Below are 93,463 nucleotides of genomic sequence, written 5' to 3' on the forward strand. Positions count from 1 at the left end.
GGCGCGGCGTCAATCATGTCGTAGGCCTTGGCCTCGCCACCAAACTTCTTGGCCAACACGGTGGTGATCGCTGCGGTCAGCGTCGTCTTGCCGTGGTCCACGTGACCAATGGTGCCGACGTTGACGTGCGGCTTGGTTCGTTCGAATTTAGCTTTTGCCATGTTTCGCGCTCCTAGCGGCTTTAGTCAGCCGAGAGAATTGAAGAAGAAAGGTGTGGTGCCCATGGGCAGGATCGAACTGCCGACCTCCCCCTTACCAAGGGGGTGCTCTACCACTGAGCCACATGGGCATCGACACGGGTCTGGGCGCTGCTTGACGACTGCTGTAACAGCCACCACAACACCCACACCAGTGCCGACCACGGCCACCCAAATTTGGGAAGACCGCTAGCTTATCACGCGAACCATGACAGAACCGCGACTTGGAGCGGGAGACGGGGATCGAACCCGCATCATTAGCTTGGAAGGCTAAGGTTCTACCATTGAACTACTCCCGCCCGGGAGTGATTCACGATCACGTGATTTTGTTTGCCTTGGTGGAGGGGACAGGATTCGAACCTGTGTACGCGTAAGCGGGCAGATTTACAGTCTGCTGCCTTTAACCACTCGGCCACCCCTCCGAGGCAAGCCCTAGATTATATCACACAAGGTGACGGCTCATCAAGTTGTGCTGAATTTTTGCCAATCAAGCCGGCACGGCCTGGGGCTCCGGCTTGCGCCAGAGCGTCGGGGCCTCGATGAAATGCCAGCAAATCCAGGCCAGGCCGGTGACGAGGACCAGCAGCAGCGCCACCCCACCCAGCGGCGATGCCTTGAACACGCCGAAGTGCACCAGCACTTGGATGATCGGAAAATGCAGGATGTAGATGCCGTATGAAAAGTCCCCATGGCGGGTGACCGATCCCAGGTAGCGCAAGTTGTGCGCTGCCCAGGACACGCAGGCGGACAGGGCCAGTGGGTAGAGGAAGACGCCGAACGTGGGGCGGGTCTGGTCCGATTGGTAGGCCAGCAGCAGCAGGGCCAGGCCCAGGACCCCCAGGCGCCAGCCCAGTCGCCGCAGGGCCTCGCGCTCGCAGTAGCACCAGGCGCCCGGCAGGAAGAACATCAGCTGGCCGGGCATCTGTTTGGCCAGCTCGAAATAGCCGCTTTTGCCAGTGCTGTAGGCGAGGTGCACGAAGACGCCCCACCACAGGCAGGAGGCGATGAAGCCCAGGCCCAGCACCAGGTGGTGGCCAAAGCGGCGCGTGAGCCACAGGATGGCGGGCACGATGGCGTAGAACATCAACTCGACCTTGATGGTCCACAGGGCACCATTGACAGGCGCCCCCGGCATGGGGTTGTTGACGAACACCCCGGGTAGGCTGGGCTGCAGGAAATTCAGGAAACTGAGGTTGGCCACCAAGTATTGCCACCAGGCTTTGCCGAAGTAATCAGCGGCAGGCAGGGTGCTGATCAGGCTGCCCAGGAGTGCGCAAGCCAGGACCACGGCCGCGTAGGCGGGGACGATGCGGCGCAGGCGCTTGGCCGTGTACTCACCCAAGGAGGGCGTGCGTTCACAGCTCATGAACACCAGGTAGCCACTGATGACGAAAAAGGTCGCCAGGGCGATTTTCGTGTCGGCCCAGAGGAGGAAGGACAAGGCGGGCTCGCGGGACAGGTCCACCACGTGCAAAGCCATGACGCCCGCTGCAGCGATCAGGCGCAAGAGGTCGAAGTTGTTGTGGCGGTTCATGCGGAGAAGGGTTTCCAGGGCTTGAGCCAGGCGGCCAAGACCATGAGACAGAACAAGCCTGCGGCGGCCGAGGCCGCCAGGCGAATCAAGGGGACTGTCGGCCACCAGGGCAGCAGGAATGCGGCGCTCACCCCCAAGGACAGGGCGCCAGCCAGTAACAGGGTCGGCAGGCGCACCCTCGTCCACAGCCGGTTGAAATGCAGGAGCAGGCCGCCATTGACCAGCACCCCCAGCAACAGTGCCATGGCCATGCCTTGGGCGCCATACAACCAGGCCAGCAAAGGCAGGGTGAGCGCCTGCGCGACATTGCCGGAGGTCTCGCACACGAAGGGCAGGCGGGTGTCGCCCGCCGCGTAGTTGTAGCGGGCCAGGAGGGTGTTCCAGCCAGCCAGCACCAGGGCCACGGCGTACCAGCCCAGCAAAGGCGCCAGGATGGCCGTGCCTTGCACATTGGGGAACAGCAGCGCCACGATGGCCTGGGCGGACAGCAACAGGCCGACCGCCGCCGGGGTGGTGACCAGGGTGTTGAGGGCGAGGCCCTGGCGCAGCAGGGGCAAACGGTCGGCGGCGGCGCCCTTGCTCATCAGGCCCAGCAAGACCTGGTTGACCGACATCAAGGCCACCAGCGGCAGGTTGACCAGCTTGCGGGCCAGGTTCAGCACGGTGACCACGCCTTCGCCCAGGTAGGAAGCGACCATGCGTTCCAGCAGCATCAGGCCTTGGCCCATGAGGGCGCTGCCGAGCAAGGGCCCGACTCGGGTCGACAACTCACGCGCGGTGGGCGCATGCCAGCGGATCGCTCGCAGCACCAGGCCCTGGGCGCGAACCGCAGGGATCATCAGCAAGGCCGTGGTAACACTGCCGACCACAAAGGTCCAGGCCAGCGAAGGCTCCAGTGATTGCGATTGGTGCAGGGCCAGGTAGATGACCACGGGCAGGTTGTAGACCAGCGACGACAGCCCGGCCAGCAGGAAGCGGCCCTGAGCCTGCAAAGGCACGCTCCACAGGGCTTGCAGGAGCAGGCCGGGCAGGCTCCAGGCCAAAATCTGCAGGGCTTGCTGGGTCACGGGTCGAAGGTTAGGCGCCAGGCCGGGGCCCACGAGCCTGACCCACCACTCGGCGCCCAAGGACAGGACCAAGGCCAGCACCAGGCCAAGCAAACCCACGCAGAACGTGGCCCGCCCCAACCAGGCCATGCGCTCGGATTCGCTGCGCGCCTGGAAGAGGGCCATCCAGGCGGACGACAGCAAGCCCCCGGCCAGGATGATGCGCAGCGCTTCGGGGATGAAGAGCGCGATCAGGAAGCCGTCGGTGCGGGCGTCCGCACCCCACGAGGCCACGAGCAGCCACTCGCGGCCCAAGCCAGCGATGAGGCCCAGCAGGGTCACCAGGGTCAGGAGTCCGGCCGAGCCGAGCATGGTCAGCGCGCCTTCAGCTTCAATGCAGCAAGGTGAACAAGCCTTTGGCGCCCACCTTGTAGTTCAGGCCGCGGGCGCGGGTGCCCACGGTTTTGCCGCCCTGCCCGGCCACGATGGCGTAGGGCTCGACCTTCTTGCCCACGGTGGTGTTGGCAGAGACAACGGCGCCTTCGCCGATGTGGGCTCCGGGCAGGATGATGGCACGCGAGGTGATCCAGGCGTAGTCGTCGATGCGCACGGGCGCGGAGACCGACCAGAACTCGGGCGCGTCCAGGTCGTGCGCACCGGCCACGATCAGCACGTGTGAGGCGATGGCGACGTGGTTGCCGATGGTCAGGCCCGAGCGGGCGTCGATCTGGCAATGCCAGCCGATGCAGGTGTCATCGCCAATGACCAGACTTTCAACGCCGAGCACTTCGGTGTTGCGCCAGATGCTGGAGCCCTTGCCGATCTTGGCGCCGCCCAATCGCAGCCAGGCCAGGCGCACGTTGTGGCTGGGGATCTTGTTGATGAGGATGTTGTAGATCTGTTCCCAGATGCGGCGCAGGCGGTCGACGATGGTGGGCCAGTTGCGGCCGTAGTCGGGCACCTTGCGGCCGGGCACTTCATCGAACAGCATGACGAACAAGTCGCGCGCCAGCAGGTGGGGGATGCGTTTGCGGATGTCCAGCGAGCAGATGTGCAGCACGACGTCTTCCGGGCCCTTACCTTTGGACTCGAAGAAGAGGTCGTTCTGCAGGCCCCACTCGTAGGCGTCGTCGAGCTGAGCCGGGTCGGCTTTCAAGCGGGCCGCGTATTCAGGCAATCGGGGGCGCAGGTTCGTGCTGTGGAGGATGCGGTGTTTCATGGGCGGGCAACTGACGTGGATGACGGCACGGGCGCTTTGGCGGTTTGCAGGCTGATGGCCAGGATCAACCAGAACAGCGAGATCAACACCTGGGTGAAGCTGAAGTAATGGTCGATGAAGCCCGTGGCCAAAGCCGCAAGGACCGTGCCGACCGTGGCGATGCGCATCCCGTTATCGGCGTTGACGACGGCAAAGTTGCCGGGCAGGCGCACCTGGCGCCACCAAGCCGTGGTGACGGCGATGAACAGCAGCATGCCGGGCAGGCCCAGCTTGTACCAATAGTTGAGCCAGAGGTTGGAGATGCCGTAGACCCCATTGGCCGTGGCAGGCGTGTCGGCCTTGAAGCCCATGCCCAGCGGGTAGCGGATCACGGCTTCGGGGAAGTGCAGGTACTCCTCGAAGCGCACGCCAGTGCTGACATCGTTGGACGAGAACAGCGAGGCGAAGCGTTGCTGGGCAGGGGGGTACAGCGCCAGCAGGGCGGCCGCCAGAAGGAGCGACAACAGCAGACCGCGAACCGCGTAGGGCGTCTTCTTGATCGCCAGCCAGGCCACGAACACGCCCAGGCTGAGCAGCGCGCCGCGTGAACCACTGAACACGATGCCCGCCGCGCCGCCCACCGCCACGAACAAGCCCAGGGCGCGGCGCCAGCCATGCTGGACAACCGCGTAGAACATGCCCAGTGGCACCGCCAGCAAAAGCGCGCCGCCTGTGGAGTTGGGGTGCACCCAAGGCGATGCCATGCGGGTGGGGTCGGCGGTGAGGATGTCCTGGATGGCGTCCGGGCGGGCGTAGTGCAGCGCGGTCAGGAAGGCGACCATCCTCATGGGATCGCGCCCCATGAAGAAGAAGCTCAGCGAAATGGCCAGCAGGCCTGCGAAGCCCAGCAGCAGGCACAGCAGCAGGCGATCCCGCGTGCGCTGATCGGGCGTGAGCAGCGGCACCAGGAAGACCGGCGAGACGTTGAGCAACCAGCGGACCCAGTTGACCGGGCCGACGCCTTCGGCCTGGACCATGAACTGGCCCGCCACCAAGGGCACGATGCTCCAGGCCACGAAACGCATCATGGCGCGCTCGGTGGGGTTGTCGGGCCAGGGTGGCAACTTGCCGCCCAGCCATTGGAAGAACACGCCGCCCCAGGTGAGCGCCAGGATGGCCTCGGAAGTGGTGATTCTGGCGCCCAAGGTGATGGTCATCCACGGCAGGGCCGGGGCCAGCAGGCAGAACAGCAGCAAGCCGCGCAAAGGCTGGGTCACGATGTAGACGGCGAAGGCCAGGGCACCGGCTGCCAGCATGCCCAAGGGCGCGCCGCCCACCAGCATCAGCAAGGCGAACAGTGCGCCCATGGCCGCCGGGAAGACCGTGGACGCACCGATCATGCGGCCACCTTGGCAGCTTGCAAGCTTTGGTACACCGCCTCCAGTTGGCTGGCCGAGCGGGCCCAATCGAACTGCTGGGTGACGTGGTCACGGGCGGCCAGGCCCATGGCGCGGGCTGGCGCGGGGTTGGCCAGGGTTTGCGCAATGGCCTGGGCGATGGCTTCTGGTGTGTCGGCCACCAGGGCATGCACACCTGCCGTCGCCTTCAAGCCGGAGAGCCCTTCGGCGGTGCTGATTAGCGGCAGGCTGGCGGCCATGGCTTCCAGCACCTTGAGCTTGGAGCCGCCGCCGTAGCGCAGTGGCGCCAGGAAGGCGGCCGAGCGCGATTGCACCTCGGTCAGGTCGGGCACGTAGCCCAGCCATTCGATGCGGGGGTCGGTGAAGCGCTGGCGCCAGGCTTCTGGCAAGCCGTGGCCGCAGATGCGGAAGCGAGCGTCTGGCACCAGTTGCCAGACGCGGGGCCAGATCTCGGTGAGTGCCCATTCGACCGCATCGACGTTGGGCGCGTACTCGTAGTTGCCGACGAAGAGCACGCAGCGCGAGGCCGCATCAGGCTGCACGTGCGCAAAGCCGCGTGTGTCGACCCCATTGCTGACGACGTGTGCGGGGCGGCCGCTGAGCTGTGACAGCGTCTGTGCATCCGACTCGGTGACGGCCACGATGGCGGCCGCGCGCGACAGCACCTCGCGCTCCCACCGGCGGGCGCGGAATTGGTCGTAGCGGGCCAGGCTGCGCAAGGGTGCAGGCCATTTGCCGTAGGTGGCCGCGCCCAGCTCGGACTCGACGTTGTGCTCGGTGATGATGAAGGGCTGTGCGGTGCGGCTCAGCTCGGCACCAAAAGGCTCGAAGCCGTAGCTGTGCTCGACCTGGATGGCATCCCAGGGGCCTTGCTTCAGCAACTGCGCAAAGCGCTGCGCCAGGGCCGGCGCATGGCCGTTGACGGTGGCCAGCAAGGGCAGCGACGAAGTGGCTGCGTGCCACAGCGTGAGCGGGTGGCGAAGGGGTCGCCGTGGCAGCACGATGAGCTCTTCCAGCAGCGGGGCCAGGGTCTTGAGCACCTCGTCGTCGGCGGGCGTTTTGGACTGCACCAGCAAGGTGATGCGGTGGCCGCGCCCGGCCAGCTCGCGCAGCAGGTGGAACTGCCGCGCCTTGCCGCCGCTGGTGATGGGCCAGGGCAGGTAGGGCAAGGTCCACAGCAGGCGCAGCGGCTTCATGCGTGGCTGAGGATCTGCAGGGCGGTGTCCACGGGCACGCGCAACTCGCCGTTGGCGTCGGCCTTCAGGGCCTGTTGGCCGCCATTGAGTGGGCGGTGCAAGGTGGCTTTTGGAACGCCTTTGAGCTTCAAGGTGCCCGGCTTGTCGGCCCAGACCATCCACAGTTTTTGCCCATCCGGTTGGCGCCAGGCGATGCTGATCAAGCCCTCCGGCTTGTCGCCAACGATGGCTGGTGGCGTGCCTGGCTCAATGCGTGGGCCGCAGATCTTCAAGAAACGCTGCAGCGCGAAGTACACCGGCTTCGGGTCACCGTTTTCGCGCAGCAGGCCGTAGTGCTGATCCCGTGCGCTGGCGCGCTTGTCCAGGTCGGACAGGGTGAACAGGAAGACGCGGTCGTAGTCCAGCGCGGCCATCAGGGCCAGGCGGCGCAGGGTCAGGTCGGCCTGGCCTTGTTCGCCCACGATGGGTTGCTCTTCTTTCGGGCCGTCGTAGCTGGACCAACCCCATTCGGTGGCCCAGATCTGCTTGACCTTGGCGCCGCGCAACCATTGGTGGGCGGGCACCACCCGTTTGACGAAATCGCGACCATCCTGCTCGGAGCCTTCGGCCGTGGCGGTGTAGGGGTGGTAGGCGATGATCAGGTCGAGGTTGAAGGCACCCAGCTTGCCCATGGCCTCGATCATCAAACCGTTCTGGCCGGTCATCTCGCTGAAGTAGGCCATGCCGGCCATCGCGATGGGCTTGGCGGGCACCGTGGCGCGCAGGCCTTGCACGCTGGCCAGCAGCAGGCGGCCATAGCCTTCGGGATCGGTCTTGGGCGCCCAGAAACCAGGAATATTGGGTTCGTTCCAGACCTGCCAGACATCGACCTGCGGATAGCGCTTGGCCAGCATTACCATGCGCTGCGCGAACAGCACCGGGTCTTTCGGTGGGAACTTGTCGAAGTACTGCTCGTAGCGGTCCCCCTTGGCCACCACCGAGGCAAAGCGCGGTGTACCGACCACACTGGTGATGTTGCGCAGGCCGGCGTCTTTCACCAGGGCCATCATGCGGTCGATGGCCTCCAGTTCGAACTGGCCTTCCTTGGGCTCCATCAGCATCCAGTGCAGGCCCAGGCGCACCCAGTTCAGGCCCAGGTCTTTCAGGCGTTCGACCTGCTTGCGCGCCATGGCGGGCTCAAACCATTGCAACTGCGCGTTGACACCGAGGAAGTCGCGCCAGACCACCGGGCGCGCGGGCTTGAGTTCCAGCGCGGGATGGGCCTTGTGGCGCCACAGGCTCAAAGCCTGGGCAGGCAAGGCGGCCAGCGCCCCGCTGCTCAACAGCAGGGCACGGCGCGAGGGAGAGGGGCTGGTCATGGCCGCTTGCCGCCGGACATCAGGGATGCCGCTTCGCCGGGCAAGCTGCCGCTTCGAGCGCTGCGCGCCACCCAGGGGTTCAACGTTTCGAAGTAGTGGACAAAAGCCTCGCCCGTGCGGGCCCACAGGCGCTGCTCGCTCAGAACGGTCGCGGCCTTGGCCCACTGCTTGACCTGGTCGGGCTCTTTCAGGACTGCCCCGATGGCCTCGCTCAGCGCCGCCACCTGGCCTTGCGGGTACGACACACCATTACCATGGCTGATCTCTTCGGCGAAGGCGCGTGCATCGGAGGTGATGGCGCCGCGACCGGCCGCGATCGCCCAGGACAGGGCCCCACTGGTGCCCCGCATCTGCCCCATCAGGGACAGCTTGCGGGACTCACGGTAGGGCAGCACCATCAGGTGATGACGCTGGATCAGTCCGGGGATGTCGTGCTCGTCGACGTCGAACTCCCAATCAACCTGGCCGCTCAAACCTTGCGATTCGACGCGCTGGCGCAGGCCATCCAGGTAGCTGCTGCCCGCGCCAAAGGCGATGTCGGGCGCAGTGCCGCCAGCGATCGTCAGCCGGACCTGGCTGGCCAGCTCGGGCTCTTGCTTGAGCAGCGTGCCCAGGGCGTCCACCAGGTCTTCAATGCCTTTGCCGCTGTAGATGAACCCGAAGTACAGCAGGCGCAGCGATGACAAATCCGGCAAGGGTTGGGTGGGCAAGCCGGGCGTGCCATGCGGGATGACGCGGACCTTGGCCACCGGCACCTTCATGCGCCGGGCCAGTCGCTGCGCACCGGTCTGCGTCAAGGCCACCAGGCCATCCAACTGTCGGGCCAGCGCGCGCTCGGCCCACAGCGTGTGCGGATCAAACAGCACCGCGAGAATCTTGCTGACCAGCGCAGGCACCCACGATGCGTTGTCCAGCGCGCGCCACAGGGCACTCACGGGCCGCCACACGATGCGCTCGGGGTCGTGGATGGTGGCTGACAAGGCCGGCCGGTTGGGCAGCATGGCCAGGGCGCTGAGCACGAAGAACTCGCCATGCCGACCACCGCCCAGTTCGGCGTGCACCACATCGACCTTGGACCAGTCGCGCTCGGCCACCCAGCGTTGCGCGTCTTCCAGCGACAAGATGGGGCGCTGCCCTTGCAAGGGCGTGAGCACCTCGACGCCCGCACCGTTCACTGCACGGCGCCATTGCACGGCATAGTCGGCAATGCCGGTTTGTTCAGGGGGCAGCGGGGAGAGCAGGGCCAGTCTCAATCAGGCCTCCATCAGCTCTGGAAGAAGCGCATGACGCGGGTCGGCACCTCGAAGCGCCGACGATTCAGGATGATGCCGTCGACCTTGCGGAACGCGGTGCGCAACACGCCCAGCGCGTTGTCCACCACCGGCACCACGCTGGCGCGGGCCTCGACCACCATCACGATCAGGTCGGCCTTGCCCAGCGACAAAAACGCCTGCCGGTTGCTCAGCAGGTTGGAGGCCTGCAGCAAAGCCACTTCGCCCGGCTGCGCCTTGCCCGAAGCAGGATCCACCGCCACGCTCAAACCTTGGGCCTGCAGCACCTGCCGCAAATGCTGGGTGATGAAGCTGACACCCTCGCCGGACCGGGACGAGGCCAGCCCCACCGTCAGCCCCTGGTTGGCCACCTCGGCCAGTGGCAAGGTGCCATAGATGCGGTGCAGACTGGCGTGGAAATCATTGTCTTCGCCCATGCCCGTGATGTCTTTGACGGTGCTCCACAAGGGCACGCCAAAACGCGCTTCAAGGCGGCCACCATCGTGGATGCGCTGGTCCATGACGGAGCACAGGTACAGCACCAGCAGGCCCACGATGGCCCCGGCGGGCAAGGCCAGCGCCAGCAGCACCAGGCTCTTGGGCGAGGCGCGCGAAGGGTTCAAAGTGGCGTCTTCAATCACCGCGATGTTGTTGATGCGGTTGTCATCCAGGGCCTGGTCGATGCGGGCTTTCTCCAGGCTGTCCAGGTAGAGCAGGCGGCTGCGTTCGGCCACGGTCAGGGCCTGCTCCAGGCGGGCCAGCTCGGGCTCGCTGGACAGCACTTGCTGGCGGGCTTGGGTCAGCTCGTCGCGCTCTTTATTGAAGGCGGACGTCAGCGACAGGATCTCGCGAAGGCGCACGGCTTTTTCCAGCTCGCTCTTGGCCAGCAAGGTGCTCAGCTCATTGGGCGCGCGCTTTTCGCCGCGCTGCATGGGCCGGTCTTCCACCTTCAGTTGCGCTTCGAGGGCCGTGATGCTTTCGTTGAGCGCCAGGATGGCGGGTGCGCCGTCCTTGAACACGCGCAAGGCCTCGGCGCGCTGGCGCTTCAACTCGGCCAACTGGTTGCTCAGGGCCAGCCACGCGGGGCCGTAACCCACGTCGCGCTCGGCCACCGTTTCCTTGGCCATGCCCTTGGCACGCCCTGCCGCGTATGCCGCGCCCTCTTCCAGCGCTGAGCGCTCGGCCAGCAACTCGGACTGGCGCGTGCGCAGGTCGTTCAAACGCTTGGTGATGGCCGTCAGGCGCTCTTCCGCGCTGATGCCGTTGATCTGGGTCAGGCGGCCGCGCAATTGGCCCTTGATCGATTCGATCTGCTGGTCGGTGTCACGCACCTTGTTGTCGTAGAACACCACCAGCGTCTTGCGGCCCAACACCGTCGTGCGCTCGTCGGTGTAGACCTTGATCCAGGTTTTCATGATGCGCTGAGCCAGCACCGCATCGCCCCACGCGAAGCGCAACTCCATCACGCTGGAGCCCGGGCCGTGCGTCACGGTGAAGGCATCTTCGAGCCGGTTGGCCAGGCGGTCTTCCTCGCTCTGCGCCTCGGACAGGCCCAGCATGGCCGTGAACGAGCGAATGCCATCGCGCACCGCATTCAAGGTCTTCTTGAGGTGGTACTTCAGCGCGCTCTTGAAGCCCGGTGGCGCCTCGGTCGGCAGTGACAGCTCCGGCAAATACAGGCGCGCCACCTGCGTGACCACGGGGCGACCGGTCAGCATCTTCTCTTCGTCGATGATGGGGTCGCGCTGGCTGCTTTGAGGGGCGTAAGTGGCGCGGTCGGTGACATCGATGGGCACCGTCAGGTTTTCACGCCCGGGCTTGACCAGCAAGCGCGCCTCGGAGGCGTACTTGGGCGTCCACAGGAAGGCCCCCAGCACGATCAAGACGACGGTGACCCACAGCCCGATGAAGAACTGGCGGCGGAAGATGTAGAACAGCCGGACGATGTCCCGGAAAGAACGGATATCGATCATGATGCTTGGCGGACTGCTTTCTTCACTTGACCTTGGTTTCGCCCCAGCTATAGCTCAAACCCAAAGCGCGAGTAAAAGGCAACAACTGATTGATATAGACCTCGACGCCATCGCCCGCATTGCCCGCGGCCGACTTGGGCACGAACAGGACATCACCGCGCTGAAACGCCAGGGTCGGCGTGCCGCCCTCGGCGGGCTGCAGCAAGCGGCTGAAGTCCACGAAATACAGCTGGTAGCGTGATTGCTCGTCCAGACGCAGCAACGCCACGTGGCTGGGGTCGGCGCTGGGCATCAGTCCACCAGCGGCGAACAGGCCTTGCTCGAGCGTGGCCACGGCCGACATGTCCAGCGGCCCCGGCGTGCGCACGGCCCCGCCAATGACCACCTTGCTGCTGGGTGAGGACACGATGTTGATCGTCACACCCGGCTCACGGTAATAGGCTTCCAGGCGCGAACGCATGAACTGCGCAACCTCGTCGGGCGTCTTGCCAGCGGCTTCCACGCGGCCAGCGTAGCGGTAAGAAAAACTGCCGTCCGAGCGCACCGAGTAAATCTGCGACTGGCTGTCTTCGACCAGGTTGCGCAAATCAAGCGAGACCGCGTCTTGCGAATCGCGCACGATGCGCAAGGTGTCGCCCGGGTGAATGCGCGTGGGCTGCTTGGCCATGCGGACGATGTCCTCGGTCGTCAAGCGCCGCGCCCCGATCGCGCCATCGCCCGGCGGCGTCAGGTTGCCCATGGGCGTGCAGGCGGCAAGGAACAGGCTGAACAGCAGAACAAAGAGCTTCATGGCAGACGGCGCAGGGGCTTGCAAGCAAGGGACAAATCGGGGGATGGGCCAGGCTGGACAAGCCTGGCAACGGCGCGTGACCGCATCATAAGAGGGCGCACGCCGGAAATACCGCCTGCATCGTCATGCCGACGCGTCGGGCTGCTTGATACGTGGGGATTCGACGAACTGGCGGCGCCACTGCAGGTAGGCCTTGCCCATGGCGGAGCGGCTGGGGCGCCAGATCCAGGGCACCCCAAATTTGACGAAGAAGCGCAACATGCTGCGCAGGTGCGTTTTGCCCGAGGTGGACCAGATGCCGGCCTGGCTGTGGCGCTGGTGTTCGTGCACCAATTCAACTTGGGGCACGGCCATGACGGTCCAGCCTCCGACCCACATGCGCGCGCACAGGTCCACCTCTTCGAAATAGAGGAAGTAACCCTCGTCCATGCAGCCCACTTGCTCAAAGGCGGTGCGCCGCACGACAAAACCGGTGCCCATCACCCAGTCGGCCTCAAACGGCCCATCGCGCCAGTTGCGCTTGAGGAGGTGAGACTTGACCAGGCGGCGCAGCGGCGCCAGTTTGCCCAGTGCCGTGCGTCGGGCCAGGATGTCGGGCAGGGAATAAAAACGCCGAGCCGAATACTGCAGGCTGCCATCCGGGTTGATCAGCTTCAGGCCCGCCACGCCCACCTTGGGCTGCTGGTCGAACAGGCGCTGGATGACCTGAACGGTGTTGCTCAGGAAATACGTGTCGGGATTGAGCACCAACACCAGGTCGGTGCGGGAGGCCGCCACGCCCAGGTTCACGCCAGCGCCAAATCCACCATTGCGGCCCGAGAGGATCACCCGCACGCCATCGCTCAGCGCTGCCTTCAGGCGCTCACCCGAACCATCGGGCGAGTGGTTGTCCACCACCACGATGTCCGAGGGCTTGGCAATCTGGTGCGCCAGCAGGGAGCGAACGCACTGCATGGTCAGGTCAAACGTCCGGTAATTGACGATGACCACCCCAAGGGTGCTGACGGGTGATGAAGGCTCGCCTGTGGCGGTTGGAAACATGACGGCTTTCTTACCCAGTTGGCATGGATGACCCATTGAACTCAAGGCGGCCACAATCTGACAACACATGCAATCTCATTGCAGATGATAACGCGCTTCGTTCCGATTGTGGGGGAAACCCCAGTATTACGGGCCCCCTCATCTGGGCGGATAATCAGCCAGCGTTGCGATATGTAACACGGACCGCCACGCGCCCAGGCGCCCTTGGCGCTGAATTCTTCGCCACACCGGGAGTTTTTCTTTGAAGAAGATTTTTTTGGCCGTGCTGGCCGCCTCAGGCGTCATGAACTCTTGCTGGGCCAGCGAATGGACCCCGTTCTTGGGTGGTGGCCTCACGGCTGGTGGTGACAAGGTCACCACGACCCAGTACGTCACGGGCGATACCCAGAATCTGCACGCTGGTGGCTTGGTCGATCTGCGCGCGGGCCTGGATTTCCGCATGGTGGGCACCGACATCTCCTTGCAGGGCATGGTCGCGTACCACACCGACCGCTCCAACGCGGACAACGGCTCGGTCGACTTTTCGCGGATGCCTCTGGAGTTGCTGGTTCAGTGGCACGCCAATGAGAAGTGGGCCTTCGCGGGCGGTGTGCGCAAGGCAATCGGGGTCCGTTACAACGGCTCCGATGCCGGCACGCAATTTGGCAGCGACCAGAAATTCAAAAGCTCAATGGGCTGGATCCTGGAGGGCGAATACGCCATCATCCCCAGCGTCGGCCTGAAGGTGCGTTACGTCAAAGAGGACTACACCTCCAAAGCCGCCAACGGCCTGAAGCTGGACGGCAGCCACTTCGGCGTGCTGGGCGTGTACTACTTCCGCTGAAGCAGCGGGCGCCTTGGCCCCTCAGGGCAGGCGCCAGTCCAAGTCCAATCCGTGGCGCGCCCAGAAGTCACGCGCCACCCCGAAATGCCCGCACCCGATGAAAGGCACCGGCCCCCGTGTGGCCGACAAGGGCGAGGGGTGGTTGCTGAGCAACAACTCGTGCCCTTGGGCATGCGCCTCGATCAGCGCCCGTTTGCGTTGCGCATGGGCGCCCCACAGCATGAAGACCTTCGGGCCCAAGTCCTCGGCCACGGCCGCGATGATCAGGTCGGTCAACACATCCCACCCCCAGCCCGCATGACTCGCCGCCTGGGCCTCGGCCACGGTCAAGGTGGTGTTGAGCAACAGCACTCCTTGCTCGGCCCAGTGTTGCAAGCACCCATGGGTGGGCGGTGCGATGGCCAGATCACGCTGGATCTCTTTGTAGATGTTGCGGAGGCTGGGCGGCACTTTCACCCCAGGCAACACTGAAAACGCCAAGCCGTGCGCCTGGTTGGGGCCGTGATACGGATCCTGCCCCAGGATGACAACGCGCACCTGCGCGCGCCGGGTCAGCTTCAAGGCCGCGAATACGTCACCCGGGTAGATCGTCTCGCCCGCCAGTCGGCTTTGTTCAACGCGCTGAATCAATGATTGGCCCACGGCACTGCGGCGGAATGCTTCGGTCAGGTCGCGCCAATCGGTCGGCACGGAATCGAAGCAGTCGGCCAAAGGCACGCTCAGGCGGTTCGCAGGCAACACCGTGGCCGCCCCAGCCCCAAACAGGTCCACGGACATCAGGCGAACAAGTCGGCCAGGGCCGCGCCTGGGTCGGGCGCGCGCATGAAAGCCTCACCCACCAGAAAGGCGTGAACATCCGCCTCACGCATGCGCTGCACATCTGCCCGGCCCAAGATGCCGGATTCAGTGACCAGGAGGCGGTCAGCCGGGACGTTCTTGAGCAGGCCCAAGGTCGTGTCGAGGGTGACCTCGAAGGTGCGCAGGTTGCGGTTGTTGATGCCGACCAAGGGGGTCTTCAGGCGCAGGCTGCGTTCCAGCTCGTCGCCATCATGCACCTCCACCAACACCGCCATGCCCAGTGAGTGAGCGCACGCTTCAAGGTCTGCCATCTGGACGTCATCAAGGCTGGCAGCGATCAGCAGGATGCAGTCGGCCCCCATCGCCCGGGCCTCGTAGACCTGGTAGTCGCTGACCATGAAATCCTTGCGCAGCACGGGCAGGTCGCAGGCCGCGCGAGCCTGCTGCAGGTAGGTGGCACTGCCCTGGAAAAACTGCTCGTCGGTGAGCACGCTGAGGCAGGCGGCACCATGCAGGGCGTAGCTGGCCGCGATTTGGGCGGGCACGAAATGCTCTCGCAACACGCCCTTGCTGGGGCTGGCCTTTTTGACTTCGGCGATGACACCGGCCTGGCCCGCCGCGATCTTGGCGCGCACGGCGCCCACGAAATCGCGCACATCGGCTTGCTCCAGATTGCGGGTTTCGGCTTCGGCGCGCACCACATTCAATGACTTGCGCGTGAGCGCCAGTTCGATTTCCTGGTGCTTGACCGCGACGATTTTCTTCAGGATGTCGGACATGGGGTCAAAAGCCTTGGGTGGTCTGAACAAAGGTGGCCAGTGCCTGGGCGGCGCGGCCGCTGGCCAGCGCTTCGCGGGCGCGGTGAACGCCATCGGCCAGGGAGTCGGCCACATTGGCGGCGTAGAGGGCGGCGGCCGCGTTGAGCAAGACGATGTCGCGGGTCGGGCCGGGCTCGTTGTTCAACACCCGGCGCACGGTGGCCAGAGAGGCTTCGCGGTTGGCGGCCTTCAGGGCGGAACCGTCGTGCTCGGCAAAGCCGAACTGTTCGGGGTGGATCGTGTACTCGCGCACTTCGCCATCTTTCAGCTCGGCCACCCAGGTCTCGCCCGACAAGGTGATTTCATCCAGGCCATCGCAGCCGTGCACGATCAGCACGTGTTGCGAACCCAGGCGTTGCAGCACGCGGGCTTGCAGGCCGACCAGATCGCGGTGGAACACGCCCATGAGCTGATTGGGCGCGCCAGCCGGGTTGGTGAGCGGGCCCAGGATGTTGAAAAGGGTGCGCACGCCCAGTTCCTTGCGGACGGGGGCGGCGTGCTTCATGGCGCCGTGGTGGTTGGGCGCGAACATGAAACCCACGCCAGTTTGCGCCAAGCATTGGGCCACCTGTTCGGGCGCGAGGTCAATGCGGGCGCCCAGCGCTTCGAGCACGTCGGCGCTGCCAGTGCTGGACGACACGCTGCGTCCGCCGTGCTTGGCCACGCGCGCGCCTGCTGCGGCCGCTACGAACATGGCCGTGGTCGAGATGTTGAAGGTATGCGCGCCGTCGCCCCCCGTGCCGCACAGGTCGACCAGGTGGGCGGTGTCGGGCACGCTGACGGGGGTGCAGAACTCGCGCATCACCTGCGCGGCCGCCGTCAGCTCGCCCACGGTTTCCTTCTTGACGCGCAGGCCGGTGATGAGTGCGGCCATGACGACCGGCGACATCTCGCCGCGCATGATGCGGCGCATCAGGCCCAGCATCTCGTCGTGGAAGATTTCGCGGTGCTCGATGACGCGCTGCAGTGCCTGGGTGTCGGTGATGGTGCTCATGTCGGCCCCTTCACATCGTCAGGAAGTTTTTGAGCATCGCGTGACCGTGCTCGGTCAGGATGGACTCCGGGTGGAACTGCACGCCTTCGAGTGGTGCGAAGTTCGGGTCGGTCTGCGGGCCCTTGTGGCGCACGCCCATGATCTCGCCGTCTTCGGAACTGGAGGTGATCTCCAGGAAGTCGGGCAGGCTGGATTTCTCGATGGCCAGCGAGTGGTAGCGGATCACGGTGAAGTGATCGGGCAGGTCTTTGTAGACGCCTTTTTGATCGGTGCTGATGACGCTGGTCTTGCCATGCATCTGGGTCTTCGCGCGGATCACCTTGCCGCCCAAGGCCGCGCCAATGGCCTGGTGGCCCAGGCACACGCCCAGGATGGGCAACTGGCCCGTGAAGCGCTGCAAGGCGGGCACGCACACACCGGCTTCGGCGGGCGAGCAGGGCCCGGGGGACAGCACCAAGCGGTCGGGCTTGAGGGCCGCGATTTCGTCCAGCGTGATCTCGTCGTTGCGAACCACGCGGACCTCTTCGCCCAGCTCGGCAAAGTACTGGACCAAGTTGAAGGTGAAGCTGTCGTAGTTGTCGATCATCAGCAGCATATGCGCTCTATCCTATTGATTTCATGAGGGATTTCTCAAGACTCTCAGGGAGGTGGGAGTCTTGTGCGCCCGAAGACGGGCGCAATAGGTCGTTCAGGCGGATGGCTTACGCCAACGCTGACGAAGGAGGTCTGCTGAAGAGGGCAAGAACGCACGCATGTGATCATTTTAGCCAATCCGCCGCCGCCCCGCACACCGGGAAGTTACATGCCGTTGCACAGCCACCCATGAGGGTGTCCCGGCCTGGGGCATTTGCCCCTGAAAATCCCGCCTGCAATTCAAAACAAATACATCAAAGCAGGGAACTGGACATGGGTCTGGAGACGTCATTTTTGCCGGGGGGCTTGTCATCGCCCATCCAGGTCGCGGTTCAGGGCGCGCTGGCGGCTCTGGTGGCGCAGTGGCGCACCGAAACCCGGCTGTACACCCTGACCGCGCCTGGCCAAGGCGACCGCCTGCCCGCCGACCTGATGGTGGAAAGCTTCGTGCTGCACGAGGCCGTGTCGGAAGCCTTCACCCTGCACATCAACGCGCTGGTGCTGAACGCGGCCGTGCCGCTCAAGCAGCTGTACGCCCGCCCCCTCACCCTGCAAACCACCCTGGCCGATGGCAGCCGCGCACGCCGCAGCGGCTACGTCACCGAGGCCCGCTCGCTGGAGGCCGATGGCGGCTTCGCGCGCAAGGCCCTGGTGCTGCGCCCCTGGATCGCCCTGCTCGGCCACACCCTGTGCAGCCGCGTCTGGCAGGACCAGAGCGTCATCGAAATCTTGGAAGATGTGTTCGCCGAACATGCCTCGATCGCCGCCTGGCGTTGGGACGAGGACGTGGCCAGCCATGTGGCGCAAGGCATGTTCGCCCGCAATGGCGGCCAACGCAGCTACTGCGTGCAGTACCGCGAGAGTGACCTTGACTTCGTCGGCCGCCTCTTGGCCGAAGAAGGCATCTGCTGGCGGGTTGAAGAAGACGACGCGGCCCCCGGCGGTCACGGCCTGGTGTTCTTCGTCAACAGCGGCCAGCAGCCCCAAGACGCCACCAGCGAGAGCCGCCTGGGCGGCCAGGGCATCCGCTTTCACCGCAGCAGCAGCCAGGAGCAGCAAGACAGCATCCAGGCCATGGGCGCCGTGCGCCGCATCGGCACCGCGGCCACCGTGCTGCAAGGCTGGGATTACGCGGCCAACCGCGCCATCACCTCTGACGCGCCCACCCACCACCAATGGGGCGGCGACCAGGCCACCAGCCTGCAAAGCTGGCTCACCAGTTACGACCCCACGGGTGACTTCCTGTTTGGCAATCAGGCCGAAGCCCAGTTCGTGGCCACCAATCTGCAAGAGGCGCATGAAGCCCGCTACAAAACCTGGTTGGGCCGTGGCACGGTGCGCACCTTGCGGGCGGGCACCTGGGCGGCCATCACGCAGTCAACGCTCGACCCTTTGGCTTCGTTGGGTCAAGGGCCGGACGACAAGGAGTTCTTCTTGTGCAGCGTCGATGCGATTGGCATCAATAACCTGCCCAAGGATTTGAGTGCGGCGATTGTGAAGTCGCTGGGGCAGTCAGAACTTCCTGACTTGCGCAGCCCGTCGGCCGGTCACGATCCGGTCGATACCGAGCGCTTGCAGCAACAAGCGGCCGAAACGGGCTTTGCCTGCCAGTTCCAGGCCCTGCGCCGCAAGGTGCCTTGGCGCGCGGTGCTGCTGGATGGCACGGGTTTGCGGCCTCGTCCCCGCCCCACCGCCCTGGGCATGCAAACGGCCATCGTGGTGGGCCCAGATGGCCGCACCGCAGCGAGCGGTGCCGACGAGCTCTACACCGACAAGCTGGGCCGCGTCAAAGTCAAATTCCACTGGCAGGCCAACCCTTATGCACCGCAGCGCGCCAACAGCGACCACAGCTGCTGGGTGCGCGTCATGCAGCGCTTCTCTGGCCCCGGCATGGGCCACCAGTTCATCCCGCGCATCGGGCACGAAGTGCTGGTGGGCTTTTTGAACAATGACATCGACCGGCCCTATGTGCACTCCAGCCTGTACAGCGGGCGCGGTGAAGGCGGCGTGCCGCGCACACCGGGCGGCACCTCGGCTGAGCGTGACACCAGCGCCTTTGCACAGTCCCGCGACCACGGGCCCAGTGCGCAGATGAACCTGGTGGGCTCGGGCGGCGGCGGCAACAGCCCGGCCTGGCACGGCGCAGCACCCAGCGCAGCCACCGAAGGCGCTGAAGGCCAGAACAACGCGGCGGCCCTGAGCGGCGTCAAGAGCAAGGAGTTTGGCGGCCAGGGCTACAACCAGACGGTGTTTGACGACACGCCCGGCCAAGGGCGCCTGCAACTGCACACCACGCAGGCGCAGACCTGGCTGCAGATGGGCCACCTGCTGCACCAGGCCGACAACCACCGGGGAAGTTTTCGGGGGCTGGGCTTTGAACTGAGAACGGATGCCTGGGGCGGCCTGCGCGCGGTGCGTGGCGTGATGCTGAGCACCTTCGGCTTGGGCAATGGCTTGGGCCAAACGGGTGAAGGCGCGGGTGACAACGCCGCGGGCATGGCCTTGGCCAAACAGATGCAGCAGTTGGCACAGGCGTTTCACCAGGCCGCCACCACCCACCAAACCGTGGGGCTGGCCAGCGCGGCGGGCAGTGTTCGAGCCGGACAAAGCACGCTGGACGGCCAGTTGGCCCCCGCCGCGGCCTTGAGCAAGAGCTTGAGCGGCATGGTCGGTGTGAACAGCCTGCCAGAAGCTCGCGCCGATGCGGCCAGCAAATGCACCAAAGCAGGACCTGGCAAGGTGCCGCACATGGCCGACCCTCTCATTGCCATCGTGGGCAAGGCCGGGGTGGGCATCACGGCGGGGCAAGACCTGCACTTGAGCAGCCAAGACACCACCACCCTGGCCAGCGGGCAGGACACGCATTGGGCGGTGGGTGGGCAGGCGCGTGTGCACACGGGGCAGGCCATTGGGGTGCTGGCGGGGGCGATTCAGGCGGGCAGTGAGGCGGCGGGAAAGGGCTTGACCTTGATCGCGGCGCAAGGGCCGATTGACCTGCAGGCTCAGCATGGGCCCGCGCAGATCGCGGCCAAGCAGATGCTGGAGTTGAAGACGGCCAATGGGGTGGTCAACATTGCCGCCGCCAAGCGCGTGGTGCTGGCGGTGTCGGGCGGGGCGAGCATCACGATTGATGGGGGGAGCCTGACGGTGGAATGCCCGGGCAAGATCACGGTGCAGGCGGGGATGAAGTCGATGGTGGGCCCAGGGTCCATGAGCCATGCCATGCCCGATGCTGTGCAGTCTGGTCCATTCCAGCGCCGCTTCGTTGTCCGCCGAGCCACCGACCAACAAGCCATTGCCCATCAGAAGTACCGCATGACCTTGCAGGATGGCCGAGTCATCGAAGGCGTGACAGATGCCGCCGGCCAGACCGATCTGGCCCAAAGCGACGGCATCCAGAACGTGGCCATTGAACTTTTATACGATTGAGCTGAGCAACGTGATTCCTCGTCTTGACCCGACCCTCATCCGCGTGCCGGTCTCCGTGCCTGGCTCTGACCGCACGCCTGTTGACACCACCCACCTTCCCGGGCTGGTCATCTTTGTTCACGGCGTGAACTCGGACGGCGAGTGGTACGACGCCGCCGAGGAAGGGTTGATCCTGGGGCTGAACAAGCGGATGGGTTTGGACCAAGCACTTGACCAATCCGCCCAGCTCAGCCCGGCGTCTTACGCCAAGGAACTGCGGCCCGATGGCAAGCTCAACCGCGACGTCAAAGGCGCCAATTTCATCACCGACCACGGCCGATCACCGGTTATCCGCTTTCGGTGGGGCTACAAGGCCTCTGGCAAGGATGGCACCGAGGGGTCTCAGGACGAGAAAGAGGTCTATGGCGGAAAAATCTACCTCAATGAGTTGGATGCCTGGGGCGGCGGCCCCTTCCAAAATGGCACGTCGGCCTTGCCCTACATGTGGGGCGATGGCCTGGATGACCGCGTTTTCTGGTGGCTGTACGCCAACATGTTCCCCATTGACGGCCGCGAGGTTTACGCCTGCCCGCCACGCGCTTACTTCGTGCACGCGGCGCACCGCCTCAAGGAGTTGATCAAGGCCATCCGCAGCAAGCAGGCCGACTGCCCCATCACCGTGGTGTGCCACAGCCAGGGCAACATGGTCACCTTGGCGGCCGCCATGCTGGGCGAACACGACAATGCACTGGCCGACACCTATGTGCTGTGCAACCCACCCTACAGCCTGGAGAGCGTCACCATGGACACCATGGTGAACCATGATGCGAGGTCGGCGGCGGGTGATTTTGGGGGGATCACCACCCAAGCGCGCATGGAGACCTTCAAGAACTTCCTCGAGCTGGTGAAGGGCTGCGCGGCCAAGCAGAGCCAGGCGCTGGAAGTGATCAACCGCTACCAGGCATTTCAAAACCCTCAGAATGGTCAGCAGGGCTTCAAGCTGGGCCCCTTCCCAGAAGCTGACCTCAAGACATTGCCCCCGGCAGGCACCGACCGAGACAACCGTGGTCGCGTGTTTCTGTATTGCAACCCCCATGACCAAGTCATTGGCGTCAGCCCCGTCAAGGGCATGGGGTGGCAAGGCGTCAGCCAAACGCAGATGAACGCGCTGGCCGCGAACGGTGTGTTTCATCAACGCGTGTGGGCCACACCGGGGGGCCAGCAAAGCCCGCCTTTTGCCGTGGGGGCGGCCGCCTGGACAGGCCGCGATTACCACTACCTTGACGATCACTACCGTCCCGGGTCATTTTGGTATCCAGCAGCGCCAAGGATGAAGTACATCCTGACCGGCAACGACCGTCAGGGCTTCATATCCAAGATATTGGATGTCTTGACGTCATCGGTGGTCTACATCGTCACCCACACCTTCACCGTGCGCATCAACGACGAGCCTGCCAAAAACTGGTCTGTGCCCATCAATGCGCCGGTGCTGCCAGAGCCCGTGACGCCACGCTCGCGAAGATATGGCATGGATGGTGACTTTGATGAGGCAAAGGACCCGGCCAAAGACGGACTGGCTGCAAAGCGAGACGAGGCCGCGCCCAAGGACAGCACCTTGGGCGGCGCCTACGAGGGCTCGGGCAAGGGTGATGCCTACAGCGAAGCCGCGCTTCGCTACGAGCACCACGCTCGCTTAAAGCGGGAAGAGCTGTCACGGAAGGCGCGAAAGCAAGAGTTCTCAGAAGAAGATCAGCGAGCGTCTGTGCGCAAGATGCTGGAAGAAAATCCCAACGCCACCGACCATTCGACCATCCTCACGAATGCCCAGCATTCAGAGAAGGTGCTGGCCTATGACGTGGCGATTGGGTGGTTGAATCCGAGCAAGATCAAACAGGACGACATGCTTGCTTTTCGGCAATTTGCGAATTGGATGATGCTCACTGCTGCGGTGAAAAATTTGCCCCTCGTCAAGCCTTTCGTGGAATATGCAGAAAGAGGCTGGTTTGAGGGAACGCAGGTGCATCGCACCTACACCATTGAGCACATGGACAAGCATGCGGGCAAGATCAAAGATCAGCGTGAGCGCAATCTGCTCGGCACGCTCAAAGGATAAACATGGCACTGAGCCGTCGATCATGGATTTCAGGGGTGATGAGCATGGGTTTGTTTGATCTTTTCAAGACGAGCCCGGCCAATGCCGCAGGCGCTAGCAAGCGAACTCAAGAAGGCGCGACTGAAACCCGAGGGCAGGCAGTTGCACCGAAAGGTGCCACTGTTCAATTGGTCGGTGCCAACCTGGTTTCAGCAATGTTTGACTCGGGCTATGCCTTAGAACGTCACCTGCCCTCGTTGTTGAATCTTGGCCCCAGTGGAACGCCGCCGCCACCCTACACCACCATGACTGCTGCGGATGGCGGACCTTGGCCCGGAGGCCTCGTGGAATGCGATATCGCGTATGGCAACGCGCTCGCACGCAGCTTTCAATTCCTTGTCAGCTATCACGGCCAGGAAGTTGAAGGGTTCCACATGTTCATGTGGAAGGGCGTGCGGATGAACGGCCTGCAAGTGGTTGCAGGATTCCCTGACGAACGCACGCCAGAAGAGGCCGCGCACATCTGGAAGATGGAAGCCTATCTTTATTACGGCCTGACCTCCAAACCCGTGGTGACCTTCGCCCCCGGCCGATCCGGCTGGAACTCGCTTGATGCCGGCTGGCAACTCATCAGCAGCCCCGACAGCAAGGTGATCTGGCAAACCTCGGTGGACACACCCAGCTTTCCCAAGGGGGCCGAACCCAATGAGGGCGCCATCGTCCTGATCGTCGGGCACACGGCTTACGACACCGGCCGCAAACCACTCGCCTATTTCAGCGCACCGCACGTGGTTCCCATCAAGGATGTCAAACGCCTAGAAAACGAAACCCCGCGCCAAGCAGCACTGCGCGAAGCTGTGCAAAAGGTGTGCGCCGAAGCCGGCATCGACCCTGCCAGCATCCAGTCGCTGGCCACCGACTGCGGCCGCGGCACGCGAGAAGCCGCACGGCGCCTGGCCGATGTGGGGGCAGTCGCTCACACGCTGATGCCCAAACTGGACGTCGTCAACGACCGCATCGACATGGCCGCCTTGTTGGGTGATCTCGGCGCCCACAACGTGACCTACACCCTGCTGTTGGCTGCGTATGCAGCCCACCAACGCAACCATCCTGTGCTGTACATCTCCAACATGGACCCAGAAGCCGGGCGGGCCATGCTGGTCTTCCCACCGTTGGATCACACGCCACCGGATCCCACGCGGGAGTTCCGGGAACACAACGCTCGCGGCCAGTGGTACGCACCTTGGTGGGGACAGCGCCTGGATGGCAAACAAGACTACTGATTAAGGGGGGTGGACGCCAAGCCATCTATGTCACCATCCCCTCATGCGCAGTCCCCCCGCTCCAGCCACCAACCCCCACTCCCTGATCGGCATCGAGCTGGCCCGCTTCGCCTGCACCTTGCCGATCCTGCTGTGGCACTACCAGCACTTCTATTACGTCAACGGCCAGCCCGTGGGTTTCGACACCACGGCCCAGCCCCTGTTTGACTGGCTCAAGCCCTTCTACCTCTACGGCTACCTGAGCGTGCAGGCTTTCTGGTGCCTCTCCGGCTTCATCTTCTTCTGGAAATACGCCCGCCCCGTGGCCCAGGGCAGTGTGCCGTTTTCAAAGTTTGCACTTTTGCGCTTCTCCCGGCTCTACCCGCTGCACCTGCTGACCCTGCTGATCGTGGCGGTGATGTCGTGGCGCTACGAGGCCATCAACGCCAGCGCGGGCTTTGTCTACCCCAACCAGGACGCCTCGCACTTTGTGCTGCAACTGCTCATGGTCAGCGATTGGCGACCAGGCATCAACTGGTCGTACAACGGTCCCATCTGGAGCATCTCGGTGGAGCTCCTGGTCTATGCGCTGTTCTACGGTTTGTGCCGCCTGGGCGTGACCAAGCTGTGGATGGTGCTGGCGCTGATCGCGGGCTCGGGCGCGGTGTATGCGTTGAAGCTGAGCGCGCACCCCGTCGTGCTGTGCGTGTTCTTCTTCTACCTGGGCGCGCTGACCTGCCTGGCGCACGAGGCCTTCGTCAAACTGTCGCCCGAGGCCCGTGGCCCCACCTTGAAAGCGGCCTTGGCCTTGGTGATGGCAGGCGCCGCCCTGGCCGTGATTGACGTGTTGCGGCCCATGCACTTCGTGGCCTTGCTCACGCCTGTGGCCATCATCGCCCTGCTGCACTGGGTTCAGCCGAAATCGCCTCAGGCCCAGCAAGCCATCGTCACCCTGGGCAACATGACGTATTCCAGCTACCTGTGGCACTTCCCGCTGCAGTTGCTGGCCGCGCTGGTGTTCATCCACCACCCGGCCGATCTGCCCGCGCACAGCCCGGCCTGGCTGGCGGGCTACTTGGGGCTCACCTACCTGCTGGCGGCCTTGAGCTACCGCCTCATCGAAAGCCCGGCGCAGAACTGGATCCGCGACAAAGTGGCCTTGGGCCGCGCCCGAGCCACCGCCTGAACGAGGCTTGGAAAGGGCAAGAGCTCAGAGGCCCTTTTCGACCATCTCGGCGGCGGCCAACAATGCTCGCGCCTTGGCCTCGGTCTCTTTCCACTCCAGCTCGGGCACCGAATCGGCCACGATGCCGGCCGCGGCCTGCACGTACAGCACCTGGTCTTTCACGATGCCGGTTCGAATGGCGATGGCCACGTCCATGTCACCGCCAAAGCTGAGGTAACCCACCGCGCCGCCATAGATGCCGCGCTGCACGGGCTCCAGCTCGTCGATGATTTCCATGGCGCGGATCTTGGGCGCACCAGTGAGCGTGCCCGCCGGGAAGGTGGCCTTGAGCACGTCCAGCGCGGTCATGCCGTCTTTCAGGATGCCTTCAACATTGCTGACGATGTGCATGACGTGCGAGTAGCGCTCAACCACGAAGGCGTCGGTCACCTTGACACTGCCGGTCTTGGCGATGCGGCCGATGTCGTTGCGCGCCAGGTCGATCAGCATGACGTGTTCGGCCCGTTCTTTCGGGTCGGCCAGCAGTTCGACTTCCAAGGCCTTGTCCAGCTCAGGCGTGGCGCCGCGCGGGCGCGTGCCGGCCAGGGGGCGGATGGTGATCGTCTGGCCGTCCAAGCCCTGCTCCTGGCGCACCAGGATCTCGGGCGAAGCGCCCACGACCTGGAAATCGCCCATGTCGTAGTAATACATGTAGGGGCTGGGGTTGATGCAGCGCAGCGCACGGTACAGGCTGAGCGGGTGCGCTTTGAAGGTCTTTTGCAGGCGCTGGCCCACTTGCACTTGCATCATGTCGCCCGCAGCGATGTATTCCTTGGCGCGCAGCACGGCGGCCAGGTAGTCGGCTTGGTCGAAGTTGCGCTCCACGGGCTGCGGCTCGCTCGCCTTGATTGACGGGGCGACCACGGTTTCGTTCAACAGGGCCTTGAGGGCCTGCAAACGCTCACTGGCCCGTTGGTAGGCACCGGGCTGCGCGGGGTCGGCGTAGACGATCAGGTACAGGCGATCGGCCAGGTTGTCGATGACGGCCAACTCTTCGCACTGCAGCAGGAGGATGTCGGGCGTGCCGATGCCGCCGGGCTTTTGCACCTTGGCCAGACGAGGCTCAATGTGGCGCACGGCCTCGTAGCCAAAATAGCCAGCCAGGCCGCCGCAAAAGCGCGGCAGGCCCTTGGGGATGGCCGCCTTGAAACGCGCCTGGTAGTCGGCGATGAACTCGAGCGGGTTGCCCTCGAATGTTTCCACCACCTGGCCGTCGGTCACGACTTCGACGTGGCGGCCCGTGGCGCGCACCAATGTGCGGGCAGGCAGCCCCACGAAAGAGTAACGGCCAAAGCGCTCGCCCCCCACCACCGACTCCAGCAAAAAACTGTGCGGCAAACCGCGGGTGAGTTTGAGGTAGAGCGACAGGGGGGTGTCCAGGTCGGCCAGGGCCTGCGCGACGAGGGGGATGCGGTTGTGGCCAGCGGCGGCCAATGCCTGGAATTCGGACTCAGTGATCATGGGATGGACTCAGCGTGCGGATCATCAAATGAAAGGGCCTGTTACACCCCGGTGGGGGAGCCCTGCGACCGCGGTGGATCAACGCCTATGATGCGATGATGCAGACGCGGCCAATGCGATGGGGATGGCTGAACGACGCCAGGGCCAAGCCCCCCGGTCGTGTGACCCCTTGATCAGTTTGCGCGTCATGAACATCAATTCAGTTTAGCAGGGCCAACCCGGCATCAAGGGCATTACCCAATCTTGCAGAACTGCTGCAAGATTAAGATGCCCAGACGAATGCAGTAGCAGTTGGACGCACGGAAGAGCACTATGTTGTCGAAGTATTTGAAGATGTTGACGGGCCTGGGGCTGGCCTTGAGCCTGCTGGCCCCGGTGGTGGTGCAAGCCCAGAACGCCGACCTGGCAGGCGTCCACTATCCCGACTCCTTGAAGGTGGAAGGCACCTCCCTGGTCCTCAATGGCAGTGGAATCAGTTACAGGGCGGTGGCCAAGATCTACACCGTGGCGCTGTATGTGCCCAAAAAAGCCACCACCGCCGATGCGATCCTGACCATGGCCGGTCCCAAGCAATTGCGCTTTGTGATGCTGCAAGGCATGCGCATTGACGAGATCGGGAAGTTGATCACCACCGGTGTAGAGAACAACAGCACACGCACGCAGTTCTATGGGCTGATTCCCGCCATCCGCAAGATGGGCGAGCAGTTCTCACGCATCAAGCGCATGTCGCCAGGCGATGTCTTCGCGATCGAATGGGTGCCCAATCGCGGCACGATCTTCTTCGTGAACAACCAGCCCGCTGGCTTGCCGATCCAGGAGCCGGACTTTTTCAACGCCATCTTGCGCACGTGGCTGGGCAAGAATCCGCCGTCACAGGGCTTGAAAGACGCGCTGCTGGATTACCAGGCACCCCCAGTGCTCAACGCGCTGGATTGATTGAGCGGCTTCAGGGCCGGGCAGCGGCCAGTGCTGCCCAGTCCAGCTCGTCCAGGCGGGCGATGTGGGCCAGGGCGGCCACTTGGTCAATCGGCTCGCCGTGGTTGTAGCCATAGGTGACCAGGACTACGGGGCAGCCTGCCGCACGGGCGGCCTGCGCGTCGTTGCTGGAGTCGCCCACCATCACGGTGTGGGCGGCTAAGGTTCCCAAGGCCTCGCAGGTTTTGAGCAGGGGCAGGGGGTCGGGCTTTTTGCGCTCGAAGGCATCGCCGCCAAACACATGATCAAAGAAGCTGCGCAGGCCTTTGCGTTCCAACAAGGCTTGGGCGAAAGTCGTGGGCTTGTTGGTGAGGCAGGCCAGGGGCAGGCCGGTGGCCTTCAACTTTTCAAGGCCTTCGAGCACTCCGGGGAAAACGTCTGAATGCTGGCCGTTCAGGCGCGTGTAGTGCTGCTGGTAGTGCTGCCAGGCCTGCGGCACGTGCTGGGCCACTTCGGCATCGTCATCGGGCAGGCCCCAGGCGTGGGCCAGTGATCGGCGCAGCAGGTCGTCGGTGCCCTTGCCCACGGTGAATTCGATGAAGCGGCGGTCAACCCGGGCAATTTCGATGGGGTGGCAGCCCATGGCGTCCAGGGTGTACTGAAGGACGACCAAGAAGTCGCCGAGGGTGTCGACCAGGGTGCCGTCGAGGTCGATGATGGCGGCTTGGAGTTTGGTCGTTGAGATCGGCGTCTGGTGTGTCATGCCCGCCATCGTAGCGGCATGAGGCTTCGGTCAGATGCCGATAGGCATCAACGGCTCAGCTGGCCCGGCGACGGCGCGCCACACACCCTGCCACCCCCAAGCCCGCCAGCACCAAGGCGTAGCTCGATGGTTCCGGCACCGCCGTCAACGAGAAGTTGTCGATACCGGCCTTCAAGGCGGGCGTGCCATCCATGCGGATCTCGGTGGTGTAAACCGAGCCCAGGGTTTGCGCCCAGCTGACGCTGCGGAAGCCATTCGCAAAGTCGGTCTCCCAGCCATGGGCCTGGGCTTGCGCATCGGTCCACGTGGCATCGAAGGTGACGCCGAAGGTCTGCCAGTCGCGGCTGAGTTCATCCGTCAAACGGTAGCGCCAGCCGTTGAAGGTAGAGTCCTGAAAGCGAAAGCGCAGCCAGACGTCACTGGTGGTGCCGGTCAGGCCGATCAGGTCGACCTTGGCGTTCCAGACCTGGGTGCCGAAGCTGCCAGTGGCGGCGGGCAACAGGGTCATCGCGCCGATCGGGAACGGGCCGGAGCGGGCGGTTTCAAGGTAACCACCACCGTTGCCACCCACGCCTGGGTTGTTGACAACGCTGTCCGTGGTGTTGCCCAACCAGCCAGCCAGGTCACCGCCGGTGCCCCAGGTTTCGCTGTAGCCGGAAGTGGCGGCCATCGTGGGCAGGGCGAGGGCGGCGACTGACATCGCGAGCGCGGCACGGCCCAGCATCTGTTGGATTGAAGTCATGCGGTATCTCCTTGTTTGAACCAGTTCCCGAGGCTAGGGTGGCCTGCCCTCATCGGCAAGGCCAAGCCTTAGGGGGACGGGCGCTTCGAGTTAGGGAGAAGGCCGCATGACACCCAGCGCCAACCTCAAAACAACTTGAGCGTTTTGGCGCTGCGCGGTGCCGATGCCGGGCCAGTGCCCGAAGCACTCCTGGCAACCACGGTGCAGGTGTAGACCACACCGCCCGGCAGCCAGTTCATCGAGATGGGCGACTTGCTGGCCGAGGTGGTGACCGTGGCCCGATTGGGCGCGGTGCAGGTGGACGTGTAGCCCGTGATGACCGCGCCCGGCAAGGCGGCCGGTGGTGAGAAGTACAACTTCAGCGAATACCAGCCGGGGGTCAAGGCGGTGATGGTGGGGGCACCGGGCAGCACGGCCAAGCCTTGCACCGTCCAGATCCTGGAGGCGGTGGGGGCGTCCAGGGTCAAGGGGGTGTTGTCTTTGACCTTGAACTCGACGGTGTGCGGCGCGCTGTCGGGCACGGTGTAGCTGAAGGTCTGCGACTGCCCGTGCTGGGTCGCCACGGTTTTGACCGGCTGCTGGTCCACCAGCCAGGTGGCCGTCAGCCCGCCAGCTTTGGCCGAACCCGCCACGCTGGCTTGAAAGCCGACCGGGGTGCCCACGTTGGCGGTCAGGCTGGAGGTGGCAGGCAAGGCACCCGGTTCGATCAGGCTGACACCTGCACTGGGCGCGCCCCAGCCGCCGCCGAACAGTTGCTTGACGAAGGCTTCGCCGTCCACATGGCAGAAGGGGGCGCCCAGCGAACGCATGATGCCGCTGAAGCATTGGCGGTACACGTCACTGGATTGGTAGCGCGCCCCTTGCCACAGGCCCGCCTCGATGGGATCGGGCATGGAGGCCACGCTGGGGATGGGGGTGGTGCTGGCCACCCAGCGCTGCCATTTCAGGCTGGCGCGCGCGGTCTGGTCGGTCACGTTGACCTCACAGGCGCCCAAGGTGGCGCCCGGCAGGTCGCTGCAGGCGGGGTAGCCCGGGTAGGGGCTGTCGTACTCGTCGGCCAGCTTGCTGAAGGAGTGGCCCAGCTCGTGCTGCATGACCTCGGCCGATGAGCCGTTGGTGGACGACACGGAGATGTAGCCACCAGAGCCGCCGTACTCTTCATCGTTCACCAGCACGGCCACCATGTCCCAATCGGGCACATCGGCGGCGGCGGTGAGGACCTTGCCGCCATCAACCACCAGCAGTCGGCGCAGGCCGGCCGCGCAGTAGGTGGCGTCAAAGGCGGTGTCCACCATCACGACGTCGGCACCTGGGGTTTCGCCGCAGTCAGGCTTGTCGGCACCAGACTGGTTGGAGGGCACAAACAGCCAGCGCACATTGATGAGCTGCTGGTAATCCTGGTAGGGCGAGATGGCCAGGAACTTGTTGGCCAGCTCGGTGGCCTGGGCCATGAATTGGGCTTTCTGGGCCAGGGTGTAGCCCTCGGCCACCACCAGCAGGTCCAGGCGGTTGGCGGCGTCGCCGTGGTTAATGAGCAGGCCGCTTTCACTGCCGGGCACGGCGGGGGGCGGGGCTGCGCGCAGCAAGGTGGGTGAGGTGTACTGGTCCAGGTCGATGTCGAGCACGACCGGTGGGGGCGCCATGGCCGCGGCCGAACTGGACCTGGCACTGACACCGGCGGCCGTGGTGTTGCCTCTCAAGCGCAGCACTTTGCCGGCCTGCACGGGCAAACGCAGCACGTACTGGCGTTCACCGGCGGGCACCACCCGGCCCTCGATCTGGGTCTGGCCAGGGCTTTGAAACTCCGCCCGGATCCAGGGCGAGCCCAAAGCCTGCGTGTTGAAGACCGAGGCGCCGGTTTTTTTGTCGACCATGGAGGCGGCCAGCACGCTTTGCTGGCGCCCAGGCTGGCTGGACGCCAGAGGTGTGACCTTGCCGCTGATGCGCACCAGCCGGTGTGAGGCCACGCTGAGCGCGCCATTGGCCTGCTCACGCACCACGAAGTAGTGGGCATCCTCGGCTTGCGCCAGGCTTCCAGCCAAGGCCAGCAGTGCGCCGCCTACCCAGTTCAATCGTCCGCTGTGTCGTTTCATGTGCTTTCCCCGTTCCATGTGGTGGAAAGCGCTTTTTATCAGACACCAGGCGGAAACTCCGGGCCCATCGAACCCATTTGCATGCAGGCTTACCCGACCATGGAGTCAACTTCAGGGGCCAGGTCGGCCACGGTGAGCAACTTGTCCTGCAGCCAGTCAAGGTTCAGGTGCAGGCGCGCCACCAGTTGGGGCACGGATTGCTCAAGCGCCTCCACGGGGGAAGCCTCCAGGACCAGGGCATCGGCCAACAGCGCGGCCACGTGCAGCACCGCGCCCAGGTTGGAAAAGGGCTGGCTGTCCAGCGGGTAGCTCACGGTTTCGAAAGCCACCAGCAAGGTGTCGGGAAACTTCCAGCGCCGGGCCAGCTCGGCCGTCACGTCGCTGTGGGTGCAGTGCCAGCGCTGCTGCTCCAGGCGAAAGCGGTCGCCGGGATGCAGGATCTGCGACTCGACGTCGGCCACGCCGGTTTTGTCGATCTGCATCATCAGCAACTGGCCCGTCTGCAGCATCAGGCCGCCCAGGTAGGCGATTTCAGGGTCCACCAAGGTGGCGCGCCCAACCAGGCCCGCGTAGTGGGCGGTGGCGATGCCTCGGCACCAAAAGCGCCTTCGGTCCAGCCCCGCCACGGCCGGGAAGGCCTTGGCCATGCAGGTGCCCAGGGCCAGGTTGCGCAAGGTCGTCATGCCCAGGGTGGCGGTGGCCTCGCGCAGGCTGCTGACGCTGCGCAATGGGCTGTAACGAGCGGTGTTGGCGATGCGAAGCACGGTCGCGCTCAAGGAAGGGTCCTTGCCAATCAGCTCGGCCAAGGCTGGCAGCGACATCGAGTCGTCGTTCATGCTGCGGATCAGCTGCGCGGCCACGCCGGGCATGTTGGGCAGCACCAGCGAGAACGGGAAGAAGTGACTGACTTTGCTGGCCATGGCCGCCCTGGATTGGATGATGTGGTGGCCTTGGTGTGCCCCTTGGCGACCAAGTCTAGGGGCTCGGCGCACGCCTCAATCGGGCAATAGGGGGCCTGGCAGGCGCTACTTCTGGAACACTGCCCATGCCCATTCAAGTGCATGCACAACTTGCAGGCACATTGAATACAACTTTTGTATGCAATCTGGTGCGCCATTGCAGATTTCGCCCCGTAAAAGCGCAACGCCAGGCGGTTTGGGCACGTCTGAGGCCTGGCACATGCATTGCAATGAAGGCCTCCGTTGGCGCAAGCCTGATGGAGATGTCCGATGTCCTCCCCGCCGCTTCATGAACAACGCAGGGCCACCATGGCCGCGCAGGCCGACCTCGAGTTGGTGAAACTGGTCAAGCGCTACGGTGCCGGCCCACAAGCGCCCATGGCCGTGGACCACATTGACCTGGACATCAAGGCGGGCCACTACTGCTGCCTGCTGGGCCCCTCGGGCTGCGGCAAGACCTCGACCTTGCGCATGATCGCGGGCCACGAAGAGGCCAGCGAAGGCGACATCATCCTGGGCGGCCGCAACATCACGCGCCTGCCCGCTTCGGCACGCGGCACATCGATGATGTTCCAGAGCTATGCCTTGTTCCCGCACCTGAGCTCGCTGGACAACGTGGCCTTCAGTTTGAAGATGCGCGGCATGGACAAAGCCGAGCGCCAGGCCAAGGCGCAAGCCCTGCTGGAGCGCGTGTCGCTGGGCCACCTGGCGCACCGCAAGCCGGCCGAGTTGTCGGGCGGCCAGCAGCAACGCGTGGCCCTGGCCCGCGCCCTGATCACCGAACCCCGTGTGCTGCTGCTGGACGAGCCCTTGTCGGCACTCGACCCCTTCCTGCGCATCAAGATGCGCGCTGAACTGAAGGCCTGGCAAAAGAGCCTGGGCATGACCTTCATCCACGTGACGCACTCGCAGGAAGAAGCCATGGCCCTGGCCGACCAGGTGGTGGTGATGAACGCCGGCCGCATCGAGCAGAACGGCACGCCGCACACCATCTTCAACGCGCCGCGCACCGAGTTCGTGGCCCGCTTCATCGGGGGCCACAACGTGATCCCCACCAGCACCGCCAAGCTGGCCGTGCGCACCGACAAGACCCAGTTGAGCCGCGAGGTGCTGCCCACCTCGAACACCAGCTTGCCCGCCACCGTGACCGGTGTGGAGTACCAGGGCACTTACGTGCTGCTGACCTTGCGCAGCCAGGCTTTGCCCGATGAAGGCGAGCTGAACGTGGTGCTCAGCGAGGCGGTGTTCTATGCCGCGCCCTGGCAGCCCGGCGAGACCGCCTCGGCCCATTGGCGCGAGGCCGACGTGCACGCGCTGGCCGCCTGATTTTCAGCCCCCCCCTCATTGCTTTGCTTCACCCCCTTGGAGAGACCCATGCCTCAACGCCCCGACGATCTCAACAACGCCTCCCCCGCATCGCCTGAGATGGGCACCGGCCTGTCGCGCCGCACCGTGCTCAAAGGTGGCCTGCTGGGCGCCACCGGCATCCTGGCCGCGGGCTATGGCCCGGCCGTGCATTCGGCCGATCCCATCGTGCTGCGCTACCTGGGCACCGCGGTGAACCAGGACAAGATGATTGCCGAGAAGTTCGCAGCCGACACGGGCATCAAGGTGCAGTACATCCCCGTGACCACGGACGATGTGACCAAGCGCGCCGTGACCGCGCCCAACAGTTTCGACCTGATCGACACCGAGTACTTCTCGCTCAAGAAGATCATCCCCACGGGCAACCTGAAGGGCATCGACGTCAAGCGCATCAAGAACGCGGACAAGATCACCTCGCTGTTCACCAAGGGTGAGGTCAATGGCAAGAAAGTGGGCGACCAGGGCACCGCACCCAAGAAGGTGATGTTCCTGGAAAGCGAAAAGTCAAAGAAGTTCGCGTCGTCTCCCACGCAGTTCATGACCCTGATCCCCACGGTCTACAACGCCGACACGCTGGGCATCCGGCCCGACCTGATCAAGCGCCCCATCACGTCGTGGAAAGAGCTGCTGAACCCCGAGTTCAAAGGCAAGGCCGCCATCCTGAACATCCCCTCGATCGGGATCATGGACGCGGCCATGGTGGTCGAGGCCATGGGCATCTACAAGTACCCCGACAAAGGCAACATGACCAAGAAGGAGATCGACCTGACGATCAAGACCTTGATCGAAGCCAAGCGCGCAGGCCAGTTCCGCAGCCTGTGGAAGGACTTCAACGAGTCGGTCAACCTGATGGCCTCGGGCGAGGTGGTGATTCAGTCGATGTGGTCGCCCGCCGTGACGGCCGTGCGCACCAAGGGCATCGCCTGCACCTTCCAGCCTTTGAAGGAAGGGTACCGCGCCTGGGCGGCCGGCTTTGGCGTGCCCACCACCGCTTCGGGCAAGAAGCTGGATGCCACCTACGAGTTCATCAACTGGTTCCTGGATGGTTGGGCCGGTGCCTACCTGAACCGCCAGGGCTATTACAGCGCCGTGCTGGACACCGCCAAAGCCAAGATGGAAGCCTATGAGTGGGCCTACTGGATGGAGGGCAAGCCCGCCACGCAAGAGATCAAGTCGCCCACCGGCCAGGTGCTGGCCAAGGTCGGTGAGATCCGCGACGGTGGCAGCTACGAATCGCGCATGAGCTCGATCGCCTGCTGGAACGCGCTGATGGACGAGAACACCTACATGGTCCAGAAATGGAACGAGTTCGTGGCCGCCTGATTTTTTGTTTTCTTTCAACGGAGTCATTTTCCATGAACACGTTTTCTCGCTTGTCGGCCACCGCGGCCGCCTCTTTGCTGTGCCTGATCGGCACGGCCCAAGCCCAGTCGTCGGTCACCCTCTATGGCGCCATCGGGCTGGATGTGCTCAGCGCCAGCAAGGTCTACAACGGCACGACCACCAGCTCGGTGGTCAAGATCGAAGACAACGCCATCGTCAACTCGCGCATTGGCGTGAAGGGCAGTGAAGACCTGGGCGGTGGCCTGAAAGCCATCTTCAACCTGGAGTCTTCGATCGCGCCTGACACAGGCGCCGCGCGCTCGCAGTTCTGGAACCGCGGCGCCTACGTGGGCCTGGCTGGCAGCCTCGGCTCCATCAAGCTGGGCCACCAGTGGAACGTGGCCGACGACTACATGGGCAACTACTTCATGTACGGCTACTACTCGCCATTCCTGATGAGCGGCTTCTATGCCTTGAGCGACTACTACGACAACGCCATCAAGTACAACTCGCCCAACTGGGGCGGCTTTGAAGGCGGGCTGTATTACTCGGCTGGCGAGAACGCCACCCGCAAATCGGCAGGGCAGAAAATCCAGGGCGCCGTGGTCTATGGCACGGGCCCGTTCAGCATTGGCTTCACCGCGTTCAGCGAGAAGAACCCGGCGTTGCCCGCTGCCGGCAACAAGATGTACGCCGGTGGTGTGAGCTATGACTTTGGCGTGCTCAAGGCACGCCTGGGCCTGGCCACTGCTGATGTGGAGTACGCCACGCCCTTCAAGGCCAACCTGATCGACGTGGGGGTGGACGTGCCTTTCGCCGCCGCCTTCTCCGGCTCGCTGGACTACGTTCAGAAGGATGTCAAAGACAGCCCGGATGACACCGAGTTCGTGCGGGCACGGCTCAGCTACGCGCTGTCCAAACGCACCAGCCTGAACGCCAACCTGATCTACCTGAAGAACTCCGGTGCGGCCAACTTTGCCTTCGTGTCCGAGCTGGCGGGCTTTGTCGGCCAACCCGGCCAGAAGCAAACCATCCTGACCGCTGGCATCACGCACAGCTTCTGATCCACCATGAAAACCTTGCCCGCCTGGATGCAGGCCTTGCCCATGGGCGGGGTCTTTCTGGTCTTCTTCGTGATGCCACTGCTGCTGGTGGGCGCGGTGAGTTTCTGGCCGCAGAACGAGTACACGCTGGAGCCCGGCTTCACGCTGGACAACTACGTGTCCTTGTTCGAAGGTGACACCACCTTCAAGACCTACCTGTCAACGCTGAAGTTTTGCGCCTTGGTGTGGCTGATCACTTTGGTGATCGGCTTCACGCTGGCCTATTTCGTCGCCTTCCACGTGCCCAGCGTGGGCGCGCAAACGGTGATCTTCACCGTGATGACCATTCCATTCTGGACCTCGAACGTGATCCGCATGATCTCGTGGATCCCGCTGCTGGGCCGCAACGGCTGGGTGAACCAGACCCTGCAAAACCTGGGGCTGACCAATGAGCCGTTGGACTGGCTGCTGTACTCCGACTTTGCCGTGGTGCTGGCCTTCGTGCACCTGAACACCACCTTCATGATGGTGCCCATCTTCAACTCGATGATGAAGATCGATCGATCGTTGATCGAGGCGGCCGATGACTGCGGCGCCACCGCCTGGCAAACGCTGTGGAATGTCATCGTGCCGCTGTGCCGCACCGGCATCCTGATTGGCTCCATCTTCGTCATCACCCTGGTGATGGGCGATTTCGTCACCGTGGGCGTGATGGGTGGGCAGCAGATCGCCTCGGTTGGCAAGACCATCCAGGTGCAGACCTCTTACCTGCAGTTCCCGCTGGCCGCCGCGAATGCCGTCGTGCTGCTGGGCGTGGTGCTGCTGATCATCGTGGCGCTGAACCGCCTGGTTGACCTGCGCAAGGAGCTTTAAGCATGAAACCCCCACGCTCACTTCGTTCGCTGCCCCCCGAGGGGGCGCAGGCCCCCCTTGGGGCGGCCCGGCGGGAGGCCTGACATGGCTGGCACCGTTCGCCGCCGCTCGCGCGGCTTCATCCCCCTGGCCATCGTGTGTGCACTGTACATCCTCTTCTTGTACGGTCCGGTGATCACCATCTTCGTGCTGAGCTTTCAAGGGCCCGAAGGCGGGCTGACCTTCCCGATGCGCGGCCTGTCATTGCACTGGTACCACGAGCTGTTCAAGGGCCTGGGCGTGGTCGATATCGGTGCGGCCATCAGGCGCTCGCTGGCGCTGGGCGTGGTGGTGATGCTGCTGACCACCTTGTTGGCCTTGATGGCAGGGCTGGCGTTTCGCAAAGGCTTCAAGGGCAGCGGCGTGCTGTTCTACACCGCGGTGGCCAGTTTGATCATGCCGTCCATCATCATCTCGCTGGGCATCGGCCTGCAGTTCCGCTTGTTCGACGACGTCATCAAGGCGATGCTGGGGCACCTGGGCTGGACCGAAACACTGGAGTCCTACACCACGCTGATGGGCCTGTACACCTCGGGCCTGGGCGCGCACCTGACGTGGACGCTGCCTTTCGGCATGCTGATCATGTTCGCGGTGTTCAACCGCTTCAACCCGGCGTATGAAGAGGCCGCGCGCGACCAGGGCGCCACGCCGTGGCAAACGCTGCGCCACGTGGTGCTGCCGCTGATCGGGCCCTCGCTGGTGGGTGTGGGCATGTTTGGCTTCACTTTGAGCTGGGACGAGATTGCGCGTTCATCGCAGGCCATTGGCGATGTCAATACACTACCGCTGGAATTGCAGGGCCTGACCACCACGGAGACCACGCCCTCGATCTACGCGCTCGGCAGCAGCACCACGGTGGTGTCGCTGCTCGTGATTTTCGCCGCGCTGGGTGCCGCCGCTTTGATGCGGCGCCGCGCGGGCGCCAAGGCTTGACCTTCTTTCCATGCCCACCCCTCGATCGCCTGCTGCCGACCCCACCCCTGCGCCCACGTCCACCCTGTCGGACGAGGAGATTTACCAGCGCCTGATCGAGGCCATCGTGGACCAGCGCCTGCTGCCTGGCACCAAGCTGGTCGAGGACAAGCTGGGCCAGGCTTTTGGCGTCTCCCGCACGCGCATCCGCCAGGTGCTGATCAGGCTGGCGCAGGAGCAGGTGGTGACCCTCCAGCCCAACAAAGGCGCCAGCGTGGCCGAGCCCACCGTGGCCGAAGCCCGCGAGGTGTTTGAAGCCCGCGCCGTGGTCGAGTCCGTGCTGGTGCAACGCTTCGTGGCCCGCGCCAAGGCCCGGGACTTGAAGATCCTGGCCGACTGCATTGATGCCGAAGAGGTGGCTCGCCAGTCGGGCGACAAGACCATGGCCTTGCGCTTGTCGGGGCAGTTCCACTTGCTGTTGGCCGAGACCGCCGCCCACCAGACTTTCGCGAGGTTTCTGAACAAGCTGGTGTCACGCACCAGCCTGATCCTGATGAGCTACACGCCGGTGGACCGCCTGCAGGTGACCGGCAGCGAGTTGCCCACGCGTTGGGTGCAGGCCTGCCGCTGCGAAGAGCACCGGGGCCTGTTGGCGGCCTTGCGCAGCGCCATCCAAGGCAAGGGCAGCGTGGATCAGGCGGTGCAACTGATGGCGGAGCACCTGGCCCACATCGAGGCCAGCCTGAGCTTTCAGCAGCCCGAGCCCGCCGACGTGGACGTGGTGCAGGCGCTGTCCAAGCCACGACGCCAGCGCACGCCGGTGGCGCGCTGAGCCACCGCAACGCCCCAAGGAGCTGGCCATGCACGTGCTCATCATCAACCCCAACATGCGGATGGCACTGACGGCGGAATTGGTCGAACAGCTCACGCCATTTGTCGCAGACCTGGGCCTGGACGTGATCGGCACGACCGCCACCTTCGGCCACGACTACATCGCCTCGGAAGCCAGCTACGTGATGGCCGCGCACGCGGTGCTGGACGCCTGGCACCTGCACCTGTTGCAGCATGGCCAGCCCAAGGCGGTGCTGGTGGCCTGCTTTGGTGACCCCGGCGTGTGGGCCCTTCGCGAGATGACCAGCGTGCCCGTGATCGGCCTGGCCGAGGCCTCGATGAAGGAGGCCCGCGCGATCGGGCCCTTTGGCATCGTGACGGGGGGCGCGGCCTGGGGCCCCATGCTGGAGCGACTGGCCCGGGGTTGGGACATGAACGGGCCTGCAGGCCTGCAGCGGGTGCTCACGGTCGAGGCCCATGGCGGCGAGCTGGCCGCTGATCCAGCGCAAGGTGTGAGCAGCCTGAATCAAGCGGTGACCGACATCCTGGCGGAAGGGCCGCCTTTGAGCGCAGTGATCCTGGGCGGCGCGGCGCTGGGAGGCTGGGCGCGCGAGCTGCCCGCCGGGCAAGGCACCGTGTTGATCGACAGCGTGGAAGCGGGCGGGCGCTGGTTGGCCGGGGCCGTGGCTTGATCGTTTGATTGATCGACCCACTAGAGCGAGAAGACACCCAGGAACTTGTTCAAGGCCGCCTGGAAAGACAGCCCCAGCACAAAGAGGATGAAGGCCAGCAGCAGCCCAGAGATGACGCCCCCAGCGACCACCGCGATGCCCACAGGCAGGAAGTCGGTCTTGCCCGCGCCCACGATCTTGGCAGCGAACCAGATGGGCGCAGTTTGCAACACCAGGATCAACAGCACGAACGCGAGGCCTTGCCCCGGATGCTACCGCCGCACGGTCACCACGTGGACACCCAGCCTTCGATCTTCAAGCCACTGAGTTGTTCGGCCTCTTCCCGGCTCACGCTGCGCACGTTCTGTCCAAAGCTCCAAACGTGGCCTTCCGGGTCCTTGGCGGAGTAGACGCGGTCGCCGTAGAACTGGTCTTCGGGCTCGCGCACGATGACCGCGCCCGCCCCACGGGCCCGATCACAGTGGGCATCCAACCCGTCCCTCAATTGCACGTGCACCGACTGCGTGTTCTTGCCATCCAGGGCGAGCGGGCTGTCGGTGGTCTCGTTCCAGGCGGGGCTGACCATGATGTATCCCTCGCCAAAGCGCATCTCCGAATGGCCCAGGTGGCCTTCACTGTCGGTGATGACCATGGTGCGCTCAAAGCCAAAAGCTTTCTCAAGCCAGTCCAGCGCAGCCAAAGGATCTTTGTAATAGACCGCCGGCCCGAAGGTCGTGCGACGAAAGGGATCGTCCATGGGGGGCTCCTGTCCTGAATGCTTTGTGTGATCGCCATTTCAGTGTCGATCAAATCCAGGCGCAAGCCAAATGCGGGCGCTCAAGACCTCAGGCCGCGTGCACCCATTGTTCAAAGCTTGAGCGCGACACAGGCTTGCCGAACAGGAAGCCCTGCACCACCTCGCAACCCAGGCCACTCAGGTAGTCGGCCTGCTCCTGGGTCTCGACGCCCTCGGCCACCAGCGCCATGTTCAGGCTTTGGCCCAGCGACACAATCGCCTTGACCAGTTGCTCCGCATTGCCCCGATCAGAAGGCACCTCCTTGATGAAGGCGCGGTCAATCTTCAGGATTTGCACCGGAAAGCGCGTCAGGTAGCTCAAGGCCGAGTAGCCGGTACCAAAGTCGTCGATGGCGATGGTGATCCCCAGTTGTGACAGTTCTTCCAGCACACTGCGCACCTCGTCGCGCCCATCCAGCAGCAGGCTTTCGGTGATCTCCAGCTCCAGCCATTCGGGCAGGCAGTGGGCTGCGCTCAAGGCTTCGCGCACGGTGTTCACCAGCTCGCCCCCGGGGAACTGCCGGGCCGACAGGTTCACCGCGATCTTCAGAGGATGACTGCTTCGGCGGTTCCAATCGGCGGCGGCCACGCAGGCGGCGCGCAGGGCCCAGGCGCCCATGGGCACGATCAGGCCGGTGTCTTCGGCCAGCGGGATGAACTGCACCGGCGGGACCAGGCCACGCTCGGGGTGGTTCCAGCGCATCAGCGCTTCGGCCCCCACCAGTCTGCCCGAGGCCAGGTCGAACTTGGGCTGGTAGTGCAGTTCCAGCTCGTCGCGCGCCAAGGCCTTGTGTAACTCGCTTTCCATCGTCAGGCGGGCCGAGGCCTGGGCCGTCAGGTCGCTGGAGTAGAACTGGAAGTTGTTGCGCCCCTGGCCCTTGGCGTGGTACAGCGCCGCATCGGCGTGCTGCAGCAACTGGTTGGCGTCCTGCGCGTCGCTGGGGTAGAGCGCGCCGCCAATGCTGGCCGTCACAAACACCTCCTGGCCACTGACCGTGAAGGGCGCCTTGAAGGCACTGATCACCTTGCTGGCGATGCTCCCCATGTCGGTGGCATGGCGCACATCGGGCAGCACCACGGCGAACTCGTCGCCGCCCAGGCGGGCGATGGTGTCGTACTCACGCAGCACCTGGCGCAAACGTTGCGCGGCTTGCTTGAGCAGGTCATCGCCCGCGCTGTGGCCCAGCGAATCGTTGATGTCCTTGAAACGGTCCAGGTCCAGCAGCAGGGTGCCCACTTGCTGGTGGTGCCACGACGCATCGATCAGGGCCTGGCTGAGCCGGTCCACGAACAGGGCGCGGTTGGGCAGTTCGGTCAAGGGGTCGAAAAAGGACAGCGAATGCAGCTGGCGCCGGTAGGTCTTCAGCTCAGTGATGTCCTGAACCGTGGCCAGAAGGCGCTTGGGATGCCCGTGCGCGTCATAGCTGATGCGCGCCACGGTGTGCAAATCGCGGGTGCCGTCGTCCTCAACGTGGCGCACCTCGTACCGCAAGGTTTCCACCTTCTCCGCGAAGGCTTTCGCGTACAGCTCGGCCACCCAGTTGCGCTGGTCCTCGGGCACCAGTTCCATCAAGTCCCTCATGCCGGGCGTCCAGTCCATCGGACGGCGCAACATGCGCAAGGTCTCGGCCGAGAAACGGGCCTGCCGCCGCGTGTAGTCCCATTCCCAGCAACCAAATTGGGCAATCTCCTGGATCTCTTCCAGCCGGGCCTCGCTGTCCGAGAGCGCCTGCAGCACGGCATGCTGAGCGCTCAGGTCTTGCAGGCCGATGATGCCGTGGGCCAAACCGCCGTCGGCCCCGTACGACAGCAAAGCCACCCCGCGCAAACGCCGCACCGAGCCATCGCGCAAGAAGGCGGCGAACTCGGCGTCCACGGTGGCGTGGCGTTGCGCCAGTGCCCCGGACCAAAGGTCGCGGACCCGGGCCGCGTCTGGCGCGCCGATCAGGCTCATCAGATGCGACACCGTCATCTCGTCATCCAGGCCATGGCCCAGCATGGCGCGCGCCTCGGGCGACACATGCAAGGCATCGCTCCCGGCATCCCATCGGACGAAACCGACCTCCATCAGGTGCTGTGCAGCGCGCAGGCAAACGTCGCTGCCAGGGGGGCCAGCGGTCAGCACTTCCCGTTGACCGAGGGCTGGCATGTCGTGAGGGTCCTTGTGAAGGGGGAACAGGGCTTTCATGCCTTATCGGTGCGCTCCGGTCTAGACTTCAGTCACCTGCACAACAAACGGAGACAACACACCATGAAGCTGCCCGATAGCGTGTTTTTAGTCACAGGTGGAAGTTCTGGCCTGGGGGCCGCCGTGGTCCGAATGGCACTCGCAGCGGGCGCCCGCGTGGTGATCGCCGACCTGGCCGAGCCCGACGAAAGCGACTTGTTGCCCGAATGGAAGGACCGCTGGACCTACGTGCAAACCGACGTGGCCAACGAGGCCAGCGCCCAGACCGCCGTGCAGATCGCCATCGGCCGATTCCACCGGCTGGACGTGCTGGTCAATTCGGCCGGCATTGCCCGCGCCGAGAAGATCCACGGCAAAGAAGGGCCGCACCGCCTGTCGGTGTTTGCCAAGACCATCGAGGTCAACTTGATTGGCAGCTTCAACATGATGCGGCTGGCCGTGCCTGCCTTCGTGGCCTCGGGCGCGCTGGCGGATTCGTCCAAGGGCGTGATCATCAACACCGCCTCCATCGCGGCCTTCGATGGCCAGATCGGGCAGACGGCTTACGCGGCCTCCAAAGGCGGCATCGTGGCGATGACCTTGCCCGCCGCCCGCGAACTCGCGCGCGACCAGGTCCGCGTGATGACCATTGCCCCCGGCATCTTCGAAACCCCCATGCTCAAAGGGATGCCGCAGGAGGTGCAAGACGCGCTGGCGGCGGGCATTCCCCACCCATCGCGCCTGGGCAAGCCCTCCGAGTACGCCGACCTGGTCCGCCACATTGTGGAGAACGAATACCTCAACGGCGAAGTGATTCGGCTGGACGGTGCCATCCGCCTGGCCCCCCGATGATGGACGGCCTGCTGACCGAAGAGCAGCGCGTGCAGCGCGATGCCATCCGCGATTTCGTTCAATCCCACATCGCGCCGTTTGCCGCCCAATGGGACCGCGACCGCGACCTGGGTGAAGGCATCGTGCGGCAAATGGGCCACATGGGTTTGCTCGGCATGGCGGTGCCCGCCGAATGGGGCGGCACCCAATCCGACGACTTGAGCTACGCCCTGGCGATTGAGGAGGTGGCGGCGGGTTGCGCCTCATGCGCGGTGCTGATGAGCGTGCACAACTCGGTGGGCTGCGTGCCCATTTTGAAGTTCGGCACGCAGGCGCAAAAAAAGCAATGGCTGCCCGCCTTGGCCCGGGGTGATCTGCTGGGCGCTTTTTGCCTGACCGAGCCCCACAGCGGCTCCGAGGCGGATGCCCTGCGCACCCGCGCCGAGCTGAAGGACGGGCACTGGGTGTTGAATGGCCAGAAGCAGTTCGTGACCAATGGCGAGCGGGCCGACCTGGCCATCGTGTTTGCCATCACTGAGCCCGGCCTGGGTAAGAAGGGCATCTCGGCCTTTGTGGTGCCCACCGATGCGCCGGGCTTTCACGTGGGCGCGCGCGAACGCAAGATGGGCTTGCGCGCGTCCGACACCTGCCCGGTGGCGCTGGACGATTGCCGCATTCCCGAGGCCCACCTGTTGGGCGAGCGCGGGCAGGGCTTGAAGATCGCGCTGTCGAACCTGGAAGGCGGGCGCATTGGCATCGCCGCGCAGGCCGTGGGCATTGCCCGCGCGGCCTTGGCCGAAGCGCATGCCTATGCGCAAGAGCGGGTGCAGTTTGGCAAGCCGATTGCCGAGCACCAGGCCATTGCGCACATGCTGGCCGACATGTTGACGCGCTTGAATGCCGCAAGGTTGATGGTGCACCATGCGGCGCGTTTGCGCGGGGCGGGTGAGCCTTGCACCTCCGAGGCCGCGCAGGCCAAGCTCTTCGCCTCAGAGATGGCCGAGTGGGTGTGCTCCAAGGCCATCCAGGTGCTGGGTGGGTACGGCTACCTGGAGGACCATGCGGTGGAACGGCATTACCGGGATGCGCGGATCACGCAGATTTATGAAGGCAGCAGCGAGATTCAGAGGACGGTGATTGCCAGGTACTGGTGACCACCGCCTTCAAGCCTTCACTGCGGCACTTTGGCCGCCTTCGCCCGCTCGATGCCTTTGGCGTATTCCACCGGCCGGATGTGACCTTTCAGCAAGGAGGCCGTGGCGGCCAGCGTGTACTTGGCCACATAGTCCGCGTGAGTGGGGTAAAGCGTCTTCAGCTTGCTGGCATCAAAGGCATTGGTGTTGCCCCCGGCCACGCAAGCGAACAAGTCCAGAAACGCCAGCGAGCCCGTCGTGAAGTTGGCGTGGCCGTATTTGGCAATCGGCACCTCGATCTCGGGCAGGCGCAGGCCGCCCAGCGCATTGCCATGGGCGTCCTTCTTGATGGACCCCAGCCAATCGCGCTGCAGGCGAGGTGCGGTCGGGGGGGCGACGCCCGTGGTTACCCAGTTCTTCAGGTGGTGGATGGCCGCGATCTCGGTCGCGTAGAAGGGCATGGCGTTGTAAGGGCTGATGCACGCGGGCGGTACCCAGCCCACATCACGGCCGCTGACTTCGGCAATGTTGTCCAGCAGGTACTGGTCGGCGTGCGACCCCCCGGCCACCTCCCACTGGCGGATCTTGTCGGTGTCGATCTGTTTGGACGTGCCCGAGCCCAAGGCCGAGTCCATCTCGGTCTGCAGCAAGAACACGGGGGCCTTGGTGTCGCTGCGGATGGCGGCGGTGGCGGGCAGGTTGTCGCTGGAGGCCAGTTTGGCGCCGGTGGCCAGGCGGCCGTGGATCAGCAGCCCGTCAAACACCTGGTCGAGCGGCTGGATGGCGTTGGCGTAGGTCAGCAGGCGCATCGCGGATTGGGAATGCCCGGTGGCCAGGATCTTCTGGGGCTGCAAGCCGCCCAGGAGCACGGCGGCCTGGTCGCGCACGGCCTGGGCGGTCTGCGACAAGATGTCGTAAGAGATGTCGTCATCGGGGATGCTCATGGCGGCATAGCGGTCACCAAACTGCTTGAGCTTTTGCACACCGGTGACGCCCACCTTCTGCACGTTCACGCCAATGTAGGCATAGCCTTCGCGCAGGATGGCTTCGTGGGCCATGCTCCAGTCCACGTCCAGCGGATACCCGGTGCTGACGTTGAGCCATTCCACGATGACGATGCCGTTGAACTGCGCGGCACTGGTCGGCCGACGCACGATCATCAAGGTGTTGTAGGGGTTGGCGCTGGAGACCACGCTGGCGGCCCATTTGCCATCGGCGCCCAGGGTGCCAGTGCCCCGGTATTTGCGGGCCAGGCCGCTGATGGAGAACTCCTGCTCGACGAACTGGCTGTCGGTCGCCGGGTCAAGCCGATCACCAAAACCCGGCATGGCCGCACTGGGCGTGATCACGGCCTGGGGGGCGGCGGCCATGCTGGATGCCGTGGCGCACGCCAGCAACGCAGCCAGACAACATTGGCGCAGGGTAGTCTCGGTGGGTCTGTGCTTCATGGGAATCTCCTTGGAACGAATTTGGTTGCATGGTTGACGTTAAAACCGCACCGCCAAGTTAGTTCCACTCCGTAACAACCACACTGGGTAGAACCCCGCACGCCCCCAGGTTCAGGGGGGTCTAGTCCGACAAGGTTGAAATGGCGGCTTTTCTGACAAGCGATGAAGCCAAAGGCCTACAAGAGCGCCGAACAAGGGGCGTTGAAATCATCAACAAGAAGAACAACCTGAATGAAACCATCAATGTCCTTGCAGTTTCGTGACGGCGCTCCGTCCTCCCCCAGGCTTTTGATGATGTGCGCAATCCTGGCCACCGCAGGCCTGGCCAGCACGCCCGCGAAATCACAACAGGCCAGCTTGACCGAGGACGGCGGCGCCGAGTTGAAGGGCTGGGCCTTCGTCCTGGAGAACGACCTGCTGGGCACCAAAAACGCTAAAGACCGCTGGTACACCAACGGCATGCAATTGATGCTCGCTTTTGAAGATGGCCGAGAGCCCGAGTTGCTCAAGCCCACTTTGTCTTGGGGACGGTGGATGGTGCCCGAGAGCTGCGAAGGCGATGGGTGCAATGTCAGCTTGAACACCGTGCTGGGCCAGAACATCTACACGCCGCGTGAAGTGGATGTGGCAGAACCTCAAACGCGTGACCGACCTTGGGCAGGCTGGCTGTATGGCGGCGTCGGTTTGTCCAACTTCAGTGGCAACCGGCACCAGATGATGGGCTTCAAAGCGGGTCCGACGGGCCCGGCATCGCTGGCGGAAGGCACGCAGAAGGCAGCGCATTGCTGCCTGGGCTCATCGAAGGAGCCGATGGGCTGGGACAACCAGCTGCGCCCCAGATTGGGTGTGCAGCTCAGCTACCTCTCCACGAACTACCACTTCGTCGACAGCCCCTTGGGCCTGCAAACCTCTTGGGGCGGCGCCGTGGGCAATGTCCACACCTTCTTGCGCGGCGCGGTGGCCGTGACCTGGAGCCCCGCGGGCGGCCAGGGCCGAGGGCTCCAATCAGGGGGCCTGGACGAGGGCGAGTTTTTCACGCCGGACTTCAGCGCACATGCCACGCGTGGCACCTTCATGGACAGCCTGCGCCACACCGTGTTCTACGCGCACATGCAGGTCAGCGCGGTGGCCTACAACGTTTTCCTGGAAGGGCGCACCTATAAGGGCCATGCAGAGATTGATCCTGAACGCCTGGTGGGCACGTCCACCGTGGGGTTCGCAGTGCCCCTGGGTGAGCGGGGTCAGCACAAGCTGGGCGTGGCCTGGAAGAGGCGCACGCCTGAGTTCGAGGTGCGCGGCGCCGATCCCAACCGGGATCGCTACCAAAGCTGGGGTGTGCTGAGCTACTCGCACGACCTTTGAGTGGCTTCAAGCCTGTTGGCGCTCACGCCTGCGCGAGCGGATCGGGGCCATTCTCCAGGCGCCCATGAATCCCACCCCGGCCAAGGCCAACAAGCTGGCACTGGTTTCTGGAACACAGGCGATGCCGCCAGTGATCTTGGGGCCATCAATGCCATGCCCGTGGTACACGATCGCGGTCCAGTTGCCCAAGCGCGTCTCGCCGCCGACATGAGGCCCTACGTCGTCAAACCACTCATACGTGCCTGAAAACTGGTCGAAGATGGACTTCGTGTAGTACTTGCCGTTTTGCAGGCAACCCAGCGTGCAAGAGGTCTTGAGCTTTTCCTCGGTGGTGCTGGTGGCTTCTTCCTTGATCTCAAAACCCGTTGAATAACTGCCTCCAATCTTGGCGCCAATGCCTTTGAACTCCGCAGTCAGCTCGCCGTTGACTTCCGCATTGGAGGTCTGCGCGAATGACTTGGTGTAGCCCTTGGTCCAGGACAACTCAATCTCGTACAGGTTGGGCGACTGGGTACTTGGGTTGGTGATGTCCCACTTCAAGGACCACGGCGTGCTTTGATCCACCAGCACGTTGGTCAACGTCAGTTTGGTCAGGCCTGAGTTGTCGGTCAGATCCCACCAGGGGTCGTCCAAGGGACGGTCATACAACACAATGGGCACAGCGGCCCAGGCTGATCCAAAACCGAACACGGCCAGCACCATGCTGGACGCCACCAAGCGGCGGAGGCCGGAACTCAAGATGCCCATGTTGAAGTCCTCTCTGATGAGTTGGAATGAACGAAATGTGTGTCCGCTTATAAAAGATTAACTTGATGAACTTCAGGCGTCAAGAACATGACGCCTTCGTTTACGATGGCACCGGGCTGCCTCATTGCGGCTCACGTCGCTCGGACGGTTCCGGGCGCTCACGTGAAAGTCATCCCATGTCCTCATCTGCAGGCAAGCGCCGCTTTGCGCGCATCGATCGCCTCCCTCCCTACGTTTTCAACATCACGGCCGAACTGAAATTGGCCGCGCGCCGCCGTGGCGAAGACATCATCGACATGAGCATGGGCAACCCAGACGGGGCCACACCACCGCACATCGTCGCCAAACTCACCGAGGTCGCGCAGCGGCCAGACACGCACGGCTACTCGGCCTCCAAGGGCATCCCGCGCCTGCGCCGTGCCATCGCGCATTGGTACAAAGACCGTTACCAGGTCGACATCGACCCGGACAAGGAAGCCATCGTCACCATCGGCTCCAAGGAAGGCTTGGCCCACCTGATGCTGGCCACGCTGGACCGGGGCGACACGGTGCTGGTGCCTGATCCGTCCTACCCCATCCACATCTATGGCGCGGTGATCGCGGGGGCGGACATCCGCTCGGTGCCACTGGTACCCGGTGTGGATTTTTTTGCCGAACTGGAGAAGGCCATCCGGGGCAGCTACCCCAAGCCCAAGATGATGGTGCTGGGTTTTCCATCGAACCCCACGGCGCAATGCGTGGAGCTGGATTTCTTCGAGCGCGTGATTGCCTTGGCCAAGAAGCACGACATCTTCGTGGTGCACGACCTGGCCTATGCCGACATCGTGTTCGACGGCTGGAAGGCGCCATCGATCATGCAGGTGCCGGGTGCGAAAGACATCGCGGTCGAGTTTTTCACGCTCAGCAAGAGTTACAACATGGCGGGCTGGCGCGTGGGCTTCATGGTGGGCAACCCCGACCTGGTGGCCGCGCTGGCGCGCATCAAGAGTTACCACGACTACGGCACCTTCACGCCCTTGCAGGTGGCGGCGATTGCGGCGCTGGAGGGCGATCAGCAGTGCGTGAAGGACATCTGCGCGCAGTACCAGAACCGGCGCGATGTGCTGTTCAAGGGGCTGACCGAGGCGGGCTGGAAGGTTGAATGCCCCAAGGCCTCGATGTACATCTGGGCGCGCATCCCCGAGCACTACCGCGCACTGGGGTCGCTGGAGTTTGCCAAGCTGCTGATGGAGAAAGCCAAGGTGTGTGTGTCACCCGGCATCGGCTTTGGCGACCATGGCGATGACCATGTCCGTTTTGCCTTGATCGAGAACGAGGCGCGGATACGTCAAGCGGTGCGAGGTATCAAGGCGATGTTCAAGGCCGATGGCGTGACGACCTGATCGGCCCGTGTGTCGCCATGGCGTCGGGCGGACGGCGTCAAGCCCCAGATGGCGACCGAAAACCGCTTTGGGCACGCGCATTGCCGGATGAGGGTCCAGGCGGCAGCACGCCGCACCTTTCTCTGTGCACTGCAAAAGGAGCTCACCATGCCTACCGTTCACGACAAACAAACTCTCCAAGCCGACACCCACCGTGACCCGATCACCAATGCCCCAGACTTCCATCCAGTGGGCACCGGTGTGGGCGCCGCGGCAGGTGGTGTGGCGGCGGGCGCCGCCATTGGCTCAGTGGCCGGTCCCGTCGGCACGCTGGTCGGCGCGGCAGCGGGCGCCATCGTTGGCGGCCTGGCCGGCAAGGCGGTGGCCCGCCGCATCGACCCCGATGTAGAAGATGCCCACTGGCAGGAAAATTATTCGCGTGAATCGTATGTGTCGCCGGGCGAAAGTTACGACGACTACGGCCCGGCGTATCGCCACGGTGTGAACAACTTCGAGACCTACCAAGGCCGCTCGTTCGACGAGGTGGACAGCGACCTGGGCCGCGAGTGGGACCAGGGCGCGCGCGGCAAATCCAACCTGTCATGGGACAAGGCCAGGCAAGCCACTCGGTCATCCTGGGACCGCCTCAGCGACACGGTGGAACGCGCCATCCCGGGTGATTCCGACCACGACGGTCGGTAATCCAAGCCACGGCGGGCGCTGACGCCACCCTGTGGTGGGGGGCCAGCACCCATGAAAAAGCGGAGCAGCCTGTGAGGGCTTGCTCCGCTTTTTTTGGCTTGATGAATCAACGACCGCCGTCCGGCAGTTCGATCTTGACTTCCAGCACATCCAGGTTGTCCTGGCGCTCCAGGCTCACCTTGATGTCGTCCGGGTTGATGGCGATGTATTTGGTGATCACCGCCACCAGTTCACGCTGCAGGGCCGGCAGGTAATCCGGGTTGCCGTGCCGACCATTGCGCTCGTGCGCGAGGATGATCTGCAGGCGCTCCTTGGCCACGCTGGCGGTCTTTTTCTTTTCACCGAGGAAGAATGAAAGGAAGGACATGCTGCTTACCTCCCCCCGAACATGCGCTTGAAGAAGCCGGGCTTGACGGCCTCGATGAAGCGCATGGGTTTGTCTTCACCCAGAAAGCGTGCGATCACGTCCTTGTAGGCCTCGGACACGTCCGACTCGGCCAGGTGAATGGCGGGCAGGCCCTGGTTCGACGCGGTCAGCACCGACTCCGATTCAGGGATCACGCCAATCAGCGGGATGCGCAGGATCTCCTGGATGTCTTGCAGCGACAACATCTGGCCCTCTTCAACCCGCGTGGGGTTGTAGCGGGTGATCAGCAGGTGCTCCTTGATGGGCGTTTGCCCTTCAATGGCGCGCTTGGTCTTGGAGGCCAGCATGCCCAGGATGCGGTCCGAGTCGCGCACGGACGAGACTTCGGGATTGGTCACCACCAAGGCTTCATCCGCAAAGTGCATGGCCAGCAGGGCGCCGGTTTCGATGCCTGCGGGCGAGTCGCAGATGATGTATTCGAAGTCCATCGCGGCCAGGTCGGTCAGGATCTTCTCGATGCCTTCCTTGGACAGCGCGTCCTTGTCGCGCGTTTGCGAGGCGGGCAGCACGAACAGGTTGTCGCACTGCTTGTCCTTGATCAGCGCCTGGTTCAAGTTGGCTTCGCCATTGATGACGTTGATCAGGTCATAGACCACGCGCCGCTCGCAGCCCATGATGAGGTCGAGGTTGCGCAGACCGACGTCAAAGTCGATCACCACGGTTTTGTGGCCACGAAGGGCAAGACCTGACGAAAAGCTGGCGCTGGTGGTGGTTTTGCCCACCCCTCCCTTGCCGGAGGTCACCACGATGATTTTGGCCATCGGTATCGAGTCCTTCTAAGTTAATTGAGCTTGATCGCTTCCATCACCAGCTTTTCGCCATCAAGGCGAATCTGGGCAGGTTTGCCCAGCAGGTCTGGTGAGAGAGCGGTTTCAGAGGTGCGGTAAATGCCTGCGATGGAGATCAGTTCGGGCTCCAGGCAGGTGGTGAAAATGCGCGCCTCGGTGTTGCCGCGCGCGCCAGCGATGGCTTTGCCGCGCAGCGGGGCGTAGACATGGATGTGGCCGTCGGCGATGACTTCAGCGCCATTGTTGACCGCCGCCAGCACCACCAGGTCGCCGCCCTTGGCATAGACCTGCTGGCCGGAGCGCAAAGGCTTGTCGATCACCATGGTGGGCACGGAAGGGCCGGGCACCTGCACGGGCACTTCGCGGATCACCTCGACCTCGCGGATGACTTCTTGCACCACGGTTTCAACGCGGACGGGCACCTTGGCCGAGGGGCCATCGGGCGCTTCGAACAGGCCCACGGCTTGCGCGGCGGCCATCTGCGCGGGGCTGCCACCCTTGACGGCCACCGGCACCATGCGGTGTTCGCGCAGCAAGGCGATCAGGTGGTTGAAGGGGATGGCTTTGGCGTCGTCCTGGACGGGCGTCAGGTCGATGACCACCGGGTCCTGGTTGAAAAAATCGGCGGAGGCGCCAAAACGCTCGGTCAACTCACCGGCCAGGACCGCCAGGTCGGTGGTTTTCAGCACCACGGCGACCAGGGTCAGCGTGGCACTTTTCAGATCGACGATGAGCGGGGTGTTCCCTTTGGAGACAACAGCCATGGGGCAGCGAGACCTCGAAAGGGATACAGTTTACCGGTTCGTTCGCTCCTGGCCCTGAATCCGCATGCTTGAAGTTCGAGGATTGACCAAACGTTATGGCCCCGAGCCGGTGTTCGCCCACGTCGACATGAGCGTGCAACCGGGCGAATTCATCGCCATCGTGGGCGAATCGGGGGTCGGCAAATCCACCTTGCTGAACTGCCTGGCGGGGCTGGACGGGGCCGACGAGGGGCGCGTCACCCTGAAAGGCGTGGACGTTCAGTCGCTGGACGAGACCGCTCAGGCGCACTTTCGGCGCCGCCACCTGGGCTTCGTGTTCCAGGCCTTCCACGTGCTGCCGCATTTGAGCGTGGCGCAGAACGTGGGCCTGCCATTGATGCTGCTGGGCGAGAACAAAGGCGCCGCTTATGCCCTCCGCTTGGCCCAGGCCTTGACGTCGGTCGGACTGGAGGGCCTGGGCGAACGCCTGCCGCAACAGCTGTCGGGCGGGCAGTTGCAACGCGTGGCCATCGCGCGCGCCTTGATCCACCGGCCCGCGCTGCTGCTCGCCGACGAGCCCACCGGCAACCTCGACCCCGAGACCGCCGACAAGGTGATGAGCGCCTTCGTGGCCCAGATCCGCAAGCATCAAACGGCCTGCGTGATGGTGACCCACTCGCCCTCGGCCGCCCAACGGGCCGACCGCGTGCTGCGGCTGACCCGGCAAGGCCTGCGCGATGCGGCCTGAGCCCTCGCCCGTTGCCACCCTGCTGCGTCACTTTTCCTGGCCGGAGCTGCGGCACCACGGCTGGCGGCATGCCACCGCCGTGCTGGCCGTGCTGCTGGGTGTGGCGCTGGCGTTCTCCGTGCACTTGATCAACGAATCGGCCCTGAGCGAGTTCAGCTCGGCGGTGCGATCGGTCAATGGCCAGGCCGATTTCAGCCTGCGCGCAGCGCGCGGTGGCTTCGACGAAGCGCTGTACCCGCGCGTGGCCCGGCACCCCCAAGTGGCCCTGGCCAGCCCGGTGGTCGAGGTGACGACGCTGGCCATCGGCCCTCGCGGGCAAAGGCAATCCCTGAAGATCCTGGGGTTGGACCCCCTGGTGGCCGCGCCTTTGGCCCCCGCCTTGATCCCGCAACTGCCCAAAGGCGAGGACCGCCTGCTGCTGTTCGCCACCGACGCGGTCTCACTGAACGCGCAGGCCCGCCAGAAGCTGGGCGTGGAAGCGGGCGACACGATCGAGGTGCAATCGGGCCTGGCCTTGAAGAGGTTGCGCGTGGTGGGCACGGTCATCGCCGGTGGCGAAGCCTTGGGCGTGATGGACATCGCGGGCGCCCAAACTTTGCTGGGCACCTTGGGCCAACTCAACCGCATCAACGTCAAGCTGATCGGTGGTGCGCAGGCCGACCAGGTGCTCAAGGCCTTGCAGTTGCCCGATGGCGTGGTCAGCGATTCGGGCGACGAGTCCACGCAGCGGGTGTCCAACGTGTCGCGCGCCTACCGGGTCAATCTGACGGTGCTGGCCCTGGTGGCGCTGTTCACGGGTGCCTTCCTGGTGTTTTCGATCTTGTCGCTGTCGGTGGCCAAGCGGCAGCAGTCCTTGGCCCTGTTGGGCGTGCTGGGCTTGAGCGCCCGCGAGCGGCTGAAGCTGGTGTTGTGCGAGTCGGCCGCCATCGGGCTGCTGGGCTCGGTGCTGGGCATCGCGGCGGGCACGGGCCTGGCCTACACGGCGCTCAAGCTGCTGGCCGGTGACCTGGGGGGCGGCTACTTCCCCGGCATCGTGCCCACGTTGCAGTGGTCGCTTTGGGCGGCCGCGCTGTATGGGGGCCTGGGCGTGCTGGCCGCCATGTTGGGGGGTTGGTTGCCCGCCCGGGCTGCGCAAGATTTGCCACCCGCCCAGGCCCTGAAGGGATTGGGCGACACGCACCGCGCCTCGCGCCTGCCCTGGTTGGGCCCGGTGCTGTTGTTGCTGGGCGTGGCGCTGGCCATGCTGCCCCCGGTGGCGGGCGTGCCGCTGTGGGCTTACCTCAGCGTGGCGGCTTTGCTGATGGGCGGCATCGCCTGCGTGCCCGGCACGGTGGGCTGGCTGCTGCGCCTGTGGCCCACGCCGCAGCGGCCCGCCGCCCTGCTCGCGTTTGAACGCGCGCGGCGCATGCGACACACCGCCACGGTCGCCATCGCGGGCGTCGTGGCCAGCCTGAGCTTGTCGGTCGCCTTGACGGTGATGGTGGCCAGCTTCCGGGGCTCGGTCACGGCCTGGCTGGACGTGGTCCTGCCCGCCGACCTGTATGCCCGCGCCACCAACGGCGCGGGCAGCGACACCTTGAACCTGGGCCAGGACCTGCTCAATGACGTCCGGCAAGTGCCCGGCGTGCAGCGCGCCGTGGGCATCCGCGTGACCTCGTTGAACTTGAGCCCATCGCTGGGCGACGTGGCCTTGCTGTCGCGCCCGGTGGGCCAGGCTGACCGCAGCCTGCCGCTGGTGGGTGACCTGCTGCCGCCCAAGCCTGGCCAGGTGTCTATCTACGTGAGCGAGGCCATGGTCGACCTGCACGGCGCCGCGCCTGGCCGCACCTTGGCGCTGCCTTTGCGCGTCGGCCAGCCGCCCGTTCAAGCCCATGTGCGCGGCGTGTGGCGCGACTATGCGCGCCAGCAAGGCGCCATCGTGATCGACCAGGCCGACTACCAACGCTTGACCGGCGACCTCGGCATCAACGACCTGGCCCTGTGGCTCGCCCCCGAGGCCCGCACGCCCGATGTGCAAACCGCCATCCGCCGTGCGGCCGAAGCGCGTGGCCTGGCCGGTGGCCTGATCGAATTCGCCGAGCCGCGCCAGATCCGCGAGACCACCTTGCGCATCTTCGACCGCAGCTTTGCCGTCACCTACTGGTTGCAGGCCGTGGCCATCGGCATCGGCCTGTTTGGCACGGCGGCCAGCTTTTCAGCGCAGGTGCTGGCGCGTCGCAAGGAGTTCGGCCTGCTCAGCCACCTGGGCTTCACGCCACGGCAGGTGCTGGGCATCGTGGGGGGCGAAGGCCTGGTGCTGACTGGCATTGGCGCCTTGATGGGATTGGGGCTGGGCCTGGCGGTCAGCATCGTGCTGGTCGAGGTCGTCAACCCGCAAAGTTTTCACTGGACCATGGACCTGCTGGCGCCTTGGGATCGATTGGGCCTGCTGTGCCTGGGCGTGGTGCTGGCCGGCACTTTGACCGCTTTGGTCGCAGGCCGACAAGCCATCGGGCGCGATGCCGTGATGGCGGTGAAGGAAGACTGGTGAGGCGATGCAGCGCATGAACACAGACCAACGCATGACCTCGCTGGATCGGCGTGATTGCCTGATCGCCTTGGGCAGTTTGGGTGCGCTCGGCTGCCCTCCCATCCTCGCGGCGTCCTTGGTGAAAGCCAGCACCGTCGCGCCTCCCGAAGTCAAAATTGGCGATGCCCTGGGCTTCCCGCGCGACTTCGGTGCCCACCCCGAGTTCCGCACCGAGTGGTGGTACATCACCGGCCGTCTGCGCACGGCGGATCGTCAAACCCTGGGCTTCCAGGTCACCTTCTTCCGATCGCGCGTGGACACGGCCCAAGACAACCCCAGCCAGTTCGCCGCCAAACAGTTGATCCTGGCGCACGCCGCCATCACCGATGTGGCCGGCCGCCAGTTGCTGCACGACCAACGCATCGCCCGCGAAGGCCTGGGCCTGGCTGGCGCCACGCTGGAAGACACGCACGTGCACCTGAAAGACTGGTCCCTGCAACGCAGCGGCAGCGCCACGCAAAGCCTTTACCAGGCCCAAGTCAAAACCCAGGCCTTCGGCTTCAAACTGAACATGCGCAGCACGCAAGCGCCCTTGGTGCAAGGCCAAGCCGGGTATTCACGCAAAGGCCCCCTGCCCAGCCAGGCCAGCCGCTATTACTCGCAACCGCAGCTGGCGGTCACCGGCCAGGTCACCCTGCACGGCAAGGCACAACCGGTCAGCGGCCTGGCCTGGATGGACCACGAGTGGAGCGAGTCATTGCTGGCGCCCGACGCCGTGGGCTGGGACTGGATCGGCATGAACCTGCGCGATGGCAGCGCCCTCATGGCCTTCCGCCTGCGCCGCCAGGATGGATCCACGCTGTGGGCTGGCGGCAGCTTCCGCGCGCCCGGCCAAGCGGCCCGCATCTTCAAACCCGACGAGGTCCGCTTCACGCCTGGTCGCACCTGGCAAAGCCCCGCCACGCACGCCAGCTACCCGGTCGAATGGCAAGTGGACACGCCCGCCGGACGCTTCACCGTGCGCGCCCTGCTGGACGCGCAAGAACTGGCCGGTCAGCAAAGCACCGGCACTGTCTACTGGGAAGGCCTGAGCGAATTGCGCGACGTCGACCAGCGCGTGGTCGGCGAGGGCTACCTGGAGATGACCGGTTACGTCCAGCCCATGGTGCTTTGAAAGCCGCTCACTGGCGTCCGGCCGCCATCACCGCCATGTCCAGGCCTTCCTCGGCCGACTGGGTGCTGCTCTTGGCCACGCACTTCACGAACTCATAGTCCGACTCGTTGACGGTGCGGGTTTGCAGCCAGTACTTCCAGGTCGAGTTCGGCCAGATCGCGAAGTTGATGCCCTCGGCGGTCTGGTACCAGCTCTTGCAGCCTGAGGACCACACCGTGCCCTTGAGCGCCTGCGTCACCTCGTTCAGGAAGCGCGTCATCGCGGCCGGCTTGACGTCCAGGTAGTCCACGCCCTTGGCCTTGACCAGCTGGATGCACTTGACGATGTACTCCACCTGCGCCTCGATCATGAAGATGATGGAGTTGTGGCCCAGGCCGGTGTGCGGCCCCACCAGTTGGTACATATTGGGGTAGTTGGCGGTGGTGATGCCCAGGTACGACGTGGGGCTGGTTTTCCAATCCTCTTGCAAGGTGTGGCCATGGCGGCCGCGCATCTCGAAGCTCTTCATGTAAATGCGCGGGTCCACGATGAAGCCCGTGCCCAGGATCAGACAGTCCATCGGCCGCTCCACGCCATCCTTGGTGACGATGCTGTGCTCGCGGATCTCCTGGATGCCGTTGGTCACCAACTCCACGTTCTGGCGGTTGAAGGTGGGGTACCACTTGTTGGAGATGAGGATGCGCTTGCAGCCCAAGGTGTAGTTGGGCGTGAGCTTTTTGACCAGGGCCGGGTCTTTCACCTGGTGTGAGATGAACTTCTTCAGCGCCGCGCCACCAATGCGCGCCATCCACGGGTTGAAGATGGGCCACACGCGCGACTCGTTGGTCCAGTAGCAGCGCCAGCGGTGCAGGGTGCGCGTGATGGGCAGGGCTGCGAACAGCTTCTTGCGGAACTCGGAATACTTGCGCGTGTCGCGCGGGATCACCCAGGCGGGCGTGCGCTGGAACACGTGCAGCTTCTTGACCAGGGGCGCGATCTCCGGCACGTACTGGATAGCACTGCCTCCGCTGCCCAGGGACACCACGGTCTTGCCGTGCAGGTCGTAGCCATGGTCCCACTGGGCCGAGTGCATCACCTTGCCCTTGAAGGTGTCCAGCCCCTTGATGTCAGGGAAGGCGGGCACGTGCAGCGGGCCCGAGGCGAGCACCCAGTGGCGCGCGCTGATCACCTCGCCACCGGCGGTCTTGATGGTCCAGCGCCCCGTGCCTTCGTTGAACACCGCGCTGATCACCTCCTGGTTGAAATGGATGTGGGGGCGGATGCCGTATTTTTTGGTCACGCCCAGGATGTACTGCTGGATTTCGTCCCAGGGGGCGTAGCGCTTGGTCCAATCCGGTTTGGTCTCGAACGAGTACGAGTACATGTGCGACTGCACATCGCACTCGGCGCCCGGGTAGGTGTTGTCGCGCCAGGCGCCGCCCACCTCACTGGCTTTTTCCAGGATCACGAAGTCGTCGATGCCCGCCATCTTGAGCTTGACCGCCATGCACAAGCCGCCAAAGCCGACACCAGCGATCGCCACTTCAACCTGGCGCGGGCGGGGGAATGAGGAAATGGTCGTGTTCTGTGAAGTCATGCGGCACCTTGTTGATTTGTCTCCGAACGTCAGGCCATGGTGCGTGCGCGATGCTCGCGCCGCCATGCTAGATTCGCCCGTCTGATTGATTATTTCGGCCAAACTGGCGGCACTCCAGCCCCGCAAGGCCGGTCCTTGACGCAGATCAAACCAAGCAAGCACCACCCATGGGTACCCGTCCCGTCCTGGGCCTCATTTACATGCTGCAAGGCCTGCAGCAACTGGGCGAAGACCCCACCCCCGTGCTGGCCCGGCACGGCCTCGTCCTGGAACAGCTGAACCCCAGCACCCCCATCGACCGTGCCCGCGAACTGCGCATTTATGCCGACCTGGCCCAGCACCTGCACGACCCCACCATCGGCCTGCGGCTGGGGCAGTTCTACAACCTAGCGGGCTATGGGCCGCTGGTGATGCTGCTGCTGACCTGCGCCAATGCCTACGAAGCCTTCCAGATGGGCATCCGCTACCAGCGCCTGACCTACAACTACGGCACCTTGCGCTTCGAGCCCGGCGAACAACTCAGCGCCCTGGTGCTGGAGCCCTTGCCCATGCCCCCCAAGGTGTTCCGCTTCCGGGTGGATGGCGAGGTCTCGGGCACCTACAAGATGATGCGCGACCTGCAGGCCTCGCTGGGCCTGGACTTGCGGGCCGAGCGCATCGACATGCCCTACCCGCGCCCGCCGGAAGCCGCCGCCTATGAAACCCATTTCGGCTGCCCCGTGCGCTTTGGTGAACCCGTGGCCCGCCTGTGGATGCGCAACGAATACCTGCAACTGCGTTTTGCCTCGGCCGATCCGGCGGCCCACGGCATGTACCGGTCCATGTGCGAGCAACAACTGGTGGCGCAGAACGTGTCACTGAGCACCTTGAGCGATCGGGTGCAGGCCCACCTGGCGATGTTCACGCGGGGCTACCCCAGTGCGGAAGAGGTGGCCCGCTCATTCCAGTTGTCCGAGCGCAGCCTGCGGCGCCAGTTGAGCGAAGAAGGCCACAACTTTCGCGATCTGCTGAGCCGTGTGCGTTACGACAAGGCGCAGCACCTTCTGCAAAGCACCCAGCAGTCGATCGAAGCGGTTGCCCAGGAGCTGGGCTATGCTGAGTCCGCCGCCTTCATCCACGCCTTTCAGCGCTGGAGCGGTAAAACGCCCGCCGCTTTCCGAAGCCGCCCCCAGACTGATACAGTGTGCGCCCCGTCCGCCCCGCCAGAGAACCCGCCCCTTGAGTAGTTATTGCGCCATCGACTTCGGCACCTCCAATTCGGCCATCGCCATTCCCACGGAGCAGGGCATGCGCCTGGTGCCGCTGGAGGGCGACAGCCTCACCATGCCCACGGCGGTTTTCTACTGCACCGACAGCGACGACCTGCCCACGGCCTTTGAAAAGGCCACCGGCCGCTCGGGGGCCGAACTGCCCCGCACCTTTGGCCGCGCCGCCGTGCAGGCCTACATCGAAGGCTACGAAGGCCGCCTGATGCGCTCCATGAAGAGCATCCTGGGCAGCCCCTTGGCCGAACAGACCACCGACCTGGGCCACGGTTTCGGCGTCAAGTACATCGACATCATCACCGGCTATTTGCACCACCTGCGCAGCCGCGCCGAGCGCGCCAGCGGGCAGGTGCTCAGCCACGTGGTGCTGGGACGCCCCGTGTTCTTCGTCGATGACGACCCCGAGCGCGACGCGCAGGCCCAGGCCTCGCTGGCGGCCGCCGCCCACGCCGTCGGCTTCAAGGACGTGGCCTTCCAGTACGAGCCGATTGCCGCCGCGTTTGACTACGAGCAGCAGGCCACGCGCGAAGAGCTCGCCCTGGTGGCCGACATCGGCGGCGGCACCTCCGACTTCTCCGTGGTACGCGTGGGCCCGCAACGCGCCGCCCTGCTCGACCGCCGCAGCGACATCCTGGCCAACCACGGCGTGCACGTGGCCGGTACCGATTTCGACCGCCGCGTGTCCCTGTCCTGCGTGATGCCGCCCCTGGGCCACGGCGGCATGGGGCCCAGCATCGGTGGTCAGCCGCCGCGCCCCATCCCCAGCCGCGTCTACTTTGACCTGGCCACCTGGCACCTGATCAACAACGTCTACCAGGCCCCGCGCGTGGCCGAGCTGAAAAGCATGAACGGCTTCTACGCCGACCCGGCCCAGTTCAAGCGCCTGATGAAGGTGGTGAACGACCGCCTGGGCCACGCCCTGGTGGGCAGCGCCGAAGCCGCCAAGATCGCCGTGGCGGCCGGGGGTGATTTCGACATCGACCTGTCCATCATCGAAGCCGGCCTGCACGTCCCCTTGAAGGAAGCGCAGGCCGAACAAGCCTTCCGCGAAGACCTGGCCCGCATCACCGCCTGCGCGCTGGACACCGTGCGCATGGCCGGCCTGCAACCCTCGGACATCCACGCCCTGTATTTCACCGGTGGCTCCACCGGCATGAAACTGCTGACCGACCAGCTGGAAGCGGCCTTCCCCGAAACCCGTGCGGTGCGCGGCGACCGCCTGGCCTCGGTGGCCACCGGCCTGGGTTTGCACGCTGGGCGCTTGTTCGGACGAGGGCCATAAGTCACACTACGGAGCGCCGCCAACGCAGGTGGAGGGAGAGTTTGTGCCTTTGACCCGATCACATGTTGCATGGCCACGGCTGGCCTGGGTGATCTTCAGCGCAACGCTTTACGCGCTGGCTTGGCCGGTCGCCGCCAAGCCCACCGTGATCCGGGTGGTCACGGATGACGCCTTCCCGCCCTACACCTTCCGCGATGTGGAGGGCCGCCCGTCCGGCTACCTGCTGGAGTTGTGGCAGCTGTGGGAGACCAAGACCGGCATCAAGGTCCAGTTCACGGCCACCAACTGGGGCGAGGCCCGGCGCCTGATCGACACGGGCGGGGCTGAGGTCATCGACATGATGTACCGCACCCCGGAGCGCGAGGCCCTGTACGACTTCTCGCCGCCTTACGAGGTCGCGCCCGTGACCGTCTTCCGGCACGCCTCGGTCAACGGCATCAACAACGTGGCGGCGCTGCGCGGCTTTCAAATCGGCGTGCAAGAAGGCGATGTCTGCATCGACAAGCTGCGTCAGGGCGGCGTGACCAATCTGCGCATCTTCAAGGCGCATGCCGACGTCATCCAAGCCGCCGCCGCCCAGGACATCAAATTGTTCTGCCTGAACGAGCGCACGGCCCACTACCACCTGGCCAGACAGGATCTGCACCCGGCCTTCCGCAAGGCTTTCGAGATTTACCAAGGGCAGTTCCACCGAGCCACGCGCAAGGGCGACACGGCCACCATGAAGCTGGTGGAAGACGGCATGGCCGCCATCACGGCGGACGAACTGGCCAAACTGCACCAGAAATGGATGAACGAGCCGATCAACCTGGCACCCTATGCGCAGCAACTGGGCATCGGCGTGCTCGCCCTGTTGGGGCTGGGCTTCTTGCTGCTGGGCTGGGTCACCAGCCTTCGCCGCATGGTGCGGCGGCGCACCGCTGAAGCCGTGCTGCAAAAGGCGCAACTGCAGACCCTGGTGAAGAACATCCCAGACCTGCTCTGGCTCAAAAGCGTGGGTGGGGTCTACATGGCCTGCAATCCGGGCATTGAGCGCCTGTACGGGGCCACGGAAGCCGAGATCATCGGCAAGACCGACCACGACTTCGCCGACAAGGCCCAGGCCGACATGTTCCGCGAGCAGGATCACCTGGCCCTGGCCGCCGGTGGCCCACGCGCCAACGAGGAATGGCTGAAGTTCCCCGGCGAGGCCGAGGCCCGCTTGTTCGAAGCCTTGAAGGCCCCGGTCTTTGACGCGCAAGGCGAGCCCATTGGGGTGCTGGGCGTCGCGCGCGACATCACCGAACGCAAAATCGCCGCCCAGGAGCTTGAAGGCCTGCGCCACCACCTGCAGGAACTGGTGGACGAGCGCACCGCGCAACTGGCCGAAGTGGCCGACGCGCTGCGCAAGGCCAATGTCGAGCAGCAGGCCCTATTTGACGCCGCCACGGTGGGCATCGGGCTGCTGCGGGGCCGCGTGATCCTGCGCTGCAACCGGCGCATGGAAGAGATCCTGGGCTTCGCGCCTGGCCAGTTGGCAGGTCAAGCCACGCGCGTTTTCTACCCCAGCGAAGAGGCCTACCTCGCCGCCGGGGACAAGGTCTACGCGCAGATGATGACGGGCGAAACCCACGTGCGCGAAGAGCAGCTCATCAAACACGATGGCAGCCGGTTCTGGGGTCGGATCAGCGCCCGCCTGGTGGACAAGGACCACCCGGAGCGCGGCACGCTGGGCATCATCGAAGACATCACCACCGAACAAGAGGCCATGCAGGCCCTGCGCCAGGCCAAGGAGGCCGCTGAAGCCGCCGCGCGCATCAAGTCGGATTTTCTGGCCAACATGAGCCACGAGATCCGCACCCCGATGAACGCCATCATCGGCCTGACGCACCTGGCCTTGAAGACCGACCTGAAACCCCAGCAGCGCGACTACCTGCAAAAGATCGCCGGGGCCAGCGATCACCTGATGGGCATCATCACCGACATCCTGGACCTCACCAAGATCGAGGCCAGCAAACTGGACATCGAGCACCGCAGCTTCGAGTTGGAACAACTGCTGGTCAACATTTGCGCCCAACTGGTCGAGATGGCCAGCAGCAAGAACCTGGAGTTGATCCTGGACGTGGCGCCCGACGTGCCAGCCCAACTCGTCGGCGATGCCTTGCGCATTGGGCAGGTGCTGCTCAACTACGGCGCCAACGCGATCAAGTTCACCGAGCAGGGCGAGATCGGGATCATCGTGCGCGTGCAGCGGCGCCAAGGCCGGCAAGTGCAATTGCACTTCGCGGTGCGCGACACCGGCATCGGCCTGAGCGCGGAACAGCAGGCGCGGCTCTTTCAAAGCTTCCAGCAGGCCGACACCTCGATCACGCGCAAATATGGCGGCACCGGGCTGGGCCTGGTCATCTCCAAGCACCTGGCCGAGCAGATGGGGGGCGAGGTGGGCGTGGACAGCGCCCCCGATGCTGGCAGCACCTTCTGGTTCACCGTGGCGCTGGAGGTCGGCCCGCACGAGGCTCGCCTGCCCCCACCGGCCCCGCATGGCCAACGCGCCCTCGTGGTGGACGACAACGACCGCGCACGCCAGGTGCTGCACGGCATGCTGGGCCACCTGGGTTTCGTGGTCAGCGATGCCGCCTCGGGCCAGCTGGCCATTCAGGCCGTCGAAGAAGCCGCCACGGCAGCCCAACCTTTCACGCTCGTGCTGGTCGATGCACAGATGCCCGGTCTGGACGGCGTGGACACGATCCGCCAGATCCGCGCGCTGGGCTTGCATGCCGCGCCTCAACTGGTCCTGCTGTCCAACTACGGCCAAGACCAGGCCATGGAGCAGGCCCGCCTGGAAGGCATCGAGCACGTGCTGATCAAGCCGGTGCACGCCTCGTTGCTGCAAGACCTGACCGCCTTGGTGCTGGGCGGGCCACGCCCGCAGCCCAGGGCGACCGCCCAGCCCTCCGCAGCCGAGCTGGCCGTGAAGGGCAAGGCCCACGGCGCGCGCATTCTGGTCGTGGAAGACACCGCCTTGAACCAGATGCTGATGAACGAGATCCTGGTGAGCCTAGGCTTTGCCGTGGACTTCGCCGAGAACGGTGCGATCGGCGTCCAGAAGGTTTTGTCCACGCACTACGACCTCGTCCTGATGGACATGCAGATGCCGGTGATGGATGGCATCACCGCGACCACCCAGATCCGCCAGCATGCCGGCTTGGCCCAATTGCCCATCATCGCCATGACAGCCAACGCCATGCGCGAAGACAGCGAGCGCTGCCTGGCGTGCGGCATGAACGATTACATCGCCAAGCCGATACGGCTGCCGCAGCTCTGGTCAGCGCTGGACCGCTGGCTCACCGCCGCCCGCTCAAGTTCGCGCTGAAACGACCGTAAAAGACCGGTCACCCCGGTCCAAGGTCCTCTCGTCATGCATTTCTTCCGTCAGCTTCACATTGGCCAGCGCCTCGCCTTGTCGTTCACCGTGGTGGTGCTTCTGAGCCTCATCGTTGCCGCGATTGGCAGCGTGCGCCTGGGCGAATTGGCCAGCACCACCCACTTCCTGGTGGCCGACCGCATGGTCAAGGTCAAAGCGATTGGGGGCCTGCGCAACAACATCAACATGATCGCCCAGGCCAGCCGCAATCTGCTGTTGTTCCGCGAACCGGACCAAGTGGCGGCCGAGACCAAGGCCATCGAAACCGCGCGAAGTGCCAACGATGGCATTTACGACCAGCTCGACAAGCTGTTGGTCAAGCCCGAATCACGCGCATTGCTGAAAGCCGTTGAATCGGGCCGTGATCAATTCCGCCAATCACTGCAAGCGTTCCTGGCCCACATCGAGAAGAACGATGTCAACACCGCCATCGAAGTGCTGAACAACCAGCTGCAACCCGCCCAGATTGTTTACCTGAAGGCAGCCGGTGCGCTGGCTGACCACCAGTTCGCCCTGATGACCGCCGAGGCCAAATCGTCGGAAGACAGCGCCAGCAACGCATCGCGCCTGAGCCTGGGCTTGAGCCTGGCGGGCGCCGCCATCGCGGCTTACCTGGCCTGGGTCACCACGCGCTCGGTGACCCAACCGCTGGCAGAGGCCGTGAAGATGGCCAACAGCGTGGCCGATGGCGACCTGACGCACCGGGTGCAGATCACCTCGAACGACGAGGTGGGCCAGTTGCTCAATGCCCAACAGGCCATGTCCGACAAGCTGCGCACCTTGATCGGTGACCTCAAGTCCGCCTCTGACAACATTGCCACCGGTTCAGGCGAGATCGCCGCCGGCAACCAGGACCTGTCGCACCGCACCGAGCAGCAGGCCAGCAACCTGCAACAGACTGCGGCCTCGATGGCTCAACTCACCACCACGGTGCGCCAGAACAAAGAGGCCTCGCAACAAGCCAATCAGTTGGCTTCGTCAGCCTCGCAGGTGGCCGCGCGTGGCGGCGCCGTGGTCTCGCAGGTGGTGCGCAGCATGGGTGACATCGCCGACAGCTCGCGCAAGATCAGCGACATCATCAGCGTGATCGACGGCATTGCTTTCCAGACCAACATCCTGGCCTTGAATGCGGCCGTGGAAGCGGCCCGTGCTGGCGAGCAAGGCCGTGGCTTTGCCGTGGTGGCCAGCGAAGTGCGCTCACTGGCGCAGCGCTCGGCCAACGCCGCCAAAGAGATCAAAACCCTGATCACGACGAGCGTTGAAAACGTGGACAGCGGCACGCGCCTGGTCGACACCGCCGGCCAGACCATGCTGGAGATCGAAAACCAGGTCAAGCGCGTCACCGACCTGATCGCCGAGATCACCGCCTCGTCCAGCGAACAGGACACGGGCATCGGCCAGGTAAGCCGAGCCGTGACCGAGCTGGATGAAGTCACCCAGCAGAACGCGGCCCTGGTGGAAGAATCGGCCGCCGCCGCAGAAAGCCTGCGCTCGCAGGCCGACCGCCTGGCCGTGGCCGTGTCAGCTTTCCGCCTGAACTGAGCGACTGGGCGCTGACCTCAGCACAGCCGCATGACCAAGCGGCCCAGCATGAACCACAAAGCCAGGCTGGCGCCCAGGTAGGCCATGAAGCGCACCATCACGATGTTGACGGTGCAATGCACGACGCTGTGCACAGCGCGCAGGCCCACGAAGACCCAAGCGGCGGTCACATCCGTGTGCGTGGCCCAGCCCAGCTGGACCAGGACCAGGCACACCGCGTAGAACAGCACCGGCAGCTCGAACAGGTTCTTCAGGTTGTTGGAGGCGAACTCCACGCTCTCTGGCATGGTCACCGTCATCTTCTGCGGTGTGTTCACCGTTTGCGCGTCGATGCCATGGCGGGTCATGTAACCCAGTCGGCGCACGTACATGAACAGCCACACCACGCCCGTCAGCACCATCATGGCCACCATGGGGCGCAGCAGCGGGGGGATCAGTTCTTGAGGGGTCATCTGGCAAGTCTCACAGTTTGAGCAAACGCTCCAGCGCTTTTTCCAAGGTTGCCGCCGACTTGGCAAAGCAAAAACGGATCACGCCAAAGTCGGCCTGGTCTTTGTAGAAGGCCGACACGGGGATCGCGGCCACGCCATGTTCCACCGTCAGGCGCTCGACAAAAGCGCGGTCGCCATCGTCAGAGATGGCACCGTACTTCACGCATTGAAAATAGGTGCCCTGGCAAGGCATCAGCTCAAAGCGCGAGCCCGCGATCGCCTGCCGGAAGATGTCGCGCTTGCCTTGGTAAAGGGCGTTCAGCTCTGCATACCACTCGCGCTTCTTCAAAAAATCGGCCAGCGCATATTGCGAAGGCGCGTGCACCGTGAACACCACGAACTGGTGCGCCTTGCGGAACTCTGCCATCAACTCGCGCGGGGCCAGGCAGTAAGCCACCTTCCAGCCAGTGATGTGGTAAGTCTTGCCAAAGCTGGACACCACGAAGCTGCGCTCGACCAGGCCGGGGTAGTGCATCACGCTTTCATGGCGCACGCCATCGAACACCATGTGCTCGTAGACCTCGTCGCTGAGCACCACGATGTTGGTGTCCTTGACCAGGGCCTGCAGCGCCAGCATGTCATCGCTTGAAAACACCGCGCCCGTGGGGTTGTGCGGCGAGTTGATGATGATCATGCGCGTGCGCTTGTTGATCAGCTTCTTGACTTGCGCCCAGTCGGGCTTGTAATCAGGCAGGGCCAGGCGCGCGTACACCGGCTTGCCGCCATTCAACTCAATCGCGGGGCCATAGCTGTCATACACCGGCTCGAAGACGATGACCTCATCGCCCTTGCCCACCAGGCTGGCCACCGCCGTGAAGATGGCCTGCGTGGCCCCCGCCGTGACGGTGACCTCGCTGTCGGGGTCGTAGGTGGCGCCATACAGGGACTGGGCCTTGGCCGCGATGGCCTCGCGCAGCACCGGCACGCCGGTCATGGGCGCGTACTGGTTGTGCCCGGCGCGCGCGTGCTGGTTCAACAAGTCCAGCAACTCAGCGGGCGCGTCAAAGTCAGGAAAACCCTGCGACAGGTTGATGGCCCCATGCTGCTGGGCCAAGGCCGACATCACCGAAAAAATGGTGGTGCCGACCTCGGGCAAGCGAGACGTGATTTGCAAGGAAATGGCGGTCAGTCCAACAAGTCTGCAGGGATGTTGCCGCCGTTCTGGGCCAACTTGGTCAGAACGGTTTTGTGCAGCCAGATGTTCATCTGCGCCGAGTCACCCATCTTGTCGGCCGGACAACCCAGCTCGGTGGCCAAGGCCTTGCGCGCCGTGATGCTGCTGTCCAGGCCGAGCAGTTTCAACAGGTCGACGATGGACACCTTCCAGTTCAACTTCTCGGGGTTGGCGCTGGCCAGCCCCTCGAGCTTGGCAACCACATCGACCGAGCTGATGGCCGCGGGGACGGGCTTGGCCTGAGGTGCTGCTGCCGTGGTGGCAGGCGGCGCGGCCGTTGGCGTGGCCACGTTGGGCGCGGGTGCAGCAGGTGCCACCACGTCCTTCTTGTCATCACCAAAACCGAGTTTGGAAAGGATGCTGCCGAAGATACCCATGATGGACCCCTTGCTCAGCGCTTCTTGGTGGCTTTGGATGTGGTGCTGGGCTTGACCAGGAAGGTCACCTTCATGACCACCCGGTACTCCACCACCTTGCCATTGGCCACGATGACGCGCTGGTCCTTGATCCACGCGCCCGTGACATCGCTGACCGAATCGGTCGCGCGCGCCAATCCTTCATTCACAGCATCTTCAAAGCTCTTCTTGCTGCCCGAGATGATCTCAATGACTTTGGCGACTGACATGGCTGGCTCCTGTGTTGAATGGAGATTCTGTTATAGCACGGTGAGCCGTGTCAGGCCGTGCTGCTCAAGCGGCCAACTGCCCTCGCATCGCGTCGATCACCGCCTTGTAATCGGGCTGGCCAAAGATGGCACTGCCCGCCACAAAAGTGTCGGCACCACTGTCGGCCACACGGCGGATGTTGTCCACCTTCACGCCACCATCAATCTCCAGGCGGATGTCGCGGCCCGAGGCATCGATGATCTTGCGCACCTTGTCGGCCTTGCGCAGCGTGCTGTCGATGAAGCTCTGGCCACCGAAGCCGGGGTTCACGCTCATGAGCAGCACCACGTCGACCTTGTCGAGCACCCACTCGAGCACGTCCAATGGCGCCGCAGGGTTGAACACCAGGCCAGCCTGGCACCCTTCGGCCTTGATCAATTGCAAGGTGCGGTCCACGTGCGCGGAGGCGTCAGGGTGGAAGGTGATGATGTCGGCACCGGCCTTGGCAAAGGCCTGGGCCAGCGCATCGACCGGCTGCACCATCAAGTGCACGTCGATGGGCACCTTGGTGCCATCGGCCTTGACCGCGTGCTTGCGCAGCGCTTGGCAGATCATCGGCCCGAAGGTCAGGTTGGGCACGTAATGGTTGTCCATCACGTCGAAGTGGATCCAGTCGGCGCCCGCATCAATCACGTGGCGAACCTCTTCACCCAGGCGGGCAAAGTCGGCGGACAAGAGGCTGGGGGCAATGCAGAAAGTGCGCGACATGGCTTGGGACCTCGTCAAAGGCCGGTTGAAGGTCAATGCCGCATTTTATGGACGCTGACGCACCCCGCTGTGGCGGCCACCTTGAACTTGTGCAGAACATCACCCCCCGCCCGCCGAATCGGCAACATTTGCTTGCACTTTTGCGCCCTCATACAGGCCCCCATGCGGGGGTTGGTCCCGATTCCCGGACTGGTTTTGCGATAACTTCGCCAGTCTGCGTCGCTGCCTCGCTGCACTGGGCGCCACAAGAATTCAGGGACCCCCCATGACCGACCTTTCCGCCCTGCCAAGTTCCTTGGCCAGCGCCGCGCACGACCTGTTCGATTCACTGTTGGCCGATCTGTCCTCCCTGGGCGCGCGCCAGCACACACGCTTGCTGCGCTTGCACACCCCGCTGGGCCCCGACGTGTTGATGGCCGAGCGCGCCGAGATCACTCAGGCCATCGGCCCGGTGGCGCGCGTTGCCACCGACCGCATCGAACTGCTGGCCCTCAGCCGCCATGCCCACCTGCAAGCGGCCGACCTGCTGGGGCAGCCCGTGCTGCTGGAGCTGCTCACCTCGCACAGCCGCACCCAGCTGCGTCCCTTCCACGGTCACGTCACCGAGTTCCGCCTTCTGGGCTCGGACGGCGGCCTGGCCCGATACCAGCTCGTCATCGAGCCTTGGCTGGCCTTCCTGCGCGCGCGCACCGATTCATGGACCTTCCAGAACCTGAGCGTGTTCGGCATCCTGGAATCGGTGTTCAGCGACTACGTGGGGCAAGGCGCCCTGACCGCCGCCCACCGGCTGGAGATTGCCGACAAAGCGGTCTACCCGGTGCTCTCCACTCTCAGCCAATTCAACGAATCCGACCTGGATTTCGTGAGCCGCCTGCTGGCCGACAACGGCCTGTTCTGCTGGTGGGAACACACCGGCAACCCCGGCGACCCCGCCACGCTGGGCAGCCACACCCTGGTCATCGCCGACCACCAAGAGGCGATCAAGCCCAACGCGCAGCCCAGCATCCGCTTCACCCAGCCCGGCGCCGTGATGAAGGAAGACAGCATCACCCAATGGCACGGCCACCGCCGCGTGGGCACCTCCACCCTGAACCTGGCCAGTTGGGATTACCGCAGCGTGGACAGCCACCAAGGCAGCGCCCAGGTCGATCCGGGCCACGGGCAGGACTTTGCTTTGGCCCAGCACGATCAGCCCGGCGTCTACGCCTTCGAGACGCCCGCCGAAGCCCAGCGCCTGGCCACGGCCCAGCTGCAAGCGCTTGAAGCCCGCCGCAAGCAGTTCCACGGGCGCGGCACGGCACGCACCCTGGCCCCGGCCACCAGCTTTGTTTTGCGAGATCACAGCGACCACGCCCTGAGCGACGGTGAAGGCACCAACCGCTTCGTCGTCCTGAGCGTGACGCACCAAGCGCGCAACAACCTCAGCGCGGACGCGCAGGCCGGTCTGCAACACCTGCTGGGTCACTTGCCCCCTTTGCTCAAGCGCCCACAGGCCAATGGCAGTGACGAGCCCTTGTACGAAGCGCTCTTCACCGCGCAGCGCGCCAGCATCCCCGTGCGCCCCTTGCTGGTGGATGAGCAGGGTGGCCGCTTGCACCCGCGCCCCACGGCGGACGGCACCCAGACCGCGCTGGTGGTGGGCCTGGACGAGCCCGTGCACACCGACCGCGATGGCCGCATCAAGGTGCAGTTCCATTGGCAGCGCGGGGCCAACAGCAGCCACCGCCTGGGTCACAGCTCACCCGCGCTTGAGGCCGACAACGCCCCCGCTTCTGACGCCTCGGGCACCTGGGTGCGCGTGTCGCAAGACTGGGCCGGGGCCAACTGGGGCAGCGGCTTCATTCCGCGCCTGGGCCAGGAAGTGGTCGTGGCCTTCCTGGAGGGCGACATCGACCGCCCCGTGGTGGTGGGCGCGGCCTACAACGGCCAGGGCTCGGGCAATGCACAGGGCAACGAGGTTTCGGGCGGCGCGGCCTTGTCCACGGGCAACGCCCCAGCGTGGTTTCCTGGTGATCAGCGGCAGGGCGAGCTCGAAGGCCACGCCCACACCGCCACTTTGAGCGGCTTCAAAAGCCAAAGCCTGGACACCAGCCAGAGCGGCACGGGCGGCCACAACCAACTGGTGTTCGACGACACCCCCGGCCAGGGCCGCGTGCTGGCCCACACCACCCAAAGCCAGACCTGGCTGCAAATGGGCCACTTGCTGCAACAGAACGACAACCAGCGTTTGGCCCGCCGAGGGCACGGCCTGGAGCTGCACACGCAAGCACAAGGCGCGCTGCGCGCTGGCAGCGGCCTGCACATCAGCACCTTTGGCCGCAGTGGCGGCACCAGCACCGCGCAGGGCCAGCCCACCAACACGCGCGAAGCGCAAAGCCAGCTGCAAAGCCATGCTGAGCTGCTCAAGGCTTTGAGCGAGAACGCCCAGACGCACCTGGCCAAGCTGCCCAACGAGGCTGTGCCCGATCAGCTGCCGGTTCAGAAGGCCTTGCAGGCCACGCTGAACAGCTTGAAGGGCACGCAGTCGTCCAGCGGGCAGGGGGCGGGTGCGTCTTCGGCTGGCTCGGGCGAGTTCGTCGGCATCGATGGTGGCCACGGCAGCATCCCTGTGTTGAATCGACCCGACCTGGTGCTGAGCGCGGCGGCCGACATCAGCAGCGCCACACCGGCGCACACCGTCATCAGCGCGGGGCAGAACGCCACGGTCACCACGGGGCAGGATGCCAACCTGCTGAGCCAGCGCCACATGGCCTGGGCGGTGAAGGATGGCATCAGCTTATTCACGAGAGGCGAGGCCAAGGATGGTGCCCGCGCCGTCCAAGAGGTGGGCATCAAGCTGCACGCGGCCAGCGGCAATGTGAACACGCAGGCGCAAAGTGATCGGTTCACTTTGACGGCAGAGCAGGGCATTGATCTGCAAAGCACGGCGGGCAGCATCGTCATCACCGCGCCTAACAGGATCGTGCTGAATGGGGGCGGCAGCTACATCAAGATCGAGGGCGGGGACATTGAGGTGGGGACGAGTGGGACGGCGGCGTTCAGGGGGGCGATGAAGGAGTTGACGGGGGGTGGGAGTGCGGCAACGTCACCACTGTCTTTGCCCGCGGCCCGGCCCATGAATGACTTTCATTCTCCTGTTCAAGAAAGGTATGCGGAAGCGCTTGACCACACAGCGCTCCCGGATGCTTGGCTACCATTCCAATTGGGCGCATCAACCACCGTGTATGCGGAAGGCCGAGCGTTGGCCGAAGGTCGCCGCCTGATGCGCGGTCGCCCCACGGCCACAGTGACCACGCACGAAGCGTCGCAGGTTCAGTACTGGCAACGCCATGACGGGCCGGCCTGGCATCTCGAAGAAGCCATCAACATCGCCGCCCCCACAGACCCCGATAGCGAGTTCCAGCATGACGACGATGAATGAATCGCGCCCCACCACGCCACTTTCTGACCCCTATGGCGTTCGGCGCGGTGACACACTGAGCAAGATTTCGGCGCGCTGCGGACGCACCGTGGCCGAGTTGATGCGCTTCAATGCGCTGACGAATGGCAATCGAATCGCGATCGGCCAGACCCTGTACCTGTCGGAATCCACCGCGTTCGGTGCGAGCGTGCTCTTCCTCGACTCTTTGCGTCACCCGATCAACAAACTGCGCTACCGGGTGGCGTTTGATGAGCGGAAGCAAGAAGGCACGACTGGCGCAAATGGGTTGATCCCCGCGTTCATCACAGGCAGCGCGCGTTCGCGGATCAAAGTCTGGATTCAAGAAGCAGACGGCGCCTGGCAGCAGGTGGCCCACGTCTCATCGGACTATGGCCACAAGCTCGTGACCTTGACCAGCAATGCGTTGGTGGTGGCCAGCACGACGCGGCAAATGGCTGCGGATGCGTTGCATGATCTGGGCAGCGCCTTGGAAACCGGTGCACACAGTCTGACAACCGCTCAATCCCCCGCACCTGCGCCGACAACAGGCAAGTCGAGCAAGAACAATCCCGCTGTCAAAACACGGCAAACGAGAGGCGTCAAAGGTCAACCCATCGTGAAAATCGAGGTGGACCTGCCTCCAGGGTTGTTGGATTTATTCGGCAAGTATTCGGGGCATGAAATCGCAGAAGAAAACTGGCGTGAAGCCGCCAAGCAACTCGAATGTGAGCCTGAAGTACTGAAGGCATTTTCTGATGTTGAGAGCGGTGGCAAGTCGTCGTTCTGGCGGCTCAACAAGGGTGACGGCGCCAATGTTCCAGCGCTGTTGTTTGAGCGGCATTACTTCAGTCGGCTCACGAAAGGGCGCTTCGATAGCGCCCACCCCGACCTATCGTGGCCTGTGGCTTACCGCAAGAAAAGCCTGCTGGGTCAAGATGACAAACGCATGCATGACGGCAAAGTTGACGCCACCGATGTCTACTCGGATTACGCCAGTTCCTACCTGCGGCTGATCAATGCATATCGTCTTGACCCAGATGCTGCGTTGCGGTCTTGCTCATGGGGTAAGTTTCAGATCATGGGAGACAACTACACCCTATGTGGAGCACGAAATGCACATGAATTTGTTTCGGCGATATGCGCATCCGAATACAAGCAAATAGATCTCATGGCCCAATTTATTCGCCTTAAGCCAGCGCCATGGAAAGATCCAAAGGACAAGAAAGCTGGCAAGGCCCTGTCGCTATGGGATGCTATCAAATTCAAGGACTGGGCCATGATTGCCTTCAACTACAACGGACCTGGCTATAAGACCTATAGCTACGATACAAAATTGAAAGCTGCTTATGAAAAACACAAATTACAAAAAACTTGACCTTTGGCGTGTACTTGTTTGCTGTGTTTGGCTGTTATTCATGCAGCTGCCAGCAGCCGCCCACATTCGACTGTCGAGCGATTGGGGCGTGGGCTTGTTGCCGAACGGGCACCTGGTCCCCGATGATCAGAACGAGGGTAAGCAATTAGACAAAGCCGCGCTTGCCATCGTTAGGGATAGAACCGCGACCCCAAATGCCACTCGCTTCGCCCTTGAATTGGGTTTCAAACTGTTCGTAGATCAAGAAAAATTCTACCTGCAGCCTACGCTGTACATGCCTCAAAGCCGTCCCGGCGAAGTCTGCACGTCGGTTGGCAAGGTCACCGCCTATCAATGCAAGGAAGGTCAGCGGGAGACCCAAGCCTGCCACATCGGCTTCTTCGACAACCAGTTTCACGAAGTAGGCTGGCACACCATCCGCATCAACGAGTCAGTACCGATTTTCTGCAACGCGGTACCAGCTGTGGGTGCCTATGACGCCAAGCAGAACGCCATGCTGGTGACAGTGCAGTATTTCGCGATCGATCACAAACCAGCAGCCAAGCCCAGTGAGATCGGTTCCGGCTGGAAGCGCATGACCGTGTTGCTGCGGCTCACCTCGGACAACGGCAAAATTAACGTTGAACAGGATGACCGCTGCCTTGGCAATCCCAATCAGGTAGCCACCGTGCCCGATGCCAAGCGCTCCTTGCGTAGGTGCACCGCAAGTTCACCATCCCTTGCTGTCCATTAGCACCAAGCACTAGCCCAGGCCAATCCGGCACTGCCGATTGGTTGTAAAAATCAGAGCGCTCAAGAGAGCTTGAAAATGATGGCCGAGGTATCGTTTGGAATCAACTATCACTCAAAGCAAGGCGGTAAAGCTGGGCAGGCCGCCTGCGAATATCGTGCTTACATTTCAAAACTTGCTTTTTGGCTGGTTTGCTTAGGCGCAGCCCATCCGGGGCCTGACGCGCGTGCTTCTGCTACTGTGTTGATCAGCACATCCACTATTGAGCAAAACGCATTTTTTGGCCTGTGGAGAAGGCATTTGGACTATCTGCTGAAACGTCGAATTTACAGTTCCTTCAAGGCATCAGAGTGGGACAAAACTTCTCACTTCGCCGGGAAAAACCGCCCCCGCATCCTCGCCTCATACGCCACCAAATTGGCATGCCGCAGCACCTCATCCTTCATCGGCGTTTCAAAATGCGCGCACAGGGCTGAGGCCAAGATGGCGTACATCATGGCGTCGGTGCCGCAAGGCTCTTCACCCATCAAGTAAGGCTTGTCGCCAAGCAGGGTGGTCAGCGTTTTCAAGCCCTGGTTCCCAATGGCCTGCATCTCGGCCTCCGAATGGCGCCCCATGCCATGGCCATGCAAACTCTTGCGCACACGCCGCCGAACCAAGGCCACCACCGGTGCACGCACCAGCCATGGCACCGGTTTGAAGAACACCTCGGCCACCTTGGCAAAGTTGGCGTCGTTCACCCAGCGCCAATGCACGCCGATCCAGTACAGGTTGTCTTCCAGCATCTTCTCGACCGCCCAGGCCGTGGCCCGTTGCTCGGCATTCAGGCCATGGTCAAAATCGATGCCGTATTGGCGCTCAAGGTGCCAACGGATGAAGGTCGAATCTGCGACGACGGTGCCCTCGTCGTCAAGGTAAGGCAGCTTGCCCTTGGGCGCCTTGAACATGCCCTTGGTGTTGACCTGATAAGGTTGGCCCGACATTTTCAACAGGACCAGGGCCTTCATGACGAAGGGGCTGGCATCGGGCAGACCGAAGGCGGCCCCGAAAGCGTAGAAAGTGATCATGCCGTCGGGCCTTTCGCATCCAACTCGATAGGCGCCCACCCCAACAACTCCGCCAACCGCGTCACCACCCACCCCGCCTCCGCCTCAGACACCCCCGACTCGGGCGACGCCAAACCACGGTGGCAGCGCACCAGCACTTCGTCTTCCGCCACGCCGATCTCGCGTTGCACGCCTTGGCAATGCTCCACCATGTGGCTGGCCAGGTCTTCGCACACCTCGTAACGCTCGCGCACCAGGGCCATGGGCACCGTCAAACGGTGGCGGGCGTCGGTGTGCAGGTCGTAGAACGAAGGGGGGATCTCGATTTGATAGTCGTCGGTCATGCGGTGTTTTACCTCAAAGCCTAGAATGGGCCGGATGAGTCTCCCCCAATTCACCTGTGCGGTGGTTCCGCAGTTCCTTGAAGAACAAAGCAACCCCGCTCAACAAGAGTATGCGTTTTCGTACACGGTCACCATTGTCAACAGCGGCGATGTGGCCGCACAGTTGATCGGGCGGCATTGGGTCATCACCGATGCCACCGGTCACGTCGAGGAAGTGCGTGGCCTGGGGGTGGTGGGCCACCAACCCATGCTCAAACCCGGCGAGAAGTTCGAGTACACCAGCTGGACGCGACTGAACACGCCGCATGGTTTGATGCAAGGCACCTTCTTTTGCATGACCGACGAAGCCCACCCTTTTGACGCCGCGATCGAGCCTTTCTCGTTGGCGCGATCGCAGTCTTTGCATTGAGGACGCGCGTTTGACTCAGGACACGACGATCCGCAAAACCAGGCGGCGGTGGCTGCCGCAGCCCGGAACGCCGGTGGACATCAGCCAGTTGCTGGACTCGGCCAACGGCGAGTTGCCTTTGGCCGAGCGCCACCTGTGGCTGGTGCAGTTGATGGATTGGATTCGCGCAGGCGAGCCGATCTCGGGCGTGAAGTACATCGTGCGACAACTGGCAGCGCCCTCTGAACGCCGAACCGGCGTCGTGTCCCTGTTGTCGGCCTTCTGGCGCGACATCGACGTGGCGGCCCTGCTGGCCGACTACGGCTTTGCGGCGCGCACCTCGTTCACCGACGAGCTGGGCGAGCGTCTGCGCGCGCGCATGCTGCCGATGAGCCCGGCCACCACTGACTTGGCCAGCCTGTTCAACCTGCTGTTCAGCGATCCCAAGGACGCCAATTGGCTGATGGAGCTGGACGACGCGGTGCTGGCCGAGCTGGCCTCGCTTTGGCGTGAAGCCATTGATGCAATCGAGTCCGAGCCCCTGGGGTGGCACGAGCCTTTCTATGACGCGATCATGTTCCTGTCCAGTCAGGTGCGGGCCGAAGGCTTCTCGCGCGAGTTGCGCGGACGCATGGGCATGCGGGTCGATGTGGACTTTGATGGTGTGGAGTCGGGCGCCGAAGTGGCCGCCCCCACGCCCACGCGTCAGGCCTTCCGGCAACTGGTGCACGTGGCCGAGAACCTGCACACCCTGGCGCTGAAAGGCACGGTCGGGCCTGCGCCCGACGAGCAGGTGCAGAGCACCTTGCTGCAAGAGGCCCAGTACCTGCGGGCCTTGCTGGACACCTGCATCAAGTCTGCGCAGGGCATCCACGACCACCTCGAATCCAACGGCATTTCGATCGACATCGTGTTCCAGATCGACCAGTTGAGCGAGCGTTGCCGGCGCATCGAGCAGTTGCTGGACTGCGTGCTGTCCAGCCATCCAGCCCAGGACTTGCGCACGCTGATCGTGGACCTGATCCACGTGGGTGCCAAGCGCAGCGGGGTGCGCGCGCTGTTCACGCAGCACTACTCGCTGCTGGCCCGCAAGGTGGCCGAACGCAGTGCCGAGACTGGCGAGCACTACATCACCCGCGATCGCGCGGCCTATGTGGACATGCTCAAGCGGGCCGGCGGTGGTGGCGCGGTGATGTCGGTCACGACCTTCCTCAAGTTCGCGATCCTGGCGCTGGGCTTGTCGCCGTTCTGGAGCGGCCTGGCCGCGGGCACCAACTACGCCGTGAGCTTCGTCGTGATCCTGTTGCTGCATTTCACCGTGGCCACCAAGCAACCGGCCATGACCGCGCCCGCCATGGCGGCCAAGCTGGCCGACACGCGCAGCGACGAGGCCGTCGAGGGTTTCGTGGACGAGGTGGCCAACCTGATCCGCTCGCAAGTGGCCGGCATCCTGGGCAATGTGCTGGTGGTGGCGCCCGTGGTGCTGGCCCTGCAGGCAATGGCCTGGTGGGTGTTCAAGCGGCCCCTGATCGATGTGCATTCAGCGCAGCACGTGCTGGACAACCTGACCCTGCTCGGGCCTTCGCTTTGGTATGCGGCCTTCACGGGTGTGCTCCTGTTCTGCTCCAGCCTGTTCGCGGGCTGGCTGGAGAACTGGTTCGTGCTGCACCGTCTGGACAGCGCCTTGCGCTGGAACCCGCGCATCCGCGCCACCCTGGGGCCGGAGCGCGCGGTGCGGTGGGCGGCCTGGTGGCGCCACAACATTTCGAGCCTGGGCTCAAATGTGTCGCTGGGCCTGATGCTGGGGCTGGTGCCCGTCATCGCCGGGTTCTTCGCGCTGCCGCTGGACGTGCGGCACGTGACCTTGTCCACCGGTCAGCTGGCGGCGGCGGCGGGCACCCTCGGCCTGGCCGTGCTCGACCACCCTCAGTTCTGGTGGTGCATGGCCGCCATCCCGCTGACGGGGCTGCTGAACGTGGGCGTCAGCTTCGTGCTGGCTTTGCGCGTGGCCATGCGCTCACGCGGTGTGCGCATCAAGGACCGGGCGCGTCTGCAGGCGGCTTTGGGGCGCCGGCTGCGGCGTCATCCTTTGAGTTTTCTGCTGCCGCCTCGCTGACCTCGGACATCTCGCCCTTGGAGCGGCCCGAGAACATCGTCCACCACATGAGAAACAGGAAGAGGGCAAGCGCCCCCACAGCTTCCAGCACAATCAGCCACATATGATGGTTCACCAGTTTTACAAGCGGGCCACGGCGGCCCTGATGGTCGGCAGCCTCGCGGCTTGCAGCAGCGGTCCGTCACTGCGTTCCTCGGCGCCCATTGTCTCGCGTGCGCCGACCGTGGCGCCGGGCACGGTCTTGCCCCAACCCGATGGGCGTGGTGACCTGGTGCGGCCTCGGGCCCTGTGGACACCTGCCCAATACACCGACCTGCCCGGCTGGGCGCAAGACCGGGTGAGCGAGTCCTGGCCAGCCTTGTGGCAAAGCTGCCAGCGGCCCGGCCTGGGCTGGGCCACAGTGTGCGCCGAAGTGCGCGAGCTGGGCGCGGATTGGGGCCGCCAGGTGGCCGATGATTTCGTGCGGCAATGGCTGGAAGGGCATTTGCGACCCTGGCGCCTGAACACGCTGGATGGGCAGACCTCGGGCTTGCTGACGGGCTATTTCGAGCCCTTTCTCGATGTGCGCCGCACGCCCGATGCACGCTACAAGTACCCCCTCTACCGTGCCCCGGCCGACCTGGGCGTGCGCAAGCCCCATTTCACGCGCGCCGAGCTGGACAGCTTGCCAGAGGCACGCGCCTCGGTTATGGGCCGTGAACTGGTCTACGTGTCGGACCCGCTGGACGCGCTGCTGATCCAGGTGCAGGGCTCGGGCCGCGTCCGCGTGCAAGATGAGCTGAACGCGCAGGGGCAGCCCCGCACGGTGCGCCTGGCCTTTGCGGGCCACAACGACCAGCCTTACCAATCGGTCGCGCGCTGGCTGGTGGATCAGGGCGCCTTCTCGCTGGAGCAGGCCTCCTGGCCCGCGATCCGAACCTGGGCCCTGCAGAACCCGCAGCGCGTGCCCGAGATGCTGCGCGCCAATCCCCGCATGGTCTTCTTCAAGGAAGAGCCCTTGCTTGATCCGCAGGTCGGGCCGGTGGGGGCGCAAGGTGTGCCATTGATCCCTGGCCGCTCAGTGGCGGTGGACCGCGAGGCCGTGCCGCTGGGCACGCCCATGTGGCTGGACAGCACGGTGCCGCAACCCTGGAACCCGACACCGCCCGCCCCGCAGTCCCTGCAACGCCTGGTGGTGGCGCAAGACACGGGCGGGGCCATCATCGGTGGCGTGCGGGCCGACTACTTCTGGGGCTGGGGCGACGAAGCCCTGGCGCAGGCGGGCCGCACCAAGCAGCCCATGTCGGCGTGGGTGCTGTGGCCGCGCTGATTCAGTAGGTCTTGTACGGCAGGAACTTGCCCGACATGACGATGCTGACCCGGTCACCGGCCGCGTTGGGCTCGCGTTTCAGGTCCATCTTGAAATCAATGGCGCTCATGATGCCGTCACCGAATTCTTCGTGGATCAAGGCCTTGAAGGTGGTGCCATACACGCTGATGAGTTCGTAGAAGCGGTAGATCAGCGGGTCGGTGGGCACCGAGGTCGGCAGCGAGCCTTTGTAGGGCACTTCCTGCAGCCACAGCTTGGCCTCGTCGGGCAGGCCGAAGACTTCGGCCACGGTGGCGGCCTGCTCGGCGGTGAAGGTCATCTGTCCCAGGCAGCCGGCGGTCACCCACTCCTTGCTCAGGCCCACCTTGGCGGCCACGTCCTGCCACTTCAAGCCCTTGCGGACCTTGGCTTCGATGATGAGGTCGGTCACGTCTTCGCGGTTCATGGCGTTTTACTCTTTCAGTTCAAAGTTGGCGGTCGGATTCGAGGATGGCGACGTCGTTGATGCTGGCCTCCCGCCGCGCCATCAGGCCGCGTTCATCGAAGGTCCAGTTCTCGTTGCCGTGGGCGCGCCACCACTGGCCCGCGTCGTCGTGGTACTCGTATTCAAAGCACACGGCGATGCGGTTGTCGGTGAAGGCGAACAGGCGCTTCTTGAGCTTGTAGTGATGCTCCTTGGCCCACTTGCGGGTCAGGAAGACCACGATGGCCTCGCGCCCCTGCAGGAACTCGCTGCGGTTGCGCCACCACGAGTCCGCGGTGTAGGCCTTGGCACAGCGCTCGGGGTCCTTGCTGTTCCACGCGTCTTCGGCCATCTGAACTTTGAGGCGCGCGGTCTCTTCGGTGAAGGGCGGCAGGGGTGGGCGGGTGGTCGTGGTCATGGCCTCACTGTAGGCAGCCTGGGCGGATCACGCCATCACGGGAATCGTGATTCGCTTGTAGGGCTGGCCCTACATCGCCCTAAACAATGCTCACCAGCTGCTGGCGCACCGCGTACAGCGCTAACTCGACATCGTTGCGCGTGCCGGTCTTGTCCAGGATGCGCGCGCGGTAGGTGGACACGGTGTTGGGCGACAAGCTCAACAACTCGGCGATCTGGCCCACGCTGCGGCCCTCCGCCAGCAGCAAGAAGACCTGGTGTTCACGCCGCGACAAGGTCTCGTGCGCGGGCTGGTCGCGCACTTCGCTGAGGGACGTGGCCAGGGCCTCCGCCACGCTGGCGGTCAGGTAGATGCCACCGGCAGCGGCCTTGCGCAGGGCCATCACCATCTCGTCGGGGTCGGCGCTTTTGTTGAGGTAGCCCGAGGCGCCCGCGCGCAGGCAGCGCACGGCAAATTGCTTGTCGGGGTAGGTGCTGAGCATGAGCACCGCCAGCTTGGGGTACTCGGCCTTGAGTTGTTTGAGCACCTCCAGCCCATCGCGCCCGGGCATGGCGATGTCCAGCATCACCACGTCCAGACCCGGCCCGTCTGCCGCATCCATCAACTGGCGCGCCCGTTGCAGGGCCTGCACGCCATCGGCCGCGTCGGCGACCACGGCCAGGTCGTCGGCATCGCCCAGCACCTGGCGCAGGCCTTGACGCACGATCAGGTGGTCGTCCACCAGCATCACCTTGATGGTCATGCGGCGCGCTCCTGCGCCGGTCGCGACAAGCCCTGCGCGGCCACCTGGTACAGCGGCATGCTCAGGATCAGCTGGGTGCCTTTGTCCAGCTGGCTGTCGATGTGCAACCAGCCGCCAAAGTGGCCGGCCCGCTCGCGCATGCCCATCACGCCATAGGCGTGGGGGCTGTTGAACACGCTGGGTGGCGCGCCCCGGCCGTTGTCCTTGACGCGCACGGTCAGGTCGCTGGGCATGGCGCAGATGCGGATGTCCACCTCGGTGGCCTGCGCATGGCGCGCCACGTTGCTCAGCATTTCCTGAAAGATGCGGAACACGGCGGTGGCCAGTGGGCCTTCAGGGGCGTTCACGCCGGGCGCGATCTCCAGGCTCCAGTGGCAGCGCATCTCGCTGCTGTCCTTGAAGTCTTGCGCCTGCCATTCCAGCGTGGGCCAAAGGCCCTGGTGATCGAGGATGGAGGGGCGAAGGTCGGTGATGATGCGGCCGACGTTGTCCACGGCGCCATCGATCAGGCCGCGCATGTCCTGGCATTTGCAGCGCAAGGCGGGCTGGTCGGCCACGCGCTTTTCCAACCAGCTCACGTCCATCTTCAAGCCCACCAGCAGGCTGCCCAGTTCGTCGTGGATCTCGCGTGCGATGCGCTGACGCTCGGTCTCGCGCACCCCATCGATGTGGGCTTGCAATTCACGCAATTGGCTCAGGGCCTGGCTGAGGGCTTGGGTGCGTTCGGTCACGCGGTGCTCCAGCTCGTCGTTCGCCTGGCGCAGCCGCGTTTCCTGTTCGCGGCGGTTGCTGATGTTGACGAAGGTGACCACGGCGCCCAGCACCTGCCCGCCATCCAGGATGGGGTAGGAGGAGTATTCGGACGCGAAAGAGGTGCCGTCGGCCCGCCACAAGACTTCGCTGTCAATGCGGCAGGGCACCCCGGCCCGGAAGGCGTTGTAAATGGGGCAGCATTCGACCGGGTAGTGCCCACCCTCGGCATCGGTGTGGTGCATCAGCTCGTGCATGTTGCGGCCCAGCACCTCTTCGGGCTCGTGGCCCAGCATGTGCGCCCCCGCCCGGTTGATGAAGGTGCACAGGCCGTCCATGTCGATGCCATAGACGCCTTCGCCAGTGGACTCCAGCAAGAGGCTCAGGCGGTCGCGCCAGACGGCCGCCGCTCGGGAGGCCTGGACACCGCTGGGAACGTGGAATGAGGTGGACATGGGCTCAGCGCGTGCAAGGCCCATGCCACCCGCTTTCATGGCGCGGGAATCACAGACCGAATGCGGTCTTCAACGCCACGGCCACCGCCGCGTGCGCCTGCAGGCCTTCGGGGATGAAACGCCCCATGTTGATGAAATCGTGGATCACGCCGGGCCACACCGTCAGTTGCACGGGCACGCCCGCGTCCTGCAAGACTTTGGCGTACTTTCGGCCTTCGTCGGCCAGCGGGTCGCATTCGGCTAAGCCGATCCAGGCCGGGGCCACGCCCTGGTGGCTGGCGGCCAGCATGGGTTCGCGGCGCCAGTCGGACTTGAAGCCCGGGCCCCGGGCCTGCGTCTCGAACCAGCGCATCAAGGGCTCGTCCAGCATCAGGTTCTGTGAAGAAAAGACCTTGTAGGACTCGGTCACGGCCGAAGGCTCGACCGAGGGGTAGAACAGCACCTGCAGCGCCAAAAGCACGCCGGCATCACGGGCCATCAGGGCCACGGCGGCGCTGAGCGTGCCACCCGCGCTGTCACCGCCCACCGCGATGCGGCGGGGGTCCAGGCCCAGGGAGACGCCTTCGGCGACCAGCCATTGCAGGGCCGCGAACGAATCGTCCAGGCCGGCGGGGAAGGGGTGTTCGGGGGCCAGGCGGTAGTCGATGGCGACCACGGCCGCGCCGCTTTGCTGAGCAATGCGGCGGCACATGGCTTCACAGGTGTCGATGCCGCCCACCACGAAACCGCCGCCGTGCAGGTACAAGAGCACAGGCAGGCAGGCGTCATGGTTGGGCGCCCACAGGCGCGCGGGGATGGCACCGGCCGGGCCGGGGATGCTGAAGTCATCGACCCGGGCAACCTCCACCCGCTCGCCCTCCATGGCGCCCACCCCCATGCGGTAGGACAGGCGCGCTTGCGCCACCGGTTGCTGGTGCAAAGCGGGCAGGCCCGCGCGCGCGACCTTGTCGAGCATCTTGCGGGTCATCTCGGTCAGGAAACTGGCGGTGTTGGCCATGGGCATGTCCTTCGTGTTCGGCGTTCAAGGCCAGCGCGGCCTGCCCGCATTGTCACGGAGAAGACAAAGCCCCATCAGGGCGCGGAGACCCGCATTTCGAGCACTTCCTGGTCGTCGCGGCTGGTGTCTTCGGTGGACAGCACGCCGCGCCGACTTTGCTGCACCTGGCCGCCGCGCTGGGCCACCGCCGTCCAGGCCCCCAGGGGCACCTGCACCGTGGTCATGACTTCGGTCGATTCGGTCTGCCCGTCGGGGCCGTAGGCGGCCTGCTGGGCCACGCGGGCCTCCAGCTCCACAGTGACCAGTTGACCGCCCGCCCACCGGGGGCGCACGGTGATGCCGCGGCCCGTGTCCACCAGCGTGGTCGAGGACCAGGCCTGCCAGCCACCGCCGCCGTTGCGCGCTTCCGGGTTGACCAGGTGGGTGCCCCCCGGGCCGCCCACGCCAAACTGCCATTGCGTCACCGGACGACTGCTGCCCAGGTAGATCCGCGCCTTGCCGCCGTTGAGTACCTGGAGTTGTTGCAAGCCGGTTTCACTGCGCGAACGCGTGGTCGAGGTGATCACCGCACCGGCCCGGCCCTGCACGCCGCCCCGGCTGTCCACGATGATTTCGCCGGTGCGCAGCCCCGCGCCCTGGCGCTGCTGGTCGGTGGACGAACTCATGCGCCACTCCACCAGCAGGTTGCGCTGGGGCAGGGAAGGTTGCGCCTGGGCGCTGAAGGCGGCCCAAGCCACCACGGCCAGCGCCGAAGCTTTCGTTCTGAACTTGCTCACCATGGTCATCCATCGTCTCCGGACATGAATCTTCCTGTTCATCATCGCCTTGGCCATCAATGCAGGCAAGTGCGGGGTTGCACCCACGCTTTTCCACGGCTTGAAAAGTGCGCCTTGCCCGATGCTCAAGTCTTGACCCCAAGGGTCGATAAGCAGACTGAGCTGTCTTCCGCTTCTGGGGGCAGTGTCCACATGGTTTCAATCGAGATGGAGGCTGGCGATGCAGCTCGAAGCACTTTTCAAACAACCCCAGGCCCTGCCGGCCGTGCCCAAAATCGTTCACGAGCTGATCGACAGCTTCAACAACGACGACATTTCCATCGACGTCATCGTGCGCAAGATCGCCGCCGACCCGGTGCTGTCGGCCCGCTTGCTGCGCCTGGGCAATTCGGCTTACTACCATGTGTCGCGCAGCATTGGCACCGTCAATGACGCCGTGGCCATGCTCGGTTTCGTCACGGTGCGCACCCTGGTCATCAGCTCGGGCCTGACCGGAGGCTACAAATCCATGCCCGGCATGGACCTGAACAAATTCTGGCGCTATAGCATGCACACCGCCGCCGTGGCGCGCTGGGTGGCCAAGGCCGCCCATCAAAACGTGGACCTGGCCTTCACCGTGGGCCTGATGCATGGCATCGGCCAACTGGTGATGCACGCCGGCATGCCCGAGCAGATGCTGCACCTGGACAAGCTGGCCAGCCCGCTGGACCCACGCCGCATCGACATGGAACGTACCTCGTTTGGCTACAGCTTCGCCAACGTCGGCGCCGAGCTGGCCCGCCAATGGAAGTTCCCGCCCGCGTTCAGCGAGGCCATCGCCAACTTCCCCGATCCCATGTCCCACGCGCCCTTTGACGCGGTCGCTGGGGTGCTGCACGTGGCCGCCTGGCGTGCCCGAGCCGAGCACAACGGCCTCGTCGGCGAGGAGCTGGCGGCAACCGTGCCCACCGAGGTCTGCATCAAACTGGGCCTCAAGCCTGAAAACCTGCTGATCGACATGCCGCCCTTGGCAGAGTTGTGCGAAGGCATGGAAGCCTTGCTGGGCTGAGGCTTTCCTCTCAGATCGACAGCGGGTCGACATCGACCGCCCAACGGACCAGTCCGTTGCGGCGGTTTTTGTGCGCCGTGTCCAGCCACAGCGGCTGGCTGTCGGTCAGGAAACGCTGCAAGGCGGCGCGGTTGGGTGACTCGATCATCATCTGTGCCCGCTCGATGTTGGCCACGCGTTGCACTGGCGTGGGCACGGCCGGGTACAGGGTGACGCAGCCCAGGGCATCCGCCAGGGGCTTGGCCGCTTCGGCGGCGTCTTTCAGGAAGGCCTGAGCCGCCTCTTGGGTCTTGCCCTCGGCACGCAGCATGGCCAGGCTGGCATAGGGCGGCAAGCCCGCCATCTGGCGTTCTTCCAGTTGCTTGGCGGCAAACGCCGGGTAGTCGTAGGCACGCAGTGACTGGTACAGCGGGTGCGTGGGGTGCCAGGTCTGCACCCACATCTCGCTGCGGCCCGCCGCTTCGGCGTCGCGTCCGGCACGGCCCGCCGCTTGCAGCAAAAGCGAGAATTGGCGCTCGGCCGCGCGGAAGTCGCTGGCGAACAAGGCCGCATCGGGATTCACAGCCGCCACCAGGGTGATGCGGCGGAAGTCGTGCCCCTTGGCCACCATCTGCGTGCCCACCAGCACATCGATCTCACCCGCGTGCACGCTGGCCAGTTGCGCTTCCAGCGCGCCTTTCAGACGGGTCACGTCGGCATCGATGCGGCCGATGCGGGCGTTGGGCATGGCGGCGGCCAGTTGCTCTTCCAGGCGCTCGGTGCCCCGGCCCACGGGCTGGATGTCGGTGTTGCCGCAATCCGGGCAGGCGCGCGGCACGCGTTCGGTGAAGCCGCAGTGGTGGCAGCGCAGGGTGCGGTCCTGCTTGTGGAAGACGCGCCAGGCGCTGCAATGCGGGCAGCCGCTTTTCCAGCCGCAGTCGCTGCAGTGCAGCACCGGCGCATAGCCTCGGCGGTTGAGCAGCACCAGGCTTTGCTCGCCCCGCGCGGTGCGCTCTTCGATGGCATGCAACAACTCTTGCGCCACGGGCGGCGGCTCCTGGCCCATGGTGGGTTTGAGCACCTTGGACAGGTCAAGCACACGCACGCGTGGCATCACGCCATCGCCCACACGGGCGGGCATGGCCAGGCGCTGGTAGCGGCCGGCCCCGCCTTCGCTGACGGGCAGGGCGTTGAACCAGCTCTCCAGGCTGGGCGTGGCAGAGCCCAGGATCACGGGCACCTTTTCAAGCCGGGCGCGGTACACGGCCAGATCGCGGGCCGAGTAGCGGGCGCCGTCTTGTTGTTTGTAACTGGGGTCGTGTTCTTCATCGACCACGATCAGACCCAGGCGCGGCAGGGGTGTGAACACCGACAGGCGCGTGCCCAGGATCACGTCGGCCTGGCCCAGGTGGGCCATCAGCCAGTGGCGCAGCCGCTGGGCCGGTGTCAGGGCGCTGTGCAGGGACACGATGCGCCGCCCGATGAAGCGCTCGGCCACGCGGGCTTCCAGCTGTGGCGTCAGGTTGATCTCGGGAACCATGATCAGCACCTGGCGGCCTTCGTCCAGCGCGCGTTGGGTCTGGCGCAAGTAGACCTCGGTCTTGCCGCTGCCGGTGCTGCCCCACAACAGGCAAGGCTGGTCGCCAGGCTGGGCCAGCGCGTCCAGGGCCTGGGCCTGCTGCTCGGTCAGCTCCGGCAAGGTCGGAGGTGTCGCCGCTGGCAGGGGCTCCAGCAAGGCCTTGTCCAAGCGCTTGCGTCGGCGCTGCCATTGCAGGGCATCGAGTTGGCGCAACTCGGGCGGCAGCACCATCAAGGCCATTTCACCCAGACTGCGCTGGTAATACGCTGCGGCAAAGGCCACCAATTGGCGCCAGGTGCGCGGCAAGGGCGGCAGGCCCGACAGCACCTCGGCCACCTCTTTCAAGTCGGCCTGGGCCCACAGCGACGCCTCGCCCTGCGGCGCGTCATCCCACACCACCCCGGTCACCACCCGGCGGCCCAGAGGCACGCGGACCAGCTCACCAGGCAGCAGCGCCACCTCGCTGAGGTAATCCAGCGCCCCCCACAGCCCGCTGTGTTGAGGCGCCTCCACGACCACGCGAACCCGTTGACGGACTGCTTCGGTCGTCAAACTGGGCTCCAAAGTGGGCCGGGGCGGGCAACGGAACAGGGCAATCGTGTCTCCGAACTTCTGACAAGGTGTGAAAGGATGCACGCAAGTGCTTGATTTCAGGGGCTCTCACCCTTATCCACGGGGTCTGTGGATAACTTTGTGGGAAACCCACGCAGATTCGCGCTAAATGCTTGTCACACCGTCGTTTCGCTTAAATTGCCACAAGATGAGGCAACCAGGGTCTTTCTATATGAATCAAGGACTTAGCGGCTTGGCACCGACAGGGTTCGCTCGGCGGCAGCATGCCCCATGCTTGTGCATCGGGTTGGGTGGAAATGGGGATAACTGATTTGCCCTGAGGTCAAACCAAGGGTTTAACCTAGTTGCTCGAAACCTTACAAGCGTTGTCGTCCTTGTGCCAGCTGCAGGGCCGCGTTGAACGCATTGTTCCATGAGCGTGCGTCCTAAAAACCGGCAACTTGTCGAGGGGCGCGCGCAGATTCTTGGTCCTTGCTCACCTCTTTCAAAGTTGATCAGCAACAGACGTCGCTAAGTGCTTGATTCACATAGGCCCGATCTTGTCCACCAAAGCTGTGGATAACTTTGTGGGAAACCTCTGCACACCGACGCTAACTCTTTGTCAGCAGAGGGTTTCCCCCGTTCTGCCCAAACTTGAGGCACGGCCAAAGAATTCAATAAAATCAAGGACTTAGCACATGTACTCGGCATCTGCGAGGGAGTGATTACAAAATGCAACATGCGCTTTCTCGGTGCATTCATTTTGGGGATAAGTGGCCCCCGCATATCACAAAACCTTCCAACAACCAGCGCCAGGAGGCAGCGGTTTTTGTGCTATGCAGCACCGCACAAGGAAAACCCGGTTTGATGGTAAACAAGCGTTTGAAGCGGGTATGCTTACGCCTTCACCTTCCCACTTTCTTCCATCTTTGTTGAGAGACATTGCAATGAGCTTCTCGATCGAATCCAAACTCGGCGATCTGCTGGACAACGAAACCACCAAGGCCATCCTGGAAAAGCACTTGCCCGGCATTTCCACCCACCCGCAAATCGCGATGGGCAAGGGCTTTGCACTGTCCATGGTTGCCAAGTTCTCCGGCGGCCTGATCACCGACGACCTGCTGGCCAAGGTCAACACCGAGCTGCAAGCTCTGAGCTGATCCACGGATCGCTCTCTGGCCCAGGGCCAGTAAAAAGCCCGCGAAGTTCGCGGGCTTTTTTCATGCTCACCAGTTCTCGGTGGCCTCGGAGCAATCAGGCGCCGAGGGGTTCACGTCGCACCGGATGCGCTTGATGATCTTCAGGCCCTTCTTGTCGTAGAAGCCCTTCTCGGCCATGTCGATGCGGCCATCGCGCATGAGCACGGTGTAGCGGTCGGTGTCGGCCGGGGTGGGGTCCATCCACAGCTTGGCGGGGATCGAGGCGTCGGAGCGCTTGACGATCTCCAGCGCGTAGTCAAACCGGCTCAGCCACACTTCGCGCGACTTCTGGCCAAAGCCTTCCGGGAAGCGGTCGCGCTTGATGATCATCTGGTAGGTCAGGATGGTCATGGGGTAGCGCGACACCGCGCCCTTGGTGCCCACGCCCTTGGCAAGCTCCAGCGGCTTGAAAGCGATGGATGGCGCGATGAGCACGTCCACACTGCCGTTGTTGAACATGGCACCAAAGTTGGTCACGTCGGCGGCCACGGGGCGGGCGCCCACGCGCTGGATCAACTGGGCCTGGGCCTTGTCATGGTCGAAGGCGGCGATGCGTTTGCCGGAGGCGGCTTCCAGCGTGCTGATCTGGCGGTCGTTCACGAAGGCATAAGCGGCGCCCAGGGGGATGATGCCGCCCACTTCGAACTGGCCGTTCACCATCAGCGCGGCGGCCTTGGGTGAGGCGAAAGTCTGGATGGTTTTGTGGACCACTTCGTAGCTGGCGGCCAGGTCGACCTTGCCATTGCGCACGATGGTGGACACGCCAGCCGAGTCAATGGCGGCCGACAAGGCATTGAAGCTGCGTGTGCGCAGGGCGGTGGCCATCACGGCATCACATTGGCCGGTGCGGAAGTCTTCCACGGCCACGCGCTCATCGACATAGGCTTTGAGCTCCAGGTCCACACCCGTTTTCTGCATCTCGACGGCGTAGTCCTTGGCGGCGTTGAAGCCGTCGCCACTGGTGCCCAGGATGTCAAAGATGCAAACCTTTTGCTTGGCGGCCAGGGCGGGGGGGGCCAGGACAGCACCGACCAAGGCCAGGGCGAAGAGAGATTTTTTCATGAATGCGTTGGGCCGACAGGTGGCCCCCTTGAGGGAATCGGCGGCGATCATGCCATGGGCTGCAGGGTGGTTCTCCCGTCCGTAACCATTGCTGACAACCGATGCCCGCGGGGCAGGTGTTGGGCCAGCAAGTGGGTCAGGTCGTCGCGGTGAAAAGGTTTGGGCAGATGATCGTCCATGCCGGCGTCCAGGCAGCGCTGGCGCTCTTCGGGCAGCACATTGGCCGTCAGGGCCACGATGGGCACGCGCACGCGGGCCTGCTGGCGCTCCAGGGTCCGGATGTGCTGCGTGGTTTCAAAGCCGTCCATGCCTGGCATCTGGCAGTCCATCAACACCAGGTCGGGCTGGTGGTCCTGCAGCCAGCCCAGGGCCTTGTGCCCGTCTTCGGCCAGCACCACCGACAGGCCGAACTGCTTGAGCGCAGCATCGGCCACCAAGGCGTTGATGGGGTTGTCTTCCACCAGCAGGACCAGGCCCCGGCGGCCATCGGCGCGAAGCATGTCCGATGGGGCCTCGTCGGTTTTGCCACGGCTCCCCGGGCCGACCTGTTGGGCGCGCGCCACCACCGGCAAGCCAAAGCTGGCCACAAAGACCGAGCCCCGCCCGGGCGAACTGGTGCAGCGCAGGTCACCCCCCATGGCGCGGCACAGTTTTTGGGAGATGGTCAGGCCCAGGCCCGCGCCGCCATGCCGACGCTCCATCGAGCTTTCGACCTGGTGAAAGGCTTCGAAGATGAAGGGCAGCTCGTCGCCGGGAATGCCAATGCCCGAGTCCTCGACCGCCAGGGTCACGGTGTCATGCCCCACCACGCGCGATACCCGCACGGTGATGCGCCCCTGGTCGGTGAACTTGACGGCATTGCCCAGTAGGTTGTGCAGCACCTGGCGCACCCGGGCAGCGTCGCCCGTCACTTCGTGAAGGGCGGGCAAGGTGGACTCCAGCAGCAATTGCAAACCCTTGGCCTGCGCATTGACCGTGGAGATGGCCACCACGTCGTGGATGACCGCGCTCAGGTCGAAGGGGCGTCGCTCGACATTCACGTGGCCCGCTTCAATCTTGGAGGTGTCCAGCACATCGTTGATGACCGACAGCAGGTGCTCGCCCGAACGCTCCACCAGCTCCAGGCGCTGCTGGGCTTGCGGGCGCAACTCCTCGTCGCGCAGCATGCGGGTCAGGCCCAACATGCCGTGCAGGGGCGTGCGCATTTCGTGGCTCATGGTGGCCAGGAAGCGGCTCTTGGCTTCGCTGTGGTGGTGGGCCAAGGCCAGGGCCTTGGCGCGCTCTTGCGCCACCTCCTCGGTGGTGTAGCGCAGGAAGAGCAGCTCCTCGATGCGGTTCTGCCCCCAGCGGGTCTCCAGGAACAGCAGGCCCACGAAGGCCAGCACCGAGGCACCGCCGAACACGCCGAACGAGTCCTGGCGCGCGAGGTAAAACACCGCGTTGGGCACTAGCATTGGGATGATGAAGGCCCGCGCCGAACCCGCATCGGGGTTGAGCATGAAGGTGCCCATGGAGGCCACGCCCAGCAAGCATGCCAGGGTCACGGCCATCAGGTCCAGCCGCGCCAGCGGGGTCATCCACCAGCCGACCGAGCCCCACACCAGGCCATCGATCGCCAGCAGGATCAGAAAGCCCCGGTACCACTTGGGGTGCACCGGGTCGGCGCTTTGGCTGAACAGGCGCGACTGGCCAAACAGCAGGATGGCGATCAGGCCTTTCAAGGCCAACCAGGCCCACACGCGCTGGCCGCCCATGGTGGGCAAGAGCAACCAGGCCAGCAAGCAGGAGAAGCTGGTGGCGACCAGGCAGGCCGCGGGCATGTGCGCAAACAGCATGCGGATGCGTGCTTGGAGCACTTTGAACTGCACATCGCCCAAGGGGACCGGTTTCATGAGGGAGGACTCCTGACGAATACAGTATTCGTGAAGTCACTGGTGCGCGGGGTGCGTTGTGGACCGATCAAGGGCCGACAAGGCGCCGTTGTGCCATGAAGGCCCCCTCGCTTCAGGGGGAGCCCAGGCTTGGCGTATGAGGGTTTTCTACAGACTGCCCGCGCAGCCCGGTGCGCCGCAGCGGCAGGCCAGGCGCCCGGCATGGTGGGTGGGGCCGTAGGCCACGGTGAGTTCTTCGCCAGCGGCAATGTCATGCAAGGCGTAGAAGGCCACGCGGCCTTGCTGCACCTTGAGCACAATGTTGGGGGCGCAAGAGTGGTTGGCAAAACGCAGCGGGTCGGTCGACTGGGTGGCGTCCACTGAGCGCGCATTCGTCACCGCGATCATGAAGACACGGCCGGTGCTTTTGTCGGCGGCCTTGGCCCGCTTGAAGGCCTCGGCCGTGCTGACGGATTCACCCCGGATCTCGCCGATCTTGCGCCGAGCGGGCACGGCCTGCAGCGCAAACACGCCCTGACCATCGATGGCACTGGGTTTGACCTCGACCGCGATTTTTTGAGGATCGGAGACCTGGCCTTTGGCTGGGGCGGAGGCCTTTTCCCTTTCGGGATCGGGCGCGGCAGGCAGAGGTCGAAGCGTGGGCATGGTCAGGATTCTGGCACCGACTCCCTGGCCACGATCTTGGCGTACAGGCTTTGCTTGGGCACGGCCAGCACGCGGCGCAGCATCGGCTCGAAAAATGCCAGCGGCAGGGTCTCACGCTGGGGGTCGAAGGCGGCCGCGTCGTAGCGCTCGCAAAACTCGGCGGTGTACCGGTACAGATCCGCCTGATGCTGGAGTTGGTCGCGCAGGTCGCGGTCCATGCCCAGGTGGTGGAAGAAGTAGTAGCCCTGGAAGATGCCGTGGTGGGCCACCATCCAGTGGTTCTCTTCGCTCACGAAGGGCTTGAGGATGGCCGCTGCGATGTCGGCGTGGTTGTAGCTGCCCAGGGTGTCGCCGATGTCGTGCAACAGGGCGCAGACCACGTATTCTTCGTCGCGGCCATCTTGGTGAGCCAGGGTGGCGGTCTGCAAGCAGTGGCTCAGGCGGTCGATGGGGAAGCCGCCGCAATCGCCTTTCAGCAGGTTCAGGTGGTCCAGGATGCGGTCGGGCAACTGCCGGGCGTAGGGGGCGAATTCACGGGCGATGGCGGCCCAGTCTTCGGGCGTGCCATCTCGCATGTGGCTGAAGGTGGCGTGGTTCTGCGGCGGGTGATGACTGCTCATGCGCGTCAGTTTGGGCGGCTTGGGACATGAAAGCAAATAACCACGATGGCCTTTGACCATTACCATGGGTTATGGCCACCCTTGACCCTGACATCCACTATTTCATCGCCACCGCCACCGAGGGCAGCCTGGTGCGGGCCGCGCAAAGCCTGGGCCTGACCCAGCCCGCGCTGAGCAAATCCATCAAGCGCCTGGAAAAGCACCTGGGCGTGGTGCTGTTCAACCGCACCCCGCGCGGTTCGGAGTTGACCGAGGCGGGCCGCGCCTTTTATGGCCGGGTGCGCACCCTGTCCAACGCCATGGACGACGCGGTGATGGAGGCGCGCGACTTGGGCGGTGGCCACGCCGGCCTGCTGCGCCTGGGCATCACCCCGGCGGTGTCGCACTTTGTGCTGAGCGCTTTGTTCCCCACGCTGACCACCGAGCGGCCCGCCGCCCACGTGAAGGTGACGACCGCCTTCAACCACGTGCTGCTGGGCGCCATTGACCGCAAAGAGTTGGGTCTGGCGGTGTGCCCCTTGCCGGACGACTTGCCGGCGGGCGTGGAGGTGGACGAGCTGTACGACGACCCCTTCAGCGCGATCATGAACGACCGCCACCCGCTGGCCCAACGCGAGCGCCTGTGCATGGCCGACCTGATCGGCTGCCAATGGGTGGGCTCGGGCAAGCAGGAGGTGGCGCGGCGCAGCCTGGAGCAGGCAGCGGCCCGCCATGGCCTGCCGCGCCTGAGCGTGCCGGTGGAGGTGAATTCGCTGGAGTCGCTGTACACCGTGGTGTCGCGCACGCAGATGGTCAGCCTGTTCAACGCCCGCTTTGGCTCGCCGTCGGCCCTGCCCGACAACGTGGTGGTGGTGCCGCTCGATCTGCCTGGTGTGCACCGGCGCATCGGCATCCTGCGGCGGCGCGGCTACCTGTCCCCGATCGCGCAGCGTGCTCGGGAAATCTTGCTGGATGCCAGGGACGCGTTTGGGGCTTGATGTTGCGGGCTGCTGAGTGCGGGTGCGATGCCTGGGTGGTTTGCTTTGTCTTGGCAGCGCGGGGCGCGGGCTGGGCGGGCATCCGGCTGGGCTTCATGTTGGTGGTCCCGCTGAAAGCGGGACTGCCTTGCGATGCTCATGCCGAGGTGGGGCCATGGAACTCACTGCGCGGATTGCATCCGCTTCGTTCAAACAACCACGGCCAGTCAGTTATTGATGCGTGCTGCGCACGCCCACCTCGGCATTCCGCTTCTCAGCACCAACAAGGCGCCCCGCCAGATGCCCGCCCAGCCCTTTTTTCGCCCCGCTGGTGGCCCGCCACGGCTGCAATCGGTGGCGGACCAACCGCCGCGTCAACAGGCACCAACCGCACGACGGATGCCAACGCCACACTGATCGCCACGCCACAGCCCCAAACCGTGCTGCGCCACCAGCGGGGCGATCAGGGATGAGTCGGAGGCGGGCGGGGCGAC

General features: G+C 64.4%; 81 protein-coding genes and 3 tRNA genes. 34 read left to right on the plus strand and 50 right to left on the minus strand.

What is annotated here, in order from left to right:
• The 14 genes from PSV38_RS19970 to PSV38_RS20035 all read right to left on the minus strand — a co-directional run.
• The coding region (locus PSV38_RS19970) for a GTP-binding protein (RefSeq protein ID WP_300549472.1) at positions 1 to 161 on the minus strand (161 nt) is incomplete at its 3' end.
• 53 nt (positions 162 to 214) lie between these two features.
• Positions 215 to 289, minus strand: a tRNA-Thr gene (locus PSV38_RS19975).
• Positions 290 to 422: 133 nt separating this feature from the next.
• Positions 423 to 496 (minus strand) — tRNA-Gly (locus tag PSV38_RS19980).
• 37 nt (positions 497 to 533) lie between these two features.
• Positions 534 to 619: transfer RNA gene (locus tag PSV38_RS19985), tRNA-Tyr, on the minus strand.
• A gap of 65 nt (positions 620 to 684) precedes the next feature.
• Positions 685 to 1,731 (minus strand): acyltransferase, encoded by a 1,047-nt coding sequence (locus tag PSV38_RS19990; RefSeq protein ID WP_300550644.1) that lies wholly within the window; start codon positions 1,729 to 1,731, stop codon positions 685 to 687.
• Positions 1,728 to 3,149 (minus strand): lipid II flippase MurJ, encoded by a 1,422-nt coding sequence (locus PSV38_RS19995; RefSeq protein WP_300550646.1) that lies wholly within the window; start codon positions 3,147 to 3,149, stop codon positions 1,728 to 1,730. The genes PSV38_RS19990 and PSV38_RS19995 overlap by 4 nt, the downstream gene beginning before the upstream one ends.
• A 19-nt stretch (positions 3,150 to 3,168) precedes the next feature.
• A complete protein-coding gene (locus PSV38_RS20000) occupies positions 3,169 to 3,996 on the minus strand; it encodes an acyltransferase (RefSeq protein WP_300550648.1) in 828 nt (275 codons plus the stop codon).
• Positions 3,993 to 5,375 carry an O-antigen ligase family protein gene (locus PSV38_RS20005; RefSeq protein ID WP_300550650.1) on the minus strand — a complete coding sequence of 461 codons (1,383 nt, stop codon included), beginning with the start codon at positions 5,373 to 5,375 and terminating at the stop codon, positions 3,993 to 3,995. Before PSV38_RS20005 ends, PSV38_RS20000 begins: the two co-directional genes overlap by 4 nt.
• A complete protein-coding gene (locus PSV38_RS20010; protein WP_300550652.1) occupies positions 5,372 to 6,589 on the minus strand; it encodes a glycosyltransferase family 4 protein in 1,218 nt (405 codons plus the stop codon). Before PSV38_RS20010 ends, PSV38_RS20005 begins: the two co-directional genes overlap by 4 nt.
• The gene (locus PSV38_RS20015; protein ID WP_300550653.1) at positions 6,586 to 7,947 is read right to left on the minus strand and encodes a beta-galactosidase; all 1,362 of its coding nucleotides are present in this window, start codon (positions 7,945 to 7,947) and stop codon (positions 6,586 to 6,588) included. Before PSV38_RS20015 ends, PSV38_RS20010 begins: the two co-directional genes overlap by 4 nt.
• Entirely contained in the window at positions 7,944 to 9,200 is a 1,257-nt protein-coding gene (locus PSV38_RS20020; protein WP_300550655.1) for a glycosyltransferase, read from the minus strand. The genes PSV38_RS20015 and PSV38_RS20020 overlap by 4 nt, the downstream gene beginning before the upstream one ends.
• An 11-nt stretch (positions 9,201 to 9,211) precedes the next feature.
• The gene (locus PSV38_RS20025; RefSeq protein ID WP_300550656.1) at positions 9,212 to 11,191 is read right to left on the minus strand and encodes a hypothetical protein; all 1,980 of its coding nucleotides are present in this window, start codon (positions 11,189 to 11,191) and stop codon (positions 9,212 to 9,214) included.
• A 22-nt stretch (positions 11,192 to 11,213) separates the two neighbouring features.
• A complete protein-coding gene (locus PSV38_RS20030; RefSeq protein ID WP_300550658.1) occupies positions 11,214 to 11,981 on the minus strand; it encodes a polysaccharide biosynthesis/export family protein in 768 nt (255 codons plus the stop codon).
• 123 nt (positions 11,982 to 12,104) lie between these two features.
• Positions 12,105 to 13,022, minus strand: a complete 918-nt coding sequence (locus tag PSV38_RS20035) for a glycosyltransferase family 2 protein (RefSeq protein WP_300550660.1) — start codon at positions 13,020 to 13,022, stop codon at positions 12,105 to 12,107.
• A gap of 241 nt (positions 13,023 to 13,263) precedes the next feature.
• Here PSV38_RS20035 and PSV38_RS20040 point away from each other — a divergent pair, with 241 nt between their 5' ends.
• Positions 13,264 to 13,845: a hypothetical protein gene (locus PSV38_RS20040; protein WP_300550662.1), complete on the plus strand. Its 582-nt coding sequence runs from the start codon at positions 13,264 to 13,266 to the stop codon at positions 13,843 to 13,845.
• 21 nt (positions 13,846 to 13,866) lie between these two features.
• Here the strand turns inward: PSV38_RS20040 and PSV38_RS20045 are convergent, their stop codons facing one another.
• The 4 genes from PSV38_RS20045 to PSV38_RS20060 are packed head-to-tail and all read right to left on the minus strand — an operon-like array spanning position 13,867 to position 17,050.
• On the minus strand, positions 13,867 to 14,622 hold the full coding sequence (locus PSV38_RS20045; protein ID WP_300550664.1) for a uracil-DNA glycosylase: 756 nt from the start codon (positions 14,620 to 14,622) through the stop codon (positions 13,867 to 13,869).
• Positions 14,622 to 15,422 carry an indole-3-glycerol phosphate synthase TrpC gene (gene trpC, locus PSV38_RS20050; RefSeq protein ID WP_300550666.1) on the minus strand — a complete coding sequence of 267 codons (801 nt, stop codon included), beginning with the start codon at positions 15,420 to 15,422 and terminating at the stop codon, positions 14,622 to 14,624. Before trpC ends, PSV38_RS20045 begins: the two co-directional genes overlap by 1 nt.
• Before the next feature lie 4 nt (positions 15,423 to 15,426).
• Positions 15,427 to 16,455, minus strand: a complete 1,029-nt coding sequence (gene trpD, locus PSV38_RS20055; RefSeq protein WP_300550668.1) for an anthranilate phosphoribosyltransferase — start codon at positions 16,453 to 16,455, stop codon at positions 15,427 to 15,429.
• Between the two features lie 10 nt (positions 16,456 to 16,465).
• Positions 16,466 to 17,050 (minus strand): aminodeoxychorismate/anthranilate synthase component II, encoded by a 585-nt coding sequence (locus PSV38_RS20060; protein WP_300550670.1) that lies wholly within the window; start codon positions 17,048 to 17,050, stop codon positions 16,466 to 16,468.
• A 311-nt stretch (positions 17,051 to 17,361) separates the two neighbouring features.
• On the opposite strand from PSV38_RS20060, the gene PSV38_RS20065 reads away from it, so the two are divergent.
• The 4 genes from PSV38_RS20065 to PSV38_RS20080 all read left to right on the plus strand — a co-directional run bounded on the left by PSV38_RS20065 (position 17,362) and on the right by PSV38_RS20080 (position 25,036).
• Positions 17,362 to 20,517: a type VI secretion system Vgr family protein gene (locus PSV38_RS20065; RefSeq protein ID WP_300550672.1), complete on the plus strand. Its 3,156-nt coding sequence runs from the start codon at positions 17,362 to 17,364 to the stop codon at positions 20,515 to 20,517.
• Entirely contained in the window at positions 20,498 to 22,609 is a 2,112-nt protein-coding gene (locus tag PSV38_RS20070) for a hypothetical protein (RefSeq protein WP_300550673.1), read from the plus strand. Before PSV38_RS20065 ends, PSV38_RS20070 begins: the two co-directional genes overlap by 20 nt.
• Before the next feature lie 413 nt (positions 22,610 to 23,022).
• Positions 23,023 to 23,871, plus strand: coding sequence for a hypothetical protein (locus PSV38_RS20075; RefSeq protein WP_300550675.1), 849 nt, complete (start codon positions 23,023 to 23,025; stop codon positions 23,869 to 23,871).
• A gap of 43 nt (positions 23,872 to 23,914) precedes the next feature.
• Positions 23,915 to 25,036 carry an acyltransferase gene (locus PSV38_RS20080; protein WP_300550677.1) on the plus strand — a complete coding sequence of 374 codons (1,122 nt, stop codon included), beginning with the start codon at positions 23,915 to 23,917 and terminating at the stop codon, positions 25,034 to 25,036.
• 24 nt (positions 25,037 to 25,060) lie between these two features.
• Here PSV38_RS20080 and trpE read toward each other — a convergent pair whose 3' ends face one another.
• The gene (gene trpE / locus PSV38_RS20085; protein ID WP_300550678.1) at positions 25,061 to 26,536 is read right to left on the minus strand and encodes an anthranilate synthase component I; all 1,476 of its coding nucleotides are present in this window, start codon (positions 26,534 to 26,536) and stop codon (positions 25,061 to 25,063) included.
• 312 nt (positions 26,537 to 26,848) lie between these two features.
• Between trpE and PSV38_RS20090 the strand changes: the two genes are divergently transcribed.
• Positions 26,849 to 27,472 carry a chalcone isomerase family protein gene (locus PSV38_RS20090; RefSeq protein ID WP_300550680.1) on the plus strand — a complete coding sequence of 208 codons (624 nt, stop codon included), beginning with the start codon at positions 26,849 to 26,851 and terminating at the stop codon, positions 27,470 to 27,472.
• A gap of 10 nt (positions 27,473 to 27,482) precedes the next feature.
• Here PSV38_RS20090 and gph read toward each other — a convergent pair whose 3' ends face one another.
• From gph to PSV38_RS20110, 4 genes are all read right to left on the minus strand, one after another.
• Entirely contained in the window at positions 27,483 to 28,214 is a 732-nt protein-coding gene (gene gph, locus PSV38_RS20095; RefSeq protein WP_366526676.1) for a phosphoglycolate phosphatase, read from the minus strand.
• 55 nt (positions 28,215 to 28,269) lie between these two features.
• Positions 28,270 to 28,956, minus strand: a complete 687-nt coding sequence (locus PSV38_RS20100; RefSeq protein ID WP_300550684.1) for a PEP-CTERM sorting domain-containing protein — start codon at positions 28,954 to 28,956, stop codon at positions 28,270 to 28,272.
• Between the two features lie 125 nt (positions 28,957 to 29,081).
• Positions 29,082 to 31,049 (minus strand): M64 family metallopeptidase, encoded by a 1,968-nt coding sequence (locus PSV38_RS20105; protein WP_300550686.1) that lies wholly within the window; start codon positions 31,047 to 31,049, stop codon positions 29,082 to 29,084.
• Between the two features lie 89 nt (positions 31,050 to 31,138).
• Entirely contained in the window at positions 31,139 to 31,969 is an 831-nt protein-coding gene (locus PSV38_RS20110; RefSeq protein ID WP_300550688.1) for an HDOD domain-containing protein, read from the minus strand.
• Positions 31,970 to 32,278: 309 nt separating this feature from the next.
• Here PSV38_RS20110 and PSV38_RS20115 point away from each other — a divergent pair, with 309 nt between their 5' ends.
• From PSV38_RS20115 to PSV38_RS20145, 7 genes are all read left to right on the plus strand, one after another.
• Positions 32,279 to 33,334, plus strand: a complete 1,056-nt coding sequence (locus PSV38_RS20115; protein WP_300550690.1) for an ABC transporter ATP-binding protein — start codon at positions 32,279 to 32,281, stop codon at positions 33,332 to 33,334.
• 48 nt (positions 33,335 to 33,382) lie between these two features.
• Entirely contained in the window at positions 33,383 to 34,696 is a 1,314-nt protein-coding gene (locus PSV38_RS20120) for a PotD/PotF family extracellular solute-binding protein (protein ID WP_300550691.1), read from the plus strand.
• 32 nt (positions 34,697 to 34,728) lie between these two features.
• The gene (locus tag PSV38_RS20125; RefSeq protein ID WP_300550693.1) at positions 34,729 to 35,760 is read left to right on the plus strand and encodes a porin; all 1,032 of its coding nucleotides are present in this window, start codon (positions 34,729 to 34,731) and stop codon (positions 35,758 to 35,760) included.
• Between the two features lie 6 nt (positions 35,761 to 35,766).
• Entirely contained in the window at positions 35,767 to 36,612 is an 846-nt protein-coding gene (locus PSV38_RS20130; protein ID WP_300550695.1) for an ABC transporter permease, read from the plus strand.
• Between the two features lie 84 nt (positions 36,613 to 36,696).
• On the plus strand, positions 36,697 to 37,584 hold the full coding sequence (locus PSV38_RS20135) for an ABC transporter permease subunit (protein ID WP_300550697.1): 888 nt from the start codon (positions 36,697 to 36,699) through the stop codon (positions 37,582 to 37,584).
• A gap of 10 nt (positions 37,585 to 37,594) precedes the next feature.
• Complete coding sequence (locus PSV38_RS20140; protein ID WP_300550698.1) at positions 37,595 to 38,395, plus strand: GntR family transcriptional regulator; 801 nt, start codon at positions 37,595 to 37,597, stop codon at positions 38,393 to 38,395.
• A 28-nt stretch (positions 38,396 to 38,423) separates the two neighbouring features.
• Positions 38,424 to 39,086 carry an aspartate/glutamate racemase family protein gene (locus tag PSV38_RS20145; RefSeq protein WP_300550700.1) on the plus strand — a complete coding sequence of 221 codons (663 nt, stop codon included), beginning with the start codon at positions 38,424 to 38,426 and terminating at the stop codon, positions 39,084 to 39,086.
• 20 nt (positions 39,087 to 39,106) lie between these two features.
• Here PSV38_RS20145 and PSV38_RS20150 read toward each other — a convergent pair whose 3' ends face one another.
• The 3 genes from PSV38_RS20150 to PSV38_RS20160 form a co-directional block, all read right to left on the minus strand.
• Positions 39,107 to 39,313, minus strand: coding sequence for a hypothetical protein (locus tag PSV38_RS20150; RefSeq protein WP_300550702.1), 207 nt, complete (start codon positions 39,311 to 39,313; stop codon positions 39,107 to 39,109).
• A 38-nt stretch (positions 39,314 to 39,351) separates the two neighbouring features.
• Positions 39,352 to 39,822 (minus strand): VOC family protein, encoded by a 471-nt coding sequence (locus PSV38_RS20155; RefSeq protein ID WP_300550704.1) that lies wholly within the window; start codon positions 39,820 to 39,822, stop codon positions 39,352 to 39,354.
• An 88-nt stretch (positions 39,823 to 39,910) separates the two neighbouring features.
• A complete protein-coding gene (locus PSV38_RS20160; RefSeq protein WP_300550705.1) occupies positions 39,911 to 42,010 on the minus strand; it encodes a bifunctional diguanylate cyclase/phosphodiesterase in 2,100 nt (699 codons plus the stop codon).
• A 102-nt stretch (positions 42,011 to 42,112) separates the two neighbouring features.
• Here PSV38_RS20160 and PSV38_RS20165 point away from each other — a divergent pair, with 102 nt between their 5' ends.
• Together PSV38_RS20165 and PSV38_RS20170 are read left to right on the plus strand one after the other, a co-directional pair.
• Entirely contained in the window at positions 42,113 to 42,880 is a 768-nt protein-coding gene (locus PSV38_RS20165) for an SDR family NAD(P)-dependent oxidoreductase (protein WP_300550707.1), read from the plus strand.
• Positions 42,880 to 44,013, plus strand: coding sequence for an acyl-CoA dehydrogenase family protein (locus PSV38_RS20170; protein ID WP_300550789.1), 1,134 nt, complete (start codon positions 42,880 to 42,882; stop codon positions 44,011 to 44,013). Before PSV38_RS20165 ends, PSV38_RS20170 begins: the two co-directional genes overlap by 1 nt.
• Before the next feature lie 17 nt (positions 44,014 to 44,030).
• Here the strand turns inward: PSV38_RS20170 and PSV38_RS20175 are convergent, their stop codons facing one another.
• Positions 44,031 to 45,440: an alpha/beta hydrolase domain-containing protein gene (locus PSV38_RS20175; RefSeq protein WP_300550709.1), complete on the minus strand. Its 1,410-nt coding sequence runs from the start codon at positions 45,438 to 45,440 to the stop codon at positions 44,031 to 44,033.
• Between the two features lie 294 nt (positions 45,441 to 45,734).
• On the opposite strand from PSV38_RS20175, the gene PSV38_RS20180 reads away from it, so the two are divergent.
• Complete coding sequence (locus PSV38_RS20180) at positions 45,735 to 46,802, plus strand: lipid A deacylase LpxR family protein (RefSeq protein ID WP_300550711.1); 1,068 nt, start codon at positions 45,735 to 45,737, stop codon at positions 46,800 to 46,802.
• Between the two features lie 6 nt (positions 46,803 to 46,808).
• On the opposite strand, the gene PSV38_RS20185 is transcribed toward PSV38_RS20180, so the two are convergent.
• On the minus strand, positions 46,809 to 47,549 hold the full coding sequence (locus tag PSV38_RS20185) for a hypothetical protein (RefSeq protein WP_300550713.1): 741 nt from the start codon (positions 47,547 to 47,549) through the stop codon (positions 46,809 to 46,811).
• Between the two features lie 176 nt (positions 47,550 to 47,725).
• Here PSV38_RS20185 and alaC point away from each other — a divergent pair, with 176 nt between their 5' ends.
• Together alaC and PSV38_RS20195 are read left to right on the plus strand one after the other, a co-directional pair.
• Positions 47,726 to 48,931, plus strand: coding sequence for an alanine transaminase (gene alaC / locus PSV38_RS20190; RefSeq protein WP_300550715.1), 1,206 nt, complete (start codon positions 47,726 to 47,728; stop codon positions 48,929 to 48,931).
• A 147-nt stretch (positions 48,932 to 49,078) separates the two neighbouring features.
• A complete protein-coding gene (locus tag PSV38_RS20195; RefSeq protein WP_300550716.1) occupies positions 49,079 to 49,612 on the plus strand; it encodes a hypothetical protein in 534 nt (177 codons plus the stop codon).
• A 106-nt stretch (positions 49,613 to 49,718) separates the two neighbouring features.
• Here the strand turns inward: PSV38_RS20195 and minE are convergent, their stop codons facing one another.
• Genes minE through minC form a run of 3 tightly spaced genes read right to left on the minus strand, consistent with a single transcriptional unit; the run spans position 49,719 to position 51,591 of the window.
• On the minus strand, positions 49,719 to 49,979 hold the full coding sequence (minE, locus tag PSV38_RS20200; protein WP_300550717.1) for a cell division topological specificity factor MinE: 261 nt from the start codon (positions 49,977 to 49,979) through the stop codon (positions 49,719 to 49,721).
• Between the two features lie 5 nt (positions 49,980 to 49,984).
• Positions 49,985 to 50,800 carry a septum site-determining protein MinD gene (minD, locus tag PSV38_RS20205; protein WP_290659073.1) on the minus strand — a complete coding sequence of 272 codons (816 nt, stop codon included), beginning with the start codon at positions 50,798 to 50,800 and terminating at the stop codon, positions 49,985 to 49,987.
• Positions 50,801 to 50,820: 20 nt separating this feature from the next.
• Positions 50,821 to 51,591 (minus strand): septum site-determining protein MinC, encoded by a 771-nt coding sequence (gene minC / locus PSV38_RS20210; RefSeq protein WP_300550720.1) that lies wholly within the window; start codon positions 51,589 to 51,591, stop codon positions 50,821 to 50,823.
• Positions 51,592 to 51,655: 64 nt separating this feature from the next.
• Here minC and PSV38_RS20215 point away from each other — a divergent pair, with 64 nt between their 5' ends.
• From PSV38_RS20215 to PSV38_RS20225, 3 genes are read left to right on the plus strand one after another with little or no spacing between them, the layout of a single operon-like run.
• The gene (locus PSV38_RS20215; protein WP_300550722.1) at positions 51,656 to 52,318 is read left to right on the plus strand and encodes an ABC transporter ATP-binding protein; all 663 of its coding nucleotides are present in this window, start codon (positions 51,656 to 51,658) and stop codon (positions 52,316 to 52,318) included.
• Positions 52,308 to 54,848 carry an ABC transporter permease gene (locus PSV38_RS20220; protein ID WP_300550724.1) on the plus strand — a complete coding sequence of 847 codons (2,541 nt, stop codon included), beginning with the start codon at positions 52,308 to 52,310 and terminating at the stop codon, positions 54,846 to 54,848. Before PSV38_RS20215 ends, PSV38_RS20220 begins: the two co-directional genes overlap by 11 nt.
• 13 nt (positions 54,849 to 54,861) lie before the next feature.
• On the plus strand, positions 54,862 to 56,001 hold the full coding sequence (locus PSV38_RS20225; protein WP_300550726.1) for a carotenoid 1,2-hydratase: 1,140 nt from the start codon (positions 54,862 to 54,864) through the stop codon (positions 55,999 to 56,001).
• A 7-nt stretch (positions 56,002 to 56,008) separates the two neighbouring features.
• Here PSV38_RS20225 and PSV38_RS20230 read toward each other — a convergent pair whose 3' ends face one another.
• Positions 56,009 to 57,577: an NAD(P)/FAD-dependent oxidoreductase gene (locus PSV38_RS20230; protein WP_300550728.1), complete on the minus strand. Its 1,569-nt coding sequence runs from the start codon at positions 57,575 to 57,577 to the stop codon at positions 56,009 to 56,011.
• Between the two features lie 167 nt (positions 57,578 to 57,744).
• Between PSV38_RS20230 and PSV38_RS20235 the strand changes: the two genes are divergently transcribed.
• The 4 genes from PSV38_RS20235 to PSV38_RS20250 all read left to right on the plus strand — a co-directional run bounded on the left by PSV38_RS20235 (position 57,745) and on the right by PSV38_RS20250 (position 65,069).
• Entirely contained in the window at positions 57,745 to 58,803 is a 1,059-nt protein-coding gene (locus PSV38_RS20235) for an AraC family transcriptional regulator (RefSeq protein WP_300550730.1), read from the plus strand.
• On the plus strand, positions 58,796 to 60,124 hold the full coding sequence (locus PSV38_RS20240; protein WP_300550732.1) for an Hsp70 family protein: 1,329 nt from the start codon (positions 58,796 to 58,798) through the stop codon (positions 60,122 to 60,124). Before PSV38_RS20235 ends, PSV38_RS20240 begins: the two co-directional genes overlap by 8 nt.
• An 88-nt stretch (positions 60,125 to 60,212) precedes the next feature.
• A complete protein-coding gene (locus PSV38_RS20245) occupies positions 60,213 to 63,476 on the plus strand; it encodes a response regulator (RefSeq protein ID WP_300550734.1) in 3,264 nt (1,087 codons plus the stop codon).
• A 45-nt stretch (positions 63,477 to 63,521) separates the two neighbouring features.
• Complete coding sequence (locus tag PSV38_RS20250; protein WP_300550736.1) at positions 63,522 to 65,069, plus strand: methyl-accepting chemotaxis protein; 1,548 nt, start codon at positions 63,522 to 63,524, stop codon at positions 65,067 to 65,069.
• Positions 65,070 to 65,086: 17 nt separating this feature from the next.
• On the opposite strand, the gene PSV38_RS20255 is transcribed toward PSV38_RS20250, so the two are convergent.
• The 5 genes from PSV38_RS20255 to rpe all read right to left on the minus strand — a co-directional run bounded on the left by PSV38_RS20255 (position 65,087) and on the right by rpe (position 68,107).
• On the minus strand, positions 65,087 to 65,521 hold the full coding sequence (locus tag PSV38_RS20255) for an MAPEG family protein (RefSeq protein WP_300550738.1): 435 nt from the start codon (positions 65,519 to 65,521) through the stop codon (positions 65,087 to 65,089).
• 10 nt (positions 65,522 to 65,531) lie between these two features.
• On the minus strand, positions 65,532 to 66,623 hold the full coding sequence (locus PSV38_RS20260) for a methionine aminotransferase (protein WP_300550791.1): 1,092 nt from the start codon (positions 66,621 to 66,623) through the stop codon (positions 65,532 to 65,534).
• 62 nt (positions 66,624 to 66,685) lie between these two features.
• A complete protein-coding gene (locus PSV38_RS20265) occupies positions 66,686 to 67,111 on the minus strand; it encodes a DUF3597 domain-containing protein (RefSeq protein WP_300550739.1) in 426 nt (141 codons plus the stop codon).
• A gap of 14 nt (positions 67,112 to 67,125) precedes the next feature.
• A complete protein-coding gene (locus PSV38_RS20270; protein ID WP_300550741.1) occupies positions 67,126 to 67,359 on the minus strand; it encodes a dodecin family protein in 234 nt (77 codons plus the stop codon).
• 64 nt (positions 67,360 to 67,423) lie between these two features.
• Positions 67,424 to 68,107, minus strand: a complete 684-nt coding sequence (rpe, locus tag PSV38_RS20275) for a ribulose-phosphate 3-epimerase (RefSeq protein WP_300550742.1) — start codon at positions 68,105 to 68,107, stop codon at positions 67,424 to 67,426.
• A 265-nt stretch (positions 68,108 to 68,372) separates the two neighbouring features.
• Here rpe and tssI point away from each other — a divergent pair, with 265 nt between their 5' ends.
• The 3 genes from tssI to PSV38_RS20290 are packed head-to-tail and all read left to right on the plus strand — an operon-like array spanning position 68,373 to position 73,636.
• Positions 68,373 to 71,528 (plus strand): type VI secretion system Vgr family protein, encoded by a 3,156-nt coding sequence (tssI, locus tag PSV38_RS20280; RefSeq protein ID WP_300550744.1) that lies wholly within the window; start codon positions 68,373 to 68,375, stop codon positions 71,526 to 71,528.
• Entirely contained in the window at positions 71,512 to 72,903 is a 1,392-nt protein-coding gene (locus tag PSV38_RS20285) for an N-acetylmuramidase domain-containing protein (protein ID WP_300550746.1), read from the plus strand. The genes tssI and PSV38_RS20285 overlap by 17 nt, the downstream gene beginning before the upstream one ends.
• Positions 72,875 to 73,636, plus strand: a complete 762-nt coding sequence (locus tag PSV38_RS20290) for a hypothetical protein (RefSeq protein ID WP_300550748.1) — start codon at positions 72,875 to 72,877, stop codon at positions 73,634 to 73,636. The genes PSV38_RS20285 and PSV38_RS20290 overlap by 29 nt, the downstream gene beginning before the upstream one ends.
• 362 nt (positions 73,637 to 73,998) lie before the next feature.
• Here the strand turns inward: PSV38_RS20290 and PSV38_RS20295 are convergent, their stop codons facing one another.
• Together PSV38_RS20295 and PSV38_RS20300 are read right to left on the minus strand one after the other, a co-directional pair.
• The gene (locus PSV38_RS20295; RefSeq protein WP_300550750.1) at positions 73,999 to 74,700 is read right to left on the minus strand and encodes a glutathione S-transferase family protein; all 702 of its coding nucleotides are present in this window, start codon (positions 74,698 to 74,700) and stop codon (positions 73,999 to 74,001) included.
• On the minus strand, positions 74,697 to 75,023 hold the full coding sequence (locus tag PSV38_RS20300) for a hypothetical protein (RefSeq protein WP_300550752.1): 327 nt from the start codon (positions 75,021 to 75,023) through the stop codon (positions 74,697 to 74,699). Before PSV38_RS20300 ends, PSV38_RS20295 begins: the two co-directional genes overlap by 4 nt.
• A gap of 34 nt (positions 75,024 to 75,057) precedes the next feature.
• Here PSV38_RS20300 and apaG point away from each other — a divergent pair, with 34 nt between their 5' ends.
• The 3 genes from apaG to PSV38_RS20320 all read left to right on the plus strand — a co-directional run bounded on the left by apaG (position 75,058) and on the right by PSV38_RS20320 (position 78,836).
• Positions 75,058 to 75,432, plus strand: coding sequence for a Co2+/Mg2+ efflux protein ApaG (gene apaG / locus PSV38_RS20305; RefSeq protein ID WP_300550754.1), 375 nt, complete (start codon positions 75,058 to 75,060; stop codon positions 75,430 to 75,432).
• Positions 75,433 to 75,442: 10 nt separating this feature from the next.
• Entirely contained in the window at positions 75,443 to 77,527 is a 2,085-nt protein-coding gene (locus PSV38_RS20310; RefSeq protein ID WP_300550756.1) for a recombinase, read from the plus strand.
• 106 nt (positions 77,528 to 77,633) lie between these two features.
• A complete protein-coding gene (locus PSV38_RS20320; protein WP_300550760.1) occupies positions 77,634 to 78,836 on the plus strand; it encodes an MltA domain-containing protein in 1,203 nt (400 codons plus the stop codon).
• Position 78,837: 1 nt separating this feature from the next.
• Here the strand turns inward: PSV38_RS20320 and cynS are convergent, their stop codons facing one another.
• From cynS to PSV38_RS20350, 6 genes are all read right to left on the minus strand, one after another.
• A complete protein-coding gene (gene cynS, locus PSV38_RS20325) occupies positions 78,838 to 79,281 on the minus strand; it encodes a cyanase (RefSeq protein WP_300550762.1) in 444 nt (147 codons plus the stop codon).
• Between the two features lie 19 nt (positions 79,282 to 79,300).
• Positions 79,301 to 79,717, minus strand: a complete 417-nt coding sequence (locus PSV38_RS20330; protein WP_300550764.1) for a nuclear transport factor 2 family protein — start codon at positions 79,715 to 79,717, stop codon at positions 79,301 to 79,303.
• Between the two features lie 79 nt (positions 79,718 to 79,796).
• Positions 79,797 to 80,459, minus strand: a complete 663-nt coding sequence (locus PSV38_RS20335; RefSeq protein WP_300550766.1) for a response regulator transcription factor — start codon at positions 80,457 to 80,459, stop codon at positions 79,797 to 79,799.
• Complete coding sequence (locus tag PSV38_RS20340; protein ID WP_300550767.1) at positions 80,456 to 81,664, minus strand: PAS domain-containing sensor histidine kinase; 1,209 nt, start codon at positions 81,662 to 81,664, stop codon at positions 80,456 to 80,458. The genes PSV38_RS20335 and PSV38_RS20340 overlap by 4 nt, the downstream gene beginning before the upstream one ends.
• Positions 81,665 to 81,713: 49 nt before the next feature.
• Positions 81,714 to 82,661 (minus strand): alpha/beta hydrolase, encoded by a 948-nt coding sequence (locus PSV38_RS20345; protein WP_300550769.1) that lies wholly within the window; start codon positions 82,659 to 82,661, stop codon positions 81,714 to 81,716.
• Positions 82,662 to 82,735: 74 nt separating this feature from the next.
• Positions 82,736 to 83,437: a hypothetical protein gene (locus PSV38_RS20350; RefSeq protein ID WP_300550771.1), complete on the minus strand. Its 702-nt coding sequence runs from the start codon at positions 83,435 to 83,437 to the stop codon at positions 82,736 to 82,738.
• A gap of 220 nt (positions 83,438 to 83,657) precedes the next feature.
• On the opposite strand from PSV38_RS20350, the gene PSV38_RS20355 reads away from it, so the two are divergent.
• Positions 83,658 to 84,485 carry an HDOD domain-containing protein gene (locus tag PSV38_RS20355; RefSeq protein WP_300550773.1) on the plus strand — a complete coding sequence of 276 codons (828 nt, stop codon included), beginning with the start codon at positions 83,658 to 83,660 and terminating at the stop codon, positions 84,483 to 84,485.
• Positions 84,486 to 84,495: 10 nt separating this feature from the next.
• Here the strand turns inward: PSV38_RS20355 and priA are convergent, their stop codons facing one another.
• Entirely contained in the window at positions 84,496 to 86,595 is a 2,100-nt protein-coding gene (gene priA / locus PSV38_RS20360; RefSeq protein WP_300550775.1) for a primosomal protein N', read from the minus strand.
• A gap of 947 nt (positions 86,596 to 87,542) precedes the next feature.
• On the opposite strand from priA, the gene PSV38_RS20365 reads away from it, so the two are divergent.
• Complete coding sequence (locus tag PSV38_RS20365; protein ID WP_300550777.1) at positions 87,543 to 87,755, plus strand: hypothetical protein; 213 nt, start codon at positions 87,543 to 87,545, stop codon at positions 87,753 to 87,755.
• Between the two features lie 66 nt (positions 87,756 to 87,821).
• On the opposite strand, the gene PSV38_RS20370 is transcribed toward PSV38_RS20365, so the two are convergent.
• The 4 genes from PSV38_RS20370 to PSV38_RS20385 all read right to left on the minus strand — a co-directional run bounded on the left by PSV38_RS20370 (position 87,822) and on the right by PSV38_RS20385 (position 92,013).
• Positions 87,822 to 88,856: a putative solute-binding protein gene (locus tag PSV38_RS20370; protein ID WP_300550779.1), complete on the minus strand. Its 1,035-nt coding sequence runs from the start codon at positions 88,854 to 88,856 to the stop codon at positions 87,822 to 87,824.
• A 47-nt stretch (positions 88,857 to 88,903) separates the two neighbouring features.
• Positions 88,904 to 90,748: an ATP-binding protein gene (locus tag PSV38_RS20375; protein WP_300550781.1), complete on the minus strand. Its 1,845-nt coding sequence runs from the start codon at positions 90,746 to 90,748 to the stop codon at positions 88,904 to 88,906.
• A gap of 147 nt (positions 90,749 to 90,895) precedes the next feature.
• Positions 90,896 to 91,393, minus strand: coding sequence for an SET domain-containing protein (locus PSV38_RS20380; RefSeq protein ID WP_300550783.1), 498 nt, complete (start codon positions 91,391 to 91,393; stop codon positions 90,896 to 90,898).
• A 2-nt stretch (positions 91,394 to 91,395) separates the two neighbouring features.
• Positions 91,396 to 92,013, minus strand: a complete 618-nt coding sequence (locus PSV38_RS20385) for an HD domain-containing protein (protein WP_300550785.1) — start codon at positions 92,011 to 92,013, stop codon at positions 91,396 to 91,398.
• 71 nt (positions 92,014 to 92,084) lie between these two features.
• On the opposite strand from PSV38_RS20385, the gene PSV38_RS20390 reads away from it, so the two are divergent.
• A complete protein-coding gene (locus PSV38_RS20390) occupies positions 92,085 to 92,990 on the plus strand; it encodes a LysR family transcriptional regulator (protein WP_300550787.1) in 906 nt (301 codons plus the stop codon).
• Positions 92,991 to 93,463: the final 473 nt, after the last annotated feature.

Origin of the sequence: Aquabacterium sp., assembly GCF_029946005.1 — a bacterium.
Taxonomy (GTDB): Bacteria; Pseudomonadota; Gammaproteobacteria; order Burkholderiales; family Burkholderiaceae_C; genus Aquabacterium.

What these genes read in the sequence shown, in the direction of transcription:
- PSV38_RS19990 (WP_300550644.1), bottom strand. Translation starts at nt 1,731, where the DNA reads ATGAACCGCCACAACAACTTCGACCTCTTGCGCCTGATCGCTGCAGCG.
- PSV38_RS19995 (WP_300550646.1), bottom strand. Translation starts at nt 3,149, where the DNA reads ATGCTCGGCTCGGCCGGACTCCTGACCCTGGTGACCCTGCTGGGCCTC.
- PSV38_RS20000 (WP_300550648.1), bottom strand. Translation starts at nt 3,996, where the DNA reads ATGAAACACCGCATCCTCCACAGCACGAACCTGCGCCCCCGATTGCCT.
- PSV38_RS20005 (WP_300550650.1), bottom strand. Translation starts at nt 5,375, where the DNA reads ATGATCGGTGCGTCCACGGTCTTCCCGGCGGCCATGGGCGCACTGTTC.
- PSV38_RS20010 (WP_300550652.1), bottom strand. Translation starts at nt 6,589, where the DNA reads ATGAAGCCGCTGCGCCTGCTGTGGACCTTGCCCTACCTGCCCTGGCCC.
- PSV38_RS20015 (WP_300550653.1), bottom strand. Translation starts at nt 7,947, where the DNA reads ATGACCAGCCCCTCTCCCTCGCGCCGTGCCCTGCTGTTGAGCAGCGGG.
- PSV38_RS20025 (WP_300550656.1), bottom strand. Translation starts at nt 11,191, where the DNA reads ATGATCGATATCCGTTCTTTCCGGGACATCGTCCGGCTGTTCTACATC.
- PSV38_RS20030 (WP_300550658.1), bottom strand. Translation starts at nt 11,981, where the DNA reads ATGAAGCTCTTTGTTCTGCTGTTCAGCCTGTTCCTTGCCGCCTGCACG.
- PSV38_RS20035 (WP_300550660.1), bottom strand. Translation starts at nt 13,022, where the DNA reads ATGTTTCCAACCGCCACAGGCGAGCCTTCATCACCCGTCAGCACCCTT.
- PSV38_RS20045 (WP_300550664.1), bottom strand. Translation starts at nt 14,622, where the DNA reads ATGTCCGTGGACCTGTTTGGGGCTGGGGCGGCCACGGTGTTGCCTGCG.
- trpC (WP_300550666.1), bottom strand. Translation starts at nt 15,422, where the DNA reads ATGTCCGACATCCTGAAGAAAATCGTCGCGGTCAAGCACCAGGAAATC.
- trpD (WP_300550668.1), bottom strand. Translation starts at nt 16,455, where the DNA reads ATGAGCACCATCACCGACACCCAGGCACTGCAGCGCGTCATCGAGCAC.
- PSV38_RS20060 (WP_300550670.1), bottom strand. Translation starts at nt 17,050, where the DNA reads ATGCTGCTGATGATCGACAACTACGACAGCTTCACCTTCAACTTGGTC.
- PSV38_RS20065 (WP_300550672.1), top strand. Translation starts at nt 17,362, where the DNA reads ATGGGTCTGGAGACGTCATTTTTGCCGGGGGGCTTGTCATCGCCCATC.
- PSV38_RS20075 (WP_300550675.1), top strand. Translation starts at nt 23,023, where the DNA reads ATGTTCATGTGGAAGGGCGTGCGGATGAACGGCCTGCAAGTGGTTGCA.
- PSV38_RS20080 (WP_300550677.1), top strand. Translation starts at nt 23,915, where the DNA reads ATGCGCAGTCCCCCCGCTCCAGCCACCAACCCCCACTCCCTGATCGGC.
- trpE (WP_300550678.1), bottom strand. Translation starts at nt 26,536, where the DNA reads ATGATCACTGAGTCCGAATTCCAGGCATTGGCCGCCGCTGGCCACAAC.
- PSV38_RS20090 (WP_300550680.1), top strand. Translation starts at nt 26,849, where the DNA reads ATGTTGTCGAAGTATTTGAAGATGTTGACGGGCCTGGGGCTGGCCTTG.
- gph (WP_366526676.1), bottom strand. Translation starts at nt 28,214, where the DNA reads ATGACACACCAGACGCCGATCTCAACGACCAAACTCCAAGCCGCCATC.
- PSV38_RS20100 (WP_300550684.1), bottom strand. Translation starts at nt 28,956, where the DNA reads ATGACTTCAATCCAACAGATGCTGGGCCGTGCCGCGCTCGCGATGTCA.
- PSV38_RS20105 (WP_300550686.1), bottom strand. Translation starts at nt 31,049, where the DNA reads ATGAAACGACACAGCGGACGATTGAACTGGGTAGGCGGCGCACTGCTG.
- PSV38_RS20110 (WP_300550688.1), bottom strand. Translation starts at nt 31,969, where the DNA reads ATGGCCAGCAAAGTCAGTCACTTCTTCCCGTTCTCGCTGGTGCTGCCC.
- PSV38_RS20115 (WP_300550690.1), top strand. Translation starts at nt 32,279, where the DNA reads ATGTCCTCCCCGCCGCTTCATGAACAACGCAGGGCCACCATGGCCGCG.
- PSV38_RS20120 (WP_300550691.1), top strand. Translation starts at nt 33,383, where the DNA reads ATGCCTCAACGCCCCGACGATCTCAACAACGCCTCCCCCGCATCGCCT.
- PSV38_RS20125 (WP_300550693.1), top strand. Translation starts at nt 34,729, where the DNA reads ATGAACACGTTTTCTCGCTTGTCGGCCACCGCGGCCGCCTCTTTGCTG.
- PSV38_RS20130 (WP_300550695.1), top strand. Translation starts at nt 35,767, where the DNA reads ATGAAAACCTTGCCCGCCTGGATGCAGGCCTTGCCCATGGGCGGGGTC.
- PSV38_RS20135 (WP_300550697.1), top strand. Translation starts at nt 36,697, where the DNA reads ATGGCTGGCACCGTTCGCCGCCGCTCGCGCGGCTTCATCCCCCTGGCC.
- PSV38_RS20140 (WP_300550698.1), top strand. Translation starts at nt 37,595, where the DNA reads ATGCCCACCCCTCGATCGCCTGCTGCCGACCCCACCCCTGCGCCCACG.
- PSV38_RS20145 (WP_300550700.1), top strand. Translation starts at nt 38,424, where the DNA reads ATGCACGTGCTCATCATCAACCCCAACATGCGGATGGCACTGACGGCG.
- PSV38_RS20155 (WP_300550704.1), bottom strand. Translation starts at nt 39,822, where the DNA reads ATGGACGATCCCTTTCGTCGCACGACCTTCGGGCCGGCGGTCTATTAC.
- PSV38_RS20160 (WP_300550705.1), bottom strand. Translation starts at nt 42,010, where the DNA reads ATGCCAGCCCTCGGTCAACGGGAAGTGCTGACCGCTGGCCCCCCTGGC.
- PSV38_RS20165 (WP_300550707.1), top strand. Translation starts at nt 42,113, where the DNA reads ATGAAGCTGCCCGATAGCGTGTTTTTAGTCACAGGTGGAAGTTCTGGC.
- PSV38_RS20170 (WP_300550789.1), top strand. Translation starts at nt 42,880, where the DNA reads ATGGACGGCCTGCTGACCGAAGAGCAGCGCGTGCAGCGCGATGCCATC.
- PSV38_RS20175 (WP_300550709.1), bottom strand. Translation starts at nt 45,440, where the DNA reads ATGAAGCACAGACCCACCGAGACTACCCTGCGCCAATGTTGTCTGGCT.
- PSV38_RS20180 (WP_300550711.1), top strand. Translation starts at nt 45,735, where the DNA reads ATGTGCGCAATCCTGGCCACCGCAGGCCTGGCCAGCACGCCCGCGAAA.
- PSV38_RS20185 (WP_300550713.1), bottom strand. Translation starts at nt 47,549, where the DNA reads ATGGGCATCTTGAGTTCCGGCCTCCGCCGCTTGGTGGCGTCCAGCATG.
- alaC (WP_300550715.1), top strand. Translation starts at nt 47,726, where the DNA reads ATGTCCTCATCTGCAGGCAAGCGCCGCTTTGCGCGCATCGATCGCCTC.
- PSV38_RS20195 (WP_300550716.1), top strand. Translation starts at nt 49,079, where the DNA reads ATGCCTACCGTTCACGACAAACAAACTCTCCAAGCCGACACCCACCGT.
- minE (WP_300550717.1), bottom strand. Translation starts at nt 49,979, where the DNA reads ATGTCCTTCCTTTCATTCTTCCTCGGTGAAAAGAAAAAGACCGCCAGC.
- minD (WP_290659073.1), bottom strand. Translation starts at nt 50,800, where the DNA reads ATGGCCAAAATCATCGTGGTGACCTCCGGCAAGGGAGGGGTGGGCAAA.
- minC (WP_300550720.1), bottom strand. Translation starts at nt 51,591, where the DNA reads ATGGCTGTTGTCTCCAAAGGGAACACCCCGCTCATCGTCGATCTGAAA.
- PSV38_RS20215 (WP_300550722.1), top strand. Translation starts at nt 51,656, where the DNA reads ATGCTTGAAGTTCGAGGATTGACCAAACGTTATGGCCCCGAGCCGGTG.
- PSV38_RS20220 (WP_300550724.1), top strand. Translation starts at nt 52,308, where the DNA reads ATGCGGCCTGAGCCCTCGCCCGTTGCCACCCTGCTGCGTCACTTTTCC.
- PSV38_RS20225 (WP_300550726.1), top strand. Translation starts at nt 54,862, where the DNA reads ATGAACACAGACCAACGCATGACCTCGCTGGATCGGCGTGATTGCCTG.
- PSV38_RS20230 (WP_300550728.1), bottom strand. Translation starts at nt 57,577, where the DNA reads ATGACTTCACAGAACACGACCATTTCCTCATTCCCCCGCCCGCGCCAG.
- PSV38_RS20235 (WP_300550730.1), top strand. Translation starts at nt 57,745, where the DNA reads ATGGGTACCCGTCCCGTCCTGGGCCTCATTTACATGCTGCAAGGCCTG.
- PSV38_RS20250 (WP_300550736.1), top strand. Translation starts at nt 63,522, where the DNA reads ATGCATTTCTTCCGTCAGCTTCACATTGGCCAGCGCCTCGCCTTGTCG.
- PSV38_RS20255 (WP_300550738.1), bottom strand. Translation starts at nt 65,521, where the DNA reads ATGACCCCTCAAGAACTGATCCCCCCGCTGCTGCGCCCCATGGTGGCC.
- PSV38_RS20260 (WP_300550791.1), bottom strand. Translation starts at nt 66,623, where the DNA reads ATGTCGGCCTTGGCCCAGCAGCATGGGGCCATCAACCTGTCGCAGGGT.
- PSV38_RS20265 (WP_300550739.1), bottom strand. Translation starts at nt 67,111, where the DNA reads ATGGGTATCTTCGGCAGCATCCTTTCCAAACTCGGTTTTGGTGATGAC.
- PSV38_RS20270 (WP_300550741.1), bottom strand. Translation starts at nt 67,359, where the DNA reads ATGTCAGTCGCCAAAGTCATTGAGATCATCTCGGGCAGCAAGAAGAGC.
- rpe (WP_300550742.1), bottom strand. Translation starts at nt 68,107, where the DNA reads ATGTCGCGCACTTTCTGCATTGCCCCCAGCCTCTTGTCCGCCGACTTT.
- tssI (WP_300550744.1), top strand. Translation starts at nt 68,373, where the DNA reads ATGACCGACCTTTCCGCCCTGCCAAGTTCCTTGGCCAGCGCCGCGCAC.
- PSV38_RS20285 (WP_300550746.1), top strand. Translation starts at nt 71,512, where the DNA reads ATGACGACGATGAATGAATCGCGCCCCACCACGCCACTTTCTGACCCC.
- PSV38_RS20290 (WP_300550748.1), top strand. Translation starts at nt 72,875, where the DNA reads ATGAAAAACACAAATTACAAAAAACTTGACCTTTGGCGTGTACTTGTT.
- PSV38_RS20295 (WP_300550750.1), bottom strand. Translation starts at nt 74,700, where the DNA reads ATGATCACTTTCTACGCTTTCGGGGCCGCCTTCGGTCTGCCCGATGCC.
- PSV38_RS20300 (WP_300550752.1), bottom strand. Translation starts at nt 75,023, where the DNA reads ATGACCGACGACTATCAAATCGAGATCCCCCCTTCGTTCTACGACCTG.
- apaG (WP_300550754.1), top strand. Translation starts at nt 75,058, where the DNA reads ATGAGTCTCCCCCAATTCACCTGTGCGGTGGTTCCGCAGTTCCTTGAA.
- PSV38_RS20320 (WP_300550760.1), top strand. Translation starts at nt 77,634, where the DNA reads ATGGTTCACCAGTTTTACAAGCGGGCCACGGCGGCCCTGATGGTCGGC.
- cynS (WP_300550762.1), bottom strand. Translation starts at nt 79,281, where the DNA reads ATGAACCGCGAAGACGTGACCGACCTCATCATCGAAGCCAAGGTCCGC.
- PSV38_RS20330 (WP_300550764.1), bottom strand. Translation starts at nt 79,717, where the DNA reads ATGACCACGACCACCCGCCCACCCCTGCCGCCCTTCACCGAAGAGACC.
- PSV38_RS20335 (WP_300550766.1), bottom strand. Translation starts at nt 80,459, where the DNA reads ATGACCATCAAGGTGATGCTGGTGGACGACCACCTGATCGTGCGTCAA.
- PSV38_RS20340 (WP_300550767.1), bottom strand. Translation starts at nt 81,664, where the DNA reads ATGTCCACCTCATTCCACGTTCCCAGCGGTGTCCAGGCCTCCCGAGCG.
- PSV38_RS20345 (WP_300550769.1), bottom strand. Translation starts at nt 82,661, where the DNA reads ATGGCCAACACCGCCAGTTTCCTGACCGAGATGACCCGCAAGATGCTC.
- PSV38_RS20355 (WP_300550773.1), top strand. Translation starts at nt 83,658, where the DNA reads ATGCAGCTCGAAGCACTTTTCAAACAACCCCAGGCCCTGCCGGCCGTG.
- PSV38_RS20365 (WP_300550777.1), top strand. Translation starts at nt 87,543, where the DNA reads ATGAGCTTCTCGATCGAATCCAAACTCGGCGATCTGCTGGACAACGAA.
- PSV38_RS20370 (WP_300550779.1), bottom strand. Translation starts at nt 88,856, where the DNA reads ATGAAAAAATCTCTCTTCGCCCTGGCCTTGGTCGGTGCTGTCCTGGCC.
- PSV38_RS20375 (WP_300550781.1), bottom strand. Translation starts at nt 90,748, where the DNA reads ATGAAACCGGTCCCCTTGGGCGATGTGCAGTTCAAAGTGCTCCAAGCA.
- PSV38_RS20380 (WP_300550783.1), bottom strand. Translation starts at nt 91,393, where the DNA reads ATGCCCACGCTTCGACCTCTGCCTGCCGCGCCCGATCCCGAAAGGGAA.
- PSV38_RS20385 (WP_300550785.1), bottom strand. Translation starts at nt 92,013, where the DNA reads ATGAGCAGTCATCACCCGCCGCAGAACCACGCCACCTTCAGCCACATG.
- PSV38_RS20390 (WP_300550787.1), top strand. Translation starts at nt 92,085, where the DNA reads ATGGCCACCCTTGACCCTGACATCCACTATTTCATCGCCACCGCCACC.